The organism is Ruminococcus intestinalis, from assembly GCF_014288065.1.
Taxonomy (GTDB): domain Bacteria; phylum Bacillota; class Clostridia; order Oscillospirales; family Acutalibacteraceae; genus Ruminococcoides; species Ruminococcoides intestinale_A.
The window spans coordinates 171,514-286,856 of sequence record NZ_JACOPS010000003.1 but is presented as its reverse complement, the minus strand read 5'-3'; the positions used below and the strand labels follow the sequence as shown (position 1 = coordinate 286,856).

At 40.7% G+C, this 115,343-nt stretch carries 97 protein-coding genes and 4 tRNA genes (1 of these 101 running past the window's edge); 53 read left to right on the top strand and 48 right to left on the bottom strand.

The window, feature by feature from the left end; translation table 11 throughout:
• Nucleotides 1–115: 115 nt before the first annotated feature.
• Both H8R91_RS08230 and H8R91_RS08225 read left to right on the top strand, forming a co-directional pair.
• The gene (locus H8R91_RS08230) at nt 116–2,245 is read left to right on the top strand and encodes a hypothetical protein (protein WP_186935615.1); all 2,130 of its coding nucleotides are present in this window, start codon (nt 116–118) and stop codon (nt 2,243–2,245) included.
• An 11-nt stretch (nt 2,246–2,256) separates the two neighbouring features.
• A complete protein-coding gene (locus tag H8R91_RS08225; protein ID WP_186935613.1) occupies nt 2,257–2,691 on the top strand; it encodes a hypothetical protein in 435 nt (144 codons plus the stop codon).
• A 645-nt stretch (nt 2,692–3,336) separates the two neighbouring features.
• On the opposite strand, the gene lexA is transcribed toward H8R91_RS08225, so the two are convergent.
• The 5 genes from lexA to zapA all read right to left on the bottom strand — a co-directional run bounded on the left by lexA (nt 3,337) and on the right by zapA (nt 8,216).
• Nucleotides 3,337–3,924, bottom strand: coding sequence for a transcriptional repressor LexA (gene lexA / locus H8R91_RS08220; RefSeq protein WP_022234250.1), 588 nt, complete (start codon nt 3,922–3,924; stop codon nt 3,337–3,339).
• Nucleotides 3,925–4,415: 491 nt separating this feature from the next.
• Nucleotides 4,416–4,922 (bottom strand): flavin reductase family protein, encoded by a 507-nt coding sequence (locus H8R91_RS08215; protein WP_186935611.1) that lies wholly within the window; start codon nt 4,920–4,922, stop codon nt 4,416–4,418.
• A gap of 65 nt (nt 4,923–4,987) precedes the next feature.
• Complete coding sequence (gene dut, locus H8R91_RS08210) at nt 4,988–5,428, bottom strand: dUTP diphosphatase (RefSeq protein WP_186935610.1); 441 nt, start codon at nt 5,426–5,428, stop codon at nt 4,988–4,990.
• 200 nt (nt 5,429–5,628) lie between these two features.
• The gene (locus H8R91_RS08205; RefSeq protein ID WP_186935608.1) at nt 5,629–7,695 is read right to left on the bottom strand and encodes a U32 family peptidase; all 2,067 of its coding nucleotides are present in this window, start codon (nt 7,693–7,695) and stop codon (nt 5,629–5,631) included.
• Between the two features lie 26 nt (nt 7,696–7,721).
• Entirely contained in the window at nt 7,722–8,216 is a 495-nt protein-coding gene (gene zapA / locus H8R91_RS08200) for a cell division protein ZapA (RefSeq protein WP_022234246.1), read from the bottom strand.
• A 365-nt stretch (nt 8,217–8,581) separates the two neighbouring features.
• Here zapA and H8R91_RS08195 point away from each other — a divergent pair, with 365 nt between their 5' ends.
• Entirely contained in the window at nt 8,582–10,477 is a 1,896-nt protein-coding gene (locus H8R91_RS08195) for a glycoside hydrolase family 13 protein (RefSeq protein ID WP_186935607.1), read from the top strand.
• Between the two features lie 147 nt (nt 10,478–10,624).
• On the opposite strand, the gene H8R91_RS08190 is transcribed toward H8R91_RS08195, so the two are convergent.
• From H8R91_RS08190 to H8R91_RS08180, 3 genes are all read right to left on the bottom strand, one after another.
• The gene (locus H8R91_RS08190; protein ID WP_186935605.1) at nt 10,625–11,305 is read right to left on the bottom strand and encodes a DUF4230 domain-containing protein; all 681 of its coding nucleotides are present in this window, start codon (nt 11,303–11,305) and stop codon (nt 10,625–10,627) included.
• Nucleotides 11,306–11,307: 2 nt separating this feature from the next.
• A complete protein-coding gene (locus tag H8R91_RS08185; protein ID WP_186935604.1) occupies nt 11,308–11,964 on the bottom strand; it encodes a DUF4230 domain-containing protein in 657 nt (218 codons plus the stop codon).
• A gap of 230 nt (nt 11,965–12,194) precedes the next feature.
• Complete coding sequence (locus H8R91_RS08180) at nt 12,195–14,969, bottom strand: YfhO family protein (RefSeq protein ID WP_186935602.1); 2,775 nt, start codon at nt 14,967–14,969, stop codon at nt 12,195–12,197.
• A 295-nt stretch (nt 14,970–15,264) separates the two neighbouring features.
• Between H8R91_RS08180 and H8R91_RS08175 the strand changes: the two genes are divergently transcribed.
• Nucleotides 15,265–16,029: a dockerin type I repeat-containing protein gene (locus tag H8R91_RS08175; RefSeq protein WP_186935600.1), complete on the top strand. Its 765-nt coding sequence runs from the start codon at nt 15,265–15,267 to the stop codon at nt 16,027–16,029.
• Between the two features lie 426 nt (nt 16,030–16,455).
• Here the strand turns inward: H8R91_RS08175 and H8R91_RS08170 are convergent, their stop codons facing one another.
• From H8R91_RS08170 to H8R91_RS08160, 3 genes are all read right to left on the bottom strand, one after another.
• Nucleotides 16,456–16,914 (bottom strand): GtrA family protein, encoded by a 459-nt coding sequence (locus H8R91_RS08170; RefSeq protein ID WP_022234671.1) that lies wholly within the window; start codon nt 16,912–16,914, stop codon nt 16,456–16,458.
• A gap of 2 nt (nt 16,915–16,916) precedes the next feature.
• Nucleotides 16,917–17,873 carry a glycosyltransferase family 2 protein gene (locus tag H8R91_RS08165; RefSeq protein ID WP_022234670.1) on the bottom strand — a complete coding sequence of 319 codons (957 nt, stop codon included), beginning with the start codon at nt 17,871–17,873 and terminating at the stop codon, nt 16,917–16,919.
• Between the two features lie 204 nt (nt 17,874–18,077).
• Nucleotides 18,078–18,154 (bottom strand) — tRNA-Met (locus H8R91_RS08160).
• A 241-nt stretch (nt 18,155–18,395) separates the two neighbouring features.
• Here H8R91_RS08160 and metG point away from each other — a divergent pair.
• Both metG and H8R91_RS08150 read left to right on the top strand, forming a co-directional pair.
• Complete coding sequence (gene metG, locus H8R91_RS08155) at nt 18,396–20,342, top strand: methionine--tRNA ligase (RefSeq protein ID WP_186935599.1); 1,947 nt, start codon at nt 18,396–18,398, stop codon at nt 20,340–20,342.
• A gap of 236 nt (nt 20,343–20,578) precedes the next feature.
• Nucleotides 20,579–20,815: a hypothetical protein gene (locus H8R91_RS08150; RefSeq protein ID WP_186935597.1), complete on the top strand. Its 237-nt coding sequence runs from the start codon at nt 20,579–20,581 to the stop codon at nt 20,813–20,815.
• 112 nt (nt 20,816–20,927) lie between these two features.
• On the opposite strand, the gene H8R91_RS08145 is transcribed toward H8R91_RS08150, so the two are convergent.
• The 5 genes from H8R91_RS08145 to H8R91_RS08125 form a co-directional block, all read right to left on the bottom strand.
• Entirely contained in the window at nt 20,928–22,619 is a 1,692-nt protein-coding gene (locus H8R91_RS08145; RefSeq protein WP_186935596.1) for a glutamine--tRNA ligase/YqeY domain fusion protein, read from the bottom strand.
• A 63-nt stretch (nt 22,620–22,682) separates the two neighbouring features.
• Nucleotides 22,683–24,140, bottom strand: a complete 1,458-nt coding sequence (gene gltX / locus H8R91_RS08140; protein WP_022234303.1) for a glutamate--tRNA ligase — start codon at nt 24,138–24,140, stop codon at nt 22,683–22,685.
• 150 nt (nt 24,141–24,290) lie between these two features.
• Nucleotides 24,291–25,304: a flagellin lysine-N-methylase gene (gene fliB / locus H8R91_RS08135; RefSeq protein WP_186935595.1), complete on the bottom strand. Its 1,014-nt coding sequence runs from the start codon at nt 25,302–25,304 to the stop codon at nt 24,291–24,293.
• 147 nt (nt 25,305–25,451) lie between these two features.
• Nucleotides 25,452–27,119, bottom strand: coding sequence for a biosynthetic-type acetolactate synthase large subunit (ilvB, locus tag H8R91_RS08130; protein ID WP_186935594.1), 1,668 nt, complete (start codon nt 27,117–27,119; stop codon nt 25,452–25,454).
• A 212-nt stretch (nt 27,120–27,331) separates the two neighbouring features.
• A complete protein-coding gene (locus H8R91_RS08125; protein WP_186935593.1) occupies nt 27,332–27,502 on the bottom strand; it encodes a hypothetical protein in 171 nt (56 codons plus the stop codon).
• A 228-nt stretch (nt 27,503–27,730) separates the two neighbouring features.
• On the opposite strand from H8R91_RS08125, the gene H8R91_RS08120 reads away from it, so the two are divergent.
• Complete coding sequence (locus H8R91_RS08120; protein WP_186935592.1) at nt 27,731–28,981, top strand: dockerin type I repeat-containing protein; 1,251 nt, start codon at nt 27,731–27,733, stop codon at nt 28,979–28,981.
• Between the two features lie 13 nt (nt 28,982–28,994).
• On the top strand, nt 28,995–30,989 hold the full coding sequence (locus H8R91_RS08115; RefSeq protein ID WP_186935590.1) for a leucine-rich repeat protein: 1,995 nt from the start codon (nt 28,995–28,997) through the stop codon (nt 30,987–30,989).
• Between the two features lie 239 nt (nt 30,990–31,228).
• Here the strand turns inward: H8R91_RS08115 and H8R91_RS08110 are convergent, their stop codons facing one another.
• The 20 genes from H8R91_RS08110 to H8R91_RS08015 form a co-directional block, all read right to left on the bottom strand.
• The gene (locus H8R91_RS08110) at nt 31,229–31,471 is read right to left on the bottom strand and encodes a hypothetical protein (protein ID WP_186935589.1); all 243 of its coding nucleotides are present in this window, start codon (nt 31,469–31,471) and stop codon (nt 31,229–31,231) included.
• A gap of 59 nt (nt 31,472–31,530) precedes the next feature.
• Nucleotides 31,531–33,966 carry a hypothetical protein gene (locus tag H8R91_RS08105; protein ID WP_186935588.1) on the bottom strand — a complete coding sequence of 812 codons (2,436 nt, stop codon included), beginning with the start codon at nt 33,964–33,966 and terminating at the stop codon, nt 31,531–31,533.
• A gap of 10 nt (nt 33,967–33,976) precedes the next feature.
• A complete protein-coding gene (locus H8R91_RS08100) occupies nt 33,977–35,548 on the bottom strand; it encodes an oligosaccharide flippase family protein (protein WP_186935587.1) in 1,572 nt (523 codons plus the stop codon).
• A 19-nt stretch (nt 35,549–35,567) separates the two neighbouring features.
• Nucleotides 35,568–36,650 (bottom strand): polysaccharide pyruvyl transferase family protein, encoded by a 1,083-nt coding sequence (locus H8R91_RS08095; RefSeq protein WP_186935585.1) that lies wholly within the window; start codon nt 36,648–36,650, stop codon nt 35,568–35,570.
• Complete coding sequence (locus tag H8R91_RS08090; protein WP_186935584.1) at nt 36,640–37,965, bottom strand: O-antigen ligase family protein; 1,326 nt, start codon at nt 37,963–37,965, stop codon at nt 36,640–36,642. Before H8R91_RS08090 ends, H8R91_RS08095 begins: the two co-directional genes overlap by 11 nt.
• Nucleotides 37,966–38,008: 43 nt before the next feature.
• Nucleotides 38,009–38,980 (bottom strand): glycosyltransferase family 2 protein, encoded by a 972-nt coding sequence (locus H8R91_RS08085; protein ID WP_186935583.1) that lies wholly within the window; start codon nt 38,978–38,980, stop codon nt 38,009–38,011.
• 17 nt (nt 38,981–38,997) lie between these two features.
• The gene (locus H8R91_RS08080; RefSeq protein ID WP_186935582.1) at nt 38,998–40,188 is read right to left on the bottom strand and encodes a Coenzyme F420 hydrogenase/dehydrogenase, beta subunit C-terminal domain; all 1,191 of its coding nucleotides are present in this window, start codon (nt 40,186–40,188) and stop codon (nt 38,998–39,000) included.
• Between the two features lie 3 nt (nt 40,189–40,191).
• A complete protein-coding gene (locus H8R91_RS08075; protein ID WP_186935581.1) occupies nt 40,192–41,364 on the bottom strand; it encodes a polysaccharide pyruvyl transferase family protein in 1,173 nt (390 codons plus the stop codon).
• Nucleotides 41,365–41,493: 129 nt separating this feature from the next.
• On the bottom strand, nt 41,494–42,660 hold the full coding sequence (locus tag H8R91_RS08070; protein WP_186935579.1) for a Coenzyme F420 hydrogenase/dehydrogenase, beta subunit C-terminal domain: 1,167 nt from the start codon (nt 42,658–42,660) through the stop codon (nt 41,494–41,496).
• Nucleotide 42,661: 1 nt separating this feature from the next.
• Nucleotides 42,662–43,765 (bottom strand): polysaccharide pyruvyl transferase family protein, encoded by a 1,104-nt coding sequence (locus H8R91_RS08065; protein WP_186935578.1) that lies wholly within the window; start codon nt 43,763–43,765, stop codon nt 42,662–42,664.
• A gap of 14 nt (nt 43,766–43,779) precedes the next feature.
• Nucleotides 43,780–44,910 carry a glycosyltransferase family 1 protein gene (locus H8R91_RS08060; RefSeq protein WP_186935576.1) on the bottom strand — a complete coding sequence of 377 codons (1,131 nt, stop codon included), beginning with the start codon at nt 44,908–44,910 and terminating at the stop codon, nt 43,780–43,782.
• Complete coding sequence (locus H8R91_RS08055; protein WP_186935575.1) at nt 44,885–45,913, bottom strand: glycosyltransferase family 8 protein; 1,029 nt, start codon at nt 45,911–45,913, stop codon at nt 44,885–44,887. The genes H8R91_RS08060 and H8R91_RS08055 overlap by 26 nt, the downstream gene beginning before the upstream one ends.
• A gap of 29 nt (nt 45,914–45,942) precedes the next feature.
• Nucleotides 45,943–46,515, bottom strand: coding sequence for a dTDP-4-dehydrorhamnose 3,5-epimerase (rfbC, locus tag H8R91_RS08050; RefSeq protein ID WP_186935574.1), 573 nt, complete (start codon nt 46,513–46,515; stop codon nt 45,943–45,945).
• A gap of 153 nt (nt 46,516–46,668) precedes the next feature.
• A complete protein-coding gene (locus H8R91_RS08045; RefSeq protein ID WP_186935573.1) occupies nt 46,669–47,589 on the bottom strand; it encodes an NAD-dependent epimerase/dehydratase family protein in 921 nt (306 codons plus the stop codon).
• Nucleotides 47,590–47,617: 28 nt separating this feature from the next.
• Nucleotides 47,618–48,685 (bottom strand): CDP-glucose 4,6-dehydratase, encoded by a 1,068-nt coding sequence (gene rfbG / locus H8R91_RS08040; RefSeq protein ID WP_186935571.1) that lies wholly within the window; start codon nt 48,683–48,685, stop codon nt 47,618–47,620.
• The gene (gene rfbF, locus H8R91_RS08035) at nt 48,673–49,452 is read right to left on the bottom strand and encodes a glucose-1-phosphate cytidylyltransferase (protein WP_186935570.1); all 780 of its coding nucleotides are present in this window, start codon (nt 49,450–49,452) and stop codon (nt 48,673–48,675) included. The genes rfbG and rfbF overlap by 13 nt, the downstream gene beginning before the upstream one ends.
• A gap of 12 nt (nt 49,453–49,464) precedes the next feature.
• On the bottom strand, nt 49,465–50,139 hold the full coding sequence (locus H8R91_RS08030; RefSeq protein ID WP_186935568.1) for a sugar transferase: 675 nt from the start codon (nt 50,137–50,139) through the stop codon (nt 49,465–49,467).
• A gap of 89 nt (nt 50,140–50,228) precedes the next feature.
• The gene (locus H8R91_RS08025; protein WP_186935566.1) at nt 50,229–50,945 is read right to left on the bottom strand and encodes a CpsD/CapB family tyrosine-protein kinase; all 717 of its coding nucleotides are present in this window, start codon (nt 50,943–50,945) and stop codon (nt 50,229–50,231) included.
• Between the two features lie 19 nt (nt 50,946–50,964).
• On the bottom strand, nt 50,965–51,684 hold the full coding sequence (locus H8R91_RS08020; RefSeq protein ID WP_186935564.1) for a YveK family protein: 720 nt from the start codon (nt 51,682–51,684) through the stop codon (nt 50,965–50,967).
• A gap of 521 nt (nt 51,685–52,205) precedes the next feature.
• A complete protein-coding gene (locus H8R91_RS08015) occupies nt 52,206–52,970 on the bottom strand; it encodes a type III pantothenate kinase (protein ID WP_022234693.1) in 765 nt (254 codons plus the stop codon).
• Nucleotides 52,971–53,244: 274 nt separating this feature from the next.
• On the opposite strand from H8R91_RS08015, the gene H8R91_RS08010 reads away from it, so the two are divergent.
• From H8R91_RS08010 to H8R91_RS07980, 7 genes are all read left to right on the top strand, one after another.
• Nucleotides 53,245–54,540, top strand: coding sequence for a DHHW family protein (locus H8R91_RS08010; RefSeq protein WP_186935562.1), 1,296 nt, complete (start codon nt 53,245–53,247; stop codon nt 54,538–54,540).
• A gap of 40 nt (nt 54,541–54,580) precedes the next feature.
• Nucleotides 54,581–55,279, top strand: a complete 699-nt coding sequence (locus H8R91_RS08005; RefSeq protein ID WP_022234695.1) for a bis(5'-nucleosyl)-tetraphosphatase — start codon at nt 54,581–54,583, stop codon at nt 55,277–55,279.
• Between the two features lie 39 nt (nt 55,280–55,318).
• Nucleotides 55,319–56,284, top strand: coding sequence for a M23 family metallopeptidase (locus tag H8R91_RS08000; RefSeq protein WP_186935561.1), 966 nt, complete (start codon nt 55,319–55,321; stop codon nt 56,282–56,284).
• 233 nt (nt 56,285–56,517) lie between these two features.
• Nucleotides 56,518–57,912 (top strand): MBOAT family O-acyltransferase, encoded by a 1,395-nt coding sequence (locus H8R91_RS07995; RefSeq protein WP_186935559.1) that lies wholly within the window; start codon nt 56,518–56,520, stop codon nt 57,910–57,912.
• Nucleotides 57,913–57,933: 21 nt separating this feature from the next.
• Nucleotides 57,934–59,115 (top strand): DHHW family protein, encoded by a 1,182-nt coding sequence (locus H8R91_RS07990; protein WP_186935557.1) that lies wholly within the window; start codon nt 57,934–57,936, stop codon nt 59,113–59,115.
• Between the two features lie 149 nt (nt 59,116–59,264).
• On the top strand, nt 59,265–59,726 hold the full coding sequence (locus H8R91_RS07985; RefSeq protein WP_186935555.1) for an AAA domain-containing protein: 462 nt from the start codon (nt 59,265–59,267) through the stop codon (nt 59,724–59,726).
• Nucleotides 59,727–59,738: 12 nt separating this feature from the next.
• Nucleotides 59,739–60,488 (top strand): DUF6273 domain-containing protein, encoded by a 750-nt coding sequence (locus tag H8R91_RS07980; protein WP_186935553.1) that lies wholly within the window; start codon nt 59,739–59,741, stop codon nt 60,486–60,488.
• A 200-nt stretch (nt 60,489–60,688) separates the two neighbouring features.
• Here the strand turns inward: H8R91_RS07980 and H8R91_RS07975 are convergent, their stop codons facing one another.
• The 3 genes from H8R91_RS07975 to H8R91_RS07965 form a co-directional block, all read right to left on the bottom strand.
• The gene (locus H8R91_RS07975) at nt 60,689–61,513 is read right to left on the bottom strand and encodes a DUF2238 domain-containing protein (protein ID WP_186935552.1); all 825 of its coding nucleotides are present in this window, start codon (nt 61,511–61,513) and stop codon (nt 60,689–60,691) included.
• A 250-nt stretch (nt 61,514–61,763) separates the two neighbouring features.
• The gene (locus H8R91_RS07970) at nt 61,764–63,065 is read right to left on the bottom strand and encodes a 2-hydroxyacyl-CoA dehydratase (protein WP_186935550.1); all 1,302 of its coding nucleotides are present in this window, start codon (nt 63,063–63,065) and stop codon (nt 61,764–61,766) included.
• Between the two features lie 26 nt (nt 63,066–63,091).
• Nucleotides 63,092–65,998, bottom strand: a complete 2,907-nt coding sequence (locus H8R91_RS07965) for an acyl-CoA dehydratase activase (RefSeq protein WP_279287582.1) — start codon at nt 65,996–65,998, stop codon at nt 63,092–63,094.
• A gap of 505 nt (nt 65,999–66,503) precedes the next feature.
• Here H8R91_RS07965 and nifJ point away from each other — a divergent pair.
• The 17 genes from nifJ to hydF all read left to right on the top strand — a co-directional run bounded on the left by nifJ (nt 66,504) and on the right by hydF (nt 84,067).
• Nucleotides 66,504–70,064, top strand: coding sequence for a pyruvate:ferredoxin (flavodoxin) oxidoreductase (nifJ, locus tag H8R91_RS07960; protein WP_186935548.1), 3,561 nt, complete (start codon nt 66,504–66,506; stop codon nt 70,062–70,064).
• Between the two features lie 315 nt (nt 70,065–70,379).
• A tRNA-Met gene (locus H8R91_RS07955) sits at nt 70,380–70,456 on the top strand.
• Between the two features lie 3 nt (nt 70,457–70,459).
• Nucleotides 70,460–70,534, top strand: a tRNA-Glu gene (locus H8R91_RS07950).
• Nucleotides 70,535–70,542: 8 nt separating this feature from the next.
• Nucleotides 70,543–70,630: transfer RNA gene (locus tag H8R91_RS07945), tRNA-Leu, on the top strand.
• 876 nt (nt 70,631–71,506) lie between these two features.
• Complete coding sequence (locus tag H8R91_RS07940) at nt 71,507–72,247, top strand: septum site-determining protein MinD (protein ID WP_022235332.1); 741 nt, start codon at nt 71,507–71,509, stop codon at nt 72,245–72,247.
• Between the two features lie 30 nt (nt 72,248–72,277).
• On the top strand, nt 72,278–72,673 hold the full coding sequence (locus H8R91_RS07935; protein WP_022235333.1) for a methylglyoxal synthase: 396 nt from the start codon (nt 72,278–72,280) through the stop codon (nt 72,671–72,673).
• A 98-nt stretch (nt 72,674–72,771) separates the two neighbouring features.
• Complete coding sequence (gene hisS, locus H8R91_RS07930; RefSeq protein ID WP_186935546.1) at nt 72,772–74,067, top strand: histidine--tRNA ligase; 1,296 nt, start codon at nt 72,772–72,774, stop codon at nt 74,065–74,067.
• A gap of 34 nt (nt 74,068–74,101) precedes the next feature.
• The gene (aspS, locus tag H8R91_RS07925) at nt 74,102–75,877 is read left to right on the top strand and encodes an aspartate--tRNA ligase (protein ID WP_186935545.1); all 1,776 of its coding nucleotides are present in this window, start codon (nt 74,102–74,104) and stop codon (nt 75,875–75,877) included.
• A gap of 3 nt (nt 75,878–75,880) precedes the next feature.
• Entirely contained in the window at nt 75,881–76,693 is an 813-nt protein-coding gene (locus H8R91_RS07920; protein ID WP_186935543.1) for a zinc ribbon domain-containing protein, read from the top strand.
• Between the two features lie 238 nt (nt 76,694–76,931).
• Entirely contained in the window at nt 76,932–78,200 is a 1,269-nt protein-coding gene (locus H8R91_RS07915; RefSeq protein WP_186935541.1) for an SPFH domain-containing protein, read from the top strand.
• A 22-nt stretch (nt 78,201–78,222) separates the two neighbouring features.
• A complete protein-coding gene (locus H8R91_RS07910; RefSeq protein WP_186935540.1) occupies nt 78,223–78,363 on the top strand; it encodes a hypothetical protein in 141 nt (46 codons plus the stop codon).
• A 36-nt stretch (nt 78,364–78,399) separates the two neighbouring features.
• Entirely contained in the window at nt 78,400–79,035 is a 636-nt protein-coding gene (locus H8R91_RS07905; RefSeq protein ID WP_186935539.1) for a hypothetical protein, read from the top strand.
• Nucleotides 78,993–79,265 carry a hypothetical protein gene (locus H8R91_RS07900; protein ID WP_186935538.1) on the top strand — a complete coding sequence of 91 codons (273 nt, stop codon included), beginning with the start codon at nt 78,993–78,995 and terminating at the stop codon, nt 79,263–79,265. Before H8R91_RS07905 ends, H8R91_RS07900 begins: the two co-directional genes overlap by 43 nt.
• A complete protein-coding gene (locus tag H8R91_RS07895) occupies nt 79,262–80,110 on the top strand; it encodes a TPM domain-containing protein (protein ID WP_186935537.1) in 849 nt (282 codons plus the stop codon). Before H8R91_RS07900 ends, H8R91_RS07895 begins: the two co-directional genes overlap by 4 nt.
• Nucleotides 80,111–80,347: 237 nt before the next feature.
• A complete protein-coding gene (hydE, locus tag H8R91_RS07890) occupies nt 80,348–81,433 on the top strand; it encodes a [FeFe] hydrogenase H-cluster radical SAM maturase HydE (RefSeq protein WP_436286329.1) in 1,086 nt (361 codons plus the stop codon).
• A 24-nt stretch (nt 81,434–81,457) separates the two neighbouring features.
• Nucleotides 81,458–82,876 (top strand): [FeFe] hydrogenase H-cluster radical SAM maturase HydG, encoded by a 1,419-nt coding sequence (gene hydG / locus H8R91_RS07885; protein WP_186935536.1) that lies wholly within the window; start codon nt 81,458–81,460, stop codon nt 82,874–82,876.
• A 9-nt stretch (nt 82,877–82,885) separates the two neighbouring features.
• Nucleotides 82,886–84,067: a [FeFe] hydrogenase H-cluster maturation GTPase HydF gene (gene hydF, locus H8R91_RS07880; protein ID WP_186935535.1), complete on the top strand. Its 1,182-nt coding sequence runs from the start codon at nt 82,886–82,888 to the stop codon at nt 84,065–84,067.
• A gap of 372 nt (nt 84,068–84,439) precedes the next feature.
• On the opposite strand, the gene H8R91_RS07875 is transcribed toward hydF, so the two are convergent.
• On the bottom strand, nt 84,440–87,157 hold the full coding sequence (locus H8R91_RS07875; protein WP_186935534.1) for a YhgE/Pip domain-containing protein: 2,718 nt from the start codon (nt 87,155–87,157) through the stop codon (nt 84,440–84,442).
• 198 nt (nt 87,158–87,355) lie between these two features.
• Here H8R91_RS07875 and H8R91_RS07870 point away from each other — a divergent pair, with 198 nt between their 5' ends.
• The 13 genes from H8R91_RS07870 to asnB all read left to right on the top strand — a co-directional run bounded on the left by H8R91_RS07870 (nt 87,356) and on the right by asnB (nt 98,799).
• Complete coding sequence (locus H8R91_RS07870; protein ID WP_186935533.1) at nt 87,356–87,964, top strand: TetR-like C-terminal domain-containing protein; 609 nt, start codon at nt 87,356–87,358, stop codon at nt 87,962–87,964.
• A gap of 172 nt (nt 87,965–88,136) precedes the next feature.
• Nucleotides 88,137–88,397, top strand: coding sequence for a 30S ribosomal protein S20 (rpsT, locus tag H8R91_RS07865; protein ID WP_022234005.1), 261 nt, complete (start codon nt 88,137–88,139; stop codon nt 88,395–88,397).
• Between the two features lie 152 nt (nt 88,398–88,549).
• Entirely contained in the window at nt 88,550–88,699 is a 150-nt protein-coding gene (locus tag H8R91_RS07860; RefSeq protein ID WP_022234004.1) for a hypothetical protein, read from the top strand.
• Between the two features lie 52 nt (nt 88,700–88,751).
• Nucleotides 88,752–89,033 (top strand): hypothetical protein, encoded by a 282-nt coding sequence (locus H8R91_RS07855; protein ID WP_186935532.1) that lies wholly within the window; start codon nt 88,752–88,754, stop codon nt 89,031–89,033.
• A 579-nt stretch (nt 89,034–89,612) separates the two neighbouring features.
• The gene (gene panB / locus H8R91_RS07850; RefSeq protein ID WP_186935531.1) at nt 89,613–90,452 is read left to right on the top strand and encodes a 3-methyl-2-oxobutanoate hydroxymethyltransferase; all 840 of its coding nucleotides are present in this window, start codon (nt 89,613–89,615) and stop codon (nt 90,450–90,452) included.
• Nucleotides 90,452–91,306: a pantoate--beta-alanine ligase gene (gene panC, locus H8R91_RS07845; protein ID WP_186935649.1), complete on the top strand. Its 855-nt coding sequence runs from the start codon at nt 90,452–90,454 to the stop codon at nt 91,304–91,306. Before panB ends, panC begins: the two co-directional genes overlap by 1 nt.
• Nucleotides 91,307–91,332: 26 nt before the next feature.
• Entirely contained in the window at nt 91,333–91,728 is a 396-nt protein-coding gene (gene panD, locus H8R91_RS07840; protein WP_186935530.1) for an aspartate 1-decarboxylase, read from the top strand.
• A 1-nt stretch (nt 91,729) separates the two neighbouring features.
• On the top strand, nt 91,730–92,920 hold the full coding sequence (gene coaBC, locus H8R91_RS07835) for a bifunctional phosphopantothenoylcysteine decarboxylase/phosphopantothenate--cysteine ligase CoaBC (protein ID WP_186935529.1): 1,191 nt from the start codon (nt 91,730–91,732) through the stop codon (nt 92,918–92,920).
• A 36-nt stretch (nt 92,921–92,956) separates the two neighbouring features.
• Nucleotides 92,957–93,925 carry a biotin--[acetyl-CoA-carboxylase] ligase gene (locus H8R91_RS07830; protein ID WP_186935528.1) on the top strand — a complete coding sequence of 323 codons (969 nt, stop codon included), beginning with the start codon at nt 92,957–92,959 and terminating at the stop codon, nt 93,923–93,925.
• A 12-nt stretch (nt 93,926–93,937) separates the two neighbouring features.
• The gene (locus tag H8R91_RS07825) at nt 93,938–94,633 is read left to right on the top strand and encodes a hypothetical protein (RefSeq protein WP_186935527.1); all 696 of its coding nucleotides are present in this window, start codon (nt 93,938–93,940) and stop codon (nt 94,631–94,633) included.
• Nucleotides 94,634–94,655: 22 nt separating this feature from the next.
• Nucleotides 94,656–95,513 (top strand): NAD(P)H-hydrate epimerase, encoded by an 858-nt coding sequence (locus H8R91_RS07820; RefSeq protein WP_186935526.1) that lies wholly within the window; start codon nt 94,656–94,658, stop codon nt 95,511–95,513.
• Between the two features lie 79 nt (nt 95,514–95,592).
• On the top strand, nt 95,593–96,009 hold the full coding sequence (locus tag H8R91_RS07815) for a hypothetical protein (protein WP_186935525.1): 417 nt from the start codon (nt 95,593–95,595) through the stop codon (nt 96,007–96,009).
• A gap of 321 nt (nt 96,010–96,330) precedes the next feature.
• Entirely contained in the window at nt 96,331–98,799 is a 2,469-nt protein-coding gene (gene asnB, locus H8R91_RS07810; protein WP_186935524.1) for an asparagine synthase (glutamine-hydrolyzing), read from the top strand.
• Nucleotides 98,800–99,085: 286 nt separating this feature from the next.
• Here the strand turns inward: asnB and H8R91_RS07805 are convergent, their stop codons facing one another.
• Nucleotides 99,086–99,979 carry a M14 family metallopeptidase gene (locus H8R91_RS07805; RefSeq protein WP_186935523.1) on the bottom strand — a complete coding sequence of 298 codons (894 nt, stop codon included), beginning with the start codon at nt 99,977–99,979 and terminating at the stop codon, nt 99,086–99,088.
• A 54-nt stretch (nt 99,980–100,033) separates the two neighbouring features.
• Here H8R91_RS07805 and H8R91_RS07800 point away from each other — a divergent pair, with 54 nt between their 5' ends.
• Both H8R91_RS07800 and H8R91_RS07795 read left to right on the top strand, forming a co-directional pair.
• Nucleotides 100,034–100,579, top strand: a complete 546-nt coding sequence (locus tag H8R91_RS07800; protein ID WP_022233944.1) for an NUDIX domain-containing protein — start codon at nt 100,034–100,036, stop codon at nt 100,577–100,579.
• Nucleotides 100,580–100,616: 37 nt separating this feature from the next.
• Complete coding sequence (locus H8R91_RS07795; RefSeq protein ID WP_186935522.1) at nt 100,617–101,543, top strand: bifunctional riboflavin kinase/FAD synthetase; 927 nt, start codon at nt 100,617–100,619, stop codon at nt 101,541–101,543.
• Between the two features lie 567 nt (nt 101,544–102,110).
• Here the strand turns inward: H8R91_RS07795 and H8R91_RS07790 are convergent.
• The 7 genes from H8R91_RS07790 to H8R91_RS07760 all read right to left on the bottom strand — a co-directional run bounded on the left by H8R91_RS07790 (nt 102,111) and on the right by H8R91_RS07760 (nt 109,019).
• Complete coding sequence (locus H8R91_RS07790) at nt 102,111–102,530, bottom strand: potassium channel family protein (protein ID WP_186935521.1); 420 nt, start codon at nt 102,528–102,530, stop codon at nt 102,111–102,113.
• Nucleotides 102,531–102,804: 274 nt separating this feature from the next.
• On the bottom strand, nt 102,805–103,554 hold the full coding sequence (locus tag H8R91_RS07785) for a CAP domain-containing protein (protein WP_186935520.1): 750 nt from the start codon (nt 103,552–103,554) through the stop codon (nt 102,805–102,807).
• 16 nt (nt 103,555–103,570) lie between these two features.
• Nucleotides 103,571–105,016 (bottom strand): nicotinate phosphoribosyltransferase, encoded by a 1,446-nt coding sequence (locus H8R91_RS07780; RefSeq protein ID WP_186935519.1) that lies wholly within the window; start codon nt 105,014–105,016, stop codon nt 103,571–103,573.
• A gap of 47 nt (nt 105,017–105,063) precedes the next feature.
• Entirely contained in the window at nt 105,064–106,755 is a 1,692-nt protein-coding gene (locus H8R91_RS07775; RefSeq protein ID WP_022234064.1) for a hypothetical protein, read from the bottom strand.
• Entirely contained in the window at nt 106,748–107,470 is a 723-nt protein-coding gene (locus tag H8R91_RS07770) for an ABC transporter ATP-binding protein (protein ID WP_186935518.1), read from the bottom strand. Before H8R91_RS07770 ends, H8R91_RS07775 begins: the two co-directional genes overlap by 8 nt.
• Nucleotides 107,471–107,694: 224 nt before the next feature.
• Entirely contained in the window at nt 107,695–107,961 is a 267-nt protein-coding gene (locus H8R91_RS07765; protein ID WP_022234066.1) for a hypothetical protein, read from the bottom strand.
• Between the two features lie 35 nt (nt 107,962–107,996).
• Entirely contained in the window at nt 107,997–109,019 is a 1,023-nt protein-coding gene (locus tag H8R91_RS07760) for a sugar-transfer associated ATP-grasp domain-containing protein (protein WP_186935517.1), read from the bottom strand.
• 281 nt (nt 109,020–109,300) lie between these two features.
• Here H8R91_RS07760 and hrcA point away from each other — a divergent pair, with 281 nt between their 5' ends.
• The 6 genes from hrcA to H8R91_RS07730 form a co-directional block, all read left to right on the top strand.
• Complete coding sequence (hrcA, locus tag H8R91_RS07755) at nt 109,301–110,329, top strand: heat-inducible transcriptional repressor HrcA (protein WP_186935516.1); 1,029 nt, start codon at nt 109,301–109,303, stop codon at nt 110,327–110,329.
• A 19-nt stretch (nt 110,330–110,348) separates the two neighbouring features.
• The gene (gene grpE / locus H8R91_RS07750; RefSeq protein ID WP_022234069.1) at nt 110,349–110,897 is read left to right on the top strand and encodes a nucleotide exchange factor GrpE; all 549 of its coding nucleotides are present in this window, start codon (nt 110,349–110,351) and stop codon (nt 110,895–110,897) included.
• 60 nt (nt 110,898–110,957) lie between these two features.
• The gene (gene dnaK / locus H8R91_RS07745; RefSeq protein ID WP_022234070.1) at nt 110,958–112,808 is read left to right on the top strand and encodes a molecular chaperone DnaK; all 1,851 of its coding nucleotides are present in this window, start codon (nt 110,958–110,960) and stop codon (nt 112,806–112,808) included.
• A gap of 187 nt (nt 112,809–112,995) precedes the next feature.
• On the top strand, nt 112,996–114,138 hold the full coding sequence (gene dnaJ, locus H8R91_RS07740; RefSeq protein ID WP_186935515.1) for a molecular chaperone DnaJ: 1,143 nt from the start codon (nt 112,996–112,998) through the stop codon (nt 114,136–114,138).
• Between the two features lie 32 nt (nt 114,139–114,170).
• The gene (gene prmA / locus H8R91_RS07735; RefSeq protein WP_178587269.1) at nt 114,171–115,094 is read left to right on the top strand and encodes a 50S ribosomal protein L11 methyltransferase; all 924 of its coding nucleotides are present in this window, start codon (nt 114,171–114,173) and stop codon (nt 115,092–115,094) included.
• A gap of 105 nt (nt 115,095–115,199) precedes the next feature.
• On the top strand, nt 115,200–115,343 hold the start of the coding sequence (locus H8R91_RS07730; protein ID WP_022234073.1) for a hypothetical protein. It continues 402 nt past the right edge of the window; the window shows 144 of its 546 coding nt (coding positions 1–144); it begins with the start codon at nt 115,200–115,202; the stop codon falls past the right edge of the window.

Here is a 115,343-nt window from a genome sequence, read left to right as displayed (position 1 = left end):
TAAGGGCGAACTTTGTTTGCCCTTTAGCTGATTTATTGACATTGTTCATTTTTGCTGATAAACTATATATAATGGCTTTTGTTACGCTAAAATAAAATTATAAGGAGTGTCTAAAATGGTGGATTTTAGTAAGTATTACAGATCTTACAAATATATGCAGGATATGCTGAAATCGGATTTTACTCACAATTATATAGAAGAGGCTCTCAAAGACGGGGACGAGGGCAAAGATTCTATATTCGGCAAAACTAATGAAAAAGTAATTGATATGGATTGGGTTATCGCAATCGAAGAAACCCTGCCGTATATTCAAAAAGCAATTGACGAACAGCGCAGATTTATCAAACAGGCAGAAAATGTTGTTCGCATTAAAAAGGCAAAGAAAATTCTTACGGTTGAGCGTGAGGAGGGTTTTGCTATTTACGAAAATCGTGTGCTTTTGACACTTATTCACAAGGCGCTTATGTTTGTTGATGACAAATATTCAAAAATGAAAGATGTACCTAACGATTCTTACAATAATATAACAATGAACCGTCACCTTGAGCTTAATCAGCAAAAGCTTGATTTCAGCGTTAATTATGTAAACGAAAACCACGAATCACTTGCAGAAGACCTTGATGTAGAGGATATTGAGTCGCTTTCAGATTTTGACCGTATCCGCAGAATTCGTCAGGGACTTAACGAGTGTCTTGCAACTCCGCTTATGAAGGAGATTGCAAAAGAACCGCAGGTAAAACCACCGCTCACACAGACTAACCTGCTCAAGGAAAACCCTAACTTTAAAAAGGCAGTAGAGTTGTGGAGCTTCCTTGATACATACAAAAAGCAGGGCTTTGAACTCGTAGGCGAAGAGTTCAACGGTAAGATGACTGACGAGAACAAGGAAGATGTATATCTTGCTATGGAATTTCAGCATTTTATGATGTCGATTACCACTAACCCCGCACTCAGAAAAATGCTGCAGGAAAAGTACGAAGAAGAAAATGCCCTTGCCAAAGAAGAGGCTGACCGCCCCGAAAAGGTAAAGGAAATGGTACTTGAGGCACAGACAGAGGCAGTGCGCAAAGAAGAAATTGAAAAACTTACTGCGGAGATTACGGAACTTAAGCAGAAAATCGCAGAGCAAAAGCAAAAGATTGAGGAGCAGGCAAACATTATAAAGACACAGGAGGGCAAAATCGCTGCTCTTGAAAACGAAAGAGAAAGTCACGCAAAGCAGGTAGAGCAGATGAATGCCGACTTTGCCGAAAAAACAAGAATTGCGGAAGAAAATTTTGCAAACCGACTTAGTGCAAAGCAGAAAGAATTTGACGACGCACAGACCGCTCACAACGAATATGTAACAAAGCTCAACACAGATAATGCAAATAAGATTGCCGAGTTAAATACTAACCACAGCAACGAGGTTGCACAGCTTAAGAGCGATTATGAAAACAGAATTGATACTATTAATAAAGAAAACGCAACCGCAACAGCTAATTTGAAATCCGATTACGAGGGACAGCTTACTTCCATGAAAGCGGATTACACCTCTCAGATTAAGAATTACGAAAAGCAGATTGCCGATATTAATGCGGAAAACGCTAAGAATGTAAAAGAACTTAACGATAACCACGCCAAAGAAATCAAGACCATTACCAAAGAATCCGAAAAGCGAATGGCTGATTTTGAAAAAGAAACCACCAAGAAGATGAACGATACTATAGCTGATGTTAAAAAGAAAGCTAAAGACGAAGTTCGTCAGGCTGAAAAAACAGCAAAAGAAAAAATTGCAGAGGCAAAGGGCGAAAATAAGCTCTTTAAGAAGAAAAAAGAGGTATTCGAGGCGGCTTATGCGGCAGGTTCGGTAGGACTTATGGCAATGCTTGCCGAAAAATACGCATCTGAGGGCAGAACAGACTTTGCCGACCACCTTGTATCGGCAACAGCGGCAATCAGAGCAATTATGATTGCGCCCACACCAAAGGGTATTACACTCACAATGTACACCCACGGTTCCGCAAAACTCTTAAAACTTTATGCAGGCGTTACAAGATACGATGTAGCTATCGGCGACACTGTTTCTTCATTCGGCGGTGTTGAGGGACAGCCTGTATTTATCAGCTTTGCAGGCGTTGGAAGTGAGGTTGCCGACGAGATTGCAGGTAAAATCAAAGAAACAGCTGATTGCAAAGTAACTGTTTCTCAAAACAGAAGAATACAGTCAACGGGAATTATCGGCATATATTTCTGCGGAGAATAAGCAGGTATGCTATGAATAAGTCGGCACAGCCCAACGAAGATGTCGATTGGTCGCAGGCAACTCCCGGTGTTGATTACCTTTGCTTTGACCTTTATATGAGAATGCAGAATCCGAGAAAAATTTACATTACCGAAACTTCAACTCTCACTCCGCTTGACAGTGTGCTCACCCGGGATAATGAAACCAATAAAAGCAGTAACCCGAGCACATACGGTAATTTTTCAAAGGATTGTATGATTGGCGCAACAAGATTTTCCGTAAACAGCGCCGACAGTACAGAAAATAAACTTAAGTGGATCCATAGTGACGGTTTCCTTTCGGATTTTTGTTGTGGTAACTTAATTCTACTACGAAATCGTTTCTATGGATATTCTTTTTTATTGTTTCATCTTCATTTAACAATATGCGTTTTTATGATTTTTAAAAAACTTACACACTTTTCTTGACAAAGCCTATGAGTTAAAAATTGTTTCAACTTACTATTTCAATTTGCGATGAAATACTTTATCAGAAACACAATAACATTTGACTTTACTTTATTTGCTTTATATCAGCTTTATTATTTAAAATGTAAAGTTACACCACCAATTCATTAAAACGCAAATTAAACGATTTTAAACGGCATTTAAAGGAGCTGTAAAAAACAGCCTAAATAAAAAAACGACTGCATTCTAACCGAAAGGTAGGAATGCAGTCATTTTTGTGATATAATTTACTATCAACGAAAAACCATATCAACAAGGTACATAAAACTAAAAAGTTTTCTACATAAAGGTGCTTGGTTTTGCACCTTTTCGAGTTATGCCCAAATTTTAAACATTTTTAACATTCTTCATATTTTAATATCATATTTTTATACAATTTCAAGAATGCAAGCAAAAAAATCACCGAGGCTCACTTTTTCGTGAATCTCGGCTTTTTGATATGCTGTTTTTTACAGCACCTATCGTCAGATTGCATAAACGGAAAGTATTTGCGGGCTTGCCCACACCCACCACCTTTTATAATTGCTTGACAAAGGATTCCGCTAAACCTTAATGTACCGGAATTTTTGTTAGTAAACATTTTTTATTTTGCTGTTTGAGGGCAAATTAAAAATATCTGATTAATGAAATAACTTTACCCAGAATAGCGACTTCATCTGCGATAATCGGTTCAAAATCGTCATTTTCAGGCTGTAATCTGAAATGACCGTTTTCCTTATAAAATCGTTTAACCGTTGCCTCGTCGCCGATAAGGGCAACTACTATTTCGCCGTTGGACGCAACAGGTGTGCGGTTTACAATTACAATGTCACCGTCAAAAATACCTGCTTTTATCATACTTTCGCCTTTTACATGCAGTGCAAAAAGTTCTCTGCCACGGCTAAGACTTTCGGGAATAGGTATGTATGTTTCGATTTCTTCAACGGCAAGGATAGGATAACCTGCCGCAACACTGCCCACAAGAGGGACATTTACACTGCGCTCTTCACCTGCGATGCGTATGCAGCGGTTTAAACCGTGCTCACGCTCAATAAGTCCTTTTTCTTCGAGTGCGCTTAGGTGATGATGAACAGTTGAAGTTGATTTTAACCCCGTAGCCTCGCATATTTCACGCACAGACGGAGTTCTGCCTTCATCTGCACACTGTTTTAAAAAATTAAATATAGCCTGCTGGCTCTTGCTTAATGGTTTCATAGTAACCTCACAAATTGCAAAAGTGCCGATTTGTAACAAACTATTTACGGCCTATAATATTATAACATATTTTCTCTGAAAAATCAAACATTTGTTTTATGTTTTGAAAAATATTTTTTTCAATAGGTTTTCATATTGACTTCACATGATTTTCAAATAAATATAGTTTAATATAACTGTACTCAAAAGGCGGAACCGCAACCGCCGAGTATATTGTTCTACCCTCCTCAATACGGGCACTCGGCCCGTAATTGTACCCCTCATTTTTTTAAGAACAGGAAAGCACCGTGTAATCATCATCAGCACGGTGCTTTTCAATTTTTGGGGGAATTATGCGGATTAGGTTTAGATTAAAAAATTTAAATTTAGGTCAAGCCTTTTTAAAGGCCCGGCAGAGCATTTTATTGACTGTAAATACAACACAAAACAACAGGCAGATGTACTATTACACCTGCCTGTTGTTTATAGATTAATTATTGCAAATAATTATATTATTTTGTCAAAACCTCAACGATTTCGCTGATATACATTTTATGGAAGTCGTTGTCGTACCACTTATCTACAGCGTCGTTATCAACAATGCTATCGCCGTTCAAAAATTGTGCGTACATCTTTTTACATACAAGTACAAGTTTAGCCTCTGCAAAGTATGGAATACCGTCCTCTGTAAAAGCAGGTGTAAGACCTGTTTCGGCAACTTTGTCAATATCTCTGCCGCTCTTTGAACCGCAAAGCTTGAGTGCGTCACGGTATTTTTCGTCAAAAAAGCTCATTGTGTAGTAACCGTTATTCTCAATAAATTCAAATGTATATCTCTGCGGACGAATAAATGTAAACGCAACAGGCTTGCCCCACATAATGCCTGCGCCGCCCCAGCTGATTGTCATTGTGTTAAATTTATCGGAATTTCCGCTTGTTACAAGCGCCCAATCCTTGCCGATAAGATCAAAAACACTTTCGTTGATGTCTGACGGATTAATTTTCTTAAAATCTGACATAAATATCCTCCTTAAATTCTGCTCTTGCTTTAAAATAGATGAGAGCAGGTTTTTATTTTATTTTATTATTTTGTGCCTGTAGAGCCGAAACCGCCCTCGCCACGCTCTGTATCGGAAAGTTCGCTGACTTCTGTAACGGTTGGGACGATTACAGGTGCAATCACCATTTGTGCCACTCTTTCAAACGGCTCGACGGTGTAAGGTTTATCCGAAACATTGCAAAGACCGACGCAGATTTCGCCCCTGTAGTCGCTGTCAATCACGCCAACGCCGTTGGCAAGGCAGATTCCGTGCTTGATGCCGAGCCCGCTCCTGGCGTAAACAAATGCGGCAACCGACGGGTTGGGCAACTCGATTGCTATACCCGTGGGAATAACCGCAATCTTCTGCGGCTCAACGGTGATTTTTTCGGTAATGCAGGCATATAAATCCATACCGGCGGCACCGCTTGTTGCGATTTTGGGAATTTTTGCGTTATCTTTTACTTTTTTTATCTTTAAATCCATAACTGTCCTTTCAAATTAAGTTGCATTTGTAATCTTGTTTTGCAGGATTTTTTTAAATTCCTTGCAAAAGAAAAATTTACTGAATTTTAATAATGTTTTATTAGAATATTAAAAACCTGTAATTTTTGTAACAAGGCATTAATTTAATTCTTTTAAACAATTTAAACAGAGTTATTAACATTAACATTGTTTTAACAATGCTATTTAACACCCCTTAGATATAAACCTCTTGTTGATTTGACTTTTAACATCGGATTTTGCGTAAATTCGCATATACTTTCCACATTTTCAACATAGTTTTCAACAGTTAAACGAAGTGAATAAAAAGATGTTGAAAGTGTTGAAAACTCATTTTGGGGTATATAAAGGGGTACACAGTTCAGCACTTCGGTACAAATTCCGTCACATTTCAGCGGGAATTTCTCACCCTTTCTGTCCGTCATTTTTGAGTTGTTTTTGCAAGTTTTGCAAGAAATGTTTTCGCTCTTTGCGGGGCAGTTTACCGTAAGCATAAGAGGAAGATATCCGTAGGTGATAATGCCCCTCTTGATTGTGCCGCCCAGGCGGTTTATTCGCTCAAAAGTAAGTTCAAAACTGAGTTCAACATCCTCAAGTCCGTATTCCTCCGCCCAGAGCAGGTCATATGTGTTTACAAGGTTAAGTCCGAAACTTCCGTGTACACGCATATTTTCGCTTTTTGCCATATACACGGCGGCAAGATTTCCGCAGAGTGCGTCATTTATACCAAGCTGTTTTACCTCGCTTAGCCTTTTTGCTATTCTTTCTTCGTTTTTAAAAAGTCCTCTCGGAATTTCCACACCTATATTGCAGCCGTCAGCCATAAGCGATTTCAGCTTTTCGTTATCGGTATAAATAGGAACATAAATAAGTTCGCAGGCGTTGAAAGCGGGTGAAAACTTTGCGGTAGTCATTCTTGCCCTTATTCCGTTGCCTTTTGGCACACAGGAAGTGTCGGGTGCTGTAATTTCAATATCATTTATTTTGTAGTTATGCCGCTTTGCCCTTAAATCGTCAAGTTGAGCAAGTGCCTCTCTGCGCATCGCATTCAAAACAGAAAGCGGTAACGAGAGGCTGTCCTCTGTATTTATACTCAAGCTTTCAAAAAAATATGCCGTTGAGCCCGTCTTTTTAAGCTGGGTTTCGCATTTTGTCTTGTCAAGCGCAACCTTCTCTGCTTTTTGACAGACAAATTCGGAAGTAACTTTTATATTATGCGTTCCGTCCGTGATTTCAAGGGTCGGATTTTCGCCGATTTTCGCCGTGAATGTACCGTTTATTGCAATATCGGAAAGCTCGTCCTTGTAGCTTTGACGGATTTTTGAAAAAAGTTTTTCGTCTGCCGATACAACATCGTTTTTTCTGCGGTATCCGAACATTTCATAGCCTGTTTTGCCTGTATAATAACCGTCGGTAAATCCTGTTCGTGAAAAAACATTTTTCAAAATTTCTGCCGTATCGTCGCTTATAAATCCGTTGTCACGCTGTTCTTTGCAGGCACGCACAGCGGCAGACACATACTCGGGGCGTTTCATTCTTCCCTCAATTTTAGCAGAGGCTACACCCATTTCCTGCAGCTGCGTAATATATGGTATAATGCTGTTGTCTTTAAGGCTTAGTGCGTGACCGTCCTTAACCTTTCCTACCGAAAACGGCAGACGGCACGGCTGGGCGCAAGCACCTCGGTTTCCGCTCCTTGAGCCGAGCATTGCGCTGAAGTAGCATTGTCCCGAAACGCACATACAAAGCGCACCGTGTACAAATACTTCGAGTTCAACGGGGATTTCGGCGGCTTTTTCAAGTTCTTTTTTGCTCATTTCCCTTGAAACCACAACCCGTTCAAAGCCCATTTCATAAAGAGCCTTTACACCGAGGTACGAGTGAACGCTCATTTGTGTGGATGCGTGCAGGTGCATTGACGGCACAAGCTGACGGGCAAGGCGTGCGACACCCATATTCTGTACAATAAGTGCGTCAACATCTGCTCTTGCGGCAATCAGCACAGCCTCTTTAAGCCTTTGCATTTCATCGTCAAAAACAATTGTGTTTAAGGTGACATACACCTTTACCGAATGAATATGGCAGTAACGAACCGCCTCTTTAAGCTCGTTTTCGTCAAAATTATGCGCAGAAGAACGGGCGGAAAATTCCTTTTCGCCCAGATAAACAGCGTCTGCTCCGCTTCGTACGGCAGCAATAACACTGTCCATACTGCCTGCAGGCGCAAGAATTTCAATTTTATTTTCCATAACCATTATTGTAATCAATCAAATAATTAATCAAAAAGCGAGATCTGCTGTTGGCGCATTTTGCGGATGATTTCATCGCTTTCCTCATCATCTTCGCCCTCGTTTTCCTCTGCCTGCGCAGAATTAACCGCCTTTTGCAGAGCGTTTCTCAATTGTTCGTTTTCCTTTTCAAGTCTTTTATATTTGCGGGTAAGTGCAGTGTTTTCGTTAATAACCTCTGCAAGTCGGGTTTTGTACTCCGAACACTGCTTATTAAGGTCATTTGTTTGACGAATAATCTTATCTGCCTTTGAAATGCACTCTTTTTTATTGCGCAAAGCCTTGTTGCGGTCATCGCAAAAATTAAGTGCCGCCAATATAGCGCAATCTCTTGTGTCAAGGTGATTTGTTGATGTTACAATTTTCTTGATTTGTGCTATAACATCATCGGCAACGCCTTGCACATATTTTTCGTCATCTGCAGTAATCAGCGCATAGCTCCTGCCCTCAATCTGCACGCTGACTTTTCTTTTAGTATTCATTACAGCACCTCTCCATATTCAGACTCTGCCTGCAAAATAACAGAGTTTTTTACAATAAATTATAATCCACACTAAATTATAATATAAAAAGATGCGTTATTAAAGAATTATGTTAAAGTTGTAATCTAATTTTGACATAATTATCCTTATATGTCGGTTTTTTGTTGTTTTTTGTCAATTATATTGTAAACTGCTAACTCTTGTGTTAATATATAGTATGTGCGACAAAACGGTAGAGTTTTGTCGATTTCGCATTGTTTTACTAATGATAATATTGCTTTTTTTGATAGTAATTAATAACAGTTTATTAATATTACATATCAAAAAGCCTTTTGCGGAATATTATTTTACAGGGAAGTGATTATATGCCAGTTCCTTTTGATTCACAAAAAATTTACTATCGTACACCTTTCGGTGCGGTAGAAGAGGGAACAACCATACATTTAAGAATACTTTTGCCAAGAGATCTCCACACTCAGAGAGCGGATTTGGCAGTAAAGTATGACTACGATTACAACTGGGAATACTTCGGCTTTTTCTGGTGCGGCACATTTGATGACGCTACTGAAATCTGGGAGGCTGACTTTACTCCTAACAAAATCGGTCTGTACTGGTATGGCTTTAAACTTCAAACAAAATACGGTCTCAGATATATTGTACCGTCTGATCCGTATAATATCAGCACCATAGAAACTTCACCGGGCAGAAGTTGGCAGCTTACCTGCTACAAAAAGGGTTTTACAACTCCAAAGTGGCCTGTTGGCGGTGTAATGTATCAGATTTTGCCTGACAGATTTAATTTCAGCGGCGAAGAAAAGAACCTTACCCGTACAGATTTTCAGCGCAATACAGATTGGTATGCACTCCCACAGTGGTGGCCTAACGAGAACGGCGAAATTACAAACAGCGATTTCTTTATGGGTGATTTAAAGGGTATTACTCAAAAACTCGACTACCTTGAGGAGTTGGGTGTAAGTTGTATTTATCTTAATCCTATCAGTGAGGCATACTCAAACCACCGTTACGATACAGGCGACTATTCAAAGGTTGACCCTATCCTCGGTACAAACGAGGATTTCATAAATCTTTGTGCAGAGGCTAAAAAGAGAGGAATCCATGTAATTAACGACGGTGTTTACTCTCATACAGGTTCTGACAGTAAGTATTTTAACAGAAACGGCAGATACGGCGAGCATACAGGCGCTTACAGAGATCAAAATTCTCCGTATTACAGCTGGTATAAGTTTAACAATTGGCCGAATGATTACCACTCATGGTGGGGATTTTACACCTTGCCGGAGGTAAACGAAACCGACCCGAAGTTCAATGAATATATCAACGGCAAAGACGGTATCGTAAGAACCTATATGCGTTACGGAAATTCGGGCTGGCGTCTTGATGTTGCCGATGAACTTCCCGACGAGTTTATGGAAAATCTGCGTAAAGCGGTAAAGGAAGAAGATCCCGAGGGCTTTATTGTAGGCGAAGTATGGGAAGACGCAAGTAACAAGGAAAGCTACGGCGCAAGAAGACGGTTCTTGCTCGGCGAAGAGCTTGACTCTGTTATGAACTATGTGTTCAGAAATGCAATCCTTGATTTCTGCCGTGGCGCAGATGCCAAGTATGTTATGAATCAGATTATGAGTGTCATAGAGAACTATCCTCGTCCGGTTATCCGTGTTCTTATGAACTCACTTTCAACTCACGATACAGAGCGTGCGCTTACAGTTATTGCAGGCGAGCCGCTCAACGGCAGAGATCGTCAGTGGCAGGCAAATCAAAAGTTAAGCTACGACCAGCGTAAGCGTGGTATAGCACTTTTAAAGCTTGCCGTAGGTATGCAGTATACTTTACCGGGTTTCCCGTGCGTATATTACGGTGATGAGGCAGGTCTTGAGGGCTATCGTGACCCGTTCAACCGTTGCTGTTATCCGTGGGGCAGAGAGGATAAGGAACTTATCGAGTGGCATAAGGCTCTCGGTAATTTAAGAAAGTCCTGCTCACCGCTTTGGGACGGTGATTTTGTAAAGGTTACGGCTGACAAAAATTTTCTGAGCTATATCCGTCTTGACAGCAAGTCATCGCTTTATTGTGCGTTTAATGCAAGCAATGAAGAAAGAATTCTGGACCCACCGCCCGGATATGCAGACGGTACACCTATTTTAGATACAAAGCTCGAAAACGGAAAATTAACAATTCCGCCGCTCAGCTGCGCATTTATTATTAATGAAACAGACAGAAGATTGAGCCTTGCTTATTAATTAAAACTACAAATTTTATTTATACCAAATCTTAAAGAACGGTTTGCAGCGTGCAGACCGTTCTTTTGTTCTTTCCTTTATTGTGATTACACTATAATTCTTTAAATATCGCTTTATTAGTCCGTGACTAAAATCTGCGTGGTTATCTTATTCTGTTGAGGCGGTTGTGGTTTTTTCAACTTGACTTTCTTCAGTTTTATTTTCGGCAGTTTCTGTTTTGCTTGTCAAATTTCCGTTTGAATCTAGATATTTCCAATTTATTATATATTCCTTGCCGACGGAATTTCCTATATTCTTTATGTAATCTTCAAGCAAGGTCTGCGCTCTTGTTTGTGCCTCCGAAAGCAAACTTGTGTCGGCGGCAGCGGTTTCTTCGAGTTTTGTCTGTGCCTCGTTAAAAGCCTTAACTTCATCTTCTGCAGTTATATCGGCTGAATTGGCATCTACTATGTAGCTGTCCTTTGAAAGTGATGATTCGTAAATTGTACAGCTTTGCACAGTTGCGGGCGGCATTGTAATCGTGATTTCGTTATCGTTAATCTCCATTGTTACAAGCGATGCATCAATGCCGAGTTTCACTTTACCGTTGTATTCTATCCAGAAATGCTTATCTTTTTTCCACAGCCACCAGCCGGACGCATCTTTTTCGGTGAATTTTGCAACATTGTGATAGTAACATTCCATAACCGCAAGCTCGCAAATGGATTTCATCTGTGAAATCTTTGGAGCGGTGTTATTGGTTTTGGTTTCTTCCGCCTCTTTTACTCCGCAGGCGGTGCAGCTTAAAATCGTGAGCACAGAAAGTACAAGTGCAAGTATCTTTTTCATTTTTATTCCTCCGTATTCACTTTCAGGTCATAATGTATGTTGGGATGTTCTTCGTTTACCTGCTCCAAGATAGGCTGAACAAGCGCCTTTATTACAGATTCTGCATTCTGTTTTGCCAAATCGTAAATTGCCTGTTGGTCTGCCGCCTCGCTTTCGACATCAAGTTTGCACGCCTTGTAAGCCTCTTCGGTCACGGTTGAAGTATTAGCGCTGTTATTGAGGAACATAAAATCAAGAGAAGCTATATCCACTTCGGTTTCGTTTATTTTGATTTTTGGAATGTTAATTATTACAAGTTTTGACTTTCCGTCACTGCCGTCAACATCTTTTATGTCGGTGGTAACCTTATCAAGATCAAAGCCTGCCTTTATTTTTGCCTCGTAAGCTACATAATAGTTCACTTCAGCGGGTTTGTCGGGATTATTTACCTGCGCAATTCCGTTATACACGGCACTGCAGGTAGAAAGCTCGCTTACATTTATAATTTTTTGCAGGGTTGAAGTTGTAAGAATTACAGGCTGAGTTTCCTCTTCTTTGCTTAAATTGGGTACAACAAGAGTCAGTGTGAGTACAACTATAACTATCAGCGCTACTGCAAAAACAATGATTTTCTTAAGACTTAGCTTTTTCTTTTTTTCTAAAGAATATTCTTCTTTCATATCTCGTTATCTCCCTTGAGTATTCGTGTTTACAAACAAATAGTACCATAATCCGACAACTTTTTCAATATGTAACAACTTTTTTTCAAAGGTTGAGAAAATTATTTTTCACGCACAGATTTAGTTAAATAATTTTTAAATCTATAATGTTAATGTTATATTTATAAGCCAAAATACACGCAAAAAAGCAGTTCCGAATTTACGAAACTGCCTTTTTATCAAATCAAGTATTAATGTTTTGGGCTTTTGCTTTTTTGAGTTTTTACAGGCGGTGGGGTAGGGGTGATTTCTTCCGCTGCGGTTCCGCCCTTTTTCTTTTTAATAATGTAAACATAAACGCAAATTGCCACAAATCCTGCAAGGCATACCGCCGTTGCAACAGCGCCCGGCTTAAATCCCTTTGGATAATACACAAGCTCTATGCTGTGCTCGCCCTTGTTGAGGTTGAATGCTATAAGCGCATTGCCGACAGGTGTAATTTCAGCTTCTCTGCCGTCAACATATGCGGTCCAGCCGCCCTCTTCATAAGGAACAGAGGTGTAGAAAAGTCCGTCCTCGCTTGCGTTTATTGTGCCCTTCATAGATGAGCCTGTAAGCTCGGTTGTTGTCATAACATCTTTGCTTATCTGTGCGTATCCCTGTTCATAAACATTTTGGTCGAGCATATTTACATACACATGCGCACTGCCTGCCTGTCCCTGCGGAAGTTCGGCATAAACAGAGATTTTATCACCCTCGTTTACATATCCGCCGCAAGCAATGTACGGTCTGCCCATTCCGAGAGTTTGTGTATTTGTCGAATCGTCGTTTATCATAAATGAAACATCGTCTTTACCGTCAATGTCGGCATAAACATACACATATCCCGAGTACGGCGCCGTGTAGTTCCACTTAAGGTGCGGTGTTGTGGTTGTATCGGTACAGTTGTAGCTGTAGTTGCCGTAAGAAAGTTTATTTACGGGGAACTGTGAGTAGTCTGTGTGTCCCTGCGAAACAACCTCAAGCTGTGTATATACATTTTCGTTTACGCCTGTTGCAAGTTTAAAGAAATCGTTTTGCTGGTCAAACGGGTTAAACTGGTCCTCGTTTTTGTTTACCTGCCACTTGAGCAAGTCGGAATTAACCATAAAGCCCATAGGAATGTAATGTTCGTTTTTGAGCAAGGTTATGCCGCCCGACTGGTAGGTATTTGTAAGGTCATAACTGTTTTTGTAAGTACCCTCTCTTGAAATCAGATACTTTAGGTTCATAAATGTGTTTGTTACAGGCGAGCTTTCGGCATATGTGTAACGGTTGCCGCTCTGCCAGCCCATCATACCGAAGTTCTCAAAGAATACGGTCATATCTTCGTTAGCCATTGAGTTGAACATTGAAAGTCCGTTATAGCCGTTGAGTGAACCGTCATTGAGGGTTTGTGTGCTTGTCATTTCGGCACGCCACATTTCCTTGGTATCTTTTTCGAGGTTATCCATATATTCAATTACAGAGGCTGTGTTACCCTCACCTCGAGGGTAATCGAATGTGCCCGTTACGGTTGTGGTTTTAACACCGATATATGCGGTAGCACCGCTTTCGCCCACGACTATGACCGCAAGTATAATCAAAAGCACCTGCTTTGGAATAATTCTTTTTGTATAGAGGAAAAGCACAATGCATACGAGTGCCGCAATAACGGCTGTACCCACGATAGCGTATGTTTCCTGTGTATCAATGGCAATCAGAATGATAACTGCCGAGAAGAGCGCCGCCAAAATTACATCCCAACAGGTGGTAAAATCAATCAGCATAAATGCTCTGTAAGCCATAACCACAATTACAAAGCTGATAAGATAGCTGAAACGGTAAGGAATCATATTTGTAAAGTGGAAGCCGTGCCAAATGTAGTCGAGCTGACGGATAACGCAGCTTAACATCATAAAGAGAACAAGACAGCCGTCAACGATTTTTTCCTTAAGTGTGATTTTCTTAGATGTAAGGAATACGATGCCGAGTACCAAAGAAACTGTACCGCAGGCAATGTTAGGCAGGGAGTCAGCCTCTTTTGTTGCCGGAGTTATGAATGTAAGAAGATTTGAGAAAATCTTTTTCATAGCCTCAAGCGTACCCAAAAGGTCGTTTGTAGAGCCTATGTTAATTGCGTATGTAGACGGGAATGTACTCGAGGTTGCGTGGGTGTTTTGCAGGGCAAAGAACGCAGGCAACAGGAAGAATGCCGTCATACCGATTGCAAGTAATGAGAAAAGTGCGGTTTTTGCAAGTTTTGTAAAAAAGCTTTTAAAGCCGTCCCACTTAACAATGCTGTATGCAATGAAAATAAGAAGAACGAAAATACAGGTAAACAAACCTATGTAGTAGTTTGAAAGCAAAGAAACCGCAAGAGTAATTGTAAGCAGTCTGAATTTGCCCTCTGTAAGGAGTTTAACAATTCCGAGTGCCACAAGCGGAGTAATGCAGACCGTGTCAAGCCATATTGTGTTCCAATAGTAGCCCATAAAGAATGCGCAGAACGAAAAAGTTGTACCGAACACAACGAGAGAAAAATCGTTCTTTTTGAAAACCGAGCGCAGGAAAATCGCTGTAAAGCAGCCTGCAAAGGCAACCTTTGCACAAACGCTGAACATAAGAAATTCCCTAAGCCACTGTGACGGAATAAATACGCACAAGAAATTCATAGGGCCTGCAAGGTAGTATGACATAAGCGAAAAGTAATTTACGCCGCCGCCCTGCGTCCAAGACCAGAACAGTGATTCGCCGTGCTTAAGCTTATCCTGAAAATCTACCAAAAACGGATAATACTGGTGCCAAAGGTCAGTAACAAGAATTTGCTTGTCGCCAAACGGAGAAACCTCCATTATCGCAAAGCCTATGGTCATAAGAACAAACGGCAGGAAAAAGGCAATTATAATGTAAATGTTTTTCTTTAAAAATGCCTTAAATCCCTTTTGCTCAACCGCAGGCTTTTCGGGCAGCTTTTTTGCTTTTGTTTGTAAAGCTGTCATAAGCATAAGAATTAAACCTCCATAAAATTGTGTTTGCCCTTTTAAAGACAGGGCATTACCGATTAGTTATGCTTTTGCATATACTATAACTTATATATTGTAACACTTTATTTAGTCAAGGTAAATAATATTTTAAAAAAAGAAAATGAATTTTGAAAAATTGTCAGTAGTACCAATGCACTTGTCAAAAATCTACAAAAACAAGGGATAAAATTTTATGTTGCTTTTTTCCACTGTTATATACATATTCGTTGTTTTATGGTATGATTTTATTAAATTAATGAAAAAGGGAGGCAGGACTATGAAAAAATCTAAAATATTAGTATCAACGGCGCTTGCACTTTGTATGGGAGCAACGGCAGTAACACCTGCATTTGCGGCAGAAAATCAAAAGTTTACATATACAAAAATCGGCGATTACAACGCAGACGGTGTAGCAAGTGTATCAGACATTACTGCATTACAGTTACAGCTTGGCGGAAATGGTACAATTTCGGGCACTGCTCTTGAGCATATCGACTTTGACGGTGACGGCGCTTTTAATGTAAATGACATTACAGAATTGCAGAAAATGGTTGCCGGTACGGAATATACTTGCTATCAAAAAACAGACAGCTCATATAAAAACATTCCTATGCGCTATTATGTCTATGACTATAACGGTAACTCTAAAGGCGATATTATTGAATATGAAACAATCGACACACCGGAGAATTACATTATGACTGTTGATGAAATGAGGAGAAATTCAGTTAAAGGAATTTCTCTCATAACATCAAAGGAACAGTTTGTCGATTTGTTTAAAGCGGAGTCGCCGGAATTTGACGACGAGTTTTTCAAGGATAACGCTCTTTTTGTAATGCTCACAGCCAGGGATTGGTATGATTATACAGGAATAAACGCCTTTGCGCTTGACGGAAACAAGCTGATAGTATATGATTATGAGGTCGAAACTTTTATGGAGTATGGCGAAAAGTGTTGTCGCAATAATATTTACAGACTGAATAAGGCTGACATCGAAAATATTACAGAAATTAACTTTTATACAGAATATTTAGCACAGTAAATCTAACCCCCTCTCCGAGCGGAGAGGGGGTTTTGCGTTTGATACAATATTGCAGGAGTTAAATTGTCAGTAGTACCAATGTACTTGTCAAAAATCGACAAAAACAGGGGATAAAATTTTCCGTCATAGCAATCTGTCGGGTGTAAACAGCTTGACTGTTTGCGTGCTAAGACTAAGTTTGACAAAACTTTTTATTATCCGATAGTTATTAATAGATTTTCAGTTTTTTACCTATAAAGCATATCACATCTTTGTTTTAATGATTAGGGTAGTATTTTGCCAAACAATTATAAAAGGTTGACCAAGCTTTTATAATCAGTTAAAAATTCAGGTAATCTCTAATTTCTCTCAATTAAAAAATAACCGTTTAAAAATCGCAATACTCCCGATATAACCTATGTTAATGTCGGGAGTATTCTTGTTTTATCATTTCTTTTCTTTAAAGGCAAAGAATCTTTGTCCTATGTAGTTGAACGCTACAAACAGGCAAGAGCCGAGTATCATTGAGGTATAGCCTGCAAACTGTTCAACCGTAAATGAGAACATTGTAAAATTATTCGCCGTACAAATCCATTTGATTAGCGGAATCGCTATGCAATACGATAGTGCGTAGCAAACGGCAATGTTCAGCGCAAAGCGTAAAATCGGTTTCCAACCCTTTTCTGTATTTTTAAATGTAAAGTATTTGTTAAGAAAATAGCTTACAATACTGCCGATTAAGTATCCGAGAGCCGAGGCGAGCCACACACCCCATTCGTATCTGTCCCACGCAAAAAGCGCAAAGAGCACAAACTGCAAGCCGTTGCCAACGAGGGTATTAATTACGCCGACCAGAATAAACTTCCAAAACTTTATATCAAAAAACTTTTTTATAAAATCGCCCATAATTATTCCTTTTCCTCGTTGTTTTCGTCCTCAAAATTAGAGAATTTTGTTATGTAAATCGGTCTGTCCTTGGTTTCCATATAAATTCTGCCTATGTATTCGCCAAGAATACCGATAGACATTTCGGTAATTCCGCCCAAAAACAGAACCGCACACAAGGTAGTTACATAACCCGGTGTGGTAATTCCGAAAAACAACGTCTGAACAAGGGTTATCATTATATAGATAAGCGAAATAACAAAGATTATCGCACCCATTACTGCCGTAAAACGGAGGGGAGCAACCGAAAAACAGGTAATTCCGTCAATCGCATAACGAAAAAGACTTGAGAATTTCCATGTTGTCTGTCCAAGCTGACGGTCAACGGTTTTAAATGAAATCCATTTTGTGTTGAAACCTACCCAAGAGAATATTCCCTTTGAAAATCTCTGAACTTCGGCGAGTTCAAGAATAGAATCGACGACCTGTCTTTTCATCATTCTGAAATCCATAGCGCCGTAAGGCATTTTGGTATCAGTGAGTTTATTTGAAAGAGCAAAGAACATTTTTGAGAAAATTCCTCTGAATTTGCTTTCGCCCTCTCGTTCGTCACGCTTTGTGGCGCAGACATCGTAGCCCTCGTTTTCGAGAGCGTCTGCCATTTGTGGGAAAAGTGTCGGCGGATGCTGCAAATCGGCGTCCATAACCACCACATAATCGGCGGTGGAATGTTGAAGTCCTGCGTACATAGCCGCCTCTTTACCGAAATTCCTTGAAAATGAAATATACTTTACATTGGAAAACTGCTTTGCGAGCTTTTTCATAACAAGGTAAGTTTTATCTTTACTGCCGTCATTGACAAGGATATATCGAAATGAATATTCGGGCATTGAGTCAATAACCTTATTGGTTTCAAGCACAAAATGCTCAAGTCCCTCTTCTTCGTTGTAACACGGTACTATTAAATCTATAGTTTTCATAATAATTCGCCTTTATGTTGTTAAATTTGTATAAGCCTATAATTATTTTTATTATACCAAAAGTACACACAAAAGTCTATATTTTTATAAATTATTTGAGAAGTGACAAAAGGTAAATTTATTTTTGTTAAAGTTGGAATAACAAAAAAATAAAATCACAAAAAGAAAAACGGCAAAACCTTAGCGGTTAAGCCGTTTTTTAAGTGGTTGCGGGAGCCGGATTTGAACCGACGACCTTCGGGTTATGAGCCCGACGAGCTACCGAGCTGCTCTATCCCGCGATATTTATTGCCTGTATCTTTACAGCTATATTATAATACACCTTGTTATCAGATTTGTCAAGCCTTTTTATAATATATTTTTAAAAAATCAAAAATATATTTGCAAGCCGTAAATGTTTTGTAATATCGGCAATATTATTCGGGCTTTTTGTTGTTTAGTTTTACTTTGATTATTGCATTTTTTGTATGATATTGGTATAATAAAAATACAGCTCATTTGCTGAAAAGGGAGGAATTTTTTATGTGTCAGAAAAAACCGTATTACATCACGACACCGATTTACTATCCGTCAGGCAATCCGCATATCGGACATTGCTATACAACTGTTGCTTGCGACTCCATCGCTCGTTACAGACGAATGCAGGGCTATGATGTAATGTTTCTTACGGGTACTGACGAGCATGGTCTTAAAATTGAGCAGAAAGCTGCCGAAAAGGGTGTGACTCCCAAGGAATATGTTGACGAAGTAGTTAAAACCTTCAAGAGCCTTTGGAACTTTATGAATGTTGACTATGACAGATATATAAGAACCACCGATGATTACCACATCAAGACTGTTCAGAAGATTTTTAAAGAACTTTACGATAAGGGATACATTTATAAGGGCGAGTATTCGGGTAAATACTGCACTCCTTGTGAGAGCTTTTGGACAGAAAGCCAGCTTGTTGACGGCAAATGTCCGGATTGCGGCAGAGAGGTTACAGAGGCTAAGGAAGAGGCTTATTTCTTCAAAATGGCACCTTTTGCCGACAGAATTGAAAAATTACTTACGGAAACCGACTATTTACAGCCGAAAACCCGTGCGACAGAGCTTGTAAACAACTTTATCAAGCCGGGTCTTGAGGACCTTTGTGTGTCGAGAACTTCTTTTAAGTGGGGTATTCCTGTAACTTTTGACGATAAGCATGTTATATATGTGTGGATTGACGCACTTTCAAACTATATTTCTGCGCTTGGTTTTTATAACGATGCTTATAATGATTTTGATAAATTCTGGCCTGCCGATGTGCATATGGTTGCAAAGGATATTATGCGTTTCCACGCTATCATTTGGCCTGCAATGCTTATGGCTCTCGATTTGCCGCTTCCAAAGCACCTTGCGGTTCACGGTTGGATTACTTTTAACGGTCAGAAGATGAGTAAATCACTCGGCAATGTTGTAGACCCGTTTGTACTTGGCAAGAGATACGGCGCAGACGCTATCCGTTATCACATTCTTCGTGAAATGGCACTCGGCGCAGACAGCTCGTTCTCTAACGAAATTATGATAAACCGTATTAACTCCGACCTTGCAAACGGCTTTGGCAACCTTGTGTCAAGAACCGTTGCAATGGTTGAAAAATATTTTGGCGGCACACTTCCTACAGAGCGTGAAGGCGGAGAATTTGACGATGACCTCATCGCAACCGCTACCGCACTTAAGTCGAGCGTTGATGACTTTATTGATAAAACCCAGCTTAACAATGCGCTCGCCGAGATTTTCAAGGTAGTTTCCCGTGCTAACAAGTACATTGACGAAACAGCACCGTGGGTGATTGCAAAGGACGAAACAAAGAAAGCAAGACTTGCAACTGTTCTTTACAATTTGCTTGAAACTATCAGAATCACAGCCACACTTCTCTCTGCATTTATGCCGACTACAATGCCAAAGGCACTTGAGCAGATTGGCGCTTGCGAGAAGTGCGCTACTTACGAAAATGCCGATAAATTCGGTGTTCTTCCGCTTGATGTGACAGTCAAGAAAGGTGAGGCTCTTTTCCCGAGAATTGATGTTGAGAAAGAAATCGAAGAACTCAACGCAATTATCAAGAATAACGAAAAGGTTGACGAAAAGACAGAGAAACTCAAAGAAGAAATTGAGGGCGTTGCTCAAATCGGTATTGACGATTTCTGCAAGGTTGACCTCAGAGTTGCCGAAATTAAGGCTTGCGAGCCGATTAAAAAGGCTAAAAAGCTTTTGAAACTCACAATTTTTGACGGTGTAAAAGAGAGAACCGTTGCTTCGGGTATCGCAAAATTCTATACACCTGATGACCTTATCGGAAGAAAGATTATTCTTGTATCAAACCTCAAGCCTGCAAAGCTCTGCGGTGTTGAAAGCTGCGGAATGATTCTTGCCGCAACTTGCGGAGAAGAAATAAAGGTAATCTTTGTAGACGATATGGAACCCGGCTCAAAAATCAGCTGATTTGTTTTAAATTAAAATTGTTGCCCGATTACGGATTTTCCGTAGTCGGGCATTTTTGTGCATTTATATTCTAATGTTGGGGGTAATATTAACAAATTATGGTTTAGCAAATTGATTTGCCAATCAATTATAAAAGTTTGGTCGACCTTTTCAAAGGTCGTGGGTGTGGGCAAAGCCCACAAATACTTTCCGTTTATGCAGTCTGACGATAGCCAAACAGCTCGCTGTTTGGCGGCTTGAACACAACGGCGAAAGCCTTTGCGAGAGCAACAAAAGGAAATAAACATCATTTTCATAGTCAACGCAATGCGTTGACTATGTTTTTAGCATTTCTGTTTATAATGGCTGTCGCCTGTTTTAACAAACTTAGTTTTAGCACGCAAACAGCGTGGCTGTTTGCGCCTGATAAATTGTTGTATCGGAAGATTTTATGGGCGCTGCCCAAACCCGCAATTTTTGAAAAAATTGAGTAAACTTTTTTGTTTTTGGAAGGATAATTTAGCGTTAGCTAAACTTCATCAAATCAAAACACCCGATTACGGTAAAAGTGTGATCGGGTGTTTTATCATATAATCTTATTAAAAATTACTTTTTAAATCCGTCTTTAAGTGACACACTGCGGTTAAATACAAGGTGTTCGGGTGAAGAATCCTTATTGTCTACGCAGAAGTAGCCTATTCTCATAAACTGGAAGCTCTGCGGAGCAACAGCGGTTTCAAGGTTTTTCTCTGCCTTACAGCCTGTAAGAACTTCAAGTGACTTCGGATTAAGGTAGTCAAGGAAGTTTCTGTCGCCTGTATCGGGATCGGGTACTGTAAAGAGGTTGTCGTAAAGTCTTACCTCTGCATCTGCGCAGTTGTTTGCGTCAACCCAATGGATTGTACCTCTTACTTTTCTGCCGTCAGGTGTGTTGCCGCCTCTGGTTTCGGGGTCATACTCGGCATAAACCTCAACAACATTGCCGTCCTCGTCCTTTTTACAGCCTGTGCACTTAACAATGTATGTCGATTTAAGTCTTACCTCGTTGCCGGGGTAAAGGCGCTGATACTTTTTGATTGGCTCTTCCATAAAGTCGTCTGCCTCAATAAAACATTCTCTTGAGAAAGTAACCGTTCTTGTACCGTCCTCCGGTCGGTTCGGGTTGTTTTCAACTTCAAACTCCTCAACCTTACCCTCCGGATAGTTTGTGATAACGAGCTTTATAGGGTGGAGTACGCACATTGCACGCTTTGCGTTCTCATTTAAATCGTCACGCAGGCAATGCTCAAGAAAACCGTACTCAACGATAGAATTTACCTTTGATACGCCGATCTGCTCCGTAAACGAACGGATAGACTTAGGGGTATAACCTCTTCTTCTAAGTCCGCAGAGCGTAGGCATTCTTGGGTCATCCCAACCGCTTACATAATTCTTTTCAACAATTTCACGGAGTTTACGCTTTGACATAACTGTGTTGTTAATGCCAAGACGGGCAAACTCAATCTGACGAGGCTTGTTAGGAACGGAAATATTATTGATAACCCAATCGTAAAGTGGACGGTGAGCTTCAAACTCAAGTGAGCAAAGGCTGTGAGTGATACCCTCGATAGCATCTTCAATCGGGTGAGCAAAATCGTACATAGGGTAGATGCACCACTTGTCGCCTGTGCGGTGGTGAGTAAGACGGTTAATTCTGTAAATAACAGGGTCACGCATATTAAAGTTGCCTGACGCAAGGTCGATTTTTGCACGGAGCGTCATTTTGCCGTCCTCAAATTCGCCTGCTTTCATTCTTGCAAAAAGGTCAAGGCTTTCTTCAATCGGTCTGTCACGATACGGGCTCTTTGCCGGTGTTTGTGTATCGCCTCTGTTTTCTCTCATCTGTTCGGGTGTGAGTTCGCATACATATGCAAGTCCCTTTTTAATAAGTTCGACAGCGTAATCGTACATTTGGTCAAAGTATTCCGATGCAAAGTAGAAACGGTCTTCCCAGTCAAAGCCGAGCCACTTGATGTCCTCTTTGATAGCGTCTACATACTCTACATCTTCCTTTGTAGGGTTTGTGTCGTCCATACGAAGATTGCAGATGCCGCCGAATTTCTCGGCTGTGCCAAAGTCAATGCAAATAGCCTTTGCGTGACCTATGTGGAGGTAGCCGTTTGGCTCGGGGGGAAAACGGGTGTGTACCTTTTTGCCCTCAAATCTGCCGCCCTCGGCAATATCCTCTTCAATAAATGTATGAATAAAGTTACCGTTCGGAACTTCGGTAGCTTCGGTATTCTTAATATCTTCTGCCATATAATATCCCTCTGTATTACTCAATTTTGCAAGATTTTTAATTAATCTGAAGCAAAAGTCGTTTTATTCTGCAAGTATTGCCATACCTTTTTCAAGTCTTGCAAGTGACTCATCTCTGCCGAGAATGTCAAGAATTTCAACAGCACCGCCCGGTGTAACGGTTTTGCCTGCGGCCGCAATTCTTACAGGCCACATTACCGTGCCGTTTTTAAGCTCTTTTTCGACAGCCATATTAATAAGGCAATCGTGAATTGAAGTTTCGTTCCATTCAGGCATAGCCTTTAATCTGTCATAAGCCTCTTTCAAAACTACGGGTGAATTTTCAAGATTTGTCTTGCTCTTTTTATTTACGAAAAGTTCCTTTGTGTAACTCGGCAATTCTGCAAAGAAATCGAGCATTTCAGGAATCTGTGTAAGCTGTGTTGTACGCTTTTGGAGTATTGCCGCAAACTTTTCGTATGGCATCTGTTTGTCGCCAAATACCTTTTTATAGTAAGGCATTGCAACCTCGGTGAATTTTTCAGGGGTCATAGCCTTGATGTATTCGCCGTTAAACCAAGAGAGTTTATCGTAGTCAAATACAGCGGGTGACTTGCTGATGCCGCTTATGTCAAATGCCTTTTCAAGCTCCTTAAGAGTGAAAATTTCCTGATTGTCTTTCGGGCACCAACCGAGAAGTGCAATATAGTTAATGATAGCTTCCGGTAAGTAACCCTCGTCAATCAAATCATAAAAGCCTGTTGCACCGTGACGCTTTGAAAGTTTGGATACATTGCCGTCAGCGTCCTTACCCATAATGAGCGGGAGGTGAATATAAGTAGGAATTTCCCAACCGAATGCCTCGTAAAGGAGGTTGTACTTAGGTGTTGAGCTAAGGTACTCACAGCCACGGACAACATGAGTAATGCCCATTGTGTGGTCGTCAATTACATTTGCAAAGTTGTATGTCGGGTAGCCGTCTGTTTTAATAAGAATTTGATCCTGCAACTCTGTATTTTCAACGGTGATTTCACCGAATACTGCGTCAGTAAAGGTTGTACTGCCCTCAATCGGCATTTTTTGACGAATTACATAAGGAACGCCCTCGGCAAGGAGTCTGTCGATTTCTTCCTGCGGAAGGTCACGGCAATGTCTGTCATAGCCGCCGCCGACTGTTTCGTTCTGGATTTTTTCAAGGCGCTCTTTTGAGCAGAAGCAACGGTAAGCCTTGCCCTCTTTTATAAGCTGTTCGGCGTAAGGAAGATACATATCCTTTCTCTCTGACTGAACATAAGGGCCAAAGTCGCCGCCGAGGTCAGGACCTTCGTCGTGTTGAAGTCCTGCAAGTTTTAAAGTATTATAAATAACATCAACCGCACCGTCAACAAGTCTTTCACGGTCGGTATCTTCGATTCTCAAAATAAATTTGCCATTTTGGGATTTTGCAACAAGGTACTCGTAAAGAGCGGTACGCAGGTTGCCGACATGCATAAATCCTGTAGGACTTGGAGCATATCTTGTACGAACTGTAAGCTCAGGCATAGTTTTACCCTCTCTCTATAAAAATTAGCTTTATTCTTTATTATATCAATAATGGCGGTACTTTTCAATATTTTTAACCGCTTTTTTTGGTTGATGCATAAAAGTTATGTGTGTGGGCAATGCACGCTGACAGTTGAAAATTACACAGCCTTACTTAATATCTCGCAAAAACTCAATATTCTCATACGAATGTTCAACTTCTTTTGAGTACAAGCCGATTATTCTGTGTCTGTCATCAGCAGTTAAGCTGCCCTTTTCGGCAAATTTATACATCTGCAAAATATATGCCGATTTAACCGCAAGTGCCGTTAAATCAAAACATTCCGTAACATCATAGCTGTCTATTGAGTTTAAAAAATATCTGAAAATATAGTAATAAATCAGGTTTTTATACTCGTATTCGTAATTGCGTATGTATTCTCTGAATTTCAGAATATCGTCTTTATTCGGCTTATATTTGCTTGCGCCCGTAAGAAGATGTTTCCATTCGGCGGTCATTATGTCAAGCTGTAACAGCAAATTTACAGTTTGACCGTACTCTTTTATAAAACTATCCTCTGTAATCACAGCGGATTTGTAACAGATTCCGTCAAATTCGGACTGAACCTTTAAGCAAATTTGATATATGCCGTTCAGGCAATCGAATATATCGTTATCCGTATTTTTCAGTACCGCAAATATTTTTTGCCTTGCACCCAATAACAATTGCATTACCGAAAAATCATAATCGCACGGCTCGGCATCTTCTCTGTTGTCTGCGGTAATGATTTTATCCATTGCACCGTTTTTCAGCATTAATCTTAGTGCTTCGGGACAGGCAAGCGAGAGTATTTTTTCCTGAAATTGCGAATAATCGAGCGTTATCCTCGGAAATCTTTTGCAGGTTTCGCAAAGTGCGTTTTCGCCCATATTTATATAAATATCGCAGAGCATATCTTTATTCCAGAACGGGCAACGGTTGTTGTTAAGAGTAAAAATTCTGTCGCCGTCAGCGTCAATTGTCATTACACTTCTTAGCTTTTCTCCGAATGCCCCGTCTGCGTTTTTATATTTTATATAGCTGTCATCGTCAACCACAACATCCCATTCTTTGCAGCAGCTGTCGGGACATTTGTCGGCTATACATTTAAAATCTTTGTAAAATTCGTGGTAAGCGGTTTTCATAAATACAACCCCGTTGTAAATTGTCAGTTTATTTATAGTTTGGCAGAGTGTTTTATCGGATAATTATAAAAGTTTGGTCAACCTTTTATTATTACTCCTTATAGCACAACTCCCGACTGTAACTTTCGTTAAAGTCGGGAGTAAAAATTACATCTCTGTGATTATCTCATTTACAGTTTTTCCCGGAGGAATCATAGGAAGTACATTCTGGTCCGGACTGATTCTGCAATCAACGAGTACAGGCTTATTAAGAGCAAATGCCTTTTCAAGTACAGGCTTAATATCTTCTTTTGTGTTAATTCTCATACCGTCAATACCAAATGCATTGGCAAGTGCGACAAAGTCGGTTGCACGGTGCGGGTCGGTCTGTGAGAAACGGTTGCCGTAAAACAACTTCTGCCACTGACGAACCATACCGAGAACTGTGTTGTTCATAACAAGGATTACAACAGGCAAGTCATATGATTTCATAGTAACAAGCTCGTTTAAGTTCATATGAAAACTTCCGTCGCCCGTAACAAGTACAACTCGCTTGTCGGGATGAGCTGTTTGTGCGCCGATTGCTGCGCCCATACCAAAGCCCATTGTGCCAAGTCCGCCCGAAGTAAGGAGTGTGCGTGGTGTCTGTGCTTTATTGAACTGCGCAACCCACATCTGATGCTGTCCTACATCGGTAGCAACAATGTCATCGTCACTCTTTATTTCATTGAGTGCGCCGAGAATTTCTTTCGGCTGCGGATACTTGTCGTCGGCAGGAATTTTATTATCAAGATAATGTTTCCATTCGCCGAGAGTTTCAAGCCATTCTGCGTGATTCTGCTGTTCCATACCGTCGCAGAGTGCCTCAAGTATATATTCAAGGTCACCGAGCACATACTCGCTTACCTTAACATTTTTATTGATTTCTTTTTCGTCAATTTCAAGCTGTACAATTTCAGCCTGTGCGCCGAATTTATCTCTGTCGCCAGCAACACGGTCAGAAAATCTTGCACCGCACGCAATAATAAGGTCGCACTTGTCGGTAGCCATACCTGTTTCATAGCCTCCGTGCATACCTATATTACCCATACAAAGCGGGTGGTCGGCAGGAATACAGCCAAGTCCCATAAGCGAACAGCAAACGGGAATATCTGTAAGCTCTGCAAATTTTTTGAAAATTTCCGTTGCGTTTGCGCTGATAATACCGCCGCCTGCATATATAATAGGCTGTTTGGCATTTCTTATCATATCCTGAACTTTTTTGATTTTTTCGGGATTTTTAATGCTTACTCTTTCAACTTCTTTAGGCTTTACAACCTCAAATTCGGTTTTGTTTGCGGTAACATCCTTTGGTACATCAACCAAAACAGGACCTTTTCTGCCTGATTGAGCAATTTCAAAAGCCTTACGGAGAGTAGGAGCAAGGTCTTCGACTTTTTCTACAAGGAAACTTGCTTTTGTGATTGGCTTTACAATGTTTACAATATCAACTTCCTGAAAACTGTCCCTGCCAAGCTGGTCGGTAGTAACATTACCTGTGATTGCAACAACAGGTATACTGTCGATATTTGCGGTAGCAATACCTGTAACAATATTAGTGGCACCCGGACCTGAAGTTGTAATTACAACACCTGTTTTGCCTGTAGCTCTTGCGTAACCGTCGGCAGCGTGTGACGCACCCTGCTCGTGAGCGGTAAGAATATGGTTGATTTTGTCGCTGTACTTATAAAGAGCGTCATATGTATTAAGAGCCGCACCGCCCGGATAACCGAATACGGTATCAACTCCTTGCTCTAACAAACACTCACAAATAATTTCTGCACCTGAAAGCTGCATTTAACCTCTCTCCAATCCTCTTTATATGGCTTACAAATCTATTATATCAAAATGCCATCAGATTTAAATTCTTTAAATATACGTTACCTTTTATTTTACATAATAACAGCAAAAAAGTCAATATTTTTATAATTATAAGATGTTTGTTGCAAAGAGGTGATAAATGAATATTAATTTATAAAGACAAAAATATAAAGACAAAAAGTTTGATGTTAAAATTCCGATAAAAATAATAGGCTTCGCACGGGTTTATAAAATTCGATAATGGTATCAATCGTGTTTGTGTATCTGAGATTCTGTGGCGCAGGTTTTTCAAGGTCAATCTTTTTGTCGCAGTCCCATATATTCATTTTCCGGTCATAATAGTCTGTTTCTTTAAACATAAAAGCTCTTTAAAAGTGATAATAAAAAAAGTGTATCATACAAAACAAAATAAAACAAATTAGTATTTTACGGAAAAACAGATTAAAAGGTTATTTTTAGCCACATTTTTATAATATGAATTACAAAATTTGATAAAAACACCCACAAACAATTTTGTTTAATATTGACATAATGGTAAATATATGAGAAAATATTAGTGCAAAATTTTACAAAGGAGTATTTAACAAATGAACAATAAGATGTTAAAAAAAGCAGTATCGGCATTGCTTGCGGTTGTTGCAGTTTCGTCTGTTGCAATCAGTGCGTCTGCGTATGACATAAATAAATACGATTTAAACAGTGACGGAATTCTTGATGTGCGAGATGTCACCTATCTGCAAAACGCCATTGCAAACGGCGATAATATTGACGGCAAAGCAGACTTTGACGGTTCGGGCTCTATAAACATAAACGATGTTACCTATGCCCAAAATATAATTAACGGCAGTTTTTATATAAAGCCTGACTTTAATTTGCAGTCAAATTCAAAGAGCAAACTTAATTTAAAGAGCGTGTATATAGGCGCTGACAGTAAATATCCGAACAATGCTTACCATCCAAAGGTTGTGGATACAGGCGAAAAATGGAACGGATACCGCTATTGGCTGTCATACACACCGTATCCGAACGGAAACGATAAGTACGAAAATCCGACAATTGTCGGTTCAAACGACCTTATAAATTATTCGGAAATCAAATTTTGCGAGGGTATTCGAGATGATTACAAGGCAGGGGTAAGGTTTAATTCCGACTCCGAGCTTGTGTATAATCCCGACAAAAACCGTTTGGAACTTTTTTGGCGATATACAGATTACGAAAAAAACTATATGGCTCTTTATATGCGTTACTCATATGACGGCAATAAATGGAGCGGCCGTACACCTGTGTATGAAACCGATAACCGCAAAAAATACGATATGGTAAGTCCTGCAATCGTTTACGAAAACGGGACTTACAAGCTGTGGTATGTAAACGGCTACAAGGTTTGGTACAAGGAGTATAAGGGCGGTGTTTGGTCGGACAGTGCGGTGACTGCATTAACTTACCCGACAACGACATATACATGGCATATTGATGTTGAAAAAATTAACGGAAAATACGAACTCCTTGCTTGCTCGACCCAAGATAAATCAGACCGCAGGCATATGAGCCTTTACCACTCAACATCGTCAAACGGCTTTGATTGGAGCGAAGCGCAGGTTGTGCTCAAACCGTCGTCCGATCCGTCAAATTGGGACGGCGGCGGACTGTACCGTTCGGCTTTTATTTATACAAACGGTAACTATATAGTGCTGTACAGCGGAAGAAACGACAACGGCGATTTTGGCACGGGACTTGTATTCGGCGACAGTATGAATAAGTTGCAAGGTACAGACCTTGACTTTATCGGCAATCAGAAAACCTCGGCAGACAAGCTGTGGAAATATATAAATCAATAAAGGTGGGCGGGTTATGAAAAAATCATTAAAAGTAATGTCCGTCTTTATGTCGGCAATTCTTACCTTAGGCTCACTCGGCGCAGTATCGCTGACAGCAGGCGCTCAAGAAAGCATTGGCACTGTCACAAAAATAACAAGCGGTGACTTTGTTTATACCGTAGAGGACAATGTCGCTACCATTGTGGATTACACAGGCTCGGCAAACGCACTTGTAATTCCGCAGACGATAGACGGCCGCAAAATCGTACGCATTGGCGACTATGCTTTATCTAAAAAAGCAAAATTAAACAGTGTTGTTGTGCCGGAGTCAGTCGAGAGCATCGGCTCAAGTGCTTTTGAGGATTCTGTTGACCTCAAAAAGGTTACTCTGCCCGACGGCGTAACCAAAATCGGACCTTCTGCATTTTACGGCTGTTCAAAATTAACAACGGTAAATATTCCTGCCAAATTAGAGGAAATTGATGATTACACATTCAGCGGCTGTACTCAGCTTACAGATATAAAACTCTCGGAGTCGGTTACTTATGTCGGTGAAAGCGCATTTGAAGGCTGTTCAAACCTAAATTCAGTAACGCTTTCCGAAAATACAGAAACAATCGGCGATTGTGCTTTTTATGAGTGCGACTCACTTTACAGTATAAATCTTGAAAATGTAAGTCAGATTGGCGCAGGCGCCTTTGTGTATTGCGCAAATCTCGATGATATTGACCTTACGAACTGCTCGCTTATAGGCGAAAATGCGTTTTCCGTATGTCAAAGCCTTATTAATATAAAATTCCCCGACTCTATATACTCAATTCCGCAAACTGCCTTTGAATACACTCTTTGGGAGCAGAGTGCTCCTGACGGTGTGCTTTATGCAGGCGACTTTGCATACAAGATAATCGGTGATTTTACAGACAGCACATTGACATTTAAAGATGATACATACGCAATTAATGACGATTTCCTTTCTTATAACGAATATGTTAAAAAAATCAATTTGCCAGACAGCCTTACAAGTATCGGTGTGTCGGCTTTTGAAAGCTGTTCGAATTTAAAGGAAATTACTATCCCTAATCGTTGTTCTGTGCAGGCTATGGCGTTTTATGATTGTTCAAGTCTTACAGACATAAATTATAATGAAACTGCGGTATGGACAGCGCCGTCTGCATTTGTAGAAACAGCTTGGTACAACAGCCAGCCCGACGGTATTGTATATCACGGCAAATCAGCTTGTGCATATAAGGGCGACTTTAAGGCAAACGAAACTATAAAAGACGGTACGGTTGTTGTGGCTGACGGTCTTTTCTACGGTGACGAGGAACTGACAAGCATTGATATAGCCGACAGTGTAGAGAATATAGGCAGTATGGCTTTTGAGGAATGTATAAATCTTAGAGAGGTAAAACTGCCGAAGAGTTTATATACAATTTGTGAAGAAACATTTTACGGCTGCGAAAGTCTTGAAAGTATCACTTTACCCGATGTTGTAAATATCGGTGAGTCGGCTTTTGCACATTGTATAAGCCTTAAGAATATCGTTATTCCGGAAAGCGTGGAATTCGGTATTGACGACAGTGCTTTTTTAAACTGCACTTCACTTCAGAAAGTAACCGTTAACGGAAATATTCAACAGATTGGTTCTGCAGTATTTATGAACTGCGAAAATCTTAAATCAATTAACATTCCGAAAAGCGTTGAATCAATCGGCAATGATGTGTTTGAATTTTGCGATAATGTAACAATCAAATGTTACGAAAATTCATATGCTCACGAATACGCAAAAACAAACGGCATTAATTATTCGTTGATTTTTGATGAGAGAGAATTCGGCGACATCAACAATGACGGCAAAGTAGATGTAAACGATGTAACTCATTTGCAGAGATATATTGCAGGCTTTACCGATGAGAGCGGTGCACCGATTATTCCTGACAGCGACCTTGGCTATGCGGATATAACAGATGAAGGCACAATTGATTCAAGAGATGTTACAGCTTTGCAGATGATACTTACAAATAAGTAATCGGATAATTTTATTAGATTATGGTTTAGCGGAGTGTCGCTCGGGGATTGAAATTTAGCTAACGCTAAATTATCCGTCCAAAAACAAAAAAGTTTACTCAATTTTTTCAAAAATTGCGGGTTTGGGCAGCGCCCATAAAATCTTCCGATATAACAATTTATTAGGCGCAAACAGCCACGCTGTTTGCGTGCTTGCACATAGTTTGAAAAACAGGCGACAGCCTTTTATAAAAGAAATAATTAACTTTTTTCATTATATAGTGAATGTCTTTTCTTTTTGCTTTCGCATTTAAAGGCATTCGCCGTTGTGTTAAGTCGCCAAACAGCTTGCTGTTTGGCTATCGTCAGATTGCAATAAACGGAAAGTATTTGTGGGCGTTGCCCACACCCACAACCTTTGAAAAGGTTGACCAAACTTTTATAATTGCTTTTCCAATTTATTCCGCTAAATAATAATTTATCCCGGCATTTAATAGAAATCATAAAAAAGCCCCCGAAATCCGCATAGTAGATTTCGGGGGCTTTTATTTAACAGAATTAATTTATCTGTACATTATTCTTGAACCGATGTAGTTTAACTCTTTGGTATCGTTAGAGTCGGCATCAATCATAGCTCTCATATGGAATAATCCTGCAAGCTGGAAGTTATCGTTTGCACCGCCTATCGCAATGTATCTTGTTGTTGCAGATTTTGATGAGGAATACTGTAGCCAATAGTCACCGTAAGAAGTCAGCGCCGAAGCACCGTTTCCGAGTTTGGACGGCAGCATTACCAACGGATTATCCGAATCATATGCCATTGATTTAATGGCATATTTGCGGTTGATGTTGTCGATGTCGCTAAATCCCTCTTTTTGAAACGGTATGTCTGCATTAAGGGTATAAGTTGAACCATCCGCAGTTGAATAATTAAATTCCTGTTTGGTAAAGTTAGCGTTACTTAAAATAGTCATAACACTGCCGTAGAGATTTTCTATTCCTCTGTATTTAAAAGGAGATTTTCCGTTCCCTCGGTCAGTTATGCCCGTACAGTAATCAATGCCATCGGTTTTTCCGTTTTTAATCGGAATATTGGAAATAGCGGTTTTGCCTGTTTTTATATCAACAGGGTCACCTGAAAACGTTACTATAATATTTTTACTGCTGTCACGGGTGATAGATTCGATTTCTCTCTGATATTCTGAGGTGTTTTTGTATTCCTCCCAATCGGAGAAAATTGAGATACTGTCGCCCTCGGCAAGTCTTGATGTAAATGTGTTTGCACCTAATATAATTGTATTTGATTTTTCGGCGTCAACAATTGCAAAAGCACTTTTGTTTTCATCTTCATAGAAATAATAATCGGCTGTAACACCGCTGAAAACAGAAGATGAATTTATGTTGCCTGTTTCTATCATAAAAAGTTTTTGCAGTGCCGAATAGGTTACATAATCAAGCTCGGAATAGCCTTTCCCGTTCTTTTCCGCAGCGCTTAGTGTGTTTTTGTAAAGCATTTTTACTTCGGGATAAGTTTGCGATACGCTTAAAATTTTGTCGCCTTCATTTATACTTCCAAAGTATGCGCCTACATAAATATGATCTGCTTCTTTGCCGTCCGAACCGATAAACGCAGGGTCAACCTGATAGCCGTCATATTTTTCACCCGAAATACTGATATTTTCATATCCGTCTTTTACGGTTCTCTTTGTGTAGAATTTCGGTATTTCTACCATAACATTTCCGTTGGAGCCGTCTTCTTTGTAATTGCTGTCGCCCTCATAAGTAACAGTCTTTTTGTTGTCTTTTACAGAAACATTACAGCGTTTCATTTCGCACCACGGATAAGCATTGTCAAAATCATTGGCGCCCGTATTTGCCCATTCGTCATCAATTTTGTAATTGAAATTCATATTTACGGCGTCATCGGTTCTTTTGCAGGCAAATCTTGTGGAATCTGCTTTATACGATATGCCGTATTTTTTTGATTTATCAACTTTGTTTTCAGCGGCTTCTGAAGTTGTGTAGTCAAGTTCTCCGATCAAATCTCCCGCAACCGACATATAAAACGAATTGTCCGAAATCTTATCAAATTCAAGTGCGGTTTGCGTGCCGTTTGAGTAAAGCGTCCACTTGCCGTCTTTGTACTCTACATAGTCATCGTTTGAAAGGTCCGGGATTGTGAATGTCTGGGTAGATGAATTTGAATAGCCTTGTATAAAACTGCCGTATTCAATATATACTCCCTCATCAACATTAATTGTATCTTCCTTTGACGGGTCATAGTAGGTCAGTCTTGCGCTTACGGCATCTTCCGGTATTTCTGCGGTTGAATACGCTTTGTTTGTGTATCTGATAGAAGAATAAGAGTTAAAATCGGCGTCGTCCTCATAATATGTGTTTTCGCCGTCCTTGTTCTTAAACTGCCACAAAGCACAGTTGATTTTGCCGTAGACAGATATGTTTTTTTGTGAATTATTTACCGAAAACCATTTTGTGGTTTTGCAGTCGCTTTCATCAAGCTGTTCGTCGGTTTTATAAATTTTGCCGTTCTCGCTGTCTTTGTCAACCTGAAACAGATTGCTGCTGAACGAAACCGTCATTGATTTGGTATATTTTGCGGCAGGTTTAACGGTAAAACTCTGAACATTCGCTGAAAGCAGCGTTGATGTGGTGTTGTAATTCAAAGAATTTTCATCGTATTCGGTATATTTTGCGGCTTTTCTGTAATATACCAAAGACTTATCGTTACCGTCTGTCGAATACCAGTCGCCAAGTAATATATTAGCCTCTATATCGGACGGAAAGTCCTGAAGATACAGAACAAGCTGATACTCCGCCTCTTCGATATTTCCTTTTTCGTATAAGTCTTTTGCTTTTTGCAAAGCTGCTTTTGCGTCCGTTTGAGAACAGCCGACAAGTGCGGTTGCCGAAAAAGCGGTTAATATTGACAGGGACAGGCTTGTAAGTTTTAAAAGAGAATTTTTGTTTTTGAAATTCATATTTGTCACCTTAGTGTTTAATAAATTTCTTTGTAACTTTTGAAATAAGATTTTTCATTTCGCTTCTGTTGAACATTATAGGTAAGATTATAATGTATCCTACAACAGCGCATATTCCGCAAATAACTATAAGTGTGAGCCATGAGTGGATTGGGAATAAATACTGCACAAAGCAGAAAATAACCATAAGTACAAAGAATGCAATCCAGCCTCTGACAATCAGCGGATAGAAAGTTGTTTTCTTTTGCTTAAGCAAATGTGCCGAATATATAGGAATAAAGAGAATTGCTCTTAAGCTCATAAGCAGTGAGCTGATACCTGCTATAAGATATACGCCGAAGTCGCCTGTATCGCAGAAATTTAAAATAATAAGTACAGAGCCTGTGCTTAAAATACCGACAATAAGTGCAACAAGAACAGGAAGTTTCATTTTGTTGCATACCGAGTTGAGCATTGTAAGGCACTGTGTGTGCGCCGTAAACAAATATTGAATACAGGTAAGAACAGACAGAATCTGTATCATCATAATTTCCTGCGGATTTTTTTCAGGCTGCCAAAGGGTAAAAAAGTCATATCCGAATGCCATAAAGCCTGTAAGCGGCACGGTAAGAATATAGCTTAGTATTTTTGAAGTAAATTTGATTTCTTTTACAAGGTCTGCAATTTTATTCTTTGCATATAAAATTGTATAATGCGGTGTAAATACACTTGCAAGTGTGGTGATAAGCAAAGAAATGCTGTGCGGTATTGTCTTTGCAATTGAAAGCATACCCATAAGGGTTGCACCGAGAGTAAGGTTGCATATAAGCAAATCAAGACCTGAAAGGAATGTATTGCTTAACTGTGCAAGCGACATCCATATGCCTGCCGCAATAAGAGTTTTTACAAGGTCAAAGCGGAATTTTTTAATGCTGATTTGAACATCGGGCAAAATACGCTTTTTTACGCTTACATTTGCAAGCAAAAGGAAAATGCCGCTGGCAAGCATTGCTGTAGCGAGTGTGTAAAGTTTTACACCGAAAAAGCCGATAAGTAAGAATAATACGGCTATTTTGATAAGGTTAGAAATAATATCACGAATTGAATTAATATCAATACGGTTCTTAACATAGGTTGCTGTTGTAAAAATAGCGGTAATAACGCTGATAACAAAGGTTAAGAAAGTTATGCCGAAAGTGATTTTTACATTTGTGACAAGGTCTTCGACTGTTGCCGTTGACGCAGGAATAACAAGTATTTTGTCAATAAAGAATGTAAGAAACGTAGCGGCAACAAGCATTACTGCCGCAATTATAAGGTCTGCAACAAGTACGGAGCTGAAAAGTTTTGACGCTTTTTCTTTATCGCCACGGTGGTAGGCAAGAGAGATAAATCTGCCCGACATAGAGTTGAGCGCAGATGTAACTACCGTTGCATACTGAACAAAGTTGTTTGCAAGTCCTATAAATCCGTAAGCCTCCGTACCGAGTTCCTGTGTAAGGTACGGTGTGAGGAAAAAGTTAATACCCGTAGTTACCGCAAAAGAGATGAGTGATGCAATAACATTGATTGACATTTGTTTTCCTGATGATTTTTCTGCCATTGGTCTTATCCTTTCAAAATTACTTTAATGCCGAAAGATATTCAGCAGATTTTTTGCGCTCTTCTTCAAGCTTTTGGCGCACATTGTCTATGTCATACTCTTTGTCAATGTCGGGGGTATGAGTTGACGATAAAATTCTGTCTGACAGACCGAGATATTCAAGCAATTCTTGAGATCTTATATTGACAGAGGCGGCGGTTTCGGTTTCTACAATAAATTTTTTACCGTAAATAACCGAAAAAGCATTGCCGTGAAAGGAATTTGTGCACACATATGCGGCATTTTTTATAAGTCCTATAAACTTGTCTGCCGTAACAGGGTCAAGGTATTCGATGCGCTCGTGTGCGACAGGGTGGCGGTTGTTGAGGTAAAGAATTTTCATATCCTTTTCCTCTGCAAGTTTGATTGCATAATCAATCAATTTTTTTGGTTTAAGTACATTAAACAGGAATATGTACGGTTCTGATTTTTTGTCATAAGCGATTTTATCCCAATTGCTTGAGTCAAGCAAGAGTGTAGGGTCAATATTTACCGATGCTTCTTTGCCCGTAAGTTCACGCACGATTTCTGCGCCGCTTTTTTCACGAACGGAACAGCCCTGAAAATCGGATATTCTCTTTGCAAATTCATCTTTAAGATTATCGGGATATTTTTTTACCGCAATGCTTGCCGCATAGCTGTATTTTTGATTTGAGTCGGCAAAGGTAAGAAAATATGCCGGGTCAAAGCCTACGCAAGTCGGACTCCATACCTGATCGCTGCCTGTTACAAATGCCTTGTATTCGCTTTTTGCGCTTGCAAGTGTGTCTTTTGTGTAAGGTCGGCTCATTTTTAAGAATTTATTTGCAAATTCATAAGTAGTCTTTCGACCTGCTCTTACACCCGATGCGGTTTTAATACTCCATAAAAAGTCCTTTACGGCGTTATTGCTTGTACGGCGGAAAGTCTTTTGATAGCGATTAACCATATAGTCGCATTTATAATCCACTATTTCATTGTCTATGCCAAGGTTAAACATAAAATTTTGTAAAGCGTAGGATTGAAGAACTGCGCCATAGCTTATAGCCTTGTGAAATGTCAGAATACCAACTTTATTTTGCATAATATCCTCTGTTTCTGTAACTATTAAGTCTTGTTTTTTTCCGTAATCCGTTGTTTACGGTAATGCTCCTGACAATTGCATATGCAAAGAACAGTGCAAGCGTCTGGTCGGCATATAACAAAACATTGCCCGACATACTGTACATAAGCAGCATAATTTCTACCGCAAGAGCAAAATAAATGTGGTAGCGCTGAATCGGGAGCAGAGTTTTGTTGTTTACAAGCATAAATGTTTTTACGAGCATATAAAGCAAAGCTCCGAAAACTATTATTGAACCGACAATGCCAAGCTCGCCCAAAAATTCATAATAGCAGTTGTGACCGAAGTAATCCCATCTGTCGCCCGAAGCGCTGAGGTAACCTTGCTGTGCAGCAAATTCATTAAATGAACCGAGCCCCACACCGATTACAGGTGATTTTGAGAACATCATAAACGAGAAGCTCCATAAGTCGCTTCTGCCTGTAAGTGTGTTGTTTTCCTCATTTGTAAATCTTGAAAATACATTACTCATTGACGGGATAAACGACATTATAATAAACAGTGCGGATGCGGCCGCAAGCACAATCACGGCAAATTTTACGATTTTGCCTTTGATTTGTGATGTGAGCATTAATACGGCAAATACCGCAACAAGACAAACTAAAATCATTCGTTTTGATGTTAAAAGCAAAGCCGAGATTTCTGCAAGAAGTCCGACAACTTCGTACCATTTTAATTTTTTGCCCGAAAAATACTTTGCCAGGTAAATGCAAATGCCCATACCCATAATGTAAGCGGCAACACTCTTATCTCTTGCAAATCCTGCATAAGAGCGGCTGTGAACAATTGCATTTCTCATACTCTGGGCAACAGCCTCATTGTGTGTAGGGTTAAGCAGCCATGAGAAGTATTTGTTCATACAATCGTCGATAGGAACGGATATAATGATAGACACGGCTATTACAAGCACAAAAACATTCATAAATTTAAGTACGGTATCAATCATTTCGTCGCTGTATTCTATCATAAGTACGGCGATGCCGACTATGTAGTAGCCTGCAATTTTAAAACTCGTGTCGGTGTCCATAGACATTGGCGCAGAAAACAACATATACGCTCCGACAATAATAAAAAGTCCGAGAGAGGTGTCTATAATTATTTTTTTGCGTATAATAAGAGCCACGAACAGTGAGCAAAGAACAAGTCCTGTCGAAAGCATAGTACGGGTGTTCATAAAATACGGGTTATAACCGCCCACGCATATTACAGCCAGGGCAGTGGAGGTAAATAAATACCACAGTGATTGAAATGTAATTTTAAATGTTTTGTTCTTCATATATATCAAATCCTAACAGAGGGAATAATTGTATTTAAGTAAATTAAAATTTTGAAAATGCTTTTATGGCTAATCTGAACGGAACTTGTCCGGCTTTCAGAAAAGTGTATTTTATATAAATGCTTTTTGTAAGATATTTTTTGCAAAGAGCGTTGTCCTGCTCTTTAATAAACGCTCTTATTTCTTCAAATTTGTCTTTATAAGTTTTCTCACCGTTTAACAATAAAATGAGTTGGCAGGTACGCAGGTACGAAACTATCTTGTTTGCTCTTGCGTAATCCGAAAGTTCAGGATAATTTTTCTGCACAAAATCCTCAATTAAATCGGCAAAATAAACTATGTCAAGGTATTTATCCGAAAAACTTTGTGTCACAGACGAACCTTCGTGTCTGCAATAATTATATTTGGTAACATTTTTAAAACCGAGTTTTTTGCATTTTTCAAGCGCAAAAAACGAGTAGTAACGGTCTTCGTTAATTTTGTGAGGGGCAGGGAATTGCACCTGCTTACAGATTTCGGCACTGAAAAGTTTTGTATATACGCTTGACTGAATTTTGTTAAGCAAAAACAGCTTTAAAATCTCATCTTTGTCTGAATAAACTTTTATTGAACCGTCGCTTGAATCTTGAACTTTGCCGTCAATAAAGTGAATGGCGCTTTTAATCATTGCTACATCGCAATCGTATTCTTCTACAATGCCGTAAAGTGTTTCGTACATATCCTCATACGGAATATCGTCTGAATCGCAAAAACCGATATAATCACCTTTGGCGGCGGCAATTCCCGCATTTCTGGCGGCGCTTACACCGCTGTTTTTTTGATGAACTATTACAAATCTGCTGTCTTTTTCCGCAATTTTATCGCAAATCTCGGAGGAGCCGTCTGTAGAGCCATCGTCAACAAGGATAAATTCCATATTTTTATATGTTTGGTTAACAAGATGTTCTGCGGTTTTTTCAATAAATTCCGCCGCATTGTAAATAGGAACAATTACGGATATAAGAGGTGAATTCATACTTTACTCCTGTGCATTTATTTTTTCAGCTTTTGTGCAAGTGACATAAGACCTGTTGCGTGTAAAAAGCCCTTTGTTTTGCCCATAAGCTTATTTTTTGCTTTAATCGGAATAACTCTCTTTGTTACTTCGTCAATCGGAAGCCCCTCGTTTACAAGGCGAAAGTATTCCTCTCTTTTTGGGGTGTAGTCAATTGATTTTACGGCATATTTTCCGTCGTATTTTATAAGAGTGTCAAGGTCTGCGTCAAAAACTTCAAGACAGGTTGACGCTTGTTTAAAGAATTTTGCACCTTTTTCACTGTGTGTTATAACTGCAGAATATCCTTTGTCATCGTCCTTTTTGTTAGGAACAAAGCGTGTTATGTTCCAGCAGTCAAACACGGTGATGTCACACATTCTGTCAACTGTTTTGAAGTGGCAGTCATAGCAGGACGGACGGCACGATACATTAAAGAAAAAACTTTTAAGAAACATATCGGTATTAAGTCCCATTTTCTGGGATTTGCCGTTTTCCATATCTATTTTTATCGAAGAACAATGGTAGCCGTAAACCTTACTTCTGAAATTTACGCTTTTAATATTTGATTTGTATTTTTTTGTAAGATAATCACGGTATAATTTCCATACTTTAGGCGACGGAACCGCATGACATACAAAATCCACAGTTACAAGATTATCATACGGCTTTCTGAGATAAGACACAAGTCCGGCACACTGACAGGGTGTACCCGAAAAAAGAACTTTGTCACCCTTGTCAAGCTGTTTTTTTATATTTTTAAATGTATTGCCCATATAGCTCTGAACATACTTTGAGCCTCTGAACTTTACTGCTTCTTCATTTGTTTTTGCGCTATCGTGAACAACATCAAAACATTCATTGTATGCGCCGCCGTAAACTGTGTAGCCGTTATTGATTGCAAAACGGCTTAACGCAGTAAAAGCACCGCCGGACGAACTGTTCATAAGAACTTCCTTGTCATTGATTCGTGAAACAAAGGCTTGCTGTATGCTGTCCTGCGATATTTCTTTTTTTACAGGGCAGACTTTTTCGCATAAGCCACAGTTTATACAGCTGTTCCCATCTACAACAGGGTAGAAGAAGCCCTCGTTGTCCTCTGTCATTGTTATGCAGCTTTTCGGGCAGACACTGCTGCAGGCGGTACAACCGCAACAGTCCTTTTTGTTGTTATTATCAATATTAATCATAATTTACTCCCAATAGAATGCAAGTGCTTTGTCAAGGTAAGCCTTGGATTCGCTGCGGATTTTTTCTATACGGCTGTCAACGCCGTCATAGTCGATTTCGTCTGTGATTGTGTTAAGATTATTGCCGTCAAACATTCTGTGTGTAACGCCGAGGTTCTCGCAGATGCTGTATATTCTTGAGTTCTTTGATGTCTTTGACGAATCGGCATAGCGCTTGAAAATCATAAGTTTTTTGTGATAAATCATAGAGAATACCGAGCCGTGGAAAGAGTCGGTACATACATACTCTGCGCCTCTTATAAGGTTGAGGAATTCTTCCGGACCAACCTCAAACGGAGCATAATCGCCAAATCCGACATCTGCCTTGTTGTAGGTATCCATATGGTGAACGGTAACGATTTTAAGACCTGTAAGCTCGGCAAGTTTTTTTGCCTGCTCTCTGTTTTCTTCGCTTTTGCCGAGAAAATATGCGAATATATACGGCTGATCGTACATTCTCTTAAACTTGATTTCTTCGTCCCACTGTTCTCTGGTGAGCAGCATTACAGGGTCGGCTACAACCTGTGCATCTCTGCCCGTAAGCTCCTTGACGATTTTTTGACCTGCATTTTCTCTTACGCTTATGTAGTTTAAGCGGCTTAAAAATGTTTTGTAAAGTTTTTGCTGTCCCTTTGGAATTTCAGAAACGCCGAAACTTGCGGCATATGAAAACTTTGGAACATTGTCAGGAACAAACATAAGGTTGTGAAAGTTGCCGTTGATTCCGCCCGGACTCCAAAGCTGGTCAGAACCTACAAAAACTCCGTCATATGACGCACCGAGTGCCTCAAGTTCGTCGTGACCTATGCAAGGTTTTGAAAGATTTGTAAAGCGTTCCTTTGAGAACTGCGCAAGTTTTGTGTTGCGCACATCGTTCTGATGCTTTACATCTTTGTGGAACATTAAAATAAAACGCTTTTTGTAGCGTAAAATTCTTTCACTGATAAGAATACGGTTGAAAAACAGCGTCCAGATTTTTGCTTCACGCATAAATTTAAGTGTGAATTTCTTTTTATACTGAATTACCTCGCAGTCAATTCCTCTGTTTTTCATTTCTACGGTAGTTGCATAGCTTTGCAGCTGACTGCCGTAGTTGCGCTGTTTGTAACAGCAGCAAAGTCCGATTTTCTTTTTCATATATATACTCCAAATTTCAATGTTGCTTATATTGCTTTTTCAGTTTTATTATGTTGGGTAACATTAATAAATTATGGTTTATCGCACAAGTTAAGCGAAATAATTAAAAAATTTAGGTCAACCAAACTTTTATTTTTTTAACATATGCTTGATTCTGCCTTTAAGCGAAACAGGAACAAGCGACTTTAATTTTCTTTTTAAACTCGGTTTTACATACAGCTTTTGCATTACATAGCTGTCAAAATCTCCGTCAAAGCCGTCGTAAATTGTATCTCTGCATTCGGGGCGGTGAGATGGAGAGGACAGGTTTTTGTTCATTTGTACTGCCTGCTCAACGGTGGAATCAACGCTTTCAATGCAGTTTTCAAGGGATTTCCAGAGTCTTTTGCCCTTGTCTGTATTTACAAGGACGAGTGAAACTCCGTTTTCCGAATAAAACGACGGATTTATGTATTCAATTCCCCAAAAGTCGGCAAGTGTTATATCACCCTGTCGGTCGCAGTTTGCAAAGCGACAGTTGTAGCAGCCCTCACGATAGGTTTTGCAGTTAAGAAAAGCGTTGTAGTATGGGTCGTCAAATCCGCTTCCGCCTTTGCCGATATTATCGGTTTCAACTTCATAAAACAAACCCCAGCCGTGGCGCTTTTTACTTCTGAAATTGTAGCTTTTTACAGGCTCGCCGAGTTTGTTGCCGAGGTAGCAAAGGTATTTTTCAAAAAGTTTTGGGCTTGGCACACCGTGGCACACAATGTCAACGGTTATGAGATTATCAAAATCCTTGCCGAGGAAAGAACGCAGACCTGCAACCTGACAGCCTGTACCGCTGAAAAGTACATTTCTGCCGCCTTTTAATTCACTTTTTACACGGCTGTAAATGCCGGAAAGGTCGCTCTGAACATATTTTGAACCTTGCAGCTTGTGCAAGTCAGCCTCTTTTTCAACGGCAATGTGTCTTGCAACAAGGTTTTCGTCATATGCACAGCCAAAAACAACTCCGCCCTTTTCAAGAGTGCTCTTTGCAAGCGGAATAAAAATACCGCCAGAAGTGCTTTCTTTGGCCTTTTGCGTGTCACAATATTTTGACGCATAAACATTTTGCACACCGTCAGAGTGGGGAGTGGTCATAACAGGGCAATGCTTAACGCACGCACCGCAGTTTACGCACACGCTCTCATCTACAACGGGATACATAAATCCCTCGTTGTTTTCCTTAAAGGTAATGCATTTTTTGGGGCAAATCTGTTCGCACGCAGTACAACCGCAACAGTCATTGCCGAGTATGCTTATATTGTTCATATTATTCCTCGATTATTTTCTTGAGAATTTCGGCAGAACGGGTGCGTTCCGCATTGATTTTTTGATTAACCGCAGTAAAGTCAATAGGAGTGTCGGCAATTTTAAAATCATCGTAGCTCATAAGTATTCTGTCCTCAAGTCCTGCGGTTGCAAGAATACTTCTGTTGCGTTCGCTGTAAACATTTGGCAGAACATCAACAAATTGAGTGTTCAGACCTATGGCAAACGAAGTGCCGTGGAATGAATCAGTAAGGAAATAGTCGGCATTTTTTATATACCACAAAAATTCCTCAACAGGCGGGCAAAATACAAACTTGCCCGGCTTGAATATATGGTGAAAATAAGGGTTTACCCTTATAAGTTTCATATTTTTTCGTTTTGCAAATTCCTTTGAATATGTCTGAAATTCTTTATTTGGGTGCAGTTGATACACAAGAACATAGCTTTCCTTTTTCTCTTTTTTTGGAAGAGTATCAAGCCAATTCTGCGGTGTCATTAAAAATGTTGGGTCAAGCACCTGCTCGGCATCCACACCGAGAGATTTTGCAAGTTCCACACCGCTTTTTTCACGAATTGTGATGTGGTCATAGCGTTTGAGCCACTTTATAATGTTATCTCTGTCCTCGTCACGCACGGTTTTTGTGCCGAAACAGCCTGCATAAGCAATTTTCTTTTTGTCATCGGGTACAAAAGAAAGAAAATATGCAGGGTCGATAACACCTGTACCCACGGTATTCCACACCTGGTCACTGCCTGTCATATAAATATCAGCCTTTGGCAAATTTTCGGCAAGCTGCTCGGGAGTGTTCCATACCTCGTCTGTGAGTTTCAGCATATTGCTTCTGTAAACATCAAAGCGTTTTGTTGCGGCGTCAAATACAGGCTTTTGCGTTACCTTGTACAAAAGCCTTGTAGCTGCATTTTTATTCCATCTTGAAACGGCAAGGTGGGTTTTAGCCTGATTTTCGGGAAGTTCGTCTGTTCTTATGTAATTTATACACACTGCCTCGTGACCGAGTGCCTCAATTGCCTTTTGTGTGGCAAATGTCTGCAGCACCGAGCCGTAGTTTGACGGTGTGTGTCTTGTAATAAAAGCAACTTTCATTGTTGTTTCCTCAATTATTTTTCTGCTTTGCGTGCCTGTAAGGTTCTTTCAATGTAAAAATTTTGCAGCCAATCGGCTGTTTCCTGAATGTCAAAGCCTGCTTTTACAACCTGACTTTGGCAGTCTGTTCTTTTATATGACGAAAGAATGTCGAGCGCTTTATCCGCCCACTGCTCCGCTGTATTTGCAAGTGAAAATGTAGTTACATTGTCGGTTACGATAGTTTCGGGAGTGATTACATCACTCATAAGTACAGGCAAGCCTGCTGTCTGCGCCTCAATTCCTGTAAGCGGAAGTCCCTCCCACAAAGACGGGAAGAGGAACATATCGTATGCCTGATAAACTCTGTTTGTGTCTTTGCGCACGCCAAGGAAGATTACGCTGTCGTCAATGTTCAGTTCCTTTGCCTTTTGACGGATTTCGTCCTCAAGTCTGCCCTCGCCGCAGAGAGCAAGTACGGTGTTAGGATTCTTTTTGTGAATAACACTAAATATTTCAAGCAGGAAAGTATGGTTCTTCTGCTGCATAAATCTGCCCACATGACCGATTACCGTCTTGTCGCCCACACCGAGTTCTTCACGAACTTCTCTTCTTGTCTTTTCGTCAAATTTAAAGCGGTCGGTTTCAATACCGTTCTTTATAAAACGAACCTTACCGTCTGCAACGGCCTTTTTGCCAAAGCTCCATTCTCCGGCGGGAGTTGAGCACATAAACATATCCGTACAATGCTTTTTAATGAAAAGTTTTTCGTAGCGGAAGAAGAAATATTTTAAATTTACAACCGTCTTAGCGTTGTGGCTGTGGGCAATTCTTGTGGGAATGCCTGCCTTGTGAGCGTATTCGAGCGGCCAGAGGTTCAACTCCTGATGAGCGTGAAGAACCTTGTATTCTGGATGATTTTCAAAAACTTCCATACATTCTCTTTTAAATCCTGCCGTTTTGAGCGGATTAAAAGGCTGTGTGCGGAAAATTTTGCCGCCGTAGCTTTTGATTTCAGGCTCGTAAAAGCCCTCTTGCGGACGGTGAACGAGAAAGTCAAATAAAAGCTGTTCTCTGTCAATGTGTCTGTATAAATTCATTACAAGCGTTTCGATTCCGCCTGTATCCATTAAAACTATGTTATGTAAAACTCTGATTGGCTCCATATTTTACCTCTGCTTTATTTTTGCGTTTGTTTTTCATAGGGATAAGAACTCCGTGCACAAGGCCGATTGAGCTTGTCACAAAACTCTCCGGTAAAACCGTAAACATTTTATATGCGGTTTTCTTTACCTTGTTTCGTGGGTCTTTCCAAAGAGGCTCGTCCGCCCATGGCGACTCACTCTTGAAATTAAGGTATTTGTCAAGCATAGGGTGGAAGTTGTTTTCCATCCACGGACGGGTACCGTCCATAAAGCAGGTGGTAAAGTGAACAATACATGGATTTTTGATTGCATGGGCAACCTCGTTTTCGCTGTAGTATGAGGTTACTCTCTTTACCTTTTTAAGGTTTTTGTATTTAACATAATAAACCATTGAATATGCGTTGTATTCAAGTGGTACAATGAGTTTTTCACTGCTCGGAACGCAAGCGTTGAGCACTGCCTGGTCAACAAAAGAAAGTTGAGAATGTGCGGAAATGTATTTCTTAAATTTTTCTTCTGTGCCGTCCTCTCTGATTTTTTTGAGGTTGAGCATAATGTTGCCTGCGTTAATATAGGTGTCTTCGGGTTTAAGACCGATTTCTGTTTTGTAGTTGTCGCCTATGCACTCAAGCGCACCGGCAACGGTTTTGCCTGTCATATCTGTGTTCCACAACGGCTCAAGCGATGACATTATCATTGTATCGCAGTCAACATGGATAACCTTTTCTACCCATTCGGGGAGGAGACTTGCCTCAAAAAGTCTGCCGAATGTGCTGATGTTCCATCTGCCTATGTCAATACTTGTGCCTGTAAGTTTTTCAATGTCTGCAATCGGCACAAAGTACAGCGGTCTGTTAAATTCAGCGCAAAGCGTTGTGAATTTTTCTTTATTTTTTTCACTGATATTGTTGTCAATTATAAAAACACTAAGCTCTTTGCACTGCTTATTGTTTTTTAGCAGTGAGTAAAGCGATACGCCCGCTATAGGTGCGTAGCTGTCAGAGCTTGAGTAAACTATGTTCATTATACCCTCCGTAAGTAAATGCCGATTAATTATTTAAGATACTTTTCCTCAAATTCTTTGAATGACTGAAGATTTTTGTCTTTGTCGGCAAGAATAAGATTTTCAATACCGCCGATTTCGTCAAACGGCCATTCAACACCGAAGTCAGGGTCGTTGTACATAATGCCGTCATCATATTCACCGTAGAATTTTTCGCCGCACTTGTATGAAACAACGGACGGTTCAAGTACAAGATAGCCGTGTGCAAAATGTTCGGGAACATAAAGTTCGTTCATATTTTCTTCCGAAAGATAAAATCCCTGCCATTTTTTGAAAGTAGGTGAGTCGGGGCGAAGGTCAACTATAACATCAAAAACCTTACCTTTAATGCATCTTACAAGTTTTGCCTGCTCGTGCACACGCTGAAAATGGAGAGCACGGATAACACCCTTGTGAGATACTGTATAGAAAACTTCCGCAAGGTTGTGCTCAAGGCCGTTTGCCTCGAAAACTTCCTTAGAATAATCCTTAATAAATGCGCCTCTTATATCTGTTGCGCAGAAAGGCTTTATAAGATATGCGCCTTCAAAATCTGTTTTGCAAAATTCAAATTTCTGAATCATATATATAAATCTCCTTAATCTTGTTTAGATTAAAAATTTATTATTTAATAATTTAACTGAAAGTGTGTATTAATGCTACACCACATTTAGAACAGAGTATGCAAATAGTGTTACGAATATAAAGGGCGAAAGATAAATTTCGCCCTGATATTTTTAGTCAACAGACTTTATCCTCTCCATAGTAAGCCTTGTGCCCTCTGCAAAGGAAATCTCAGGTTTGAAGTGGCAGTCGGTTTCTATGTCGGTTGTATCAAATGCTTCAAGTGGCATATTTACACCTGTAAACGGTACATCGCCGAAAATCGGTTTTGCGTCGGGTGCAAGCTCATTCTGCATTTCAAGAATGAACTCCTTAAGCGGTCTTGCGTTGCCACTGCCTATTGTGTACTCTTTGTTTGCGATGCCGTATTCGCCGATCGCCTCAAAGGCTCTTGCAACATCGTCTATATAAATGAAATCGTAGTTCTGTGTTGCGGCTGTAAACTGTAAAGGTTCGCCTGCGATGATTTTACGGATTGTAGAGTTTACAAAGCGTGGCGAAAACTCGCCTGCGCCGTAAGCGTTGGTAATTACCGCCCAGCAAAGGTCTATGTCAAGGCTGTTTGCAATCGGCTTGCAGATAGAACGGGCAATGAGCTTGCCTGCACCGTAAATGTACGGCAAGCCGGGTTTGCTTTCCTGTGTGTAAACGGCTGTGTAGGTTTCTTTTTCCATAATAGAACCTGCGTTTACAAACTTTTTGCACTGCATTTTGTCGGCTGTTCTGAGCGCACGAGCTGTCCAAAGTGCGTTTTGCAGCTGAATGTTCTCGTCGCATCTTAACGGGCCTGCCGAGCCTACCCACGCAAAGTGGTAGAAAACATCAACATCTCTGTCCGAAATCTTGTCAAAGAGAGTTTCAATTTCATCAAGCTCGCAGTACACAATTTCAATACCGTCAAGTTTTTTTATGTTATTGATTTTTTCGTTTTTATCTTTTACAACGGCATAAACCTTAACTCCGTCAGCGCAAAGTCTTTTGCATACATTTGAGCCGACAAAGCCGTTTGAGCCTGTTACAATCGCCTTTTTCATCACTAAACCTCTTTTGTTGATGATATATTTAAATTCTGCTTGCTAAAAATTCCTCAATCTGTTTGTCCATACATTTTCTGACATCGCCTTTTTCCATATAACAGCGTGACCATTCAACAGTTTTTTCAACGGCCTCGGTTACATGCCAATGCGGTTTCCAGCCAAATACAGCCTTGAGTTTTGAACAGTCAAGTTTTAAGAAATTCGCTTCGTGTACGGCATTTTTCTCACTTTTGTTTATCCAATTGATTTTGCTGTCGGCGTACTTTACAAACAAGTCAACAAGCTCGCCTGTAGTAACGCAGTCGCACTCATCAGGGCCTACATTGTAGTAGTCGGCAAATTTTATGTCCTCATACTGAGCCTTTGCAATCATAAGATACGCAAACAGCGGTTCAAGCACATGCTGATACGGTCTTGTTGAATGAGGATTACGAACGATTATATCTTCGCCTTTTTCAAGTGCACGAACGCAGTCCGGAATAATTCTGTCGTTTGCAAAATCGCCGCCGCCGATTACATTGCCGGCTCTTGCAGTCGAAATCGCAACTCTGCCGTCGGCAAAGAATGAGTTTTTATAGCTGTGAGTTACAAGCTCCGAACAGCTTTTGCTGTTTGAATACGGGTCAAAGCCGTCGAGCGGCTCGTTTTCACGGTAGCCCCATTGCCACTCCTTATTTTCGTAAACCTTGTCGGTTGTTACATTGAGGAATGATTTTACGCAGTCCGACTGTCTTACACATTCAAGAATGTTTACAGTGCCCATTACATTTGTTTCGTATGTATAGGCAGGCATCTTGTAGCTGTCACGCACAATCGGCTGTGCCGCAAGATGGAGAACAATCTCAGGCTGTGCCTCGTCAAATGTCTTTTTAAGTAAATCAAAATCACGAATATCGCCGATAACGGATTTAATGTCGCCTTCGATATTTGCAATTTCAAATAAATTCGGGTTTGTAGGTGGGTTAAGAGAGTAACCGGTAACCTGTGCGCCCGCATTTGCAAGGATTTTGCAAAGCCAACTGCCCTTAAATCCTGTGTGACCTGTTACAAATACTCTTTTACCTTTATAAAAATTAAGCATTAATCTTTCCATACCTTCCACGGTGCTTTGTTTGTGCTCCAGAGTTTTTCGAGCTTTTCTTTGTCACGAAGAGTGTCCATACACTGCCAGAAACCGTTGTGTTTCCAGCACATAATCTGACCTTCTTTTGCAAGCTGTTCCATAGGCTCACGCTCAAACATAATTGTATCGTCTTTTACATAGTCGAGCACCTTTGGTTCGAGCACCATAAATCCTGCGTTTATCCAACCGGAGTCAATGTCGCTTTTTTCACGGAATGCCTTAACCTCGTTTTCGCTTGAAAGGTCAAGCACGCCGAAACGGCTCTCGGGTTTTACCGCCGACATAGTTGCAAGTCTGCCGTTCTTCTTGTGAAATTCATAAAGAGCATTAATATCGACATCAGACACACCGTCACCGTATGTCATAAAGAAAGGTTCATCGCCTATAAAGCCACGCACTCTCTTAAGTCGACCGCCTGTCATTGTGTTAAGTCCCGTATCAACAACCGTGACCTTCCACTGTTCGGCCCTTTTGTTATGTACGATTATTTTATCGTCCTGTGTAAAATCAAATGTTATGTCCGAAGTATGCAGAAAATAATCCGCAAACCATTCTTTAATTACATGCTGTTTGTATCCTGCGCATATAATAAATTCGTTTACTCCGTAATATGAATAAAGTTTCATAATATGCCACAAAATCGGCATACCGCCTATTTCAACCATAGGCTTTGGCTTGAACTGCGATTCTTCGGAAATTCTTGTTCCAAAGCCACCTGCAAGTAATACAGCTTTCATTGCTTTTCCTCCTTAAACCGCACCTACACGCTTAAATACAGAAATAAATGTTTTGAAAATTATTTTTAAATCAAGTAATACGGAACGGTTCTTTACATAGTAAATTTCCATAGCTCTTCTGCGTGTGTATGTAGTGGCGCTTCTACCGTTTGCAGCCCAAAATCCTGTAAGACCCGGCTTTACGCTGAGCAGCATATCACGGTAGTTACCGTAAATTTTAGTTTCAACATCCATAACGGGGCGAGGGCCTACAACAGAAATATCGCCCTTAAGAATGTTAATAAGCTGTGGAAGCTCGTCAAGACTTGTTTTTCTCATAAATTTTCCTACTTTTGTAACTCGAGGGTCGTTTTCAAGCTTAAAGTTTTTTTCGTATTCGGCTTTTTGTTCGGGTGTGAACTGCTTTATAAGTTCTTCCGCATTTGTTACCATACTTCTGAACTTATAGATTTTTATTGTTTTGCCGCCTTTGCCGACACGCTTGTGCGCAAAGAAAGCAGGACCTTCGCTTGTGGTTTTTATAAGTATGGAAAGAATGATAAAAACAGGTGAAAGAACAATCAAACCGATGAGTGAACATACAATATCGAAAACACGCTTTACAAAATCGTAAATCGGTTTCGGCTTAACTGAATGTGTGTTTGATGCTGCCGCTTTCGATGTGTCGGTAATATTTGCTTTTCCCATAATTGCTTCCGTTTTATCCTCCGTAAATTTTTATCATACCCAATTAATTACCTGTGTAATTAAATAAAATTGCTCTGAAGTATTAAAGATTAGTCTTTGGTTGAACTGCTGTAATATCCGCCGTATCTTGAGTAGTAACCCTTGCCTTTTCTTGTTTCCTGCGGTTTAACTCTGTTAAGAATAACTCCGATGATTTTTGCATCTGTACGCTCGACTGTTTCTACGGTTTTTGCAAGCTCGGGATATGTAGTTGAGTTGTTTCTTGCAACAATTACAACACCGTCCGCTGCCTTAAGAATCGGAACTGCATCGATTACGATGCCGACAGGCGGTGTGTCAAAAATAATGTAGTCGTACTCTTTTTCAGCCGTCTTGATAAGGTCAGCCATAGCCTCACTCGCAAGCAGCTCGGACGGGTTAGGAGGAATTGCGCCGTAGGCAATCGCCTTGAGGTTGTCAATCTTAGTGTCCTTTATAATGTCCTCAAGCGAACACTCGTCATTAAGATAGTTTGTAAGACCGGGTGTAGGCTCAATTTTAAGTGCTGTGTTTACTCTCGGACGGCGAAGGTCGCACTCAACTACAAGCACCTTGGTGGCAACCTGCTGAGCAAGTGCCGACGCAACATTGATAGAGGTTACTGTTTTGCCCTCGCTTTTTGTAGATGATGTAAAAGCTACCTTTTTGCAGCCTTTTTTGAGAATTGAATAAGCTATATTTGTTCTTGCCGCCTTGTAAGATTCACGAACCTGAAAGCCGAGAACATCGGTATCTATTGAACGATCAATTGCTTTGTTTTTCTTCATCTTTTGTTACTCCTTTAAATTATCTGCCGTATCCGTAACGGTCTGCTTTGCTTGCGTTTTTCGGATTTGAAAAATATTCAAAATCAGGAATTGCGGCAAGTATAGGAAGTCCGAGAATTGTAGTCATTTCTTCGTTGTATTTGATTTTAACATCAAGGAAGTCACGAACAAACGAAATAATAAGTGAAATTATAAGACCTGCGGCAAATGCAATAAGAACATTTTTTGTTACATTAGGTGATGTGGGATTCTTCGGAACAGTTGCCTCATCAACAATTTTGAGTTTTGCATTGTCCTTAACATTTGCGATTGTATCAGGTGCGGTCTTAGCAATGGCATCGCCTATATTTTTCGCCTCATACGGACTTGAAGATGTAACAATTGCTTTGAATACCTCTGTGTTTTCAATGCTTTCGAAACTAATCATTGATTTAAGCTGTGATGCAGTGTATTTTTCGTTGAGAGTTTTTGAAACTTCGCTGTAGAATGTATTGGAATCGAGAAGTTCGATATATGTAAGTACAAGGTTTTTAGCGTAGTTTACACTCTGATAGTCCTCTGCGGCGGTTGAGGTTTTGTAGTTTGTTTCAACATAAAGCTTGAGGTTTGATGTGTATGTTTTCGGAATAAAAAATGTTGTTATAAAAAACGATACAGTTGCGAACAAAAGAGATACAACTATGATGAAAACTATATTTTTCTTGATAATTCTTGTTATGTCCTTAAACGATATTTCCATTAAAATGATTCTCCTCCCAGCTTTTACGGCAAACGCAAATGCATTTTCGCAGTTGCAATAATCAACATAAAAGCCGATAATTATTCAAAATATAACATTACTATTATATTTGAAAACAACTTAAAAATCAATACTGCTAAAAGCGGTAAATTTGACGATTTTATATGCGAATAAGAGAATTTTGTACAAATATAACAAAACCTTTGTTATATTTGTTAAATTAAAAAATGCAAAATTTTATTATTTGGTAATTATGTATATATTTTTGAAACAAAAAACAAATAACCGCCACACTAATAAATAAAATTATACAAAAACAAAAATGTTTATCAGCAAAATTTCTACACATACAAAATTGTATGTGTTTAACGAGTTTGCTTTTTTAGTAAAAATGATGTGAACATCAAATACAAATTTATAAAAGGAATAATAAAAACACCCTTTTGATGCAATAATTCAAAAGGGTGCACAAACAGATATGCAGTTTAAAACAAAATTGTATATTATTGAAAATCGAATAATTACAGATTCTTTTCGTATATAAGTCTTAATCCCTCGAGTACAAGGTCGTCGTTTACGGTAATGTCTTTTTTGCAGAACTTTACAATGTGCGGTGCAAATCCGCCTGTTGCAACAAGAGTGCATTTGTGACCCGTTTCCGCTTCAAAGCGGTCGATTACGCCGTCAATCATTGCGGCATTGCCGTAAATTATGCCGCTGCGTATACAGTCGGCAGTATTTGTTCCTATTGCCTTTTGCGGCGCAGAAAAACTGACCGACGGCAAAAGTGCGCATTTTGCGGTAAGTGCGTCAAGTGAAATCTGCACACCCGGCAAAATAACTCCGCCGCAATAAGCCTTGTGCTCGTTCATATAAAGAATGGTTGTGGCAGTGCCCATTCCGATTACGATTACCGGGCAGGGGTACTGTTCTTTTAAAGCAACGCACATACATACAATGTCCGAGCCTACGGCGCCGGGGTTGTCAAGGCGAATGTCAAGACCTGTTTTAATGCCCGGTCCGACAACCAAACTTTCTACATTTGCCACAGTAAAAATAGCTTTTCCGAGCAGATCGGTTACTATGGGTACTACGCTTGAGATTATTGAGCCGTTAATTTCGTTTACATCAACATTGTTTATTCTGAATATAGTATAAAGGTCAACAGCGTAATCGTCGGCGGTTTTACTGCGATTAGTGGAAAATCTTAACTTCATAAGCAGTTTTTCACCTTTGTAAAGTGCAAATTTTATATTTGTATTGCCCACATCCGTGCATAGCAACATAAATATCACCTCATTGTAATTGCTTGGAAAAAAACATCCTGCAACTCTAAATTATATCGTATTTTTCCTTTTGTTTCAACTCTATTTTTAAATCTGTTTTGCTTATGGATGTAAATATTTGCCGCATTTGCGGATTTACTCGAAAAATGAAAAATTGTATTGTTTTTAGACTAAAGATGTTGTATAATAAAATATGCTTTAATTAATATAATGATATAATGAGAAAACAGCGTTTAATTATCTGTTGCTTTTTTTAAGACGGGAGAGTGTATATATGGCAGATAAATACAACTTAGACTATTTTGATGACGACAGAGTTGCGGCTCAACGCAGTCAATACAGGAGAGAATACCGTCAGCCGATGAACAGACCGCCGCAAAACGGCAGAGGGCCTGTACCTAATAATCGAAATAATGTGCATCGCAAGCCGCCTAAAAGAAAAAGATTCAGCAGAAGACTTAGAAACCGCATTATTATTGTAAGTGTTGGAATACTTATATTAATACTTATAATCACAATGATTTCTTCAATGTTCAGAGCCTGTACCGGTTCGGACAAAAAAGTTGACAATAATTCCGATAAAACAATACCTCCTACACAGGCAGCAACCACTCAACCCGCAACACAAGCAGCAAACGCAGCGGCACTTAATTTTGTTACGCCTAATATTCAGGACGATAACACAACAGGATATATGGGTACAAACGCTTACATCTGGAACGGCGCCGCATATGAGCTTTTCGGCGGCGATGAATACAGAGCACAGCTTTATGCCGATTCAATCAACAGCTATCAGCAGAAGTTAAGCGGAATTAAGGTTTACAATATGGTTGTTCCCAACCATACGGAAATGGGACTTCCGCAAAGACTTAAAAACAGCTCCGCTCCGTCGGATTCACAGGCAGAGAACATCAAGCAGATTTATTCAAAGCTAAACAGCTCTGTAACACCGATAAATGCTTACAACAAAATTGCCGAGCACTGCAACGAATATGTTTATTACAATTCCGACCACCACTGGACAGGACTTGGCGCATATTACGCATATACAGCGTTTGCGGAGGCAACAAATCAGGCTGTTCTTGATTTAAGCACTTGCACGGAAAATAAAATTGAGGGCTTTACGGGTTCGTTTGCAAACACAAATGACGGACTTACAACCGATACCGTAAGCTATTGGACATTCCCTTATAATGTTACAATGGATGTTACGGATTCAAACGGCACTACATCAAACTACGATTCGCCTTATTATCAGTATGCGGAGGCGGGTTCAAATACATACAGTTTATTTATTATGGGCGACAATCCGCTCACGGTTTTACATTCCGATTCCGAAAACGGTACGGGCAAGAAGATTGCCGTTGTCAAAGAAAGCTACGGCAACGCATTCTCACCGTATCTTACAAATAATTATTCCGAAGTTCATATTATAGATTTCAGATATTTCGGACAGAATCTTGCAGACTACTGCAAGCAGAACGGCATTACAGAGGTTCTTTACCTCAACGGCATTATGAGTGCAAATACTCAGGTACAGCTCGACAGTATGGACGGCTTACTGAATTAATTGTTGATTTTTATTTGAATTAAGAAAGGAGGCAGCGGCAATGCTTGCGGAAAATGTAAGAGTAAATGTGTTTGGCAAGGTCGGAAAAGGTTTTTTCTCCGCCTATGTTTCGGGCAATTCCTTTTCAAACAAAAGCGCTTATCTTGTTACACGCAAGGACAGAGTTGAAGAATACTTTGACGGTGTGGTTATTGCCGTTGCCAAATTTGAGGGACTCAAGGGCGATAAATTCATAGTCGCTCCGTACGGAGAGATTTATTACGAGCCGGAGCTTAAAAAAATACTTGCCCGCTTGCGTAATGTAAAAGTGGAGAGTATAAGCTGTCTTTACGAAAAATCCTGCGGTGCGGTGATTTTTTACCGCAACAAGCAGAATACAAAGGTATTGCTTGTGAAGAACAGCAACGGCAGATATTGGAGTTTTCCGAAAGGTCATATAGAAAACGACGAAAACGAGCAGGAAACCGCTTTGAGAGAAATCAAAGAGGAAACAGGGCTTGATGTTACCCTTGCAAAGGGATTTAGAGAAATCAGCGAGTATTGCCCGTTCGGCAAAATTCGCAAGCGGGTAGTGTTCTTCCTTGCACAGGCGTTTACCGACAGCGTAAAAATTCAGGAAGAAGAAATCGACAGTTACATCTGGGTTGACCTTCAGCAGGCACGAAAACTTTGCACATATGACAACGATTTAAGAATTATAGAAAAAGCCGAAACCGCAATACATTTAATGAGAAATTAATTTGAAATCCGTTTCATATATATAATCGGGTGATTATATATGAAACGGATTATTTTATTGCTTATTTCTGCTTTTGTGCTTGCCTGTTCGGTTATGACGATTGTCGGCGGAAAGGAAACCGGTAATTTTATAAAGTATGCGGAATTTAATGTTACGGCAGACGCTCTGCAAAAAGCCGTCAGTTACGATGTTTCTTCACAGTCGGAAGATACCAAACTGAATTATATAGAAATTTTATCGTACCTCGGCGCAAAATACGGCGGCGATTTTTCAAAATACAAGCAAAGCGATATGGATAACCTCTGCGAAAAGCTGAAAGACGGCAAAACAATAGCCGAACTTACCAAAGATATGAAATACTATACATATTATTATAATGTGTACACGGCAGTGCTGAACGGTATGGTTGGAAATTTTGAGGAAGAACAGTCTGACGGCAGTATAAAGCAGGACTACGGAGTGCGGTGGTTTTCGCCGATTGCAAAGACTTTTCCGTATTCGCATTACGATGACTTCGGTGCAAAGCGGACATTCGGATACACAAGACCGCATTTGGGGCACGACCTGATGTCGGCAGTCGGCACACCCGTTATAGCCGTTGAATCGGGCAAGGTAGAGTGTCTCGGCTGGAACAGATACGGCGGCTGGCGAATCGGCATACGCTCGCTTGACAATAAAAGGTATTGGTATTATGCGCATTTGCGGCAGAACCGCCCGTATGCCGAAAACCTCAAGGAGGGCGATACGGTTACGGCAGGCGATGTTATAGGCTATGTGGGCAGAACAGGATACAGCGATACCGAAAACATAAACGGAATTACCGAAAGCCATCTTCATATAGGGCTTGAGCTTGTTTTTGACGAAAGCCAAAAGGAAAGCGACAACGAAATATGGGTGGATATGTACGCACTCATAAGTACCCTTGAACAGCATAAAAGCTCAACCGTCAGAAACAGTGAAACAAAAGAGTTTAAAAGAGAGTTTTCTTTTAAAGAAATTAGTTGATAATGCCAAAATTCGAGGACAGCAATTATATTTGCTTTAATTTCATTGACTGTACCATAAAAATAATGTAAAATAAACAGTAATCGCCCTCACCAAAAGCGGTGAGGGTATTTTATGGTGTGCAAATCCCGACAATTATTATATTGCGTTCAGAGCAATGAATTGTCAGGTTAAAAAGGATATATAACGCTTGATTTTGCACTTATTTTATAGAATATTTGGGGGTATACAGATTGGTTTTTTCAAGCCTTGTATTTATGTTTGCGTATCTGCCGCTTACTTTGCTCATATATTACATTGTGCCGAGAAAAGGCAGAAACATTTTTCTGTTCTTTATAAACCTTTTGTTCTACGGTTGGGGCGAGCCGAAACTTATCGTGCTTATGCTCATAAACATAGCCGTAAACTACATAGGCGGATACCTTGTAGATAAATTTAAAGATGACCCGAAAAAGCGGAAACTTGTGCTGATACTTACCTGCGTTATCGACATAGGTACACTTGCGGTGTTTAAGTACACGGGAATGATTGTGGAAACCGTTAATATGCTGCCGTTCCTGAATCTGCCGACTCCGCAGATTTCTTTGCCGATCGGCATCAGCTTCTATACATTCCAGACAATGAGTTATGTAATTGATGTTTACAGAGGCGATGCGCCCGTATCCAAAAATCCGATTAACTTCGGTACATATGTAGCGCTTTTTCCGCAGTTGATTGCAGGTCCTATCGTTCGTTACCGTGATGTTGCCGAACAGCTCACAAACAGAAAAGAAACCTTGGACGAGTTTACAAAGGGTGTAAATCTGTTTATAATCGGTCTTGGCAAGAAAGTTTTGATTGCAAATCAGATGGGTAATCTTAGCACGGCAATGTTTGCTACCACTGACGAGAACGGCGTTGTCGGCACTTGGGTAGGAATTATAGCCTACAGCTTTCAGCTTTATTTTGACTTTTCGGGCTATTCCGATATGGCTTGCGGTCTCGGCAATATGCTCGGCTTTGAGTTTCTTAAGAACTTTAACTACCCGTACATTTCTAAATCCGTTACGGAATTTTGGAGAAGATGGCATATTTCACTTTCAACATGGTTTAAGGAATATGTTTATATTCCGCTCGGCGGTAACAGAAAAGGTGCGAAAAGACAGATACTTAACCTTATTATCGTATGGGGACTTACGGGTATTTGGCACGGTGCGTCATGGAACTTTGTATTGTGGGGACTTTACTACGGCGTTTTGCTTATTTTTGAAAAATTTGTTTTCAAAAAGGTTCTCGACAAACTGCCGTCGGCAATTCAGCATATCTACACAATGTTTATAGTAGTTATCGGCTGGGGACTTTTCTACTTTACAGATATGAGCAAGCTCGGTACATTCCTCGGAGATTTGTTTAACTTCGGCAACGGTATCTGCGGAGAGCAGGCTTTAAATCTTATACTTTCATATTTGCCGCTTATCATTGCAGCGGCTGTTGCAAGCACACCGCTTGCGGCAAAGCTTTATGCAAAGGTACAGAATACAAAGTATATCGGTTTTGCTCAGACCGCATTTGTTGCAATTGTGCTTGTACTTTGCACAGCCTCGCTTGTAAATCAGAGCTATAACCCGTTCCTATATTTCAGATTTTAACGGCAGGAAAGGAGAGTCTTTATGAAATATGCAGCAAAACATTCAGCAAAACATATGGAATCATCAAAGCCTGTCTGCCGCCATCTGCCGAGCTTTGTGTTTATACTTTTTATATTCGGCTTTGCAATTTGGTTTTTGATAAATCCAAAAGCAGATTACAGCTCAAGCGAAAAGAGATATTTGCAGAAATTTCCGACAGTGTCGGTAAATTCTGTGCTTGACGGCAAATTCGGCACTGATTTTGAAAAATATTTTGCCGACCATTTTCCTATGCGTACCCAATGGGTAGGCGCAAACGCATACTTTAATCTTTCGGTTGGCAACAACGGTGCTGACGGAGTGTATAACTGTAAGAACGGCTACCTTATAAATAAGCCGATACTTGATACCGACACACTTGAGAGCAATGTGCAGACAATTGCAGATTTTGCGAAATCAGTCGATGTTCCCGTAACGGTAACACTTGTGCCTTCAACAGGCTACATCGCAAATGATGTTCTTCCTGCGGTTCACGATACATATACAGATGACGAAAAAATCGAGAACGCACAGAAAGTGCTTACCGAAAACGGTGCGGATTTTGTGGATTTGCGTTCCGCATTCAAAAATGCCTATGCAAACGGCACGCAGCTTTACTACAAAACCGACCATCATTGGACAACGGCAGGTGCATATACGGGTTATACGGAAATATGCAAGTCGCTCGGAATAACCCCTGCCGACAAGAGCCTGTTTACGGTCGAAAAGTACAACGATTTCTACGGCACAACCTATTCAACAAGCGGTTTTTGGCTCACACAGCCGGATACCATTGAAATTTGGAACAATAAAAATAACACCGAAAAGAATATCAGCGTAGAGATTATTGAGGGCGACGAAAAACAGGATTACCACTCAATGTATTTCTACAATCATCTTAAAGAGGACGATAAATACCCTGTATTCATAGACGGAAACCACGCAATGACAAGAATTAAGAATACAAATGCCGCAGGAGGAAAAATTATCCTTGTAAAGGACAGCTTTTCACATTGTCTTGCGCCGTTCCTTGCAGAAAATTACAGTGAGGTAATACTCGTCGATATGCGTTATTACAAAAACAGCATTTCAGAACTTGCACAGCAGGAAAAACCCGATAATATCCTGGTGCTCTACGGCATAGATAACCTTGCAACCGATACCGACATTGCGTGGCTGTCGTAAAATGATTAATAGCGGTAAAATTGACACTCGGCTTTTTAGTCGGGTGTTTATTTTTGCGTGGATAAATTTTAATATTTTTAGTATAAAATTGTTGTTTTATGAAATATTTATGCTATAATGATTTCAGTGAAATATAAGAACTAAAGGCGGTGAGGGTAATTAACAGCGTAGGAAGAAATATATTTAAAGCTATTCATGAGGGCAAGTGGCTTTATATAGAGTATAAAAACAAAAGTGATACAAAAAGTAACGAGATTTTGCTAAGCTATCATTATCGCTGTAATAAAGCTATAATAGATTTCAGCAATAAAAAATATTATAATAATAAACTGAAAATTAAAACAGTATCTCAAAGCACACAGCCCCTGACATTTGTTGATATTCAACCAGAAAATCCAGCGAACCCAGAAAATCCTGATTCGGGAAAAGATAATAATACAGGTAACAATTCTGGTTCGGAAACAAATGAAAATGGAGGAGAAAAGATAGAATCTGTTTCAACAGGAGACGAATCTGCAGTTGGATTTTGGAGCCTAATGGCTGTAATCATGGTAAGTATAGTGATGTGTATGGCATTTACAAAAATAAGACGTAAAAAGCAGAGAAATTAAGGAGCCACATAAGTGTTCAGAAAAAAGTATAAAGTAGTATTAAAAGTAGTAGTATTAGCAATTGTTCTTGGAGTTCTATTAAATGCTTGTAGTAAAAGACAAACAGTAACCGAGGAATATAATACAATAAGTGATTTGGCGTATTCTGAAAAATGTAAAATTGAACCAATCATATATATTGAAGAAAAAACAGGATTTGTTCCATATATTGTATTAACTAATGATTATAATGGTAAAACACTTTTGTTAAGAAAAGAAATTCTTCCAGAGAATAGAAGAGTTAGTGATTATTCGGCTTACTATGAAGAAAGCGAAATTGATAATTACTTAATGGGAGAGTTTTTTGATAATTTACCTATTCAAACTCGTTGCTTAATTCAAGATTCGGAAATAGAGATTTTAGATGAACGATGCTTGAATCAAATAGATGATAGCGTGATAACTATTGTAAGAAAAGTGTTTTTGTTGTCTTTTACTGAACTTCGATATAAAAAAAATGGGCATGTCGGAGTTGAAGGGGTGCCATTGTTGTATTTTAAAGATAATAAGAATCGTTTTGCTACTATGAATAATGGAAAGTTTACTGTAAGTTGGTGGTTAAGAAGTGCGGATTCTACATATGATTCTTGTGTATATGCAGTAGGACCGGAAGGTGAAATTGGAAGCACGAATGCATGCAATATGAATGGCATCAGGCCAGCATTTTGTGTTGACGGTAAGCAAGAAATATATAAAGAAGAGGGCAGATATATTTTAAAATAACATAACTTATTTATATTAAAGTGATTATGTTATTTTGAAAGAATTATTGAAATTCATTTGCCTGTGCTATCTAAACGTTAAATGGCTACATTTTATTACTTAGTTTGATAAGTCATAATTTATCAATATTACCAATAATTAGGATACAACAAAAAATCCGACAATAGTTTTTACTACTGTCGGATTTTTGATTGTTAAACTTATTCTTCTGTAATATCTTCGGCTTTTTTCGGGATAAAGTTATTTAAAAAACTTGCTTTTTTGCCTCTGTTCTTGAGATAAATAAAGCCGAGTCCGTTAAAAACAACTGCACCGACAAAGTTTACCATCAAATCTTTCATTGTATCAATAAGACCGATGTCGAGGTAGCCGTTGATGCCGAGGTCTTTGCCGTTTACGGTTGTAGATGCTATTCCGCTTATATGGGTAACGGCGTTTGTATCGTTGCCCGAAAGCAGGGTAGAGTTGATTGTTGTGACGATTGTGTCTTTCTGCATATCTTTGCCGAGAAAAGTGTCAACACCAAACTCGAAAAATTCCCAAACTGTACCTGCCGTCATTGAAAAGCAGAACGAAAACAGGCATACGAAAATAGGGGAAAGGTTAAATTTAACCTTTTTACTGCGGTTCAAAATATCGGTAAGTCCGAATCCCACGCCTGCGCAGATAAAACCGTTCAGCGTATGAAGAATTGTGTCGAGAAAAGGTATTTTTTCATAGAATGAACCGATTTCACCGAGAATATTTGCCGAGAATACAAACAGTATCATAAAGGTTTCAAGCACGCTCGGCAGTTCTATGTGAAGACTGCGGTCAATGAACGACGGAATCAACATAAGTATAAATGTAAGTCCGCAAGTCATTGCGCTTTCGTATTTGCCGCGGATGATGTTGAGAACAAATATAAATATAATTACAAGCCTTAGTATAAAGTAAAGTGCGGTAAGCTCCTTGTTTTGCTTAACACTGATAAGCAAAGTATGCGGCTTTTTTGCCTTTTGTGCCTTGTTTTTATTTTTTTTCACTCGTTTCACCTCTTAAAATTTTGTCATACATTATTATATGTAAGTGTTGATGTTTATTTTCTAAAAAGATTCTGTTTTAAATTTTGGGTATATTATTCAGCAAGCTGTTTTGCCAAGCAATTATAAAGGTTTGACCTAAATTTTTAAATCATTTCGCTTAACTCGTGCGCTAAATCAAATTTACTCCGACTTTTGATAAGGAATCTAAAAATAAGGCAGTCCGATTTATTTATTCTCGGACTGCTTTTTGTTAAGATTTTTGCTCTGCGTCCTGTTTTTCGGCAAGCTCTTTATTAAGTTCCTCTTTTGCTACAGCAAGCATAAGCTTGATTCTGTTTTCCTGGTTTACCTTTGGCGCACCCGGGTCGTAGTCTATTGTAACAATGTTTGCTTTCGGGTTTACTTCCTTGATTCTGCGGATAGCGCCCTTGCCGTTGATGTGGTTCGGCAGACAGCCGAAGGGCTGTGTGCAAACAATGTTTTCGTAGCCTGTTTCGGCAAGCTCAAGCATTTCTGCGGTAAGTAACCAACCCTCGCCCATTTTGCTACCGTATCCGATAATGCCCTTTACAAGCTGTTTTGTATGAGCGTATTCGTGCGGCGGAACGAAGTTATATTTCTTTGCCGATTCAATCATAAGTGCTTCGAGTTTTGTGAGGTAGTCAAGCAGCATTTTACAAAATGTGGATTTAATCTTTGCGCCGCCGTAAAGTTTGGCGTCCTCAATTCGGTTGTCAACCTTAAATGAAGCAAAGCCCATAAGACCCGGCACACAAACCTCGCAGTCCTGTGAAGCCAAAAAATCCTCAAGTCCGTTATTCGCCATTTTGGAATATTTTACATAAATTTCGCCTACGATGCCGACTTTAACCTTTGGCACTTTATTAAGCTTAATTTCCGAAAAAGATTTTGTGATTTTATCAAGATTTTCGTCAATTTCTTCAAGCGTATAGCCGTTGCCCTCGATAAGCATTTTAGAAATCTTATCGCTCCAATCGGCAACAAGCGCCATACTTTCGCCTTTATTTACCTCATAAGGCTTTGTCTGGTTAGAAAGGAGCATAAGCTGATCGCCGTAAACAAGACCGCCGACAAATCTTCTGATAAGCGGAAGTGTGAGCGAAAAACCGCTGTTCTTTTCCATACCGAAAGAAAGCGAGATTACGGGTACAAACTCAAAACCTGCTTTTTTAAGCGCTTTTCTTAACAGGAAGATATAGTTTGAGGCACGACAGCCGCCGCCTGTTTGGGTAATCATAAGCGCTGTTTTATGCACATCGTATTTGCCACTCTGTAAAGCGTGTATAAACTGTCCGATTACAAGGAGAGCAGGGTAACAGGTGTCGTTATGAACATATTTAAGACCTGTCTGTGCAATTTCAGGGCCGCAGGTGTCGAGAAGTTCCGACTTGTAGCCGTAGTAGTTAAAAACATTCTGAAGTATATTGAAATGAATAGGTGCCATATTCGGCATAAGGATTGTGTATTCCTTTTTCATTTCTTTTGTAAAAAGCAAACGACCTGTTTTGCTGTCATATTTAAGTTCAGCCATTTAAAGCACAACCTTTCAAACGGTGGTTAATCGTTGTCAATAGCAGCAAGCAAGCTGCGGATACGAATTTTAACTGCACCAAGATTTGTGATTTCGTCAATTTTAATCTGTGTGTAGATTTTGCCCTCTTTTTCAAGAATTTCTCTTACCTCGTCGGTAGTAATGGCATCTACGCCGCAGCCAAAGGAAACAAGCTGTATAAGCTCCATATCCTTTCTTGTTGTAACATACTTAGCGGCAGCGTACAGTCTTGAATGATATGTCCACTGGTTAAGTACATTGGTGTGGAATTTCTCAACCCTCGGAGATACAACATCTTCGCTGACGATTGCTACATTAAAACTTGAAATAAGTTTATCAATGCCGTGGTTGATTTCGGGGTCTACATGGTAAGGTCTGCCGGCAAGCACCATTATCTTTTTGCCCTCTTTTTCGGCTTTTTCAATAATCTCGTTGCCCTTTGCGATTACCTTTTTTCTGTACTTATCCTGTTCGTCATAAGCAAGTTTTGCGGCCTTTCTTACCTCGTTAAGTGTAAGATCGGGGAAATATTTTGAAAGTGCCTCATATGCCTTTTGTGGGAAATGCTTTGGCATATGTACGCCGAAATATTCCTTTATAAAGCAGATTTTCTGCACATCTTTCATATTGTTATTGATAACTTCCGGATAATATGCAACAACAGGGCAGTTGTAGTGGTTATCGCCGAGGTGTTCGTCAAAGTTGTATGACATACAAGGGTAGAAAATAGTTTCTGCTCCCTCGTCAATCAAAGTCTGAATGTGTCCGTGTACAAGCTTTGCAGGGAAACAAATTGTATCACTCGGAATTGTCTGCTGTCCGCGCTGATATATCTTTCTTGTCGAGAACGGTGAGTGGAACACTTCAAACTTAAGTTCTGTAAAGAATCTGTACCAGAACGGGTACATTTCAAACATATTGAGCGCCATAGGCATACCGAGCTTGCCACGAAGTCCCTCAACAGGCTTGTATTCCTCAAGCATTTTCAGCTTTTGAGCGTACATATTAAGCTCGTTTGACTGAGATTTCTTTGTAATCGGTCGCTCGCAGCGGTTGCCTGCAATAAATCTTCTGCCACCGCCAAAGCTGTTGATTGTAAGTCGGCAGTTGTTGCTGCACATACCGCAGTTTGTTACCTTTATATCGTGGACAAAGTTTTTGAGAGTCTCTTTATTTGCAAGTTTACTCTTGCCGTTGCCTTTTGATTTATTTTTTGAATATAGCGCCGCACCGTATGCGCCCATAAGACCCGCAATGTTAGGTCGAACAACCTCAACGCCCATTTCCTGCTCAAATGCACGGAGTACGGCGTCGTTAAGGAATGTGCCGCCCTGTACAACAACTCTTTTGCCGAGTTCGTCAGGACTTGACGCTCTGATAACTTTGTAGAGTGCATTCTTTACAACGCTTAAGGAAAGACCTGCGGAAATATCCTCGATTGTTGCGCCGTCCTTTTGAGCCTGTTTAACGCTTGAGTTCATAAATACCGTACATCTCGAACCGAGGTCAACAGGGCGCTTTGCAAAAAGTCCGAGCTTTGCAAAGTCGGCAATTTCGTAACCGAGAGCGTTTGCGAATGTCTGCAAGAAACTGCCGCATCCGGAAGAACAAGCCTCGTTAAGGAAGATGTTGTCGATTGCGCCGTTGTGAATTTTAAAGCATTTGATGTCCTGACCGCCGATGTCGATGATAAATTCAACATCGGGCATAAAGTATTTTGCGGCAGTGAAATGCGCAATTGTTTCTACTATGCCGTAGTCAACATCAAAAGCGTTCTTTATAATCTCTTCGCCGTAACCTGTAACGGCAGAAGAAACTATGTTGATTTCGGGGTTGATTGCATAGACTTCCTCAAGAAAACCTTTGATAATCTCTACGGGATTTCCTTTTGACGGAAGATATTTTGAATAAAGAAGTTCGCCGTCGTCGTTGAGAACAACGCCCTTAACGGTGGTAGAGCCTGCGTCCATACCCACATAAGCCTTGCCTTTGTAGCCTTTAAGTTCCTTTTGCAGAACGGTTGCTTTTGCGTGACGGTCAGAGAATTTTTTGTAATCTTCTTCGTCTTTGAAAAGCGGAGGGTTAAAGGCAAAGTTGCCGCTTCCGCGGTAATTTTTTACTTCTTCGATTACCTTGTCAAAGTCAATTGTTTTTTCGGCGCAAAGTGCCGCACCGCAGGCAACAAAGTAAAGTGAATTTTCAGGGCATATACCCTTTGTGTTTAAAGTTCTGTCAAAGCAGTTTCTAAGCTCGCTCATAAAGGTGAGAGGACCGCCGAGATATACAACTTGACCTTCGATTTCTCGTCCCTGTGCAAGACCTGCGACAGTCTGGCTTACAACGGCGTTGAAGATACTTTCGGCTATATCGCTCTTTCTTGCGCCTTGGTTTAAAAGAGGCTGAATATCCGTCTTTGCAAATACGCCGCAGCGTGATGCGATAGTGTATGTTTTTTCGTACTGCTTTGCAAGTTCGTCAAGATCTTCAAGCGGAACATTGAGCAGTGTTGCCATCTGGTCGATGAATGCACCCGTACCGCCGGCACAGGTACCGTTCATACGCACTTCAAGACCGTTTGTGAGGAACAGAATTTTTGCGTCCTCACCGCCGAGTTCAATGACAACATCTGTGCCCGGAATAAATGTATTTGTAGCAACTCTTGTTGCGTAAACTTCCTGCACAAAGTCAATGTTGCTTGACTCCGCAACGCCCATACCGGCAGAACCGGAAAGCGCAACGGCTGCGTTTTCAACACCCTTTACCTTACTGCGTACAGTTGCGAGAATTTCGGCAATTTTTTCGGTTATTTGAGAATAATGTCGTTCGTAGGTGCTGTATATAATTTTATTTTCTTCGTCCAAAACAACGCATTTTATTGTAGTTGAGCCAATGTCAAGTCCTAATTTCAACATACTGCCTCCGTGCCTTATAAAGTTATATAAAGTCATATTATGTCAATTGATTATCCAAACTATTATACGCTTTTTTTATTTAATTTTAATTCTTTAATCGCAATATAATTTCTTTAATAAAAATGACTATTATTTACAAAAATATCAGCCGTTAAGTTGTATGTTTTCTTGCCAAAATAATACAATTTTCGCATAATGTATGTATAACAATTTTTTGCGTATAAAAATTATTGACGAATTTTACGGTTTTATGGCAATTAACAAACTTTTATTTTGTCGAAAAATCACCTTAATCGGCGAAAAACTCGGTTTTATGCGGAAATTTAAAATATTTGGTAAAGTTTTAGAAAAATCGGGCGAAAACATATGCGTTATTGTTGAAAACCTCTTTACAAATTAACATTTAAGTGTTAAAATTTATTATGATACAGTATGTATCTTTAAAAATTGTATTAAATGCGGCAAACGGTGTTGTCGCTGACATACTTTAAGGAGGACAATTCCAATGGCAAGAAAAATGAAAACTATGGACGGTAACAGCGCTGTTGCTCATGTTTCTTATGCGTTTACAGATGTTGCTGCTATCTATCCTATCACACCTTCTTCCGTAATGGCTGACCTTACCGACAAGTTCTCGGCAATGGGCACTAAAAACCTTTTCGGCAGAGAAGTACAGGTTACGGAAATGCAGTCGGAAGGCGGTGCTTCCGGTGCGGTTCACGGTTCGCTTGCAGCCGGTGCTTTAACCACAACTTACACAGCTTCACAGGGCTTGCTTCTTATGATTCCGAATATGTACAAGATGGCAGGCGAGCTTTTACCGGGCGTAATTCATGTATCTGCCCGTGCTCTTACAAGCCACGCTCTTTCAATTTTCGGTGACCATTCAGATATTTATGCTTGCCGTCAGACAGGCTATGCAATGCTCTGTTCAAACAACCCACAGGAATGTATGGACCTTGCTGCCGTTGCACATCTTTCGGCTATCAAGGGCAGAGTTCCTTTCCTCCACTTCTTTGACGGTTTCAGAACCTCTCACGAGATTCAGAAGATTGAAGAGTGGGATTATGCGGATCTCGCAGATATGCTTGATTGGGACGCAGTAGAAGCGTTCCGCAGAAGAGCACTTAACCCTGAGCACCCTGTAACAAGAGGTACAGCTCAGAACGACGACATCTTCTTCCAGGCAAGAGAGGCCTGCAACAAGTACTACGATGCAGTACCCGAAGTTGTTGTTGAATATATGAACAAAGTAAACGAGAAGATCGGCACAAACTACAAGCCGTTCAACTACTATGGCGCAGAGGACGCAGAGCACATTATCGTTGCTATGGGTTCTGTATGTGATTGTGCAGAAGAGGTTGTAGACTTCCTCAACGCAGCAGGCGAAAAGGTTGGTCTTTTAAAGGTTCACCTTTACAGACCTTTCGTTGCAGACTATCTCTTAAGCGAGCTTCCTAAGACAGTTAAAACTATCTCTGTTCTTGACAGAACAAAAGAGCCTGGTTCAATCGGTGAGCCTCTTTATCTTGATGTTCTTGCTGCTATCAACGGTTCTGACTTTGCCGGCGTAAAGGTTTACACAGGCAGATACGGTCTTGGTTCTAAGGATACAACTCCTGCCGACATCATTGCTGTTTACAGAAACGCTGAGAGCGACGCTCCTAAGAGAAGATTTACAATCGGCATTGTTGATGATGTTACAAACCTTTCACTCCCGATTGTTGAAAACCCTGACACAACTCCAAAGGGTACACATTCATGTAAGTTCTGGGGTCTTGGCGCCGACGGTACAGTAGGTGCAAACAAGAACTCAATTAAGATTATCGGCGACAATACCGATATGTACGCTCAGGGCTACTTTGCTTATGACTCAAAGAAGTCGGGCGGTCTTACGGTTTCTCACCTGCGTTTCGGTAATCAGCCTATCAAATCAACTTATTACATTTCTAAGGCTGACTTCGTTGCTTGTCATAACCCATCATATGTTGACAAGTACGACATCGTTGACGACCTCAAGGAAGGCGGTTCATTCCTCCTCAACTGTCCTTGGGATGTTGAAGAGCTTTCAGAAAGACTTCCGGGCAAGATGAAGAGAATTCTTGCTACAAGAAATATCAATTTCTACACAATCGACGGTATTAAGATCGGTAAGGAAATCGGACTTGGCGGCAGAATTAACACAGTTCTTCAGTCAGCTTTCTTTAAGATTGCAGACATCATTCCTGCCGAAAAGGCTAAGGAGCTTATGAAGGCTGCCGCTAAGAAGTCATATATGAAGAAAGGTCAGGCTATCGTAGATATGAACTACGCAGCTATTGATCGTGGTATGGAAGACCTCAAGAAGGTTGAAATTCCTGCTGATTGGGCAAATGCCGCTGACGATAAGGCAAGCGATGTAGTTCCGGGCGAGGGCGCACTCGTTGAGTATGTAAACGGTATCCTCAAGCCTGTAAATGAGTACAAGGGCAACAAGCTCCCTGTATCTGCATTTATGGACCATGTTGACGGTACTGCTCCTAACGGTTCAGCCGCTTATGAAAAGCGTGGTATCGCAGTTGATGTTCCTGAGTGGAATTCAGACAACTGTATTCAGTGTAACAAGTGTGCTATCGTATGTCCTCACGCTGTAATCCGTCCTGTTGCTATGACAGAGGACGAGCTTGCTGCTGCTCCACAGGGCACAAAGAGCATTCCTATGATTGGTCTTAAGGAACTTAAGTTTGTTATGACTGTATCTACACTTGACTGTACAGGTTGCGGCGCTTGCGCTAATGTATGTCCGGGCAAGAAGGGCGAAAAGGCTCTTACAATGAAGTCAATCGACAGCCAGCGTGCAGAGCAGGCTGTATTTGATTATGCGGTAACTCTTGACGAAAAGCCTGAAGTAGCCGCTAAGTTTAAGTTCTCTACAGTTAAGGGCAGCCAGTTTAAGCAGCCACTCCTTGAGTTCTCAGGCGCTTGCGCAGGTTGTGGTGAAACACCTTATGCTAAGCTCGTTACACAGCTCTTCGGTGACAGAATGTTCATTGCCAATGCAACAGGCTGTTCATCAATTTGGGGTGCATCTGCTCCGGCAACACCTTACACAAAGAACAAGAAAGGCTTTGGCCCTGCTTGGCAGAACTCACTCTTTGAGGATAATGCTGAGTTTGGTCTTGGTATGGCTCTCGGTCAGAAAGCTATCCGTAACAGACTTGTAGAGTATGTTCAGAATATTCAGAAAGATACAGACAGCGACGAGTTAAAGACAGCTTGTCAGAACTACCTTGACACAGTTTGCGATTCAACCGCAAGCCGTCCTGCAACAGACGCACTTATTGCAGAGCTTGAAAAGAATGTTGATGACGCTAAGGTTGGCGAACTTGCCAAGAAGACACTTATCGACAAAGACGAACTTGCTAAGAAGTCAATGTGGATCTTCGGCGGTGACGGTTGGGCTTACGATATCGGCTTCGGCGGTCTTGACCATGTTATCGCATCAGGCGAAAATGTAAATATCCTCGTATTCGATACAGAGGTTTACTCAAATACAGGCGGACAGGCTTCTAAGGCTACTCCTGTAGGTTCTGTTGCACAGTTTGCCGCTGCAGGTAAGTCTGTTAAGAAGAAAGACCTTGCCGCTATCGCTATGAGCTACGGCTATGTATATGTAGCACAGTGTGCAATGGGTGCTGACAATAATCAGGTTCTCAAGGCTATGGTAGAGGCTGAAAGCTACAACGGCCCATCACTTGTTATCTGCTACGCTCCATGTATCAACCACGGTATTAAGGGCGGTATGAGCATTGCTCAGCAGGAAGAGAAGAAGGCTGTTGAGGCAGGTTATTGGAATATCTTCCGTTATGACCCACGCCGTGCCGATGAGGGCAAGAATCCGTTTATGCTCGATTGCAAGGCTCCAAGCGCTTCTTATCGTGACTTTATTATGGGTGAGGTTCGTTATAACTCACTTACCCGTTCATTCCCTGAAAGAGCAGAACAGCTCTTTGCTAAGGCTGAAAAGGTTGCAGAAGAGAAGTACGCTCACCTTGAAAAACTTGCAAGTCTTCCGGATGCAGAGTAATTTGGTAAAATAAATTAAAATTTAATAAGTTTGCGTTGCTCCCTGCTTTAAAAGTAGGGGGCAACCGCACTGATTTTATTTTTAAGAATAAAAATTATTTATCGGCTAACAATAAAAACAGCGTAAAGATATGTATTAAAACGACAGCAACCGTTGCTTTCTGTGTTTTTCTTCACGAAAAAAGCAGTAAAATACAGATGCTTTTAAGTTTTTTGAAAAAAATTAAAAAATTTCAAAAAACTTTTAAAAAACCCTTGACAAATCGGGGCTGTTATATTATAATCTATCTTGCTGATTTGATGTTGGCGAACAGATGGCGGAATAGCTCAGCTGGCTAGAGCACTCGGTTCATACCCGAGGTGTCGTAGGTTCAAGTCCTATTTCCGCTACCATACGGCCCGGTGGTCAAGCGGTTAAGACACCGCCCTTTCACGGCGGTAACACGAGTTCGATTCTCGTCCGGGTCACCAAACAATTAGCCGGTGTGGTGGAATAGGCAGACACAAGGGACTTAAAATCCCTCGGTCATTGCGACCGTACCGGTTCAAGTCCGGTCACCGGCACCATGAAAAGGTCTATTGTCGTAAGACAATAGACCTTTTCGCTTTTATAAAAATTAAGTTAAGATACGGCTTGTTAAAGTGGCTTTATTTGTTCTGTCTTAAATGTTGAGATAACATTAATAAATTAAGGCTTAGCAAATTTATTTGCCAATCAATTATAAAAGTTTGGTCAACCTTTTTAAAGATTAATGTAAATTACGATTTTAAGACAAACAAGTATACCTTTAATCTTACAGGCAAAAGAGCGGGCACAGCAACCTACAAACTTGTATATTTCACCGGCGACAAAACCACAAAGACAATCACAGCTACAATTAATGTTGACTCACAGGGAATGTTACAAAACCTGCTTAATATATGCTAAACTATACTTCGGAACAGCTCACAAATGTGGGCTGTTTTTTCGTGCGGAAAATGATAAATAAATTGCTGCGGATTTTGTATATACCTGAAAAAGCAGTGATTTTTGCCGCATAAGCATATAGCTGAAATCTTTTTTGCCGAAAAATTTATCGCTTCCAAAATAATACTTGTTTTGACGGCAAAAGGTGATATAATTTAAAAACAAACTGCATTTTTAAAATTTTTATTTACATAAAAACCGAATACGGAGCAATTAAGAATTACATACAAGCTGTACTTGCATTTAAAATAACGGACTGTAAATTCGCAAGAGATTTTATAACAGAAAAAATCAAACGATAATTTAGTATAATTTTACCATTAAATTATGGTAAAAATGTAAAAACCTAAAAAGTATAACGATAAAATTATATATTTTGCATAAAAAGTCTATATAATTTTTGTTTGATAAAATTACTTACTTTTATTGCTCTTTTGACAAAAATATGATAGAATAATTCAGAGGTAGTATGTATTATGGATAATGTTATAGTTGTAGCCTCCGGAAAAGGAGGCACGGGAAAGTCAACAGTGTGCATTTGCCTTTCGGTTGCCCTTATTAAACAGGGCAAAAAAGTTTTGCTTATCGACTGCGACTGCGGTATGCGTGGTCTTGATATTATGCTCGATATGGAAAACGACATTGTTTTTGATGCGGCAGACGCCGTAAGCGGTAACTGTTCTTTTACAGACGCAGTTTATAAAAGCAAAAACAATGAGAATCTTTATCTTATGGCGGCACCTTTTGACACCGATAACGAGCTTAGTCCCGGGGTATTCCGTCAGCTTGTCGATACATTAAAAGCTGACTATGATTTTGTTATTATTGATTCACCCGCAGGCATCGGCTCGGGCTTTGTTACAGCTGCTACGCCCGCCGACAGGGCGCTTATTGTAGCCAACGCAGAGCCGACAAGCGTAAGAGGCGGATTAAAAGTGAAAAACAAGCTTGACGCTTTGGGTATAAAAAATCAAAGGCTTGTTATAAACCGCTTTGACAGAAAAACTTTTACCGAGCTCGGTTTTTATGCCGACCTTGACGAAGTTATTGATGCGGTACAAACTCAACTTATCGCACTTGTACCGTTTGACATAAGAATATCAGTTATTATGCAGCGTGGAGTTGCAGGGCTTAACTGGAGTGCCGCAGCATCGGTTTTCGATTGTCTGGCACGAAGGCTTGAGGGGCAGAGAGTTCCCTTGGCGTTTAAAGGATAAGCCTTTTAATATATAGGGAGGAATTTGTGTATGAATATTGCTCTTATTGCGCACGATGAAAAAAAGGAACTTATGGTTCAGTTCTGCATTGCTTACTGCGGTGTTTTAAGCAGAAATAACCTTTGTGCGACAGGCACTACGGGCAAAATGGTTTCAGAGGCAACAGGCCTTACAATTCAGAAGTTTTTGGCAGGCTCACAGGGCGGCAGTCAGCAGATTGCGGCAAGAATTGCCTGCAACGAAGTTGATATGCTTCTCTTTTTCAGAGATCCGCTCAATCCAAAGCCTAATGAGCCTAACGATATGAATATGCTCAGACTTTGCGATATGCACAATATTCCTGTTGCTACAAACATCGCAACCGCAGAGGTACTTATTCACGGTCTTGAGCGTGGCGACCTTGACTGGAGAAATATTTTAAAGTAAAAAACGATTTCATTGTCGGGCGGTTTTGTGCTGCCCGATAATTGTGTTTATACGGAATTTTCGATTAATATAAAAGGTTTTATAATTTGGAGGAAATAATGGGAGTAATCACCAAAAAGATTAAGGGCACAGAAGATGTTTTGCCAAAGGACAGCTACCGCTGGCAGTTCGTTGAAGATGTTATGCGTAAAGAATCGGCGGCTTACGGATTTAAAGAGATTCGTACACCTGTTTTTGAGCACACAGAGCTTTTTGCAAGAGGTGTGGGTCAGACAACAGATGTTGTTCAGAAAGAAATGTATACATTCGATACAAAGGGCGGAGAAAGTGTTACACTTCGTCCCGAGGGTACGGCAGGCGCAGCAAGAGCAGTGCTTGAGCACGGCCTTGTAAATGACAGCTTACCTATCAAGGCAAGCTATTTTGTGTCTTGCTACCGCTACGAAAAGCCGCAGGCAGGCAGATTAAGAGAGTTCCACCAATTCGGTCTTGAGTGCTACGGTACACAGTCACCTGTTGCCGATGCGGAACTTATTTGCGCCGCACAGTCTATTTTTGACCGCCTTGGCATTAAGCAGCTTAGACTTGAAATTAATTCTATCGGCTGCCCTACTTGCCGTGCCGAGTACCACAAGGCACTTAAAGGCTATTTTGGCGGCTGTAAAGACGAACTCTGCGATACCTGTAATTCAAGACTTGAAAAGAACCCGATGAGAATACTCGACTGTAAAAGTCCTGTTTGTTCAAAGATTGCGGGCGGTGCACCTAAAATTACAGATTATCTTTGCGACGAGTGTAAAGAGCACTTTGCAAGTGTTCAGAAATACCTTGATGCCGCAGGTGTTGAATATACGGTAAATCCTACAATCGTTCGTGGACTTGACTACTACACAAAGACTGTTTTTGAGTTCGTTACCGACTTTATCGGTGCTCAAGGCACAGTTTGCGGCGGTGGCAGATACGACGGACTTATTGAGGAGCTCGGCGGAAAGCACTTGCCGTCACTCGGATTTGCAATGGGCATTGAAAGACTTTTAATGCTAATGGACAAACAGGGCATTGAAATTCCGAAACCGTCAACCTGCGACCTCTATGTTGCTGTTATGGGCGAGAGTGCGTCGCTTAAATCATTTGAAATTATCAAAGCTGTCCGTTCCTGCGGACTTATTGCCGAAACCGATGTTGTAGGCAGAGGATTAAGAGCACAGATGAAATATGCCGACAAAATCGGCGCAAAGTTCTCTATGGTGCTCGGCGACAATGAGATTGAGCAGGGCAAGGCAGTTATTAAGAATATGTCGAGCGGCGAGCAGACTGAAATTGTACTTGACGATACATTTGCAGAGAAATTTATGGTACTTCAGCTTGCCGATGTTGACAGCTTTAAGCTGTAAGCGTTGACAACTTAATTTAAGGAGATATACAAAAATGGCAGAATTTATGACAGGACTTAAACGAACCGACTATTGCTCCGACCTTAGAATCGGCGATGTCGGCAGAGAAGTAACAGTTTGCGGTTGGGTACAGCGTTGCCGTGACCTCGGTCAGCTTATTTTTATTGACCTTCGTGACCGCACAGGCATTGTTCAGCTTGCTTTTAACGATAAGACGGATAAAGAAATTTTTGATAAAGCTTTTGCTTGCCGCAGTGAGTATGTTTTGGCGGCAAAAGGCATAGTATGTGAGAGAAGCTCCAAGAACAAGGATATTCCTACAGGCGATATTGAGGTTATGGTAACAGACCTTAGAGTTCTTTCAAAGGCACAGACACCGCCTTTTGAAATTGTTGACGAAACAAGCACAAACGAGGAGTTAAGACTTAAATACCGTTATCTTGACCTTCGCCGCCGTCCTATTCAGAACAACATTATTATGAGAAGTAAGATTGCAAAGGTTGCAAGAGATTATTTCTACGAGAACGGCTTTATTGAGATTGAAACTCCGATGATGATTAAATCAACTCCGGAGGGCGCAAGAGATTACCTTGTACCGTCAAGAATCCACAAGGGAAAGTTCTATGCTCTTCCGCAGTCACCGCAGATTTACAAGCAGCTTTTGATGGTATCGGGTTTTGACCGTTACATTCAGCTTGCCCGTTGTTTCAGAGATGAGGACTTAAGAGCCGACCGTCAGCCTGAGTTTACACAGATTGATATGGAGCTTTCGTTTGTTGATATGGACGAAATTATGGAAATCAACGAGGGACTTTTCAAGCGTTTGTTTAAAGAAGTGCTTGGCAAGGAGCTTGTAACTCCGTTTGAGAAAATGACATACAACGACGCTATGGAGAACTACGGTTCGGATAAGCCTGATATTCGTTTCGATATGAAGATTCAGAATATCTCCGACCTCGTAAAGGATTGCGGCTTCAGCGTATTTACAAGCGCTGTTGAAAACGGCGGTTCTGTTCGTGCCATTGTTGCAAAGAATGCGGCGTCTGTATATACAAGAAAAGAAATTGACAAACTTACAGAGTATGTAAAGGGTATCGGTGCAAAGGGTCTTGCCTATGTAAGATGGGTTGACGAGCCGAATGCATCATTTAAGAAGTTTATGACAGAGGAAGAGCTTTCCGCTATTTACGAAAGACTCGGCGCAGAGAAGGGCGATGTAATCTTCATTGTTGCCGATAAGAACAGCACAGTTCTTACAACTCTCGGTGCATTAAGACTTAAGGTCGCAAAGGTTCTCGACATTATTCCCGATGAATTTAAGTTCCTCTGGATTGTTGACTTCCCGTTCTTTGAGTATGACGAAGAGAGCGGCGAGTGGCTTGCAATGCATCATCCGTTCACAATGCCTAAAGAGGAGTGCTTGCAGTACCTTGACACAGACCCGTCAAAGGTTATTGCAAAGGCTTACGACCTCACTCTTAACGGAACAGAGCTTTCAAGCGGTTCAATGCGTATTACAGATTATGAGTTACAGCAGAGAATGTTTAAGGCATTAAAACTTACCGACGAGGAAATTGAAGCAAAATTCGGCTTCCTTGTAGAAGCGTATAAGTATGGCGCTCCGCCACACGGCGGTATGGGCATTGGCCTTGACCGTGTTACAATGCTTATGTGCGGCACAGACAGCCTTCGTGATGTTACGGCATTCCCTAAGGTTCAGAATGCAAGCGAGCTTATGTCAGCTTGTCCGTCCGTTGTTGACGATGAGAGCCTCGATGTTCTCGGAATTTCAGTAAAACCGCAGGAGTAAACGATGAATCAATTGTTTGTCGGAGCGGTTTCGTCAGGTGTGCCTGTCGGACTTATAGTTACACTTGTATTGATTGCAGCGGCTGCCATTGCCATTGCGGTGGCAGTCTATAAAATAAAACACGGAATCAGACAGATTTCAAGAAATATGTTCGGTACGGATTCTTTTGTACAGGGAATCAATAATCAGAAAAGGGAAATGAGTGAAACTCCACGCTCTTTGCAGGCTATGACGGGTCTTTGTCTGCCGAGAATACAAAGAGATTTTCCGGAGTTTGACTATGACGATTACAAACAAAAGTCAGAAACCGTACTGCGCAGTTATATGAACTCAATTGAGGAAAAAAATCCGAAGCTTTTGTACGGTGAGTGCTCCACAGCCTTAAAAGACAGCGTAAAGAGTATTATTACCGACCTGTCAAACAGAGGCTACAAGCAGAATTACGATGATATTGTAATTCACCGTACGGAGATTTCACGATACACAAAGGACGGCGCAACCGCAAGGATTTTGTTTGTATCGTCTGTAGGTTCTTATGCCTATACCACCGACGCCGCAGGCAGTGTGGTTTACGGCAGCAGGGATATGAAAACTCAAAGCGTGTATGAAACCGAGCTTGTGTATATTCAGAATGTGGATATGGTGGCAAACGGCAGTGAGGGACTTGGTATTAATTGCCCTAACTGCGGCGCACCGATTAAGAGCTTAGGTCAGAAATTCTGTGAATACTGCGGCACAGGCATTACGGAAATCAACATAAGAGCGTGGAAATTCTCGTCAATAAGAGAACAAACCAACGCTACAAGACCATATTAATTTATAAACAATTGCACTTAGGCGATGTTGAAAATCAGAGTGAATTATGGTTTAGCAAATTGTTTTGTTTAACTTGTGTGTTAAATAATAATTTATTTGTTACCCCAACATTTTTGAAACCAAACCTGTAACAGATTAAGAAGATTTAATCTAAAGCAAAAACCTTCGTTTCAGTGCAATTATATCAGCTCACAAAAATTTAAAAATAAAGAAAATTTCTTGTAAAGGAGATAAGACTATGGGCATTATCAGAGCAGCCATTAACTCGGTTAAAGGCGGATTGGCAGATTCTTGGCAGGAGGTTATCCAGCCAAGACCAATGAGCGGAACTCTCGCAATGGTTCCCGGTGAAAAGATAACACACGGCACATCTCAAAACACAAAGGGCACACCAAACATCGTATCAAACGGTTCGGTTATTCAGGTATATGACAACCAGTGTATGCTCCTTATTGACGGCGGTAAGGTAGTTGACTTTACAGCAGAACCGGGTTATTACCAGGTAAGCAACAGCTCAATGCCGTCACTTTTCTGCGGTCAGTTTGGCGACTCTCTTAAAGAAACATTCTCCCGTATTAAATACGGCGGAATTCCGTCACAGTCGCAGTATGTAATTTACATCAACCTTGCCGAAATTACAGGTATTCTTTTCGGCACAAAGAATGTTGTAAACTACTTCGACAGTTTCTACAATGCAGAACTTTTCCTCCGTGCGCACGGTACATATTCTATTAAGATTACCGATCCGCTTAAGTTCTATCAGGAAGTAATCGACAAGGGACTTGTAACAGCTTGTCAGCCGTTTGACTACAAGTCAAAGTCAATCCAGTATAACACAGAGTTTGAGGCAGCTTTAAGTTCTGCCATCAACAACTTCTCTGCTGACGGTTACAGAATCAGCTTTATTAAGGGTAAATCCCGTGAATTCGGTCAGTATATGGCTAAAACTCTCGACCAGGAATGGGAGCAGCAGCGTGGTTTCCAGGTTCAGGCAGTTGCTATCAACATTTCTTACAATGACGAGAGCACAGAGCTTATCAATATGAGAAACAAGGGCGCAATGCTTTCGGACGCAGCGGTTCAGCAGGGCTATGTAGCAGCTAATGTTGCGGAAGGTATGAAAGCGGCAGGCTCAAACTCAAACGGCGCAATGGCAGGCTTTATGGGTATGGGCATGGGTATGAATGCAGGCGGTAATATCCTCGGCGGCTATCAGCAGAACCCACACTACAACAATCAGCAGCCACAGCAGCCTCAACAGCCACAGGGCAATCCGCTTGGCGGCGCACAGCCTGCTCAGCCGCAGCAGAACGCTCAACAGCCTGTACAGCCTCAGTCGGCAGACAGCTGGACTTGCGCTTGCGGTGCGGTAAATACAGGCAAATTCTGCCCTGAATGCGGTGCAAAAAAGCCTGATGCACCTAAAAAGCATTTCTGTGTAAACTGCGGATATGAATTAAAAGAAAATCAGAAATTCTGTCCGGAGTGCGGTACAAAGGCAGAATAATTTAAGAGGGATAAGGCAATAAATGGGTACAGTCAATTATAACTGCCCATCCTGTGCGGCACCGCTTACTTTTAACCCGCAAAGGCAAAGATTTTGCTGTGAATACTGTCTTTCGGAGTTTTCTCCGGAGAAGATTCAGCAAATTTACGCCGAAAGGGAATAAAGCGGTGCTGACAGCCAACAGGAATTTAAAGAGGAATTGCACGACGGTTACGTGTTCCATTGCGATTCCTGCGGCGCAGAGGTTGTTACCACTTCATCTACAGCGGCAACAACCTGCTTTTACTGCCACAATCCTGTTGTAATGAAAGGCAGATTGTCGGGAGATTTCAGACCCGACAGAATTATTCCGTTTAAGTTGTCACGAGAACAAGCTGTTTCAGCTTTTATGGATAAAACAAAAGGCAAAAAGTTTTTGCCCAAAGATTTTTTAAGCGACTCAAATATTGAGAAAATGACAGGTGTATATTTCCCATATTGGTACATAGATACTCAACAGGATTCTCATATGACGGCAAGGGGCAAAAAGTACAGACACTGGAAATCCGGTGACAGACGATATACCGAAACTTCGTATTATGACCTGTTCAGAAGCGGCGATGTTTATATACGCAATGTTTTTGAAAGAGCACTTTCGGCTGCCGACAGAGAAATGTTGCAGTGCATACATCCGTATGATTTGTCAGAGGCACAGCCGTTTTCAATGTCGTACCTGTCGGGTTTTCAGGCAGAAAAAAGAGATATAGAAAAGTCCGATATTCAGATGATGGTTGACCAAAAGATTGACGAGTATTGCAAAGAGGTGCTTGCAGTGAATATTCGGGTATTGAAGTAACCAATTACTATGACCGCACAGATATTGAAAGTTGGAGTTATACGCTTTTGCCTGTGTGGATTATAACTTATAAGTATAAGGGCAAGATTTACCCGTTTGCCATCAACGGTCAGACAGGTAAGCTCTACGGCAGTTTGCCTGCCGATACCGGCAGATTAATTGCAATGTCTTCATTAATAGCCGGCATAGCTTTTGCGTTCGGTATGTTGGGAGGTATATTTTTTATATGAAAAATGTACTTTCCGTTGCGGCCGTATCGCTTGCCGTAACCGCCGTATTTGCCCTGTCGGTAACACCGGCTTTTGCAGAGAGCAGCAAAAAGCTGACAGACGATGCGGATATTATAACTTCTTCGCAGGAAGAAACCATAGAGAATAATCTGAAAAAATGTACGCTTGCCACAGGTTGGGACACAATAATCTATACCAATAACAACAATGTGGATTCGTATGATATGGAAGATTATTGCAACGATTATTTTGATAATCATAATTACGGCTGCGGTGATAAAAAAAGCGGCGTTATGCTCACTATAGATATGAGTTCCCGTGAAATGTATATAATCACCAAGGACGAGGCGATGTACTGTTTCAGCGATGCCCGAACAGACGATTTGCTCGACAGCGTTCAGTACGAGCTTTCAAGCGGCAACTATGACGGCGCTTGCGATGAATTTGTCGAAACGGTTGAGCAATACTATAATGCGGGCGTAGATACAAGCAAAGACGCAAGCTACAGCAATATAATTGAAGCACAGCTTACTCCGCTTGAGAAGGTTATAAAAGGTTTTCTCTACGGTATAGTGTTTATGCTGATGGGTGGTTTGGCAGGATTTCTTGTCAGTTTGGGCGTTCGTTACGCTTACGGCAAAAACGGCAAGGGTGCAAACTACGACCTTGATAAAAACAGCTCGCTTAACCTTACAGAAAGCAGGGATCAGTTCTTATACAAAAATGTGACTTATACTACCGTGTCGAGTTCAAGCTCAAGCTCGTCGTCGCACAGAAGTCACAGGAGCAGCAGCAGTCACCGTTCAAGTCATTCATCACACGGCGGCGGTGGCAGACATTTTTAAATTTGCAACAACGGTGTTCTTTATATCGGCTTAAGAACAAAATCAGAATTTTTACAAACTGTCGGCAGGAATTTTGTTCCTGCCGATTTTTAAAAGAATATTTTTGATGCAGATGAGTTGCGGTTTGATAAAACATAATTTTTACAAAATTATAAAATTTTGGTCAACCTTTTTAAAGGCTTGACCTAAATTTTAAAAATTATTTAATCATTACTCCAAACCAAATCCCAACAGGCAATGCAAAAGTATTACCCGTACAGCGTTTTATTAAAGAATATGAAAAATTATGAAATTATAGATAAGCTCTACGCCTATCACAATGCAGACAGAGCAGAGTTTACAGCATTAATAAATACTGTTACAGACGAAGAACTTGAGTACCTGCGCAAAAAGGCACAGCAGACGGCACAAAAATACTACGGTAACAAGGTGTATATCCGTGGCTTGATTGAAATTTCAAGCATTTGCAAAAACGATTGCCTTTATTGCGGAATACGCAGGTCGAACACAAACGCAGTGCGATACCGCCTTAGCAAGGAGCAGATTTTGCAGTGCTGCGATACAGGCTACCCACTCGGTTTTCGCACCTTTGTTTTGCAGGGCGGAGAGGACGGATATTTTACCGATGATGTTATGTGCGATATTGTGCAAAAAATCAAGCAAAAATATCCCGACTGCGCAGTAACGCTTTCTCTCGGCGAACGCAGTTACGAAAGTTACAAAAGACTGTTTGATTCGGGCGCAGACCGGTATCTTCTTCGTCACGAAACGGCAGACAAAGAGCATTACGAAAAATTACACCCTGACAATATGTCGCATCAAAACAGGCTTGATTGCCTGTACAATCTTAAAAAAATAGGTTATCAGACAGGTGCAGGTTTTATGGTCGGCTCGCCTTTTCAAACCGCCGAAAATCTTGCGGATGATCTGATTTTTATAAAAAACCTTAATCCGCAGATGTGCGGTATAGGCCCGTTTATTCCGCATAAAGACACGCCGTTTGCCAAGCAGCCTACAGGCAGTGTGCGGCTTTGCCTTATGCTCATCTCAATAATAAGACTGCTGTTGCCGAGCGTACTGCTGCCGTCAACAACCGCACTCGGTACGGCGGACATCAACGGCAGGGAAAAGGGGATACTGCACGGCGCAAATGTGGTTATGCCAAACCTTTCTCCGCTTGAGCACAGAAAGGACTACTCTCTGTACGATAATAAAATTTGTACGGGTGACGAGTCGGCGCAGTGCATAAGTTGTATGAAAAACAGAATGAAGTCAATCGGCTACGAAGTTGTGACCGATGTGGGAAATTATATTGCTCCTTAGTTGCGACAGGAAAGGAAATATGAAATGTATGACAAAAAATCTCTTAAAGCAGAGGAATTTATTAACGACGGTGAAATTCTCGACACCCTAAAATATGCAGACGAAAACAAAGATAACCTTGCGCTCATAGACAAAATCATCGACAAGGCAAGGCTTAGAAAAGGACTTGACCACAGGGAGGCAAGCGTATTGCTTGCGTGCGAGGACAGCGAAAGAATTGCAAAAATTTATGACCTTGCCGAGCAGATAAAAAAAGATTTTTACGGCGACAGAATCGTTATGTTTGCTCCTCTTTATCTTTCAAATTATTGTGTAAACGGTTGTGTTTACTGCCCGTATCATCTTAAAAATAAACATATCTGCCGTAAAAAACTTACGCAGGAAGAAGTGAAGAGCGAGGTTATCGCATTGCAGGATATGGGGCACAAAAGGCTTGCGATTGAAGCGGGCGAAGACCCCGTAAACAATCCGATTGAGTACATTCTTGAGTGCATAAAGACGATTTATTCAATTAACCATAAAAACGGCGCAATCAGACGAGTTAATGTAAATATTGCCGCCACCACGGTTGAAAATTACAGAAAGCTAAAGGATGCCGGCATAGGGACTTATATTCTTTTTCAGGAAACTTACAACAAAAAGAGTTACGAAGAGCTCCACCCCACAGGTCCGAAACATAATTACGATTACCATACCGAGGCAATGGACAGGGCAATGCAGGGAGGAATTGACGATGTGGGACTTGGCGTGCTGTTTGGATTGGAACTTTACCGCTATGAATTTGCGGGACTTTTGATGCACGCAGAGCATCTTGAGGCGGTTCACGGAGTAGGCCCGCATACAATCAGCGTCCCACGAATTAAGCACGCAGACGATATAGATCCCGATTCATTTGACAACGGAATTGATGACGATACATTTGCCAAAATTTGTGCGCTTATCAGAATTTCTGTTCCGTACACAGGTATGATTATCTCAACGAGAGAGAGCAAGGCGGTGCGTGAAAAGGTTATAAGACTCGGTGTATCGCAAATCAGCGGTGCGTCCTGCACAAGCGTTGGCGGTTATGCCGAACCCGAAGAAGAGGACGAGAATACGGCTCAATTTGATGTGTCGGACAATCGTACGCTTGACGAGGTTGTAAATTGGCTTATGAGCCTTGGATATATCCCGTCATTCTGCACGGCTTGTTATCGTGAGGGCAGGACGGGCGACAGATTTATGTCGCTTTGCAAAAGCGGTCAGATTCAAAACTGCTGTCATCCAAATGCACTTATGACGCTTAAGGAGTATCTTATGGACTATGCAAGCGAGGACACAAGAAAAATCGGAGAAAAGCTGATTGAAAAAGAGCTTTTGAAAATTCCCAATGAAAAAGTAAGAAAAATTGCCGCACAACACATTGCAGAGATAGAAAACGGCAGTCGGGATTTTCGTTTTTAAGAGGTGCTTATGGGACTTAATGACACACCGCTTGCAGAAAGAGTGCATATTGCATTTTTCGGCAAGCGCAATGCAGGAAAATCAAGCCTTGTAAATGCGGTTACGGGGCAGAATTTGTCGGTTGTATCCGATATTAAGGGCACTACTACGGACCCTGTAATGAAAGCTATGGAACTGTTGCCGCTCGGCCCTGTTGTAATAATTGATACACCGGGTATTGACGATGAGGGCAGTCTTGGTGAAATGCGGATTGAAAAGGCAAGACAAGTGCTTGACGGAACGGATATTGCAGTGCTTGTGGTTGACGGTTCGATGGGAAAAACAGCGGCAGATTCTGAACTTATAAATCTGTTTGAACAGAAAAACATACCGTATGTTGTGGCTTATAACAAGGCTGATTTGCTGAAAAATCCACCGCATACAGATGACGGAATGTTTGTAAGTGCAGAACAAAATACAGGTGTTTTTGAGTTGAAAGAAAGAATAGCAAGCCTGTTAAAATCCGACAGAGAGCAGAGAACTCTTTGCTCGGATTTAATTAGCGCAGGTGATACGGTAGTGCTTGTTGTGCCGATAGACAAGGCTGCGCCAAAGGGCAGAATAATTTTGCCGCAGCAAATGGCAATACGGGAAATTCTCGATTCGGGCGCAATCGCCGTTGTAACGAGGGACAGTGAATTTGAACAGACTTTGAAATCGCTTGCCCAAAAGCCGTCGCTTGTAATTACCGACAGTCAGGCTTTTGCGGCAATCGCAAAACTCACCCCGAAAGACATCAGACTTACTTCTTTTTCAATTCTTATGGCAAGGTATAAGGGCGTGCTTGACACTGCCGCAAAGGGTGCAAAAGCTATAGATTTGCTTTGTGACGGTGACACGATTCTTATAAGCGAGGGATGTACTCACCACCGCCAATGCGATGATATTGGCACGGTAAAACTTCCACGGCTTTTAAGAAAATACACGGGTAAGAGCATAAAAACAGAAACAAGCTCGGGCAGAGATTTTCCCTCTGACCTTACAAAATATAAACTTGTAATACATTGCGGCGGCTGTATGCTTAACGAAAAAGAAGTTGACAGCCGCAGACAAAAAGCCGAAATCGCAGGCGTACCGTTTACAAACTACGGCATAGCAATTTCATATATGCGTGGAATTTTTAACGGCAGTTTGTTTGTAAATAGAACATGATGAAACGACCTCACAAAAGTTATCTGCTTTTGTGGAGTAAATTATGGTTTATTGCATAGCTTTAGCTAAATAATTTTAAAATTTAGGTCAAGCCTTTTTAAAGGCTAACGCCGTTGTGTTCAAGCCGCCAAACAGCAAGCTGTTTGGCTATCGTTAGATTGTGTAAACGGAAAGTATTTGTGGGCTTTGCCCACACCCACGACCTTTGAAAAGGTCGACCAAACTTTTATAATTGATTGGCAAATCAATTTGCTAAACCATAATTTTCTTACACTTTGAATAAAAATCGTAAAAAATAATTCTCTGTTAAACAGCAAAAATCCGACCTCATAATGAAGTCGGATTTTGCTGTTTATTTATTTGAGCTTTGCATTAAGCTAAACCGCATTTTTCGATAAAGTCGTAAAGACCTTTCTTATTGTTTTTAATCATCTTTGCTCTGATGTTGAACATCATAATTGTGAGGAGTGTAAAGATAATTGCAATTGAGAGAAGAACGATTGTTACTTCAAGGATATTGCCGTTACCTGAAATTGTACCTCTGAATGCGTCAACAGCATAGCTGAATGGCAACCACTTGTGAATTGTAGCAACGAAGTCGCCTGAAATTTCGATTGGGTAAGTACCTGCAGAACCTGCAAGCTGTACAACCATGAAGATAAGCATTAAGAAGCTACCTACCTTACCAAGCCATACATTGAAGAAGTAAAGAATTGACATAAATGCGATTGCGGTAATTCCTGCTACGAGGAATGTGTTTAAAAGCTCGGTAGGTTCAAAGTGTAAGAACAACTGGAGTGAACCTATCATTGCATAAGCGGCAACAAGTGCTACGAGATAAGCAATGCCTGCTTTGCTTAGCCACCAAGAGAAGCCTGATTTGATTTCGCCGTGATGTTCTGTAAGAGGATACATAATACAGAATGCTATACAAAGTACCCACAAACCAACGCACATCATATAAGCCGCCATTGCGTGACCGTTATTTTCTACATTTGAAATCTTAGTTTCGTTTGATTTTACAGGGCTTGAAATCATTTCATATACTGCATCGTCGCCCTTGTTTTCGTCTATTGTCTTTTGTCCATCTTCAAGACCTGTCTTTAAGGTGTTTGCACCGTCCTTAAGGTCTGAAAGTCCGTTGCCGAGTGTAATCGAACCGTCATAAAGCTGACCTGCGCCGTCGTTAAGTGTTACTGCACCGTCGGCAAGCTGATTAGCACCGCTTGTAAGTTTTGAATTGTTTGCTGTAAGTGTAGCAAAACCGTTTGTAAGTGTCTTTGTACCATCGTCAAGAGTTTTTGTACCGTCTGCAAGAGTCTTAGTACCGCTCTTTAATTCGTCAGCACCGCTGTCAAGTGATTTAGCACCGCTTGAAAGCTGACTCGCACCGCTTGAAAGCTGAGTTGCGCCTGAGTTTAGCTGAGCTGAATTATCGTTAAGCTTTGTAAGTCCGCTGCCTACCTGTGCAACACCGCTTGTGTATGATGTAAGACCGCTTGATAGCGACTTAGCACCGTCAGATACCTGTGAAATACCTCCGTCAAGAGTTGACATACCCGGAATAATCTGAGTATCAAGTGCGTAGCTTACATTTGCAAGACCGCTGTACATTCCGTTTACGGCTGTCTTAGCGCCGTCGAGAACAAGCTCTTTGTTTTCGTTAAGCTGAGCAACACCGCTTTTAAGCTCTGTTACCTTTGAAAGTGAAGGAGTAACCTGCTCAAATACTGCGCCGATTGCTGTTGCGTCATTTGCTGCTGTTGTAACATTTGCCGCAAGGCTGTCTGCAATTTCTTTTACTTGGGCGGCAGTCTGTAAATCGCCGCTTGCCTGCAATTGAGCCGCAAGCACATAAAGTGATTTTGCGTTATCGCCTGCGTTTGTAAGACGGCTTGTAAGGTCGGTTTTAACTGCATTCAGATTTGCAAGGTCTTCTTCGGTAGGAAGAGATGTGTTCTGCAAATCGTCATTCATCTTACCGATAGCTGCCGAATAAGTATCAAGTCCGCCGCTTAATTCGGTGATTTTATCCTCGCTCGGCAAACCGCTTTTTACTGTACTGCTCATCTGATTAAGTCCGCCGAGAATTTGCGCACTGCCCGATGAAAGCTGTTCGTTGCCTGCGGTAAGCTGCTGTGCGCCGGCTGTAAGTGCCGAACTGTTTGCGTTAAGTGCAGCCGCACCGTCATTAGCCTGTTTTACACCGTCTGTATAGGTTTTTAAACCGCTTTCAAGTGTTTTTGCGCCGCTCTCAAGAGTAGCTGTACCTGATGTGAGAGTTTTTGTACCGTCGGAAAGTGAATTTGCACCTTCATTAAGTTTTAAAGCACCTGTAAGTAAAGATGTAGCACCGTTTGCAAGTGTAGTTGAGCCGTCTGAAAGCTGATTTACACCGTCAAGGTAAGATGAAAGACCAACCTTTAATTCGCTTGTGCCGTCTTTAAAAGTAAGTGTGCCTTCCGATAAAGTCTTTAAATTATCTGAAATAGTTTTGTTGCCGTCCGAAAGTTTTTCTGTGCCGTCATAAATTTCGCCTGCACCGTCTGCGGCGTCTTTCATACCGTCACCCGCCTCGGAAATCTTATCAAAGATTGTTTCGGCATAGGTCTTTGTGACCTCCTGAGCGACCGATGTCTTGATTTTTTCAAGAGCGGTTTCGCTCATTTTCATTGCTATATAATTTGTACCCGGATTTGTCTTGTAGTCAAGTTCCATCTTCTTTGGAACTGTGTCCATAAGAGTGGTAGCGTTTTCAGAGAAATTCTTTGGAACGGTGATTACCATATAGTAAGTACCGTTTTCAAGTCCACGCTCGGCTTGGTCTGCGTCTGTAAAGTTAAAACACAGCGAACCGTCATCCTTGAGCTTGTCAATAAGATTTTTACCTACATTAAGGGTTTCGCCCTCATACTCGACCGGCTCATCGAGGTTTACCACTGCTACGGGCAAATTGTCAAGCTTGCCGTATGGGTCCCACATTGAACCGAGGAAAAGAGTGGTGTAAATTGCAGGGATTGCAATGATGAATACTAATACAATCATCAGTATCTTGTTACGCCACAGGCTTTTCCATTCCTGTTTTACCATAACAGTATTCTCCTTTCTTTGCACTAATCAACTCCGTTGTTATTAAACTATATTATATATTTTAATAGATAAGGTGTTGATTTTCTTTGTGATATATATTATAATATCTATAAAAGAAACATTCAAGCATTAAAAAAAGCGCTTGTGTTTAATAATAGACATTATAAAAGTGAAATGTTGAGGAATGGTGAATAAATTATGGCAGAACGAACAGACAGGCGTGTAAGAAAAACAAAGGCGGCGTTGAGGCACGGACTTGCGGTACTTACAAAGAAAAAAAGCATAAAGGAAATCACGGTAAAAGAGCTGGTTGAAGAGGTTGATATTAACCGTTCGACTTTCTATCTGCACTATACCGATATATACAGTATGGTGGCTGAACTCGAAAGCGAGCTTTTGGAGGAATTTAAGAATGCAATAGATTTGTATCCGCCGACAAACAGTGAAGAAGAGATGTGCAGATTCTTTGAGCACATTTATAATATTTTGAATGACAACCGTGAAATCTGCGTTGCTCTTGTAAGCGAAAACGGCGACATTTCTTTTATCCGTCAGGTCGAAACCTTTGTATCGGAAAGGATAAAGAAAATATTTGAAAGCGGTATGGTTAAAAATGTGTATGATGTAAGATATGTTTTTGATTTTTGCATTTCCGGCGGTATGGGACTTTTCAAGCATTGGCTTACCGATGAAAATGCTCTTGAGCCTGCGCATATGGCAAAGATTACCACGAATATGGTTGTGGGCACTTTAAAGAGCTTTGACAATAACTTTCAGGTGTCGGATTATTCAAAAATAAAGCTTTGATTTTTGCGTATTATATAATGTATAGGAAAATCGACTGCGAAAATTTATATACACAGGAAAATTTTGCGTAAAAAGAAAGAAAATCAGAGTTTTTTTCTTAAATCTCTTGCATTTTTTGAAGTTATATGCTATTATAATTGACATATGACTGATACTTTAAGGAGGTGGGACAATGCCAAACATTAAATCTGCAAAAAAGCGTGTAAAGGTTATCGCTACTAAGACAGCTCAGAACAAGGCTGTAAAGTCAGCTTTAAAGACAGTTATCAAAAAGGCTTACTACGCTGTTGACACTAATGCTGCCAACAAAACAGAGGCAGTTAGTCTTGCTATGAAGAAAATCGACCAGGCAGCAGCTAAGGGTATTATGCATAAGAATACAGCTGCAAGAAGCAAGTCATCTCTTGCAAAAAGACTTAATGCATCTGCATAAGTTAAAGATTTTGAATTGCAACCTTAAAAGCAGAGATTTTTCTCTGCTTTTTTTGTTTTTATGTTGACATTTTTTTGAAAAATGGTAGAATATATTTAGATAATACGCATATAATATTGCCGTTAATTTAACATAATCGGGAGGAATAACATATGAAAAAGAAACATTTTTGGCTCATAATCAGCATTATTTCGGCGGTTGCCGTAGCTTCTGCTGCACTTACAGCTTTCTTCATTGTTAAAGATAAGCAGAAGAAAGACGATGAAGAGCTTATGGAGTACCTCGACAGCTCTATTGAATAAAATTCTTAAAGGTCATCCGCTTGGGTGACCTTGTTTGTTACGGAGTGATTTTGTGATACAACACGAGCTTGACAGACTTTTAAAAGAAGCTAAGGGCAATAAAGAGTTAAAAGAAAAATTAATTGCCACAAAAAATGCGGAAGATCCCGTATCCGAATTTTGCTCGCTTTGTCAAAGTCTTGGCTATGATATAAAGATAGGCGAACTGTTTGCCTGCGGTCAGGATATGAACGATTCAAAGTTAAGAAGCGTGAACGGCGGCGGAGTAAACGGAATTGACGGTTGGGACGATACCTATGAGCAATTTTTCCTTACTCTCGAATGGTGCAAATAAAAAGCAGGGTTTGTGCCCTGCTTTTGTTATTGATTTTAACTTATAAGTGCTGTATAATAAAGATGTAAAGAAACGGCTTTAGCTGTTTCGCTGACATGGGTTAATTTTTATGACTAACCGCTCTGTATTGCGACTACAGGGCGGTTATTTCTTTCTTTCTTATGTTCTTTATGATTTCATTTACTGCTGTCAAAGCAATAGCAAATGCAATTAAGTATGTAATACTCTCGACCATAAAATATAACACCCCCTTTCACTAGGGAGCTGAAACAGCCGCCACCGTTTCTTTACATTTGACATTATAACAAATTTTTTAAAGCTGTTCACCGAAAAATTTTGTTACACACCGTTGCTTGCAAAATGATAATAATATTGCAATTTTTCGCCATATGTGGTACTATAAATGATGGATAGTATTCGCTTTGAAACTGTACCACTTTATATTTTTACTATTATCCGTTCGCCTGTATCCGCTCGGAACAGGACAATACGGAAAGCGGTACGGGATTTACTTAGTTTTTGTAAATCCTTTTATTTCTTTTTAGCGGTATGTTCAAATACTTTTAAGGAGAATTACCAATGAAAAAAACTGTAACAACATTTGCCAAAGCTAAGCAGTCGGGAGAAAAGCTTACAATGCTTACCGCCTACGATTATTCAACTGCAAAGCTTATGGACGAGTCCGGTGTAGATGCTATTTTGGTCGGCGATTCACTGGGTAATGTAATTTTAGGATATGACAGCACGGTTGCCGTTACTATGGAAGATATGATTCACCACGGTGCGGCGGTTGCAAGAGGCGCAAAAGAGGCAATGGTAGTTGTGGATATGCCGTTTATGTCATACCAGACCTCTGTTTATGACGCACTTGTAAATGCGGGCAGACTTATGAAAGAGGCTAACGCTGGCGCAGTAAAACTTGAGGGCGGCGAAAGTGTTTGCGAGGTAATCAAAGCTATTACACAGGCAGGTATTCCTGTTATGGCACATCTCGGACTTACTCCGCAGTCTGTAAATGCTTTCGGCGGATTTAAAGTTCAGTGCAAGGACGAGCTTTCCGCTAAAAAACTTGTAAAAGACGCTCTTGCCGTACAAGAGGCAGGCGCTTTTGCGGTTGTGCTTGAGTGCGTTCCCGCAAAACTTGCGGAATATGTTACAAGTATTCTCGATATTCCGACTATCGGTATCGGTGCAGGCGCAGGCTGTGACGGTCAGGTGCTTGTATATCAGGATATGCTCGGAATGTTCAGCGACTATACACCGAAATTTGTTAAGAAATATGCAGATGCCGGTACATTTATGCGACAGGCATTTACCGATTATATAAACGAAACCAAGTCAGGTGCTTTCCCAAGTGAAGAGCATTGCTTTAAGATAGATGAAGATGTGATGGAAAAGGTTATGGAGGAAGAAAAATGATTAAGCGTACAGGTTCTGTTGCGGAAGTAAGACAGCAGGTTAAAGAATGGAAAAAGCAGGGACTTACAGTAGGTCTTGTGCCGACAATGGGATATCTTCATGAGGGTCACAAGAGCCTTATTGACAGAGCAGTAAAAGAAAATGACAGAGTAGTTGTAAGCATTTTTGTAAACCCTATTCAGTTTGCTCCGAACGAGGATTTGGAAAGCTACCCGAGAGATATTGAAAAGGATACCGAGCTTTGCACAAATGCAGGCGCAAGCCTTATTTTTAATCCGACACCCGAGGAAATGTATCCGAACGGCTTTTCTACAAATGTTGTAATGAATAATCTTACAAAAGAACTTTGCGGCAAAACAAGGCCGACTCATTTCGGCGGTGTTTGCACAGTTGTAAGCAAACTCTTTAATATTGTTGCTCCTGACAGAGCGTATTTTGGCGAGAAAGACGCTCAACAGCTTGCCATTATCAAGAGAATGGTAGCTGACCTTAATTTTGATATTGAAATCAAGGGCTGCCCTATCGTTCGTGAGGCAGACGGCCTTGCAAAAAGTTCAAGAAACACTTACCTTTCAGCCGAAGAAAGACAGGCGGCGCTTGTGCTTAGCAAGAGTATTGCACTCGGCAAAAAGATGGTTGAGGACGGCGAGCGTAACGCTCAAACCGTAATTGACGCTATGAAAAAGTGCATTTCGGCAGAACCGCTTGCAAAGATTGATTATGTAAGCGTGGTAGACGCACTCAGCATTACACCTATTGATGAATACAAAGGTTATGTGCTTACCGCAATTGCCGTTTATATCGGCAAGACAAGACTTATTGACAACTTTATTGTTGACATCGACACACTGTAAGCGTGTTTTCAGAAAGGGAGAGAGTTATGACAGTTACAATGCTTAAAAGTAAAATTCACCGTGCAACTGTTACTCAGGCAGAGCTTGATTATGTAGGCTCAATCACCATTGACGAGGCATTAATGAAAGCGTCGGGCATAATAGAGTACGAAAAAGTACAGATTGCCGATGTAAACAACGGTCAGCGTTTTGAAACCTATGTTATTGCAGGCGAGGAAGGCTCGGGTGTTATCTGTCTTAACGGCGCAGCGGCAAGATGTGTGCAAAAGGGCGACAAGGTAATTATTATGAGCTATGCTCAAATTGACAATACAAAGGCTTTAGAGCACAAGCCAAAGGTTGTGTTTGTCGACGACGACAACCGCATTACAAGAATTACATCATACGAAAAACACGGTCTTTTAAAGGATATGGAGGACTGAAATGTTTAAAGGCAAGAACATAATTCTTGGTGTGACAAGCAGTATTGCCGCTTACAAATCGGCAAATGTTGCAAGCGCACTTGTTAAAAAAGGTTGTAATGTCAATGTGCTTATGACTGAAAATGCGACAAATTTTATTAATCCTCTAACCTTTGAGGAGCTTACAAAGCACAAATGCATTATTGATACTTTTGACAGAAATGTTCAGTATAATGTTGCGCATATTTCTCTTGCTGTAAGTGCTGACGCATTTATAATTGCGCCTGCATCCGCAAATGTTATCGGCAAAATAGCAAACGGAATTGCAGACGATATGCTTACTACCACTGTTATGGCATGCAAGTGCCCTGTTATTATTTCGCCTGCCATGAATACAAATATGTACGAAAATCCAATTGTTCAAGACAATCTTGCAAAACTTGAACGATTCGGATATATTATAGTTCCGCCTGCCGAGGGCAGACTTGCCTGCGGTACAATCGGTAAGGGTAAAATGCCCGATGAGCAGGTGTTGCTCGACTATCTTGAAAGAGCATTGTCGGATAAACAGGATTTCAAAGGAAAAATGGTGCTTGTTACCGCAGGCCCTACTCAAGAGAGTATCGACCCTGTTCGCTATATTACAAATCATTCTTCGGGCAAAATGGGTTATGCCGTTGCAAGACAGGCCATGCTTAGAGGTGCGGAGGTTACTCTTGTGTCGGGCAAGGTGAATTTACCGCCTGTTCCTTTTGTAAAAATGATATATATAACCACTGCAGAAGATATGTACAATGCGGTCACTGCGGAATTTGAAAATACCGATATTGTTATAAAGGCAGCGGCGGTAGCTGATTTCAGACCAAAGCGGATTGCAGACGATAAGCTGAAAAAAGCAGACGGAATGGACAGCATAGAGCTTGAACCGACAAAAGACATATTAAAAGAACTCGGAAAAAATAAAAAGAATAGATTTATTTGCGGATTTTCGATGGAAACCAAAAATATGACCGAAAATTCAAGAAAAAAACTTGAAAATAAAAACCTTGATATGATAGTTTGCAACAACTTAAAGGTTGAAGGTGCAGGCTTTCAGGGGGACACGAATGTTGTTACCATTATAGACAAAACGAATATAACAGAACTTGGTATAATGTCCAAAACAGAGGTTGCGGACAAAATCCTTGACAGAATCACAGAAATTAATAAATAATAATTTAAAATAAGATTTTCAGATTGGATGATTTTTATGCATGAGAAAATAGTTGAACTTCTCTCTCAAACAGAAGATTATATTTCCGGACAAGAGCTTTCGACACAGCTCGGAGTTTCCCGTCAGGCCGTATGGAAAGCCATAAACACTCTCAAATCACAGGGATATGTTTTTGACTCGATTACACGCAAAGGCTACAAGCTGGTTGCGTATCCGGAGCATCTCAACACATATGCGGTAAAATCACATCTGAATACAAATCTTATCGGTAAAAATCTTATTGTTCTGGATTCGGTAACATCTACAAACGATTATTTAAAAACTCTCGGTGCAGAGGGCTGCGAAAGCGGAACTTTGGTTGCGGCAAGAGAACAGACAAAAGGCAAGGGCAGACTCGGCAGAGTATGGCAGACAAAGAAAGATGACGGAATTGCATTTTCTTTTCTGCTTCGCCCCGACCTTGCGCCCAATGAAATTACAGGCATCACTCCGCTTGCGGGTCTTGCGGTGTGCAAAGCAATAAGGGATTATACAGGCATTGACTGCAAAATCAAGTGGCCTAACGATATTATCACCGGACATAAAAAACTTGTGGGCATACTTACCGAACTAAGTGCTGAATTTTCTGCGGTTGAATACACGATTACGGGTATAGGCATAAATGTTGAGCATACGCAGTTTCCGCAGGAAATTGCGCACAAAGCTACATCAATATTCCTTGAAACAGGCAAGCATATCGACCGCAACGATTTTTTGGCGGTTGTTATCGAATATCTTGAAAGAGAGCTTTTGACTAATGATTTACGACTTACCGAAAAGGCTCTCAAAGAATACACTTCGCTCTGTGCAACTATAGGCAGAAATGTCAGTTTTTTCAGAAATTCACAGCAGCTGAACGGAGTAGCTGAAAAAATTGACAATAACGGCGAGCTGGTCGTAAAACTTGAGGACGGTACTCTGCACACAGTAAATTCCGGAGAAGTAACGGTTCAGGGTATCTATTAATTGGAGGAAGAAATGCCGATATACAAAATAGCCGACCTTAATATTGAGATAAACCCAAAATATGAAAAAACAAGCAAACAGCTTGCAGCTTATATCACAGATGAAAAGACGGCTGACTTTTGTGTTGAGGCAGAGCAAAGCGAGATTGACAGATTGGTTGCCGACGGCGGAATTGATTACCTTAGCGAAAGCTGTATAATCAATACCTTGGTTTGCAGAGAAATTCTTGACAACTATGACGGACTTTTCTTTCACAGTTCGGCTTTAATGTTCGACGGCAAAGCATATCTCTTTTCTGCGCCGAGCGGAACGGGAAAATCCACACACACTGCACTTTGGCAAAGACATTTTGGCGGCAGGGTGCAGATGATTAACGATGACAAACCGATAATCAGAAAAAAAGGCGGAGCTTTTTATGTTTACGGAACTCCGTGGATGGGCAAGTCAAATATCGGAGCAAATATTTCTGCACCACTCGGAGCGGTGTTCCTGCTTGAGCGTGACAGAGTAAATTATGCCGAAAAGGTAAGTGCGGGAAAAGTTTTTCCGAAACTGCTTGAGGCAACTTTAATTTCCAAAAAACAAGACAGAATGAGCAAAATTCTTGAATTGTACGACGAGATTTTCTCGGCTGTCGATTTGTATTCATTGCATTGCACAATAAGTGACGATGCGGTTACGGCGGCATACGACGCAATTTGTAAATAACGCTTATCGAAAGGAAATTACTATGGATTTTGAAAAAGTAGTATCTGTTAAAAATATGAGAGAAAGTGACGCCCGCACAATTGCGGAGCGTACCCCTTCGGCAGAGCTTATGATGAGAGCGGCACAGGGCATTTTTGATAAAGTGAAGTTTGCGGGAAAAACCTGCGTTGTATGCGGCAAGGGCAACAACGGCGGCGACGGTTATGCGCTTGCGTGTATTCTTGCAAGACATTCGATGGATTGTACAATTGTGAGAGCTGTTGAAGGCTTTTCAAAAGACGGACTTTATTATTATCAGCTTGCAAAATCACTGGGCGTTAATGAAATATCACTTTATGAGGCAGGCAATTTTGAGGGATACGACATTGTTGTGGACTGCCTGCTCGGTACAGGATTTTCGGGCAAGGTTGAGGGTGAAATTGCACAGGCAATCACCCAAATAAATATGACTCCTGCGTATGTTGTAAGCGCCGACATTAACAGCGGCATTAACGGCGACACAGGTTACGGCGAACTTGCGGTAAATTCAGACATCACAGTGTCTATCGGCAGTCTTAAGACGGGACTTTTCCTGAATGACGCACCGTATTATATTGATTCGCTCACAAATGCCGACATTGGAATAGAGCTTTTGCTTGATGAATATAAGCTGATAGATTACGATAACATTGAGCTTTTTGAGGGTTACAATTCAGAGGTTTATACAACCGAGGAATTTATGGAGAAGTTCAATTATTCTCCCGAAACCTGCAACATTACCGAAATCGTAGCAGAGATGAGCGTTAAGAACAAGAAAACAATTGTTGTAAAGACAGAACATTCGGCGGTTATTGCAGATGTAAAATATGTGTATTTCTGCGCCGATTATATAAGAAATTAATAATGCCTTTATTTTGGCTTTTGTATATTGCAAAACATAAAAGCGTATGATAAAATAGCTTTTGAAAGGGATTGATGTTATGCGAAATTTAATGCAGAAGTTTGCAATTTTTATGCAGGGCAGATACGGTACAGATAAGCTTAACAACTGCCTTTTTGTGCTGTTTCTTGTGCTATGGTTTGTAAATATCTTTGTGTTTGCACCGATACCGACGCTGATTATTGACGCCTTTGAAATTGCGATAATTGTTATTACCGTGTTTCGTTCGCTTTCACGCAATATCTCCAAAAGAAGTGCGGAAAACCGAGCTTTTATGCCTGTTTACAATGCCGTTGCAGGTTGGTTTAAGCTGACTTATAAAAAAATCCGTGACCGCAAAGAATACCGTTACTTAAAGTGCCCTATCTGCAAGGCACAGCTTAGAGTACGAAATGTAAAAGGTAAACACAGAGTTCACTGCCCTAAATGCGGAAGTGAATTTGATAAGAAAATATAACCGATAAAAAGCCGCTTGTTCAGAGCGGCTTTTTTGTTTGTACTGCTTTTGTCAAAGTTGGGGTAATTTATGGTTTGGCAAAATGATTTACCAAACTTTTATAATTGATTGGCAAATCAATTTGTTAAACCATAATTTATTGATATTACTAAACATTTTAAACAGAACCGTTTTTATATAGATTTTCCTATATTTCTTTTTGGCAAATAAGCGTATTATATGAGTTCTTACTGTTGAATTTAGCAATTAATTATGATACAATAATCTATATATGCAATTACAAAATTTTGTTTTGACAGATTACCGAAAGGGGTTTTATATATGTGCGGTATTTGTGGCTTTACAGGCGAAGTTATCGACAGAGATAAGGTCATTAAAAATATGACCGATGTCATCACTCACAGAGGACCTGACTCCGACGGTGTGTTTATGGACGATCACATCGCAATGGGTTTTCGCCGACTTTCAATTATTGACCTTGATGCAGGTCATCAGCCGATTTATAACGAGGATAAAACACTTGTTCTCACTTTTAACGGAGAAATTTATAACTACAGAGAGTTAAGAAAAGTTCTTATTGAAAAGGGACATAAATTCTATACAGACACCGACAGCGAAGTGCTTATTCACGGCTTTGAGGAGTGGAGAGAGGATCTCCTCTTAAAGCTCAGAGGAATGTTCGGCTTTGCTATTTATAATACAAAGGATAAGTCCGTTTTTGTTGCTCGTGATTTCTTTGGCATTAAGCCGATGCACTACACAATGATTGACGGCGAATTTGTATATGCCAGTGAAATCAAGAGTATTCTTGAGCACCCTAAGTTTGTTAAGAGGTTTAACAAGAGAGCACTTGATACCTACCTTTCATATCAGTACGCTGTTCCGCCCGAAACTTTCTTTGAGGGCGTATTCTGCCTTATGCCGGGTCACTACCTTTGGTACAAAGACGGCGAAGTGGAAACTACACGCTATTGGGAGGCTCGTTTTAATCCTAATGAAGAGCTTACCGAAGAAGAGGCAGTCAACTCAATTGAAAAGGTATTTGAAAATTCGGTAAATGCCCACAAAATCGCTGATGTTGAGGTTGGTTGTTTCCTTTCAAGCGGTGTTGACTCAAGCTATGTTTCAACATATTTTGCAGACCAAAAAACTTTTACGGTAGGTTTTGATTTTGGCGAGCATTACAACGAAATCAGCTGGGCAAAGGGTCTTAGTGAGAAAATCGGTGTTGAGCATCATACACACCTTATTTCAAGCGAAGAATTCTGGGACGCAGTTCCTACCGTACAGTATCATATGGACCAACCGCTTGCCGACCCGTCTTGTATTGCGCTTTACTTTGTATCAAGACTTGCAAGCGAGTATGTAAAGGTTGTACTTTCGGGTGAGGGCGCAGACGAATTGTTCGGCGGCTATACTTGCTACAATGAGCCGAGAGTATTTAAAATTTATCAGACAATCGTTCCGCATTGTATCAGAAAAGCAATCAGAGCCGTATGTAAAAAACTCCCTGACATCAAGGGCAGAGATTACCTTATCAGAGCGACAGACCCGCTTGAGGAGCGCTATATCGGTAATGCCTTTATGTATGATTATGCAGAAAAGAGAGAACTTTTAAAAGACCCTAACATTGCAAGCCGTCCGCAGGATTATGCAAAGAAATATTACTATCGTTGCCGCAGATATGACGATGTTACAAAGATGCAGTATCTTGACATCAATATGTGGATGGTAGGCGATATTCTTTTAAAAGCCGACAGAATGAGTATGGCAAACTCTCTTGAGCTTAGAGTTCCGTTCCTTGATAAAGAAGTATTCAAGGTTGCGTCCACCCTTCCTACAAAGCTTCGTTGCAACCGTCACAATACTAAGTACGCTATGCGTAAGGCTGCCGTTCGCCATATGCCGGAGGCTACAGCCGAAAAAGAAAAACTCGGTTTCCCTGTTCCTACAAGAGTATGGCTCAGAGATGAGAAGTATTATAATGTTGTAAAGAAAAAGTTTAAGGGCAAAACTGCCGAGAAATTCTTTAATACAGATATTCTTATTCGTTGGCTTGACGAGCATTTCAGCAACAAAGAGGATAACAGCCGTAAGGTATGGACAATCTATGTATTCCTTGTATGGTATGATATTTACTTTAACGAGGACAACGAAAAGGTAGAAAAGCCTGTAAATCACCTTGACGAATTAAGAGCAATTGCCGAGGCAAGACAGGAAAAAAAGCTTAACGAGTTTGGCGAGGCTATTATGACGGAGGCTGAAAAGCTTGACAAAGATTATGACGCACCAAACTTTGGCATAGATAAATCGGCACAAAAGGCTGAAAAGGCGCAGACAGCGGAAAAAGAACCCGTAAAGGCGGAAAAAGCCGAAAACGAGGCAGAACCTGTTAAAGAAGATGCCGTTGAAGAAGTTAAGACGGAAAATCAGCCGCAAGAGGTTAAAGCCGAAGAAGTTAAGGCTGAAAATGAAGAGCCTGCAGAAGAGGTAAAGTCCGAGGAAGAAAAATTCGAGGACGAGCCTGTAATAGAAGATGAACCGCAGGAGCAAGAGCCTGCACAGGTTGAAGAAACACCAAAGGAAGAGGAATATGTAAATATTTCAAATCCGGAGGACAAAGAGGTTTATGAAGAGCCAAAGAAACCGAGCACTCCGCAGGAGGAGCTTGAAATGGCTATTGAGGGCATTGAAAAGCGCTCAAAATATCTTGATGAACCGAATGTAATTTCAGACGAGGCGATTGACGAAATCGTAAAGTCAATTAAGTTCTTTGATGACGAGGACTGATTAAAAACCGTATAAAATATAACTGCCCGACACCACTAAGCGGTTGTCGGGCAGATGATTATAACCACAGAATAAAATATTTTTCAGTTGGAAAATTAGGATTAGTAAGTCGGCTTTTTTTTATCAAAAGGCGGAGTGAATTATTGTTTAGCGCACGGTTAAGATTAAAAGATTTTAGAATTCAGGTCAAGCCTTTGAAAAGTTTGACCGAACTTTTATAATTTTTGCAAAACTCTCTGCTGAATTCTGATTAACTTACTGACATAAAAACTCAAAAACAGAAAAATTATACAATAACTCCGAGGCAGAGCATATTCAGCATAATTTTGTATTCGGGTTCAAAATCGGAGAGCGGCAAGGGGTTTTTGCCTTTTCCCATTTCTATGGTGAGAGCCGGACGGCGGAATTTTTCAATAAACCAATCTTTAAAGCCGCCGCCTGTCGCAATATCCTCGGGTACGGAGATATTGTAACCGCTTGCTTGGGAGAGTACGGACGCAAGTCGAAAACTCATAACGGGAGTGTGCTTGCCGAACGAGCAGTAAATCTCTCTGCCCTGACTGTGAAAAGCAATGGCACGGTCAAAGTTGTTGCGTTTGCACAGGTTTGTGAGCGCCTTGGTTTCGGGCTCGCTTTCGGGAGCGTTGCCGCCGAAACGGGTGGCGGACGGAGCTTTTATGTTCATACTCAGTTCACGGTTTTTAAGCTCGTTCCAACCTGCGTTGAAGTTGTGGTTAATGTCCACACCCCTTGCGTTTGCCTGCCAGACTTTGTTTTCTTTAGAGGCTTTTTCCACAAGAGCTTTGTATTTGAGAGCGGCATCGGAGCCGTGAATTGCGATTTCAACTCCGTCGGGATTTACGCAAGGCACAATCGTAAGTCCTTTTTCACGGAGAAAATCTCGTATTTTATAGCGACCGACAACGGAATCGTTTTCCATTGCATCGGCACATTGTTCAAAAAATTTGAGAACCGCCGTAACGGTAAGATATTCGGAACCGTGAAAGCCTGCGCAGTAAAGCACGCAGTTTTTTGTGTTGCCGATGTGCAAAACATCAATACATCTGCCGCATACGCTTTTGCCTGCGAATGAATGATGAACAAAACTGTATTTTTCGCAGATGTCGTTAATAATTTTTCTTCTGGTCTGGTAGTCGGGCATTACATTGTAGTCTGTCATAAAAATTTCCTTTCTGTTTTTTTCCTTAAATTAAAATTCAAATGAGGTATAGGTATGAAACTTTTTGAAAAAACCATAAACAGCACTTCTGTTTTTGACGGCAGAATTTTGCATATTACCCTTGACGATGTTGAACTTGAGGACGGTAAAAAGTCTAAAAGGGAAGTTGTAAATCACCCCGGCGGAGTTACCGTAGCCGCCCTTGACAACGACAACAACCTGCTTTTTGTAAGACAATTTCGTTATCCGTACAAAGAGGTTGTGCTTGAGCTTCCTGCAGGCAAGCTCGAAAAAGGCTCAACTCCGCTTGAAAACGGCAAGCGTGAATTGCTTGAAGAAACAGGCGCACAGGGATATTCTTATACTTCACTCGGTCAGCTATATCCGTCACCCGGCTACACCAACGAGATAATTCATCTTTATGTATGCAGAATAAAGAGCGAGGGTGAAAGCAAGCCTGACGAGGGCGAATTTTTGGATGTCGAGAAAATTCCGCTCGACAAGGCGGTTGAAATGGTGCTCAACAATCAGTTGCCGGACGCAAAAACTCAAGTAGCCGTGCTGAAAACAGCAATGTTGCTTAAAAGCGGAAAAATTTAACTTGCAGATGCTCTGCAATTAAGGTATGAATAAATATATGCAAACTTTTTTTGAATTATTACCCGAAAAACAAAATACATCAGCGGCACTCGGCTTTTTTGATGGCTTGCACATCGGTCACCGCAAGGTTATCGGCGAGGCGGTCAGGGGCAGTGAAAACGGACTTGTGCCTATTTGCTTTACCTTTGCACAAAGCCCGAAAAGTGTGCTTAAAAATCAACCGCAAGAGGCGTTGATGAGCGTTGAAGATAAAAAAACAGTGCTGTCAGAAATCGGAATACAGCACCTGTATATGTGCGACTTTAAGTCGGTGGTGGATATTGCACCACGAAAATTTGTGGAAGATATGTTAATAAAAACTCTAAAAGCAAAAAAACTTTGCTGCGGTTTTAATTACACTTTCGGTAAAAACGGCGAGGGAAATACCGAGTTGCTCGCCGAAATTTGCAAGGAAAACGGAATTGAACTGCAGGTTTTGCCGCCTGTTGAAGAAAAAGAGGGAGTAGTTTCGTCAACGCTTATCCGTGAACTTATTAAGGACGGAAATGTGCGCAGGGCAAACGAACTTTTAGGTTCATATTTCGGATTCGGCGGAGAGGTTGTACACGGTCAGCACTTGGGCAGAGAACTCGGAACACCGACTCTTAATCAGTCTTTGCACGAAGAACTTGTTGTGCCGAAGTTTGGCGTGTATGCATCGTGCGTTACTCTTGATGACGGCAGAAAATTCTGCGGCGTTACAAATATAGGAGTAAAACCGACAGTAGGCAATTTTGCCCCGCTTTGTGAAACCTGGATGCCCGACTACAGTGGAGAAGAGTTGTACGGCAAGACGGTAGATGTGCGGCTTATAGATTTTATAAGAGGCGAAAAGAAATTTTCTTCGCTTAATGAATTGAAAAAAGCTATCTTTGACAATGCAAAGACAGCCGAGAAAATGTTTTCTGAAATTAATAATTTATAATAATCAGCCTGACAACAGATTTGAATGTTGTCAGGCTTTTATGTTTATGGTTCTGTTTAAATGTTGGGGTAACAATAATAAATTACGGTTTGGCAAATTGTCGGTCGGGCATTGAAATTTAGCTAACGCTAAATTATTCTCCCAAAAATAAAAAAGTTTACTCAATTTTTTCAAAAATTGCGGGTTTGGGTAGCGCCCATAAAATCTTCCGATATTACAATTCTTCGGGCGCAAACAGCCACGCTGTTTGCGTGCTAAAACTAAGTTTGTTAAAACAGGCGACAGCCATTAAAAAAATATATTTTATTAATGAAATAACGAATTTCTTTTCTTGTTGCTATCGCATTTTTAAAGGCTAACGCCGTTGTGTTCAAGCCGCCAAACAGCGAGCTGTTTGGCTATCGTCAGACTGCATAAACGGAAAGTATTTGTGGGCTTTGCCCACACCCACGACCTTTGAAAAGGTCGACCAAACTTTTATAATTGATTGGCAAATCAATTTGCTAAACAATAATTTAGCAAATAGCTTAGACTAAATCGGAACGAAAATTTTAAAATGATTTAATATTACTTCCTATTAAACTTTTTTACCTTTACCGAAAGGCTTTGTAAATCCTCTTTTGAAAGTTCAGGCAGATGTTCGAGGTCGTCAAGAAATTTTGCTATACTTTCCTTTTCCTTTAGCTTTGTACTCTCAATATAATAGCTTGTAATAATTCCCGGTACTACCGCTATTATCAGTATGGAACATATCGACAGGAAAATCGACATTGCCCTGCCGAGTATCGTAACAGCGGTTATGTCGCCAAAACCTATGGTCGTGGCTACGCTGAAACAGTACCATACACTGTCAATCGGAGTTTTTATGTTCGGCTCAACTATCCATATACCAATGCTTACACCTGCAAATATTATTATGTATGTTGTCAAAAACTTAAGTGCTCCTGTCCGTTTAAGTATAATTTTTATCAGCCGAGTTTTTTTCATATCTTCACCGCCTGCCTTTTATAACAAAATTATATCAATTCTGCGTATAACAGTCAATATTTTTAGCAAAATTAAACAGTCGAATTTTTTGTCAGAGTTTTTGCATCGATTTTCACAAAACAGGTGAAAAATTATTATGCAAAGAAAACACCGTCAGCGCAAAGTGTTGACGGTGTTAAAAAGCCTATTTTCTTGTTTGTTTTCATAATTGAAAGGTTTTCGCTATTGTGTTTAAGCTACCAAACAGCAAGCCGGTTAGCTATAGGAGTTTGCGTTAGCCTTTAATAAACAACTGTTCCCAATAATATCTGTACGGAGCATTTTGGTCAACATAACACGAAACACCGATTTTGTTATATTTGCTGTTCATTATGTTTGCTCTGTGCGACGGAGAATTCATCCATTCTTTTACTACAGCTTCGGGTGTGTTCTGTCCTGCGGCAATGTTTTCGGCTGCCGAAGTGTACGAAACATTATTCTGCTTTAAAATCATAGACCAGCTTGTGCCGTCAGGGCGCTGGTGTGAAAACAGAGTTGCTGTTTCTTTTGAACGAATGTTTGAAAGGCTTGTAAGAGTTGTGTCTTTTGTGAGGGGAGAAAGTCCCTCTTTTGCCCGTGCCGCATTTACAAGTTCAATTACCTTATCAGCAAATTCTTTATTATAGCTTGCAGATCCGCTCGGCTGTGTGGTCGGCTGCGGTTGTGAAGTCGGTTGTACAGTGGTCGGCTGTGTTGCAGGCTGTGTCGGAGTTTCTCCTCCCGAAATGAGCATTTGAGCCGAGGTTACATCCTGAACATCAATTTTGCCGTCATTGTTATAGTCGGCAATTTTTTTCTGATTGTCTGTCAGTTCTCCGTCACCTGCTATTTTTATCTGCAAGTATGTAACATCCTGCACATCAAATCTGCCGTCATCGTTTAAGTCGTATTTTTGCGTATCAAGTGCTGATGCCGAAACAATTGCAGTTGCCGCTACTGCTGTGACGGTAAGTGTTACGGCGATAATTTGTTTTAAATTTTTCATATGAACTCCTGTGATTTTAACTCTGATAGATATTTAAAAGAATGTTTTTGATGTCCCAAAGCTTTTTCGAGAGGTCAACATAGTAGTTGTGCGGGTTCTCAAATCGCTTTACCTCGTCCCAAAGAAGTCCGATTTGGTCTTTGCAGTATTTTGCAATATCTTCAATCTTTGGCGATTCATACACGCACTCGCCGTCCTTAAATATCGGTACAAGTAATTCTTTTGCGGTAAAGTCTGTGAGAGTTTTTGCTTTCCATGTTGCATTCTGGTCGAAAATGGTGTGTGGTTTTGAGAAATCTATTACTTCGTCATACACGCAAAGTTCGTCGGCAAGAGCCTTGCCGCTCTCGTTGTCATAATAACGGTAAAGTTTTTTGAAATGAGGATTTGTGATTTTTGTTGTGTTCTCGCTGACTTTGATTTTCGGGATAATTTCGCCGCTTGTGGGTTCTTCAACGGCAACAAGTTTATATACACCGCCGAATACAGGCGAACTTGACGAAGTTATAAGTCTTTCGCCAACTCCGAAAACATCGACCTGTGCACCCTGCATCATAAGGTCACGGATAAGGTACTCGTCGAGTGAGTTTGACGCAACAATTTTGCAGTTTTCAAGTCCTGCCTCGTCAAGCATTTTTCTCGCTTTTTTAGAAAGGTAAGAAATATCGCCCGAATCAAGACGAATTGCAAATTTGTTAATGCCCTTTGGAACAAGCACTTCTTTAAATACTCTTATTGCGTTCGGAACGCCGCTTTTAAGCGTGTTGTAAGTATCGACAAGAAGCGTCGGGTTCTCAGGATAAAGCTCGCAGTAGGTGCGGAATGCTGTATATTCGTTGTCGAACATCTGAATCCAGGAATGAGCCATTGTGCCGCCTGCGGGTACGCCGTAAAGTGCGTCTGTAAGTGTGCAGGCTGTACCGGCACAACCGCCTATGTATGCGGCTCTTGCACCGTCAACGGCACCTGTTGCGCCCTGTGCACGGCGAGAACCAAACTCAAGAACCGTTCTGCCCTGTGCGGCACGAACAATTCTGTTTGCCTTTGTTGCAATGAGAGTCTGATGATTGATTGTAAGAAGTAAAAATGTTTCGATAAGCTGTGCCTCTATGGCAGGAGCTTTTACCGTAATAATCGGTTCGTTAGGGAAGATAGGAGTTCCCTCGGGAATAGCGTAAATATCACCTGTGAATTTGAAATTTGAAAGATATTTTAAAAATTCTTCGTCAAAAATTCCTTTTTCTCTAAGATATTCAATATCGGTTTCGGAGAAGTGGAGATTTTTGATGTAGTCAATTACCTGCTCAAGACCTGCCGCAATGGCAAAACCGCCGTTGTCGGGCACTTTGCGAAAGAAAAGGTCGAAGTAAACAGTCTTTTTATAAAAGCCGTTTTTAAAATAGCCGTTTGACATTGTAAGCTCGTAAAAATCGCAGAGCATGGAATAGTTAGTTTCTGTCATTATAAATCACCTTAATAAAATTTGATTTGCATTATGTTTAGAACCTATCAGCTTTCGGTTTGTTCAAGATTTTTTACACCCTTGCTAAGGCAAAGCCTTTGTGCAAAAACCGCAAGCACACACATAACAATAACAAGTCCAAGGTTAATTATAACAGGTTCAACACCAAAAATCCATAGCAATACAAGAGAAATTGCACAAATAGCGGCGGTAATTGCTATAATTATGGCTGCATTGATTACGGTATTGTAGTTACCTCGCAAAGCGTTGATTTCATCGTCCCATACAAGTTTAGGGTTTATTGTGTCCAAGAATATACCGAGGTAGGTTACAAAAACAACGCAGATAAGGCTTAAAAGAATATGTATAAGCGGAATTACGATAAATACAAACGGGTTAAAGCTGTCTGCGAGAATTGCGCAGTAAATATTAAATGCAATTACATAGAGCACCATAACAGAGCCGCTGATGATTATACTTGTAAGTGCTTTTGCATTCAGTTGAACTCTTAATGTAACGGGAATATAGCGCATAAATTGGAAGTGCTTGCCCTCTCTTGAAATTGCGGAAGAAGCGATACTGTTAATTGCCGTGACAAGGGCGGAAATTACAACAGCCGCTACGGTAATTACAGTAATACTTTTTTGATCTCCAGCAAGGTACGGTGTAAGTGTGCCCGACAAAAAGTTTGTACTGCCCTGCAAAATCATAATAACAGCCATAAAAACAGGCCACAAAAGGTTAATGGCTATGCAGTCCATAAAGAAAGGCGGAGTTCTGAAAAGGATAAGAAATTCTTTTTTCAGATAACTTGCAAAAACTCCTTTTTGGGTTGATTTTTCAACAGCCTGACTTGCAATGCTTTTACTGCGTTTGGATTTTGTGGTATTGATGTCCGACACACCTTTGATATACATTTTTGACGCAAGGAAAAGGAAGACTGCAACGAAAATTACATTTGCAAGCAAGTATAAAAGCAGTTGATATACGGATTCGCTTGAGATAGAATCCATCATAAGCGGAATGTGCGGAAAAATAAAGTTCATAACATTTAAAAATCCGTTGTCTGCGCTTGCAAGCGAAGTAACGATTGCGTCGGGATTAAATCCGCTGATGCTTACGAGAGCAACCAATGCGCCGACTATAAGCACGGCAGTGCCGATACCTGTAATTTTATTGAGGAAATCACGATTTTTTACCGAGTGGGTAAAGTACATAAATATAACGGCAATAATTCCGCAGTAAGCAAGAGGAATAATGGGAACGGTAAGTATGCCGATTATTGAAGTTATAACACCTGTAAGCGAAAATCCCTTTGCCGACATAAAGCCTACGCAAGCGCCGAGAATAAGGATAAATTCCATTATGTTTTCCGAAAGCAGGGAATAAGCAAACTTTGCGCTTACGATTTCTCTCGGCTTTAATGGAAGAGGAATGAGATTTTCAATATCGTTTGAAAAATAAAATATATTGATAATTACATTAATTCCGAATACTACGGAAAGGATAGAAATAATATGTAAAATTACTTCCGCACCCTGTGTTGCTCCGCCGTATGTCATTACGCCGAGTGTTAGGGCATAGGTGATTATTCCGACAAGCGCACCTGCCGGTATCATAATAAGAAGCACAACCGCCGTACCCATAATTGTATAAAAATGTTTGGAACGCTTTTTTTCTGCGGAGGTTAGCTCGGTTGTTTTTATAAAGGTTTTTAATAAATTAAAAAAATTACTCATTTTCAGTCAGCTCCAAAAAGATTTGTTCAAGTGATTTGCCTGTGTTCTGACTACAAAGATTATCGAGAGTGCCGTCATAAAGCGATTTGCCCTTTTTTATTATGATAACCTTGTCGCAGAGTTTTTCGGCAACTTCAAGTATGTGGGTGGAGAAAAATACGCAGTTACCCGCATCTGCGTGTTCACGCATCATAGCTTTCAGTTCAAAAGCACTCTTAGGGTCAAGACCGATGAGCGGTTCGTCAAGAATCCATACATCGGGATTGTGCACAAGTGCGGCGGCAACCATAATTTTCTGACGCATACCGTGCGAGTAGCTTAGCATAGGTGCGTTTAAGCTGTCGGTAAGTCCGAATCTGTCGCAAACTTCGGTAAATCTCTTTTTGCGCACATCTGACGGAACTTTGTAGATGTCACCGATGAAATTGAGGAACTCAATTCCTTTGAGCCTTAAGAACATATCGGGACTGTCGGCAATGTAACCGATACTTTTCTTTGCCTCAAGCGGTTCTTTTTTTATGTCGTGACCGTTGATGCTTATTTCACCGCTGTCACTTGAGAGAATACCTGTAAGCATTTTGATTGTGGTGGTTTTGCCCGAACCGTTCGGCCCGATAAATCCTACAATTTCGCCTTTATTTACAGTAAAAGACAGATCGTCTACTGCTTTTAAAGTGTTGTTAAATACCTTTGTAACATTATTGAAATTTATCATAATATCAGTCCTTTGTATGAATGTATTTATATAAATATTATAAAATCAGATATAGTCGCTGTCAATTATTTTTACATTGTTTTTAAAATTTGTTCTGATGCGACATATTTTGAAAAGCTTTTTGTATATGCAAAGTTTGATAACAACAATAACCCCTCCGACAACGCATATTAACAGCGTTGCCGGAGGGGTTATGCTTTTAAGCCTGTAATTGATTTAAAATTTTATTTCTTATTCTTTTTTAGTTTACCGATTACATAAATCAGTACAAAGCCGAGCAGGAAAGCACCTACTACACATTTAAACACAATGCCTAGCACACCGTCAAACATTGCAATTCCCGAAAAACTGTTCATAGCGTACCATACAGTCATAAAGCTGAAAAACCCCCCGATGATGTAGCACAAAGAACCGAGCTTTTTTGCCGATACGAACATATACAGAGCGATTATTGCCCATAATATAAAGTAAAAGGATTTTATGGTTTCCATTTGTTGATCTCCTATAAATCTAATGTATTAATGATTTAAAGTTTAAGGTCGGGAATATACTGCTTTATAATTGAAATTAATCCGACCTTTGGAGTATCTTCGTCGGGTAACTGCGGAAAGTCATATGCCGCATAGTCATTGCCCTCGATAATCGCAGGTCCGTTCTCCGAAATGCATACATCCCAACCGCAATATTTGAATTCGGGTTCTTCCAGTGCCGCCTTTTTAACAAGCTCCTTGACCTCTTCGCAGTAAGGAATTTTAAAACCTTTAAATTTTATTCCCGAATACGGGTGTTCGTATGCAATTTCCATATCGGAAGTATGTCCCGGCCCTGTTACCGTACCTGTATCGAGGTCAAAGTGACAGGCAAAACCGCCGTTTTCAAGATTATCTACAAATTTACCGTTATTTCCTGTTTTAAACACCGCATACAAAATATTCGGCTTGCCGTCTACCACAAGTGTGGCAATTCTTAAGCAGTTAATTGAGTGAGGATAAATTTTTGAAACATCGGGGTGTTGTTTTATTGCCTCTTCAAGTACACCGAATTCGTTTTCTTTGTCAAAAACATAATTATAAAATTCTTCGTCACTCTTAAAGTCCGCTTTAACAAGTCTTTCAATGCCTTTGCCGCATTCGCCGAAAGCAGGCTTTGCAATGAAAACATCCCAAGGCTTAATAAATTCGCTGAATTGCTCCAAAGTAATTTTTTCCTCAATTACAAGTACCCGTCTGCCAAGATATTTTGCAAATCTGGTATCAAATAATCTTTTATCGTTAAATATTTCGGCACTTGTAAGATCGTTCTGCATTAACATAAAACGCTTGTTTTTAAAGCGTGTCATATACGTTTTGCGTTGGTCTGCAGTCATATTGTAGTATTCAAACAGAACATAGTCATTATATCCCGCTCTGTATTTAAAAAAGCAACCTACCATATCAAAGAAAATGCCGGCTTTGTTTTTGCCGGATTTTGTGTGAACGGTATTTATTGCGCCGGAAAGTTTGCTGAATGTTGCGCCGGAGCAAACTCTGAAAAAGTAACCGATTCTCATAATAACCTCTTTTGTATCTTAGTTGTATCAAAATTACGGCTAATTTAAGCCATTTTGTGTAGTTAAGGGTGTATTTGTCAATATAACTTCCATTATAGTATATTTTGCGCTGAAATGTCAATAATGGTGACGGATTTGTGAAAAGTTTTTGAAAAGTAAAATTTTTCTGATAAAACTCTTGACTTTTGCTGACTTTAAGATTATAGTATAAGCATAAGAGTTAGCACTCACACACAGAGAGTGCTAAAACAACAAAAAACGCAGGCAGAGAGGTGATACCTATGGAGCTTGCGGAAAGAAAGCAAAAAATTCTTTCGGCTGTTGTTGAAAACTTTATAAAGACAGGTGAGCCTGTAGGTTCAAAAACTCTGATAGACGAAACGGATTTAAAAGTTTCATCGGCTACGGTAAGAAATGATATGGCAGACCTCACACAAAAGGGTTATCTTGTTCAGCCGCATACATCGGCAGGCAGAATACCTACTCAGCAGGGCTACAGATACTATGTTGACAATCTTATGAAGATTGTGGCGGTGTCACAGCGGGGCAGAGAACTTGTGGAGGATAAACTTTACAGAAATGCCGAATCACCCGAAAATATTTTAAAATCGGCGGCAGATCTTCTTTCGGAGCTGACAGGACTTACCGCAGTTGCCACAACACCGAATTCCGCAGAAAGCAGGATTCACAAAATCAGCTTTGTGCAGACGGGTTCGCACACGGCAATGACTGTTGTAATTGCCTCAAACGGCATTATAAAAAATCAGCTTTTCAGATGCGAATTTATAATCACTCCCGAAATCCTTGAAGTGTTTGACAAAGCGCTTAACGAATTGTTTGACGGAGTAAGGCTTTCTTCGATAAATCGTCCGTTTATACAGACGGCAGCGGCAAGATTTGGCGAGTTATCGCTCTTTATGCCAAGTGTGCTTACGGCGATAAAAGATGCGGCAGACAAGGCAAACGAAGTCGGAATCTTTTTGAGCGGTCAGACAAAGCCGTTGTTTATGCAGAATGTAAATTTTCTTGCGGCAAGAAATGTAATTGAACTTCTTTCAAGAAAAGGAGATCTTGCAGGTGTTCTTACAAGCCTGCCGATAGGTACTTCGGTAAGTATAGGTACAGAAAACAGCCGTATAGAACTTGCGTACAGCTCGGTAATTTCTTCAAGCTACAGCGTAAAAGATACACCGTCCGGTACGCTTGCCGTAATAGCTCCGATACGAACGGATTACGGCAGAGTGATTTCGATTATAGAATGTATAAGCGAATGTGTAAGTAAAATAATAAGCGAGCTTATAGAGCATTAATATAGAAAGGAAAGGTAATATGTCAAAGAAAAAAGAAGTGACAAAAGACGAAGCTGTTGTAAACGAGAATACATCCGAACAGACAGCTGAAGCGGTTACGGAAGAGATTGATGAAACCGCCAAAAAAATAGCTGAACTTGAGGAGGAACTCAACTCACAGAAAGACAAATATCTTCGCCTTTGTGCCGAGTATGACAACTACCGCAAGCGTACAGCAAACGAAAAGCTTTCTATTTATGATGACGCAACAGCAAAGGCGGTTACAGAGCTTTTGCCTGTAGCAGACAGTATTCAGATGGCTATTACAAATTTAAAAGATTGTGACCCCGAAATTTTAAAGGGCATTGAGCTTATTTCAAATCAGCTTGCAAAGTCGCTTGAAAAGCTCAAGGTTGAGCCTTTCGGTGCGCAGGGTGAGGAGTTTAATCCGGAAATTCACAACGCAATCTCAAAGATTGACGATGAGAATTTTGAAAAGAACTGTATTTCACAGGTGTTCCAGACAGGTTACAAAATCGGCGATAAAATTATTCGTCATGCAATGGTTCAGGTTGCAAATTGCGACTAAGACCTTTATATAAATAAATCAGTATAAAAGTAAAACAAATATATTCAGGAGGAATTCATTATGGCAAAGACAATAGGTATAGATTTAGGTACAACAAACTCATGTGTAGCAGTTATCGAAGGCGGCGAGCCTGTAGTTATTCCTAACGCCGAGGGCGCAAGAACAACTCCTTCCGTTGTTGCTTTCTCAAAAGACGGCGAGCGTATGGTAGGTCAGGTTGCAAAGCGCCAGGCTATCACAAACCCTGACAAGACAGTTTCTTCTATTAAGAGAGAAATGGGTACATCATATAAAGTATCAATTGACGGCAAGCAGTACACACCGCAGGAAATTTCAGCTATGATTCTTTCAAAGTTAAAGGCAGACGCTGAAGCATACCTCGGCGAAAAGGTAACACAGGCAGTTATTACAGTTCCTGCTTACTTTACAGACGCACAGCGTCAGGCTACTAAGGATGCAGGTAAGATTGCAGGTCTTGATGTAAAGAGAATTATCAACGAGCCTACAGCAGCTGCTCTTTCATACGGCATAGATAAAGAAAAAGACCAGAAGGTTATGGTATATGACCTCGGCGGCGGTACATTCGATGTATCTATCATTGAGATGGGCGACGGTGTTCAGGAAGTTCTTGCAACAGCAGGTAACAACCGCCTCGGTGGTGATGACTTCGATAAGAGAATTATCGACTGGATGGTAACATCATTCAAAAACGAAACAGGTATTGACCTTTCATCAGATAAGGTTGCTATGCAGCGTTTCAAAGAGGCTGCAGAGAAAGCTAAGATAGAGCTTTCGGGCGTTACAACATCTTCAATCAACCTCCCGTTCATTACAGCAGACCAGACAGGTCCTAAGCACCTTGACTTAACACTTACAAGAGCTAAGTTTGACGAACTTACAGCAGACCTTGTAGAGGCTACAATGGGTCCGGTTCGTTCGGCTCTCTCTGATTCAGGTTTACAGATCAGTCAGATTGACAAGGTTCTTATGGTCGGCGGTTCTTCAAGAATTCCTGCTGTACAGGAAGCTGTTAAAAAGCTTATCGGCAAAGAGCCGTTCAAGGGCATTAACCCTGATGAGTGCGTAGCTGTAGGTGCTGCTATTCAGGGCGGCGTTCTCGGCGGCGAGGTAGAGGGACTTCTTCTCCTCGATGTTACACCTCTTTCACTCGGTGTTGAAACAATGGGCGGCGTAATGACAAAGATTATTGAGAGAAACACAACAATTCCTACAAAGAAGAGCCAGATTTTCTCAACTGCCGCTGATAACCAGACACAGGTTGAAATCAATGTTTTACAGGGTGAGCGTGAATTTGCAAGAGATAACAAGCAGCTCGGTTTGTTTGCTCTCACAGGCATTGCTCCAGCTATGCGTGGTATCCCGCAGATTGAAGTAACATTTGATATTGATGCAAACGGTATTGTTAATGTATCTGCAAAAGACCTCGGTACAGGCAAGGAGCAGAAGATTCAGATTCAGAACTCAACCTCAATGAGCAAGGAAGATATCGACAAGGCTGTTAAGGAAGCAGAGCAGTACGCCGCAGAAGATAAGAAGCACCGTGAAGAGGTTGACGCTAAGAACGAAGCTGAAAACCTTGTATATCAGGCTGAAAAGCTCGTAAACGAGAGCGGCGACAAGATTTCAGAGGACGAAAAGAATACAATCAATACAAAGTGTGCTGCAGTTAAGGATGCTATCGCTAAGAATGACAAGTCTATGATTGACACTGCTAAGGAGGATTTACAGAAAGCTGTTTACGAAGTTTCCGCAAAACTTTATCAGCAGGCAAATCCGCAGGGTGCACAGGGTGCGGCTCCGCAGGGTGACCCACAGCAGGGCGCACAGGGCGGCTCAAACGGTGACCCTAACGTATATGATGCCGATTTTAAGGATGTTGACGGCAACTGATTAAAAACGGCAGCCTATAAATAGATTTACACAATGATTGACTTCATTTGTTTTTCCTGTTAAAATTTGTTAAAGGGGCTGTTTTTTGCAACGGCTCCTTTAGCACTGTATGGATTTTTGACAGCGTATACAGCGTATATAGATAACCTTTATACAGCTGATAACAAGTTATTAAAAGGTGAGAATGATGGCAGATAAAAGAGATTATTACGAGGTGCTTGGCGTTTCTAAGGGAGCAAGCGAAGATGAAATTAAAAAGGCTTACCGTCAGAGCGCTAAAAAGTACCATCCTGACCTCCATCCGGGAGATAAGGAATGTGAAGAAAAATTCAAAGAAGTCAACGAGGCTTACGAGGTACTTTCAGATAAAGATAAAAAAGCACGCTATGACCAGTACGGTCACGCAGGCGTAGACCCTAACTTCAGTGCGGGCGGCGCAGGCGGTTACGGTGCATACGGTCAGGGCATTGATATAGATGATATTTTTTCAAGCTTTTTCGGCGGATTCGGAGGCAGACACTCCAATAATCCTAATGCTCCGAGCCGAGGCAGCGATGTTGAGGCAAGCATTTATATTTCATTTGAAGAGGCTGCAAAGGGCTGTAAAAAGACCGTAAGCTACGATTGCGTTTCTTCTTGTGACGAATGTCACGGTACGGGCGCAAAACCCGGTACTCAGCCTAAGACCTGCTCTGTATGCGGAGGCTCGGGCAGAGTTACAATCAGCCAGCGTTCACCTTTCGGAGTTGTTCAGACACAGCGTGCCTGTGACGCTTGTCACGGTAAAGGCAAGATTATTGACAGTCCTTGCCCTAAGTGCGGCGGTTCGGGCAGAAAGCGCAGGACTAAAACTGTTGATATTACAGTTCCGGCAGGCATTAAAGACCAGCAGATTCTTAATGTTGGCGGCAGAGGCAACGCAGGTTACAACGGCGGCCCTTCGGGTGACCTTCATGTATATGTAAATGTTCAGCCGCATCCTGTATTTGAACGCAGAGGCGACGATGTATGGTGCAATCTTCCTCTTACATTTGCACAGGCTGCTCTCGGCGCAGAGGTGGTTGTTCCTACTCTCGACGGCAAGGTTTCGTATCAGGTTCACGAGGGTACACAGCCGGGCGATGTATTTAAGCTTAAGGGCAAAGGCATTCAGCGTCTTAACGGCAGAGGAAAAGGCGACCAGTATGTGCGTGTAACCATTGAAGTTCCGAAGAATCTTAACGCTAAGCAGAAAAATCTTATAAAAGAATTTGAGAATGTTACAAACGAAAAGAACTACGCACAGCGCAACAGCTTTTTTGAGAAAATAAAGAGAATGTTCAACGAATAATTCTGATAACAGTATATAAAGGGGCTTAATAAATGGAGTCTTGGACAGAAATAAAAATTGCGGTAAACGCAAAGGATATAGACAGGGCAGGCGACATTGCGAATGTTGTAGTGCCTTACGGAATTTATATTGAGGACTACACTGCTCTTGAGCAGGAAGTGCAGGAGATTGCACACATTGACCTTATAGATGAGGATTTGCTCAAGAAGGACAGGAGCGTTGCCTATGTTCATATTTACCTTGAGCCTGATGTTTCTCCGAACGAGGCTGTAGCCTTTTTGTCCGAAAGGTATAATGCAGAGGGTATTGAGCATAAAATTGAATTGCTCGACTGTGCCGAAGAGGATTGGAGAAACAATTGGAAAAAGTATTTTAATCCGATTGCCGTTGGAGAAAAGCTCCTTATTCGCCCAAGTTGGAGAGATGATTACGATCCGCAGGGCAGAATAGTTTTGAATATTGACCCGGGTCTTGCGTTTGGCACAGGCAGTCACGAAACCACAAGACTTTGCCTTGAAATGTGCGAAAAGTATATGAAAAAAGGCGACAAAGTGCTTGATGTGGGTTGTGGCAGCGGTGTGCTCGGTATTGCGTCTTTGCTTATGGGTGCAGAAAGTGCCGTCGGAGTTGACATTGACGATGTTGCGGTAAGAACCGCAAAAGAAAATGCCGAAATTAACAATGTGGCTGACCGCTTTACTGCAATCTGCGGCAGCTTTACAGATAAAGTAACAGGTAAGTATGACATTGTACTTGCAAATATTGTAGCAGACGCAATTATGTTCCTTTCAAAAGGTGTAAAAGACTTTATGAAAGACGATGCGGTTTATATTATGAGCGGTATTATTGATACCCGTGCCGAAGAGGTAAAGGAATCAATCGGCAAGGATTTTGACATTATAGAAGAACACCTTGAAAAAGGTTGGGTGTGCCTTGCCGCAAAAGCAAAAAAATAAGGTAATAAATGTGCTGTATAGTGCGATATTTACTGAACATTTGTCATAAAACTGTCACAATAGTGTGATAAAATCTAAATAATTTTGATGCTCGGAGGCACGATTATGAAAAAACCAAATAAAAAGAATACAGTAAATCTGTTTTTCTCTGCATTCCTTATTCTTGCGTTTGTAGTATGCGCACACTTTTTCTCTAATTTTGCACTTGGACAGAATCAGGTGCTTTCAAATGTAATTCAGTTGTTTGTT

Bases quoted from the DNA above. Each gene is read 5' to 3' on its own strand.
- H8R91_RS08225 (WP_186935613.1), top strand. From the start codon at position 2,257: ATGAATAAGTCGGCACAGCCCAACGAAGATGTCGATTGGTCGCAGGCA.
- H8R91_RS08165 (WP_022234670.1), bottom strand. From the start codon at position 17,873: ATGAAAACTATAGATTTAATAGTACCGTGTTACAACGAAGAAGAGGGA.
- H8R91_RS07760 (WP_186935517.1), bottom strand. From the start codon at position 109,019: ATGAGAATCGGTTACTTTTTCAGAGTTTGCTCCGGCGCAACATTCAGC.
- rfbG (WP_186935571.1), bottom strand. From the start codon at position 48,685: ATGGAAAGATTAATGCTTAATTTTTATAAAGGTAAAAGAGTATTTGTA.
- H8R91_RS08055 (WP_186935575.1), bottom strand. From the start codon at position 45,913: ATGAACATAGTTTACTCAAGCTCTGACAGCTACGCACCTATAGCGGGC.
- ilvB (WP_186935594.1), bottom strand. From the start codon at position 27,119: ATGCAGCTTTCAGGTGCAGAAATTATTTGTGAGTGTTTGTTAGAGCAA.
- H8R91_RS07770 (WP_186935518.1), bottom strand. From the start codon at position 107,470: ATGATAAATTTCAATAATGTTACAAAGGTATTTAACAACACTTTAAAA.
- H8R91_RS08015 (WP_022234693.1), bottom strand. From the start codon at position 52,970: ATGTTGCTATGCACGGATGTGGGCAATACAAATATAAAATTTGCACTT.
- H8R91_RS07910 (WP_186935540.1), top strand. From the start codon at position 78,223: ATGGGTACAGTCAATTATAACTGCCCATCCTGTGCGGCACCGCTTACT.
- H8R91_RS08105 (WP_186935588.1), bottom strand. From the start codon at position 33,966: ATGAATTTCAAAAACAAAAATTCTCTTTTAAAACTTACAAGCCTGTCC.
- zapA (WP_022234246.1), bottom strand. From the start codon at position 8,216: ATGAATACTAAAAGAAAAGTCAGCGTGCAGATTGAGGGCAGGAGCTAT.
- H8R91_RS08180 (WP_186935602.1), bottom strand. From the start codon at position 14,969: ATGCTTATGACAGCTTTACAAACAAAAGCAAAAAAGCTGCCCGAAAAG.
- H8R91_RS08000 (WP_186935561.1), top strand. From the start codon at position 55,319: ATGAAACGGATTATTTTATTGCTTATTTCTGCTTTTGTGCTTGCCTGT.
- H8R91_RS07990 (WP_186935557.1), top strand. From the start codon at position 57,934: ATGAAATATGCAGCAAAACATTCAGCAAAACATATGGAATCATCAAAG.
- grpE (WP_022234069.1), top strand. From the start codon at position 110,349: ATGTCAAAGAAAAAAGAAGTGACAAAAGACGAAGCTGTTGTAAACGAG.
- H8R91_RS08045 (WP_186935573.1), bottom strand. From the start codon at position 47,589: ATGAAAAAGGCGATTGTAACAGGCTCAAACGGCTTTGTCGGCTCAAAT.
- H8R91_RS08005 (WP_022234695.1), top strand. From the start codon at position 54,581: ATGCTTGCGGAAAATGTAAGAGTAAATGTGTTTGGCAAGGTCGGAAAA.
- H8R91_RS07875 (WP_186935534.1), bottom strand. From the start codon at position 87,157: ATGGTAAAACAGGAATGGAAAAGCCTGTGGCGTAACAAGATACTGATG.
- panB (WP_186935531.1), top strand. From the start codon at position 89,613: ATGAAAAAAACTGTAACAACATTTGCCAAAGCTAAGCAGTCGGGAGAA.
- H8R91_RS07895 (WP_186935537.1), top strand. From the start codon at position 79,262: ATGAAAAATGTACTTTCCGTTGCGGCCGTATCGCTTGCCGTAACCGCC.
- rpsT (WP_022234005.1), top strand. From the start codon at position 88,137: ATGCCAAACATTAAATCTGCAAAAAAGCGTGTAAAGGTTATCGCTACT.
- H8R91_RS07915 (WP_186935541.1), top strand. From the start codon at position 76,932: ATGGGCATTATCAGAGCAGCCATTAACTCGGTTAAAGGCGGATTGGCA.
- H8R91_RS08020 (WP_186935564.1), bottom strand. From the start codon at position 51,684: ATGGAAATATCGTTTAAGGACATAACAAGAATTATCAAGAAAAATATA.
- H8R91_RS07765 (WP_022234066.1), bottom strand. From the start codon at position 107,961: ATGGAAACCATAAAATCCTTTTACTTTATATTATGGGCAATAATCGCT.
- dnaK (WP_022234070.1), top strand. From the start codon at position 110,958: ATGGCAAAGACAATAGGTATAGATTTAGGTACAACAAACTCATGTGTA.
- H8R91_RS07920 (WP_186935543.1), top strand. From the start codon at position 75,881: ATGAATCAATTGTTTGTCGGAGCGGTTTCGTCAGGTGTGCCTGTCGGA.
- H8R91_RS07935 (WP_022235333.1), top strand. From the start codon at position 72,278: ATGAATATTGCTCTTATTGCGCACGATGAAAAAAAGGAACTTATGGTT.
- H8R91_RS08205 (WP_186935608.1), bottom strand. From the start codon at position 7,695: ATGGAAAATAAAATTGAAATTCTTGCGCCTGCAGGCAGTATGGACAGT.
- H8R91_RS07790 (WP_186935521.1), bottom strand. From the start codon at position 102,530: ATGAAAAAAACTCGGCTGATAAAAATTATACTTAAACGGACAGGAGCA.
- panD (WP_186935530.1), top strand. From the start codon at position 91,333: ATGACAGTTACAATGCTTAAAAGTAAAATTCACCGTGCAACTGTTACT.
- H8R91_RS08115 (WP_186935590.1), top strand. From the start codon at position 28,995: ATGAAAAAATCATTAAAAGTAATGTCCGTCTTTATGTCGGCAATTCTT.
- dut (WP_186935610.1), bottom strand. From the start codon at position 5,428: ATGGATTTAAAGATAAAAAAAGTAAAAGATAACGCAAAAATTCCCAAA.
- H8R91_RS07795 (WP_186935522.1), top strand. From the start codon at position 100,617: ATGCAAACTTTTTTTGAATTATTACCCGAAAAACAAAATACATCAGCG.
- H8R91_RS07785 (WP_186935520.1), bottom strand. From the start codon at position 103,554: ATGAAAAATTTAAAACAAATTATCGCCGTAACACTTACCGTCACAGCA.
- coaBC (WP_186935529.1), top strand. From the start codon at position 91,730: ATGTTTAAAGGCAAGAACATAATTCTTGGTGTGACAAGCAGTATTGCC.
- H8R91_RS08190 (WP_186935605.1), bottom strand. From the start codon at position 11,305: ATGAAAAAGATACTTGCACTTGTACTTTCTGTGCTCACGATTTTAAGC.
- H8R91_RS08230 (WP_186935615.1), top strand. From the start codon at position 116: ATGGTGGATTTTAGTAAGTATTACAGATCTTACAAATATATGCAGGAT.
- H8R91_RS08030 (WP_186935568.1), bottom strand. From the start codon at position 50,139: ATGGGAAAAGCAAATATTACCGACACATCGAAAGCGGCAGCATCAAAC.
- prmA (WP_178587269.1), top strand. From the start codon at position 114,171: ATGGAGTCTTGGACAGAAATAAAAATTGCGGTAAACGCAAAGGATATA.
- H8R91_RS08095 (WP_186935585.1), bottom strand. From the start codon at position 36,650: ATGCAAAATAAAGTTGGTATTCTGACATTTCACAAGGCTATAAGCTAT.
- hydG (WP_186935536.1), top strand. From the start codon at position 81,458: ATGTATGACAAAAAATCTCTTAAAGCAGAGGAATTTATTAACGACGGT.
- gltX (WP_022234303.1), bottom strand. From the start codon at position 24,140: ATGCCTGAGCTTACAGTTCGTACAAGATATGCTCCAAGTCCTACAGGA.
- H8R91_RS08170 (WP_022234671.1), bottom strand. From the start codon at position 16,914: ATGGGCGATTTTATAAAAAAGTTTTTTGATATAAAGTTTTGGAAGTTT.
- H8R91_RS08175 (WP_186935600.1), top strand. From the start codon at position 15,265: ATGAAAAAATCTAAAATATTAGTATCAACGGCGCTTGCACTTTGTATG.
- H8R91_RS08100 (WP_186935587.1), bottom strand. From the start codon at position 35,548: ATGGCAGAAAAATCATCAGGAAAACAAATGTCAATCAATGTTATTGCA.
- H8R91_RS07965 (WP_279287582.1), bottom strand. From the start codon at position 65,998: ATGTTGAAATTAGGACTTGACATTGGCTCAACTACAATAAAATGCGTT.
- H8R91_RS08145 (WP_186935596.1), bottom strand. From the start codon at position 22,619: ATGGCAGAAGATATTAAGAATACCGAAGCTACCGAAGTTCCGAACGGT.
- H8R91_RS08110 (WP_186935589.1), bottom strand. From the start codon at position 31,471: ATGATTTCTATTAAATGCCGGGATAAATTATTATTTAGCGGAATAAAT.
- H8R91_RS07870 (WP_186935533.1), top strand. From the start codon at position 87,356: ATGGCAGAACGAACAGACAGGCGTGTAAGAAAAACAAAGGCGGCGTTG.
- H8R91_RS08185 (WP_186935604.1), bottom strand. From the start codon at position 11,964: ATGAAAGAAGAATATTCTTTAGAAAAAAAGAAAAAGCTAAGTCTTAAG.
- H8R91_RS08215 (WP_186935611.1), bottom strand. From the start codon at position 4,922: ATGTCAGATTTTAAGAAAATTAATCCGTCAGACATCAACGAAAGTGTT.
- dnaJ (WP_186935515.1), top strand. From the start codon at position 112,996: ATGGCAGATAAAAGAGATTATTACGAGGTGCTTGGCGTTTCTAAGGGA.
- hydF (WP_186935535.1), top strand. From the start codon at position 82,886: ATGGGACTTAATGACACACCGCTTGCAGAAAGAGTGCATATTGCATTT.
- asnB (WP_186935524.1), top strand. From the start codon at position 96,331: ATGTGCGGTATTTGTGGCTTTACAGGCGAAGTTATCGACAGAGATAAG.
- hisS (WP_186935546.1), top strand. From the start codon at position 72,772: ATGGGAGTAATCACCAAAAAGATTAAGGGCACAGAAGATGTTTTGCCA.
- H8R91_RS08060 (WP_186935576.1), bottom strand. From the start codon at position 44,910: ATGGAGCCAATCAGAGTTTTACATAACATAGTTTTAATGGATACAGGC.
- H8R91_RS08195 (WP_186935607.1), top strand. From the start codon at position 8,582: ATGCCAGTTCCTTTTGATTCACAAAAAATTTACTATCGTACACCTTTC.
- H8R91_RS08065 (WP_186935578.1), bottom strand. From the start codon at position 43,765: ATGAAAGTTGCTTTTATTACAAGACACACACCGTCAAACTACGGCTCG.
- H8R91_RS07815 (WP_186935525.1), top strand. From the start codon at position 95,593: ATGCGAAATTTAATGCAGAAGTTTGCAATTTTTATGCAGGGCAGATAC.
- lexA (WP_022234250.1), bottom strand. From the start codon at position 3,924: ATGAAACCATTAAGCAAGAGCCAGCAGGCTATATTTAATTTTTTAAAA.
- nifJ (WP_186935548.1), top strand. From the start codon at position 66,504: ATGGCAAGAAAAATGAAAACTATGGACGGTAACAGCGCTGTTGCTCAT.
- H8R91_RS08025 (WP_186935566.1), bottom strand. From the start codon at position 50,945: ATGAAGAAAAACAAAGCAATTGATCGTTCAATAGATACCGATGTTCTC.
- metG (WP_186935599.1), top strand. From the start codon at position 18,396: ATGTGTCAGAAAAAACCGTATTACATCACGACACCGATTTACTATCCG.
- H8R91_RS07940 (WP_022235332.1), top strand. From the start codon at position 71,507: ATGGATAATGTTATAGTTGTAGCCTCCGGAAAAGGAGGCACGGGAAAG.
- H8R91_RS08075 (WP_186935581.1), bottom strand. From the start codon at position 41,364: ATGAAAAAGAAAATCGGACTTTGCTGCTGTTACAAACAGCGCAACTAC.
- H8R91_RS08080 (WP_186935582.1), bottom strand. From the start codon at position 40,188: ATGATTAATATTGATAATAACAACAAAAAGGACTGTTGCGGTTGTACC.
- H8R91_RS07970 (WP_186935550.1), bottom strand. From the start codon at position 63,065: ATGGCTGAACTTAAATATGACAGCAAAACAGGTCGTTTGCTTTTTACA.
- hrcA (WP_186935516.1), top strand. From the start codon at position 109,301: ATGGAGCTTGCGGAAAGAAAGCAAAAAATTCTTTCGGCTGTTGTTGAA.
- H8R91_RS07780 (WP_186935519.1), bottom strand. From the start codon at position 105,016: ATGACAGAAACTAACTATTCCATGCTCTGCGATTTTTACGAGCTTACA.
- H8R91_RS08085 (WP_186935583.1), bottom strand. From the start codon at position 38,980: ATGAATTCACCTCTTATATCCGTAATTGTTCCTATTTACAATGCGGCG.
- rfbC (WP_186935574.1), bottom strand. From the start codon at position 46,515: ATGATTCAGAAATTTGAATTTTGCAAAACAGATTTTGAAGGCGCATAT.
- H8R91_RS07860 (WP_022234004.1), top strand. From the start codon at position 88,550: ATGAAAAAGAAACATTTTTGGCTCATAATCAGCATTATTTCGGCGGTT.
- aspS (WP_186935545.1), top strand. From the start codon at position 74,102: ATGGCAGAATTTATGACAGGACTTAAACGAACCGACTATTGCTCCGAC.
- H8R91_RS07820 (WP_186935526.1), top strand. From the start codon at position 94,656: ATGGATTTTGAAAAAGTAGTATCTGTTAAAAATATGAGAGAAAGTGAC.
- H8R91_RS07825 (WP_186935527.1), top strand. From the start codon at position 93,938: ATGCCGATATACAAAATAGCCGACCTTAATATTGAGATAAACCCAAAA.
- H8R91_RS07830 (WP_186935528.1), top strand. From the start codon at position 92,957: ATGCATGAGAAAATAGTTGAACTTCTCTCTCAAACAGAAGATTATATT.
- H8R91_RS08125 (WP_186935593.1), bottom strand. From the start codon at position 27,502: ATGTTTAAAGAAACAGACTATTATGACCGGAAAATGAATATATGGGAC.
- H8R91_RS07805 (WP_186935523.1), bottom strand. From the start codon at position 99,979: ATGACAGACTACAATGTAATGCCCGACTACCAGACCAGAAGAAAAATT.
- H8R91_RS08070 (WP_186935579.1), bottom strand. From the start codon at position 42,660: ATGAACAATATAAGCATACTCGGCAATGACTGTTGCGGTTGTACTGCG.
- fliB (WP_186935595.1), bottom strand. From the start codon at position 25,304: ATGAAAACCGCTTACCACGAATTTTACAAAGATTTTAAATGTATAGCC.
- hydE (WP_436286329.1), top strand. From the start codon at position 80,348: ATGCAAAAGTATTACCCGTACAGCGTTTTATTAAAGAATATGAAAAAT.
- H8R91_RS07800 (WP_022233944.1), top strand. From the start codon at position 100,034: ATGAAACTTTTTGAAAAAACCATAAACAGCACTTCTGTTTTTGACGGC.
- H8R91_RS07775 (WP_022234064.1), bottom strand. From the start codon at position 106,755: ATGAGTAATTTTTTTAATTTATTAAAAACCTTTATAAAAACAACCGAG.
- rfbF (WP_186935570.1), bottom strand. From the start codon at position 49,452: ATGAAAGCTGTATTACTTGCAGGTGGCTTTGGAACAAGAATTTCCGAA.
- H8R91_RS08010 (WP_186935562.1), top strand. From the start codon at position 53,245: ATGGCAGATAAATACAACTTAGACTATTTTGATGACGACAGAGTTGCG.
- H8R91_RS08090 (WP_186935584.1), bottom strand. From the start codon at position 37,965: ATGAAGAACAAAACATTTAAAATTACATTTCAATCACTGTGGTATTTA.
- H8R91_RS08120 (WP_186935592.1), top strand. From the start codon at position 27,731: ATGAACAATAAGATGTTAAAAAAAGCAGTATCGGCATTGCTTGCGGTT.